84 protein-coding genes and 1 pseudogene are annotated in these 95,690 nt (G+C 43.8%); 8 read left to right on the forward strand and 77 right to left on the reverse strand.

Translation table 11 applies throughout. From position 1 onward, the window contains the following. Positions 1 to 191: hypothetical protein (locus tag G4407_RS16440; RefSeq protein ID WP_207718618.1), on the forward strand; the 191-nt coding region annotated here is incomplete at its 5' end. Between the two features lie 49 nt (positions 192 to 240). Here the strand turns inward: G4407_RS16440 and G4407_RS08875 are convergent. The 10 genes from G4407_RS08875 to G4407_RS08920 all read right to left on the reverse strand — a co-directional run bounded on the left by G4407_RS08875 (position 241) and on the right by G4407_RS08920 (position 11,141). Further along, the gene (locus tag G4407_RS08875) at positions 241 to 1,545 is read right to left on the reverse strand and encodes a PLP-dependent aminotransferase family protein (RefSeq protein ID WP_173688595.1); all 1,305 of its coding nucleotides are present in this window, start codon (positions 1,543 to 1,545) and stop codon (positions 241 to 243) included. A gap of 379 nt (positions 1,546 to 1,924) precedes the next feature. After that, entirely contained in the window at positions 1,925 to 3,463 is a 1,539-nt protein-coding gene (gpmI, locus tag G4407_RS08880; protein ID WP_173688596.1) for a 2,3-bisphosphoglycerate-independent phosphoglycerate mutase, read from the reverse strand. A gap of 149 nt (positions 3,464 to 3,612) precedes the next feature. Beyond that, on the reverse strand, positions 3,613 to 4,362 hold the full coding sequence (gene tpiA, locus G4407_RS08885) for a triose-phosphate isomerase (RefSeq protein ID WP_173688597.1): 750 nt from the start codon (positions 4,360 to 4,362) through the stop codon (positions 3,613 to 3,615). A 127-nt stretch (positions 4,363 to 4,489) separates the two neighbouring features. Next, positions 4,490 to 5,683 (reverse strand): phosphoglycerate kinase, encoded by a 1,194-nt coding sequence (locus tag G4407_RS08890; RefSeq protein WP_173688598.1) that lies wholly within the window; start codon positions 5,681 to 5,683, stop codon positions 4,490 to 4,492. Between the two features lie 193 nt (positions 5,684 to 5,876). Continuing rightward, positions 5,877 to 6,890, reverse strand: coding sequence for a type I glyceraldehyde-3-phosphate dehydrogenase (gene gap, locus G4407_RS08895; RefSeq protein WP_173688599.1), 1,014 nt, complete (start codon positions 6,888 to 6,890; stop codon positions 5,877 to 5,879). Between the two features lie 137 nt (positions 6,891 to 7,027). Continuing rightward, complete coding sequence (locus G4407_RS08900; protein ID WP_173688600.1) at positions 7,028 to 7,831, reverse strand: histidinol-phosphatase HisJ family protein; 804 nt, start codon at positions 7,829 to 7,831, stop codon at positions 7,028 to 7,030. 107 nt (positions 7,832 to 7,938) lie between these two features. Then, positions 7,939 to 9,018, reverse strand: coding sequence for a tRNA 2-thiouridine(34) synthase MnmA (gene mnmA / locus G4407_RS08905; protein WP_173688601.1), 1,080 nt, complete (start codon positions 9,016 to 9,018; stop codon positions 7,939 to 7,941). Between the two features lie 23 nt (positions 9,019 to 9,041). Then, a complete protein-coding gene (gene nifU / locus G4407_RS08910; RefSeq protein ID WP_008372281.1) occupies positions 9,042 to 9,485 on the reverse strand; it encodes a Fe-S cluster assembly scaffold protein NifU in 444 nt (147 codons plus the stop codon). A gap of 35 nt (positions 9,486 to 9,520) precedes the next feature. Beyond that, the gene (gene nifS / locus G4407_RS08915; protein WP_173688602.1) at positions 9,521 to 10,705 is read right to left on the reverse strand and encodes a cysteine desulfurase NifS; all 1,185 of its coding nucleotides are present in this window, start codon (positions 10,703 to 10,705) and stop codon (positions 9,521 to 9,523) included. Next, entirely contained in the window at positions 10,698 to 11,141 is a 444-nt protein-coding gene (locus G4407_RS08920; RefSeq protein ID WP_008372284.1) for an RrF2 family transcriptional regulator, read from the reverse strand. Before G4407_RS08920 ends, nifS begins: the two co-directional genes overlap by 8 nt. Positions 11,142 to 11,277: 136 nt before the next feature. On the opposite strand from G4407_RS08920, the gene G4407_RS08925 reads away from it, so the two are divergent. Further along, a complete protein-coding gene (locus tag G4407_RS08925) occupies positions 11,278 to 12,585 on the forward strand; it encodes an oligosaccharide flippase family protein (protein WP_173688603.1) in 1,308 nt (435 codons plus the stop codon). A gap of 97 nt (positions 12,586 to 12,682) precedes the next feature. On the opposite strand, the gene G4407_RS08930 is transcribed toward G4407_RS08925, so the two are convergent. The 12 genes from G4407_RS08930 to G4407_RS08985 form a co-directional block, all read right to left on the reverse strand. Further along, the gene (locus G4407_RS08930) at positions 12,683 to 13,225 is read right to left on the reverse strand and encodes a hypothetical protein (RefSeq protein ID WP_330586037.1); all 543 of its coding nucleotides are present in this window, start codon (positions 13,223 to 13,225) and stop codon (positions 12,683 to 12,685) included. A 65-nt stretch (positions 13,226 to 13,290) separates the two neighbouring features. Continuing rightward, positions 13,291 to 13,830: an NUDIX hydrolase gene (locus G4407_RS08935; protein WP_173688604.1), complete on the reverse strand. Its 540-nt coding sequence runs from the start codon at positions 13,828 to 13,830 to the stop codon at positions 13,291 to 13,293. A gap of 180 nt (positions 13,831 to 14,010) precedes the next feature. After that, complete coding sequence (gene rny, locus G4407_RS08940) at positions 14,011 to 15,561, reverse strand: ribonuclease Y (RefSeq protein WP_008372294.1); 1,551 nt, start codon at positions 15,559 to 15,561, stop codon at positions 14,011 to 14,013. A 72-nt stretch (positions 15,562 to 15,633) separates the two neighbouring features. Then, complete coding sequence (locus G4407_RS08945; protein ID WP_173688668.1) at positions 15,634 to 16,245, reverse strand: regulatory protein RecX; 612 nt, start codon at positions 16,243 to 16,245, stop codon at positions 15,634 to 15,636. Positions 16,246 to 16,253: 8 nt separating this feature from the next. Beyond that, positions 16,254 to 17,327 carry a recombinase RecA gene (gene recA, locus G4407_RS08950; protein WP_173688669.1) on the reverse strand — a complete coding sequence of 358 codons (1,074 nt, stop codon included), beginning with the start codon at positions 17,325 to 17,327 and terminating at the stop codon, positions 16,254 to 16,256. A 758-nt stretch (positions 17,328 to 18,085) separates the two neighbouring features. After that, the gene (locus tag G4407_RS08955) at positions 18,086 to 18,889 is read right to left on the reverse strand and encodes an MBL fold metallo-hydrolase (RefSeq protein ID WP_173688605.1); all 804 of its coding nucleotides are present in this window, start codon (positions 18,887 to 18,889) and stop codon (positions 18,086 to 18,088) included. 6 nt (positions 18,890 to 18,895) lie between these two features. After that, the gene (locus tag G4407_RS08960; RefSeq protein WP_173688606.1) at positions 18,896 to 19,567 is read right to left on the reverse strand and encodes an LbetaH domain-containing protein; all 672 of its coding nucleotides are present in this window, start codon (positions 19,565 to 19,567) and stop codon (positions 18,896 to 18,898) included. Continuing rightward, the gene (locus tag G4407_RS08965; protein ID WP_173688607.1) at positions 19,564 to 21,615 is read right to left on the reverse strand and encodes a DNA topoisomerase; all 2,052 of its coding nucleotides are present in this window, start codon (positions 21,613 to 21,615) and stop codon (positions 19,564 to 19,566) included. Before G4407_RS08965 ends, G4407_RS08960 begins: the two co-directional genes overlap by 4 nt. Before the next feature lie 115 nt (positions 21,616 to 21,730). Continuing rightward, positions 21,731 to 23,836: a polyphosphate kinase 1 gene (gene ppk1, locus G4407_RS08970; RefSeq protein WP_173688608.1), complete on the reverse strand. Its 2,106-nt coding sequence runs from the start codon at positions 23,834 to 23,836 to the stop codon at positions 21,731 to 21,733. Positions 23,837 to 23,936: 100 nt separating this feature from the next. Beyond that, a complete protein-coding gene (gene asd / locus G4407_RS08975) occupies positions 23,937 to 25,022 on the reverse strand; it encodes an aspartate-semialdehyde dehydrogenase (protein WP_173688609.1) in 1,086 nt (361 codons plus the stop codon). A gap of 182 nt (positions 25,023 to 25,204) precedes the next feature. Then, on the reverse strand, positions 25,205 to 26,584 hold the full coding sequence (gene argH / locus G4407_RS08980) for an argininosuccinate lyase (protein WP_173688610.1): 1,380 nt from the start codon (positions 26,582 to 26,584) through the stop codon (positions 25,205 to 25,207). 76 nt (positions 26,585 to 26,660) lie between these two features. After that, positions 26,661 to 27,323 carry an epoxyqueuosine reductase QueH gene (locus tag G4407_RS08985; RefSeq protein ID WP_243259100.1) on the reverse strand — a complete coding sequence of 221 codons (663 nt, stop codon included), beginning with the start codon at positions 27,321 to 27,323 and terminating at the stop codon, positions 26,661 to 26,663. A 187-nt stretch (positions 27,324 to 27,510) separates the two neighbouring features. On the opposite strand from G4407_RS08985, the gene G4407_RS08990 reads away from it, so the two are divergent. Both G4407_RS08990 and G4407_RS08995 read left to right on the forward strand, forming a co-directional pair. Then, positions 27,511 to 28,278, forward strand: a complete 768-nt coding sequence (locus tag G4407_RS08990) for an ABC transporter ATP-binding protein (RefSeq protein ID WP_173688612.1) — start codon at positions 27,511 to 27,513, stop codon at positions 28,276 to 28,278. Beyond that, the gene (locus G4407_RS08995) at positions 28,271 to 29,080 is read left to right on the forward strand and encodes an ABC transporter permease (protein WP_173688613.1); all 810 of its coding nucleotides are present in this window, start codon (positions 28,271 to 28,273) and stop codon (positions 29,078 to 29,080) included. The genes G4407_RS08990 and G4407_RS08995 overlap by 8 nt, the downstream gene beginning before the upstream one ends. 88 nt (positions 29,081 to 29,168) lie before the next feature. Here G4407_RS08995 and G4407_RS09000 read toward each other — a convergent pair whose 3' ends face one another. From G4407_RS09000 to G4407_RS09110, 23 genes are all read right to left on the reverse strand, one after another. Then, positions 29,169 to 30,239, reverse strand: coding sequence for a type IV pilus twitching motility protein PilT (locus tag G4407_RS09000; RefSeq protein WP_173688614.1), 1,071 nt, complete (start codon positions 30,237 to 30,239; stop codon positions 29,169 to 29,171). A 47-nt stretch (positions 30,240 to 30,286) separates the two neighbouring features. Next, positions 30,287 to 31,957, reverse strand: a complete 1,671-nt coding sequence (locus tag G4407_RS09005) for a GspE/PulE family protein (protein WP_330586042.1) — start codon at positions 31,955 to 31,957, stop codon at positions 30,287 to 30,289. A gap of 6 nt (positions 31,958 to 31,963) precedes the next feature. Then, on the reverse strand, positions 31,964 to 32,641 hold the full coding sequence (locus tag G4407_RS09010) for a hypothetical protein (RefSeq protein ID WP_173688615.1): 678 nt from the start codon (positions 32,639 to 32,641) through the stop codon (positions 31,964 to 31,966). After that, the gene (locus G4407_RS09015; RefSeq protein WP_173688616.1) at positions 32,638 to 34,065 is read right to left on the reverse strand and encodes a hypothetical protein; all 1,428 of its coding nucleotides are present in this window, start codon (positions 34,063 to 34,065) and stop codon (positions 32,638 to 32,640) included. Before G4407_RS09015 ends, G4407_RS09010 begins: the two co-directional genes overlap by 4 nt. A 45-nt stretch (positions 34,066 to 34,110) precedes the next feature. Further along, positions 34,111 to 35,304, reverse strand: a complete 1,194-nt coding sequence (locus G4407_RS09020; RefSeq protein ID WP_173688617.1) for a type II secretion system F family protein — start codon at positions 35,302 to 35,304, stop codon at positions 34,111 to 34,113. A gap of 85 nt (positions 35,305 to 35,389) precedes the next feature. Continuing rightward, entirely contained in the window at positions 35,390 to 36,172 is a 783-nt protein-coding gene (locus G4407_RS09025) for a prepilin peptidase (RefSeq protein ID WP_173688618.1), read from the reverse strand. 1 nt (position 36,173) lies between these two features. Further along, entirely contained in the window at positions 36,174 to 36,479 is a 306-nt protein-coding gene (locus G4407_RS09030; protein WP_173688619.1) for a hypothetical protein, read from the reverse strand. A 182-nt stretch (positions 36,480 to 36,661) separates the two neighbouring features. Beyond that, positions 36,662 to 37,108 carry a prepilin-type N-terminal cleavage/methylation domain-containing protein gene (locus G4407_RS09035; RefSeq protein WP_173688620.1) on the reverse strand — a complete coding sequence of 149 codons (447 nt, stop codon included), beginning with the start codon at positions 37,106 to 37,108 and terminating at the stop codon, positions 36,662 to 36,664. An 84-nt stretch (positions 37,109 to 37,192) separates the two neighbouring features. Continuing rightward, on the reverse strand, positions 37,193 to 37,948 hold the full coding sequence (locus tag G4407_RS09040; RefSeq protein ID WP_173688621.1) for a hypothetical protein: 756 nt from the start codon (positions 37,946 to 37,948) through the stop codon (positions 37,193 to 37,195). A 2-nt stretch (positions 37,949 to 37,950) separates the two neighbouring features. Beyond that, positions 37,951 to 38,364, reverse strand: a complete 414-nt coding sequence (locus tag G4407_RS09045; RefSeq protein ID WP_173688622.1) for a type IV pilus modification PilV family protein — start codon at positions 38,362 to 38,364, stop codon at positions 37,951 to 37,953. Further along, on the reverse strand, positions 38,351 to 39,190 hold the full coding sequence (locus tag G4407_RS09050) for a hypothetical protein (RefSeq protein ID WP_173688623.1): 840 nt from the start codon (positions 39,188 to 39,190) through the stop codon (positions 38,351 to 38,353). Before G4407_RS09050 ends, G4407_RS09045 begins: the two co-directional genes overlap by 14 nt. A gap of 14 nt (positions 39,191 to 39,204) precedes the next feature. Beyond that, positions 39,205 to 49,017 (reverse strand): type II secretion system protein, encoded by a 9,813-nt coding sequence (locus G4407_RS09055; RefSeq protein WP_173688624.1) that lies wholly within the window; start codon positions 49,015 to 49,017, stop codon positions 39,205 to 39,207. 280 nt (positions 49,018 to 49,297) lie between these two features. Beyond that, positions 49,298 to 50,413, reverse strand: a complete 1,116-nt coding sequence (locus G4407_RS09060) for a nitrogenase component 1 (protein ID WP_173688625.1) — start codon at positions 50,411 to 50,413, stop codon at positions 49,298 to 49,300. Next, positions 50,410 to 51,750, reverse strand: coding sequence for a nitrogenase component 1 (locus G4407_RS09065; RefSeq protein ID WP_173688626.1), 1,341 nt, complete (start codon positions 51,748 to 51,750; stop codon positions 50,410 to 50,412). The genes G4407_RS09060 and G4407_RS09065 overlap by 4 nt, the downstream gene beginning before the upstream one ends. Beyond that, a complete protein-coding gene (locus G4407_RS09070) occupies positions 51,744 to 52,511 on the reverse strand; it encodes a nucleotide-binding protein (protein ID WP_173688627.1) in 768 nt (255 codons plus the stop codon). The genes G4407_RS09065 and G4407_RS09070 overlap by 7 nt, the downstream gene beginning before the upstream one ends. Then, positions 52,508 to 52,780, reverse strand: coding sequence for a TM1266 family iron-only hydrogenase system putative regulator (locus G4407_RS09075; protein WP_173688628.1), 273 nt, complete (start codon positions 52,778 to 52,780; stop codon positions 52,508 to 52,510). The genes G4407_RS09070 and G4407_RS09075 overlap by 4 nt, the downstream gene beginning before the upstream one ends. Before the next feature lie 181 nt (positions 52,781 to 52,961). Beyond that, on the reverse strand, positions 52,962 to 53,981 hold the full coding sequence (hypE, locus tag G4407_RS09080) for a hydrogenase expression/formation protein HypE (protein ID WP_173688629.1): 1,020 nt from the start codon (positions 53,979 to 53,981) through the stop codon (positions 52,962 to 52,964). A gap of 99 nt (positions 53,982 to 54,080) precedes the next feature. After that, the gene (gene hypD, locus G4407_RS09085; protein WP_173688630.1) at positions 54,081 to 55,133 is read right to left on the reverse strand and encodes a hydrogenase formation protein HypD; all 1,053 of its coding nucleotides are present in this window, start codon (positions 55,131 to 55,133) and stop codon (positions 54,081 to 54,083) included. Beyond that, the gene (locus G4407_RS09090; RefSeq protein WP_173688631.1) at positions 55,133 to 55,342 is read right to left on the reverse strand and encodes a HypC/HybG/HupF family hydrogenase formation chaperone; all 210 of its coding nucleotides are present in this window, start codon (positions 55,340 to 55,342) and stop codon (positions 55,133 to 55,135) included. The genes hypD and G4407_RS09090 overlap by 1 nt, the downstream gene beginning before the upstream one ends. Before the next feature lie 319 nt (positions 55,343 to 55,661). Beyond that, the gene (gene hypF / locus G4407_RS09095) at positions 55,662 to 57,992 is read right to left on the reverse strand and encodes a carbamoyltransferase HypF (protein ID WP_173688632.1); all 2,331 of its coding nucleotides are present in this window, start codon (positions 57,990 to 57,992) and stop codon (positions 55,662 to 55,664) included. Next, positions 57,993 to 59,033 (reverse strand): nitrogenase component 1, encoded by a 1,041-nt coding sequence (locus G4407_RS09100; RefSeq protein WP_173688633.1) that lies wholly within the window; start codon positions 59,031 to 59,033, stop codon positions 57,993 to 57,995. Position 59,034: 1 nt separating this feature from the next. After that, positions 59,035 to 60,315, reverse strand: a complete 1,281-nt coding sequence (locus G4407_RS09105) for a nitrogenase component 1 (protein WP_173688634.1) — start codon at positions 60,313 to 60,315, stop codon at positions 59,035 to 59,037. Between the two features lie 5 nt (positions 60,316 to 60,320). Then, complete coding sequence (locus G4407_RS09110) at positions 60,321 to 61,076, reverse strand: nucleotide-binding protein (protein WP_173688635.1); 756 nt, start codon at positions 61,074 to 61,076, stop codon at positions 60,321 to 60,323. A 378-nt stretch (positions 61,077 to 61,454) separates the two neighbouring features. Here G4407_RS09110 and G4407_RS09115 point away from each other — a divergent pair, with 378 nt between their 5' ends. Next, the gene (locus tag G4407_RS09115; protein ID WP_173688636.1) at positions 61,455 to 62,177 is read left to right on the forward strand and encodes a hypothetical protein; all 723 of its coding nucleotides are present in this window, start codon (positions 61,455 to 61,457) and stop codon (positions 62,175 to 62,177) included. A 2-nt stretch (positions 62,178 to 62,179) separates the two neighbouring features. On the opposite strand, the gene G4407_RS09120 is transcribed toward G4407_RS09115, so the two are convergent. The 22 genes from G4407_RS09120 to G4407_RS09225 form a co-directional block, all read right to left on the reverse strand. Beyond that, positions 62,180 to 62,410: a hypothetical protein gene (locus G4407_RS09120; RefSeq protein ID WP_173688637.1), complete on the reverse strand. Its 231-nt coding sequence runs from the start codon at positions 62,408 to 62,410 to the stop codon at positions 62,180 to 62,182. Then, complete coding sequence (locus G4407_RS09125; RefSeq protein WP_173688638.1) at positions 62,395 to 62,964, reverse strand: DUF3990 domain-containing protein; 570 nt, start codon at positions 62,962 to 62,964, stop codon at positions 62,395 to 62,397. Before G4407_RS09125 ends, G4407_RS09120 begins: the two co-directional genes overlap by 16 nt. Further along, entirely contained in the window at positions 62,964 to 63,182 is a 219-nt protein-coding gene (locus G4407_RS09130) for a DUF3791 domain-containing protein (RefSeq protein WP_173688639.1), read from the reverse strand. Before G4407_RS09130 ends, G4407_RS09125 begins: the two co-directional genes overlap by 1 nt. 22 nt (positions 63,183 to 63,204) lie before the next feature. Next, positions 63,205 to 63,708 (reverse strand): transcription elongation factor GreA, encoded by a 504-nt coding sequence (gene greA / locus G4407_RS09135; RefSeq protein WP_008372359.1) that lies wholly within the window; start codon positions 63,706 to 63,708, stop codon positions 63,205 to 63,207. A gap of 212 nt (positions 63,709 to 63,920) precedes the next feature. Then, entirely contained in the window at positions 63,921 to 64,949 is a 1,029-nt protein-coding gene (gene rseP / locus G4407_RS09140) for an RIP metalloprotease RseP (protein ID WP_173688640.1), read from the reverse strand. A gap of 3 nt (positions 64,950 to 64,952) precedes the next feature. Next, positions 64,953 to 66,098, reverse strand: coding sequence for a 1-deoxy-D-xylulose-5-phosphate reductoisomerase (locus tag G4407_RS09145; protein ID WP_173688641.1), 1,146 nt, complete (start codon positions 66,096 to 66,098; stop codon positions 64,953 to 64,955). A 98-nt stretch (positions 66,099 to 66,196) separates the two neighbouring features. Continuing rightward, on the reverse strand, positions 66,197 to 66,994 hold the full coding sequence (locus tag G4407_RS09150; protein WP_173688642.1) for a phosphatidate cytidylyltransferase: 798 nt from the start codon (positions 66,992 to 66,994) through the stop codon (positions 66,197 to 66,199). After that, positions 66,987 to 67,706: an isoprenyl transferase gene (locus G4407_RS09155; protein WP_173688643.1), complete on the reverse strand. Its 720-nt coding sequence runs from the start codon at positions 67,704 to 67,706 to the stop codon at positions 66,987 to 66,989. The genes G4407_RS09150 and G4407_RS09155 overlap by 8 nt, the downstream gene beginning before the upstream one ends. Positions 67,707 to 67,797: 91 nt before the next feature. Beyond that, positions 67,798 to 68,349: a ribosome recycling factor gene (gene frr, locus G4407_RS09160; RefSeq protein WP_173688644.1), complete on the reverse strand. Its 552-nt coding sequence runs from the start codon at positions 68,347 to 68,349 to the stop codon at positions 67,798 to 67,800. Between the two features lie 27 nt (positions 68,350 to 68,376). Continuing rightward, complete coding sequence (pyrH, locus tag G4407_RS09165; protein ID WP_022220574.1) at positions 68,377 to 69,072, reverse strand: UMP kinase; 696 nt, start codon at positions 69,070 to 69,072, stop codon at positions 68,377 to 68,379. 419 nt (positions 69,073 to 69,491) lie between these two features. Beyond that, on the reverse strand, positions 69,492 to 70,412 hold the full coding sequence (locus G4407_RS09170; RefSeq protein WP_173688645.1) for a DMT family transporter: 921 nt from the start codon (positions 70,410 to 70,412) through the stop codon (positions 69,492 to 69,494). A 12-nt stretch (positions 70,413 to 70,424) separates the two neighbouring features. Further along, positions 70,425 to 71,153 carry an amino acid kinase family protein gene (locus G4407_RS09175; RefSeq protein WP_173688646.1) on the reverse strand — a complete coding sequence of 243 codons (729 nt, stop codon included), beginning with the start codon at positions 71,151 to 71,153 and terminating at the stop codon, positions 70,425 to 70,427. Between the two features lie 175 nt (positions 71,154 to 71,328). After that, positions 71,329 to 71,850 (reverse strand): CarD family transcriptional regulator, encoded by a 522-nt coding sequence (locus tag G4407_RS09180; RefSeq protein ID WP_173688647.1) that lies wholly within the window; start codon positions 71,848 to 71,850, stop codon positions 71,329 to 71,331. A gap of 344 nt (positions 71,851 to 72,194) precedes the next feature. Then, the gene (locus G4407_RS09185; RefSeq protein ID WP_173688648.1) at positions 72,195 to 73,133 is read right to left on the reverse strand and encodes a tRNA dihydrouridine synthase; all 939 of its coding nucleotides are present in this window, start codon (positions 73,131 to 73,133) and stop codon (positions 72,195 to 72,197) included. After that, positions 73,130 to 73,804, reverse strand: a complete 675-nt coding sequence (gene tsaA, locus G4407_RS09190) for a tRNA (N6-threonylcarbamoyladenosine(37)-N6)-methyltransferase TrmO (RefSeq protein ID WP_173688649.1) — start codon at positions 73,802 to 73,804, stop codon at positions 73,130 to 73,132. The genes G4407_RS09185 and tsaA overlap by 4 nt, the downstream gene beginning before the upstream one ends. Beyond that, positions 73,795 to 74,469: a YoaK family protein gene (locus G4407_RS09195; RefSeq protein WP_201856667.1), complete on the reverse strand. Its 675-nt coding sequence runs from the start codon at positions 74,467 to 74,469 to the stop codon at positions 73,795 to 73,797. The genes tsaA and G4407_RS09195 overlap by 10 nt, the downstream gene beginning before the upstream one ends. A 1-nt stretch (position 74,470) precedes the next feature. Continuing rightward, a complete protein-coding gene (locus G4407_RS09200) occupies positions 74,471 to 75,901 on the reverse strand; it encodes a DUF512 domain-containing protein (protein WP_173688651.1) in 1,431 nt (476 codons plus the stop codon). A 661-nt stretch (positions 75,902 to 76,562) separates the two neighbouring features. Further along, the gene (hydE, locus tag G4407_RS09205) at positions 76,563 to 77,609 is read right to left on the reverse strand and encodes a [FeFe] hydrogenase H-cluster radical SAM maturase HydE (RefSeq protein WP_173688652.1); all 1,047 of its coding nucleotides are present in this window, start codon (positions 77,607 to 77,609) and stop codon (positions 76,563 to 76,565) included. A 275-nt stretch (positions 77,610 to 77,884) separates the two neighbouring features. Next, on the reverse strand, positions 77,885 to 78,721 hold the full coding sequence (locus G4407_RS09210) for a glycoside hydrolase family 25 protein (protein ID WP_173688653.1): 837 nt from the start codon (positions 78,719 to 78,721) through the stop codon (positions 77,885 to 77,887). 96 nt (positions 78,722 to 78,817) lie between these two features. After that, the gene (locus tag G4407_RS09215) at positions 78,818 to 80,404 is read right to left on the reverse strand and encodes an AAA family ATPase (protein ID WP_173688671.1); all 1,587 of its coding nucleotides are present in this window, start codon (positions 80,402 to 80,404) and stop codon (positions 78,818 to 78,820) included. A 160-nt stretch (positions 80,405 to 80,564) separates the two neighbouring features. After that, entirely contained in the window at positions 80,565 to 81,227 is a 663-nt protein-coding gene (locus tag G4407_RS09220) for a hypothetical protein (RefSeq protein ID WP_173688654.1), read from the reverse strand. 43 nt (positions 81,228 to 81,270) lie between these two features. Continuing rightward, entirely contained in the window at positions 81,271 to 82,014 is a 744-nt protein-coding gene (locus G4407_RS09225; protein ID WP_173688655.1) for an IS1096 element passenger TnpR family protein, read from the reverse strand. Between the two features lie 375 nt (positions 82,015 to 82,389). Between G4407_RS09225 and G4407_RS09230 the strand changes: the two genes are divergently transcribed. From G4407_RS09230 to G4407_RS09240, 3 genes are all read left to right on the forward strand, one after another. After that, a complete protein-coding gene (locus tag G4407_RS09230) occupies positions 82,390 to 84,054 on the forward strand; it encodes a hypothetical protein (protein WP_173688656.1) in 1,665 nt (554 codons plus the stop codon). Next, positions 84,000 to 84,737, forward strand: a complete 738-nt coding sequence (locus G4407_RS09235; RefSeq protein ID WP_173688657.1) for an NUDIX hydrolase — start codon at positions 84,000 to 84,002, stop codon at positions 84,735 to 84,737. The genes G4407_RS09230 and G4407_RS09235 overlap by 55 nt, the downstream gene beginning before the upstream one ends. A gap of 377 nt (positions 84,738 to 85,114) precedes the next feature. Continuing rightward, positions 85,115 to 85,657: a Uma2 family endonuclease gene (locus G4407_RS09240; protein ID WP_173688658.1), complete on the forward strand. Its 543-nt coding sequence runs from the start codon at positions 85,115 to 85,117 to the stop codon at positions 85,655 to 85,657. A gap of 116 nt (positions 85,658 to 85,773) precedes the next feature. On the opposite strand, the gene G4407_RS16555 is transcribed toward G4407_RS09240, so the two are convergent. The 10 genes and pseudogenes from G4407_RS16555 to G4407_RS09290 form a co-directional block, all read right to left on the reverse strand. Further along, the gene (locus G4407_RS16555) at positions 85,774 to 86,583 is read right to left on the reverse strand and encodes a hypothetical protein (RefSeq protein ID WP_243868805.1); all 810 of its coding nucleotides are present in this window, start codon (positions 86,581 to 86,583) and stop codon (positions 85,774 to 85,776) included. A gap of 2 nt (positions 86,584 to 86,585) precedes the next feature. After that, positions 86,586 to 86,855, reverse strand: a pseudogene (locus G4407_RS17025) (VOC family protein); the annotation flags it as partial. Between the two features lie 162 nt (positions 86,856 to 87,017). Then, on the reverse strand, positions 87,018 to 88,091 hold the full coding sequence (locus G4407_RS09255) for an acyltransferase family protein (protein ID WP_173688659.1): 1,074 nt from the start codon (positions 88,089 to 88,091) through the stop codon (positions 87,018 to 87,020). Between the two features lie 92 nt (positions 88,092 to 88,183). After that, positions 88,184 to 89,068 (reverse strand): acyltransferase family protein, encoded by an 885-nt coding sequence (locus G4407_RS09260; protein WP_243868806.1) that lies wholly within the window; start codon positions 89,066 to 89,068, stop codon positions 88,184 to 88,186. Positions 89,069 to 89,264: 196 nt separating this feature from the next. Next, complete coding sequence (gene rfbB / locus G4407_RS09265; protein ID WP_173688661.1) at positions 89,265 to 90,284, reverse strand: dTDP-glucose 4,6-dehydratase; 1,020 nt, start codon at positions 90,282 to 90,284, stop codon at positions 89,265 to 89,267. 18 nt (positions 90,285 to 90,302) lie between these two features. After that, positions 90,303 to 91,187 (reverse strand): glucose-1-phosphate thymidylyltransferase RfbA, encoded by an 885-nt coding sequence (gene rfbA, locus G4407_RS09270; RefSeq protein ID WP_173688662.1) that lies wholly within the window; start codon positions 91,185 to 91,187, stop codon positions 90,303 to 90,305. A gap of 181 nt (positions 91,188 to 91,368) precedes the next feature. Further along, a complete protein-coding gene (locus tag G4407_RS09275; protein ID WP_420315000.1) occupies positions 91,369 to 92,487 on the reverse strand; it encodes a DegT/DnrJ/EryC1/StrS family aminotransferase in 1,119 nt (372 codons plus the stop codon). Positions 92,488 to 92,489: 2 nt separating this feature from the next. Further along, a complete protein-coding gene (locus G4407_RS09280) occupies positions 92,490 to 93,536 on the reverse strand; it encodes an ornithine cyclodeaminase family protein (RefSeq protein ID WP_201856669.1) in 1,047 nt (348 codons plus the stop codon). Between the two features lie 14 nt (positions 93,537 to 93,550). Further along, positions 93,551 to 94,798, reverse strand: coding sequence for an ATP-grasp domain-containing protein (locus G4407_RS09285; RefSeq protein WP_173688665.1), 1,248 nt, complete (start codon positions 94,796 to 94,798; stop codon positions 93,551 to 93,553). Between the two features lie 50 nt (positions 94,799 to 94,848). Then, the coding region (locus tag G4407_RS09290; protein ID WP_173688666.1) for a lipopolysaccharide biosynthesis protein at positions 94,849 to 95,690 on the reverse strand (842 nt) is incomplete at its 5' end.

The following is a 95,690-nucleotide window of genomic DNA, read 5'->3' on the forward strand; positions in this document are numbered from 1 at the left end:
GGTATTGTACCAAAGGGAATCGGGGAATAACAGATACGGATGATTACCTACTTACCAATGGAGATGAGACTCAGAAATCATGGAAGCCTTTGCTGAACATGATTTCCGCTCTAAGAGGCTCATCGGAATGGTTTGCACAATGGAATTGGAGGACTTTCTTTTGTAAAATCGACCACACAACCTTTATTTAAAAAAACAGTGAACTCTCCTTCCGGAAAATCCACTGTTTTCTCACATATATTAAGCTTCTTCAACTTCTACTTTTTCGCCAAGAATTTTATCAATACTTACCAGTTTTACGCTGAGCACGAATACCTGTGCTGCGACTTCCAGTTCTTCTGGTGTCGGGAAAGACGGTGCAATTCGGATATTGCTGTCTTTTGGATCCTTTCCGTATGGGAAAGTTGCTCCCGCTTTTGTCATGATCAGTCCGGCTTCTTTTGCTTTTGCTACGATTGCTTTGGCACATCCTTCCAACGCATCGAAGGAAATGAAGTATCCTCCACGCGGTGCCATCCAGGAACCAATCTCAAGTCCGCCAAGCTCACCTTCCAGTACACTTAATACGGTGTCAAATTTCGGTCTTAAGATATCTGCATGTTTCTTCATATGCTGAACCATTCCGTGAATATCACCGAAGAAACGCGCATGTCTGAGCTGGTTTAATTTATCATGTCCAATGGTCTGTACGGACATCATCTTGCGGATTTCCGCAAGGTTTTCATCCGATGCTGCAATCGCTGCAATACCAGAACCTGGGAAACTGATCTTGGAAGTAGAACCGAATTTGTAAACCATGTTCGGATGCCCCTCTTTTTTACATTCCATCAAGATCTCGATCAGATAATCCTGTTTATCCTCATACAAATGATGGATTCCATAAGCATTATCCCAGAAAATACGGAAATCTTCTGCCGCCGGATTTAATTTGGCGAAACGATGTACTGTCTCATCAGAATAGGTAACTCCCTGTGGATTTGAGTACTTCGGTACACACCAGATACCTTTTACAGCCGGATCATTCTCCACATACTGCTCTACCAGATCCATATCCGGTCCATCCGATGTCATCGGAATGTTGATCATCTCAATTCCAAAATGTTCGGTGATTGCAAAATGTCTGTCATATCCAGGTACCGGGCAGAGGAATTTTACCTTGTCAAGCTTTGCCCAAGGGGTGCTTCCCATGATACCATGTGTCATCGCTCTTGCAACAGTATCATACATTACGTTCAGGCTGGAGTTACCAAAGATGATAATATTGTCCTTCGGTACTTCCATCATATCAGAAAGAAGCTGTTTTGCTTCTTTGATTCCGTCGATCACTCCATAGTTACGGCAATCTACTCCTTCTTCGCAGACAAGATCCGATGTGCTCTTAAGTACATCCATCATCCCCATAGAAAGGTCAAGCTGTGCTTTGGACGGTTTACCTCTGGACATATCCAGTTTCAGACCTTTTCCTTTAACATCTTCAAATTCTTTTTCCAGTCTGCTCTTTAATTCAAGCAGTTCTTCTCTACTCATATCTTTATATGCAGTCATCTTGAAAACCTCCCATAATCATCACTAACCATTGTGTGTTTCCTGCCGTACTTTATACTTCCGAAATCTGCTATCTGCAGTTTCTTTCAGCTGTTTTGACAACATCAAAACTCACTACAAGTAGTAAGTATATAGGAAAAATGATTTTTCGTCAACCAATTCTTGCATATAAATATGACATATCGTGATTTTTGTTGATTTAAATGTGATTTTTTGAATTTTTGCTTTTCATTTCATGCATTTTTTCATTTTAACGCTTTTCAAAAAAACTGGAACAGATTTATATGCAGCATATTTTCCTTTTCTCCTGCGGTATGTTTTGCTCTTCTGACAACAAAACACCCGGAACCATTTCCATGATTCCGGGCAAATATATTTACTATTTTACTAATAATGATTTTCCAGTCATATCTGCCGGCTGCTGCATTCCCATCAGCTCGATCAGTGTCGGAGCGATATCTGCAAGGCATCCGCCTTCGCGAAGCTTGTACGCCGGATCCGCATTTACAAGGATAAACGGAACAGGATTGGTTGTATGAGCGGTAAATGGTTCTCCTGTCTCTTCATCGATCAGCTGTTCTGCATTTCCGTGGTCAGCACAGATAAACATCTGTCCGCCTACTTCCTTCACTGCATCAACTGCTTTTCCTACACATTCGTCAACTGCTTCGATTGCTTTGATCACAGCGGCTTCTACACCGGTATGACCAACCATATCCGGGTTAGCAAAGTTGATTACGATCACATCGTACTTATCAGCCTTGATTGCATCCACAAGCTTGTCACATACTTCATATGCGCTCATTTCCGGCTTCAAGTCGTAAGTTGCAACCTTTGGAGATTTGACAAGGATTCTGTCCTCGCCCTTGTTCGGTTCTTCTACTCCGCCGTTGAAGAAAAACGTAACATGTGCATATTTTTCTGTCTCAGCAATTCTTGCCTGTGTCATGTTGTTTGCTGCAAGGAATTCGCCAAAGGTATTGGTAATACCTTCTTTTACAAATGCAACGGTCTTGTTCGGGATTGTCTCATCATACTCTGTAAAGCATACATAAGTCGTCTTGATCCGTTCTCCTCTGTCAAATCCGTCAAAGTCATCTGCACAAAAGGTTCTGGTGATTTCTCTTGCACGGTCCGGGCGGAAATTGAAGAAGATCACAGAATCTCCGTCTTTTACAGTTGCTACCGGTGCACCGTCTTTTGTTACTACAAATGGTACTACGAATTCGTCAGTTACTTCTTTGTCGTAAGAAGCCTGGATTCCTTCTGTTGCTGATGCTGCTGTGTCACCTTCGCCGCGTGTAAGTGCTGCGTATGCCTTTTCTACACGGTCCCAGCGGTTGTCACGGTCCATTGCATAGTAACGTCCGGAAACACTTGCAACTTCACCTACACCGATTTCTTTCATCTTTGCTTCTAACTGTTCAACATATTCTTTTCCAGATGCCGGAGGTGTATCACGTCCGTCAAGAAAGCAATGAACATATACTTTGTCCAGCCCCTGTCTCTTTGCAAGTTCCAAAATTCCATAAATATGTGTAATGTGGCTGTGTACACCACCATCAGATACCAGTCCCATCAGATGAAGAGCTGTACCGTTCTTCTTCGCATTTTCACAGGCAGCAAGAAGTGCCTTATTTTCAAAGAAATCACCATCATCGATTGCTTTTGTGATCTTGGTGAGCTCCTGGTAAATGATACGTCCTGCGCCCATATTCATATGACCTACTTCTGAGTTACCCATCTGTCCGTCCGGAAGTCCTACAGCAAGTCCGCTTGCATTTCCTTTTACAAATGGATATTCAGCCATTAATTTATCCATAACCGGTGTGTTTGCCTCTGCAATACCGTTGCCTTTCTTTTCATCTCTCAGACCGTAACCGTCTAAGATCATCAAAACTGTTGGTTTTTTACTCATCGTCTTACACTCCTTCATTTTGTCTTAAAGCGTTTGATTTCTCTTTCAGTTAAATATTGTACATGATTTTATGTATGCTTGCAAGCACTTGTTAAAACTTTGACAGCTGAAAAACGCAGGCATTTCTGCCTGCGCCTTGGTATAATTAACTATTTCCAGTTTACGATCTTGCCAAAATCTGGTTTTAAAGAAGCACCACCTACAAGTCCGCCATCAATATCCGGCTGTGCGAATAATTCCGGTGCTGTAGCTGCATTTACAGATCCACCGTACTGAATACGGATTGCTTCTGCTGTAGCTTCATCATAAACTTCAGCGATGCATTCACGGATTGCTTTACAAACTTCCTGTGCCTGCTCTGTTGTAGCTGTCTTTCCAGTTCCGATTGCCCAGATTGGCTCATAAGCGATGACTGCTGTCTTAGCCTGATCTGCTGTTACGTTCTGGAATCCAACTTTAACCTGCTGACGGATGAAGTCCATTGTCACACCCTGTTCACGCTGTTCAAGAGTTTCTCCACAGCACATGATCGGTGTAAGTCCGTGTTCAAATGCTTTCAGCATCTTTTTGTTCACAGTCTCGTTTGTCTCTGCGAAGTATTCTCTTCTTTCAGAGTGTCCGAGAACAACATATTTAACACCGGCATCGGTAAGCATGTTCGGAGAGATTTCTCCTGTGTATGCACCTTTTTCTTCAAAGTACATATTCTCTGCTCCAACCTGGATGTTGCTTCCTTTTGCAGCTTCTACAACCGGAATGATATCGATTGCCGGTACGCAGAATACCACGTCAGCCTCTTCTGTCACAACCAGAGGTTTGAGTGTATTCACAAGCTCTACAGCCTCTGAAGGTGTCATATTCATTTTCCAGTTACCCGCAATAATTTTCTTTCTTGCCATTGCAATAATCTCCCTTATCTTGATAATGAATGTTCACCTTACTAGGCTCGAAAACACCTCGCCAAGTGCGGTGAACTAAGTAAACGCTAAGCTCAAGCCGCGCTTGCGCTTACTTTCACTAAGCTTTTTACTTATCGTTAGCAGCTGCTACACCTGGCAGTTCCTTACCTTCAAGGAATTCAAGAGAAGCTCCACCACCTGTAGAGATGTGAGTCATCTTGTCACCGTATCCGAGCTGGTTAACTGCTGCTGCCGAATCACCACCACCGATGATTGTTACCGCATCTGTCTCAGCAAGTGCTTTTGCGACTTCTTCTGTTCCTTTTGCAAAGTTCGGCATCTCGAATGCACCCATAGGTCCGTTCCATACTACTGTCTTTGCATCTTTTACAGCGTCAGTATAGATCTTGATCGTCTCTGGTCCGATGTCAAGTCCTTCCCATCCTTCCGGAATTTCACCAGTTTTAACAACTTTGATATTTGCATCATTTGAGAAATCATCTGCAATTACGTTGTCTACCGGAAGAAGAAGTTTTACGCCTTTGTCTTTAGCTTTCTGAATCATGTTCAGTGCATATTCACAGTAATCTTCTTCAAGAAGAGATTTTCCAACTGTTCCGCCCTGTGCTTTGCTGAATGTATAAGACATACCTCCACCAATGATCAGAGTGTCTACTTTATCGATCAGGTTTTCGATTACAGAAATCTTGCTTGAAACTTTAGCTCCACCAAGGATTGCCACAAACGGTCTTTTCGGATTGTTTACTGCATTTCCAAGGAAGTCGATTTCTTTCTGCATAAGATATCCTACAACTGCTGTGTCAACATATTTGGTAACACCAACGTTAGAGCAGTGTGCACGATGAGCTGTTCCGAATGCATCGTTTACGAATACATCGCAAAGAGAAGCGAGTTCTTTAGAGAATTCATCTCCGTTCTTTGTTTCTTCTGCTCTGTAACGTGTATTTTCAAGAAGGATTACCTCTCCGTCTTTCATAGCTTCAACTGCTGCTTTTGCATTTGGTCCTACTACTTCAGGATCTGCTGCGAATTTTACTTCCTGTCCGAGAAGTTCTGAAAGTCTTACTGCAACCGGTGCAAGAGAAAGTTCCGGTTTCGGTTCTCCCTTCGGTTTACCAAGATGTGAGCAGAGGATTACTTTTCCTCCGTCAGCGATCAGTTTCTTGATTGTAGGAAGTGCTGCAACAAGACGGTTCTCGTCTGTGATCTTTCCGTCGATCAGCGGTACGTTAAAATCGCATCTTACAAGGACTTTTTTCCCTTTTACATTGATATCATCTACAGATTTTTTGTTAAGCATAATCCTGCCTCCTGTTTACATTTCATTTAAAAGAATGTGTTCTGGCACATCGTGCCTTTTATATTGCCTAGAAAGCAAAATCTCCTGTGCAATATAAAAGGATCCGGTCCCTGAAGACCGGACCCTTGATTGAGCCTATCTCTGGAATACTCCAGTAAGAATCAATTCACTCTGTCCAAGCAAACGCTGCGGATTAAAGTAATGTTCCGAAGTGTTTGATTGTTCTTACCATCTGGCTTGTGTAAGAGTTTTCATTGTCATACCAAGAAACAACCTGTACTTCTGTTGTTCCGTTATCAAGCGGAAGTACCATTGTCTGAGTAGAATCGAAAAGAGAACCAAATCTCATTCCTACGATATCGCTAGAAACGATCTGATCTTCATTGTATCCGAATGATTCGTTAGAAGCTGCTTTCATAGCTGCGTTGATCTGTTCTACAGTAACTTCACCTTCAACTACTGCTGTAAGGATTGTTGTAGATCCTGTAGGGGTTGGAACACGCTGTGCAGATCCGATAAGTTTTCCGTTAAGCTCCGGAATAACAAGTCCAATTGCTTTTGCTGCTCCTGTGCTGTTAGGAACGATATTTACTGCTGCTGCACGAGATCTTCTAAGATCACCTTTTCTCTGTGGTCCGTCAAGAGTCATCTGATCACCTGTGTAAGCATGGATTGTACACATGATACCAGATTTGATCGGAGCAAGGTCGTTAAGAGCCTTAGCCATCGGTGCAAGACAGTTTGTTGTACAAGAAGCTGCAGAGATGATTGCATCATCTTTTGTAAGCTGTGTATGGTTTACATTGTAAACGATTGTAGGAAGGTCATTTCCTGCCGGTGCAGAAATGATAACGTGTTTAGCACCTGCATCGATATGTGCCTGAGCTTTTGCTTTAGATGTGTAGAATCCTGTACATTCAAGAACTACATCTACTCCGATTTCTCCCCATGGAAGTTCAGCTGCATTAGCTTTAGCGTAGATTTTGATTTCTTTTCCGTCTACTGTGATGGAGTCTTCTCCAGCAGATACTTTATCAGCTAATTCATATTTTCCCTGTGTTGAATCATATTTTAATAAGTGAGCCAGCATCTTAGGAGATGTAAGGTCGTTGATTGCTACGATCTCAAATCCCTCTGCTCCAAACATCTGTCTGAATGCAAGACGTCCAATACGTCCAAATCCATTGATTGCTACTTTTACTGCCATGATTTAGTCCTCCTAAAGATAAATTGTATTACTGTATATAACAGTTACATTTTTCTTGATAAATCTTATCATTGTTTAAGATTTATCAACTGTAATTTATTGTACTAAATTCAGAACAAAAATTCAATCCCCTTTTTTCACTTTATTTTCCTGAAAACCGGGGTCCTTTTTATGAATTCTGCATAATATTTAAAACCACATGCTTCGAGAATATTGTCAACTATGTTAAAATCATACCCTACATGCTCTGGTTTATGTGCATCTGCGCCGACGGTGACGATCTCTCCACCCAGCTCTTTGTATCTTTTTAACACATCCGGATGCGGATGTGCAAAAGGAAGGCCATACTTCAGTCCTGCCGTATTGACTTCCAGCCCTTTCCCGTGTTCAATAAGATACCGCAGGATTTCATCTATTTCATCCGCAAATCTGCTGTAAGAATATTCCCGTTCCCGGTGTTTTCCATAGCGTACCACATAATCCAGATGTCCGAGAACATCAAAATCCGCTACAGCCCTGATATCGGCTATTGTCTCCCGAAGTGCCATCCGGTAGGCCTCTTCATCCGAAATCCCCTCAAAGAACTCAGGATAATAAGGATCCTTCCCGCCAACCACATGCATGGATCCGATCACAAAGTCATACGGATTTGCCGTGGTAAATGCTTTTGCTTTCTTCGCAAGGTGCGGCTGAAGTCCAAACTCTACACCGATCCGAATATCCAGTTTCTCCTCATACTTTTCCTTCAGTGCTCCAAGCTCTTTAAAATAGGTTTCCGGATCAAACACAAATTCAATATCATCACAAAAATAATCAATGTCTTCATGATCCGTAAAACAGATTGCTTCCAGTCCTTTATCGATTGCTGCAAGAATCATATCTTCCGGTTTTGCCTCTGAATCTCCGGAAAAATAAGTATGCATATGGCAGTCCGCTCTCATATTTTCCCCTCCTTGCCATTCTTCATGTGTAAATCCCCGGCTTTCCTGCAAATCATTGGTTGGATCGCAGTCCGGTCCCAATATACAAAAAACAGAACAATTCTGAGCTATCCCAGAATTGTTCCGCCTCCAAGTACATAATCTCCATCATACAGTACCAGTGCCTGCCCCGGTGTAACCGCTCTCTGCGGTGTCTCAAAGATGCACTCTATCTCATCTTCTCCCGTTTTGCGGACTGTGCACCAGTCCCCTTTATGGTTATATCTGATTTTAGCAAATACGCGCATCTCGCCTTCCAGGTCCTCTACTGTCATAAAGTTCAGCTTATTTGCACGGACCCGCGTCGTCATCAGATCTTCATTTGTCCCAATCACAACTTCATTCGTATCCGGGCGGATCTCAAGCACGAATGCCTGATACCCGAGAGAAAGTCCAAGTCCTTTTCTCTGTCCGATTGTATAGTGGATGATTCCTTTATGTCGTCCCAGGATTTTTCCGTCCGGTGTTACAAAATTACCTTCCGGGATTTTCTGGTTACTTTCTTCTTTAATAAAAGATGCATAATCGTCATCGGATACAAAACAGATATCCTGACTGTCCGGTTTGTTCGCAATCTGCAATCCGATCTCTTTTGCGATCTCGCGAATCTGGTCTTTTTCGTATTCACCGACAGGCATCAGCGTTCTTCTCAGCTGATCCTGGGTAAGATTATAAAGCGCATAGGTCTGGTCTTTTGACCAGGTTGCCGAATGCCGGATCGCATAGCGTCCGTTCGGCAACTGTTCTACTCTCGCATAGTGACCTGTTGCAATATAGTCTGCTCCGATCTCCATACTCCGCGTAAGAAGGGATTCCCATTTTACATAACGGTTACACGCAATGCACGGATTCGGTGTCCGACCATGCAGATATTCATCCACAAAATAATCGATTACCTTCTCCTGAAAATCCTTCTTGAAATTCATCACATAATACGGAATGCCGATCTGTGCCGCAACTCTTCTGGCATCATCTACCGCACTGAGTCCACAGCATCCGCCGTTTTCTTCCTGTATTTTCGATTCTTCGTCCTGCCAGATCTGCATCGTAACACCAATCACATCATACCCCTGTTCTTTCAGAAGATATGCCGCTACCGATGAGTCGACACCACCCGACATCCCGACTACCACTTTCTTTTTTGCCATTCTCTTTTCTCCCGCAGAAAATTCTAATACTCTTCCTCTTCTGCTTCTTCACCTTCACTGATATCGTTCTTCGGCTTCTGGAGTCCTTCGATCTTGATCCCGTGCTTCTCTGCATAATCCCACAGCGCTGCATGGATTGCCTCCTCTGCCAGTAAAGAACAGTGTACCTTAACCGGCGGCAGTCCGTCAAGTGCTTCCATAACGGCTTTGTTTGTCACCTGCATTGCTTCTGAAATATGTTTTCCCTTTACAAGTTCTGTCGCCATACTGCTTGTTGCAACAGCCGCGCCACATCCGAATGTCTTAAATTTTACATCATTGATGATTCCGTTATCATCAATATCAAGGTAGATTCTCATGATATCACCACACTTGGCGTTACCAACAGTACCCACTCCACTTGCGTTCTCGATTTCTCCCATATTACGTGGATGCTGAAAATGATCCATTACTTTTTCTGTATACATTGTAAATTCCTCCTAAAGCTGTATTTTCTATCGTATTATTTATTCTGTTTTTTTACAAAATCTTCATAAAGTGGTGACATTCCTCGCAAATCGCTTACGATTGTCTTGAGCTGATCTACTACATAATCAATGTCTTCTTTTGTGATCTCTTCATTCAGAGTCAGGCGCAGAGATCCATGTGCAATCTCGTGTGGCAGTCCGATTGCAAGAAGTACATGGGATGGATCAAGAGATCCGGATGTACATGCAGATCCACTGGATCCACAAATTCCTGCCATGTCAAGACGGATCAGCATAGATTCACCCTCAATGAAACGGAAACAGAAGTTTGCATTATTTGGCAAACGGTCTGTCGGATGTCCGTTCAGCTTGGTGTACGGGATTTCTTCCATCACACGTTTGATCAGATAATCCCTCATCTCGCGCTCTTTTGCTGTACGTTCTTCCATCGTAGCAACCGCACGTTTTGTTGCTGTACCGATTCCAACAATACCCGGAACATTTTCTGTACCTGCACGACGTTTTCTTTCCTGCGCCCCACCATGAACGAAAGAACGGATCTTCACGCCTTTTCTGATATAGAGGAATCCGATTCCTTTTGGTCCGTTCAGCTTGTGTCCGCTGGCACTTAACATATCAATATGACATTCATCTACATTGATCGGAACCTGTCCGAAAGCCTGTACAGCGTCTGTGTGGAACAGAATACCATGTTTGTGGGCGATCTCACCGATCTCTTTGATCGGTTCAATCGTTCCGATCTCGTTGTTTGCATACATTACAGAGATCAGGATGGTATCCGGGCGGATTGCTGCTTCCACATCTGCCGGATTTACTTTTCCGTATTCATCCACATCAAGATAAGTCACTTCAAATCCGCGTTCTTCCAGATAAGCTGCTGTATGCAGGATCGCATGATGTTCGATCTTGGTTGTGATAATATGTTTTCCTTTATTCTGATAAGCCTCTGCTGTTGCTTTGAGTGCCCAGTTGTCAGACTCTGATCCGCCGGCCGTAAAATAAATCTCGTTGCTCTTTGCGCCAAGTGCGTTTGCGATTCTTTCTCTCTGTTCTGCCACAACATCTTTGTTATGGGATGCGAAGCTGTAGATCGCAGACGGATTGCCGTACTGCTCTGTAAAATATGGCAGCATTGCTTCCAGAACTTCCGGTGCAGTTTTTGTTGTTGCTGCGTTATCCAAATAAATTAACTTACTCATCTTTTTGTCCTTCTTTCTTTACTTCTTTATTCATTTCCACAAGGGTATTTATCATAATACTGTCTACCGTCTGTGCCATGCTTTCATTGACTTTCTTCCAGACATATTTCGTGATACAGCTGCCCTGGATCTCACAGCTGTCTTCCGAATGAAGTGCTGCACAAGTCGCAGGTTCCAAGTCTCCTTCAAGTGCTCTGAGTACATCGCCAACAGAAACTTCCGCCGCATCCTTTGCCAGCCGATATCCTCCTCCCGCTCCACGGATACTCTTGACAAGACCTGCCTTTTTCAGCTTCGCCATGAGCTGTTCCAGATATCGTTCCGAGATCTCCTGTCTGGCTGATATACTGCTGATGGAAACCGGTTCTTCTGCACCATAACACGCAAGATCGATAAAGGCGCGTAAACCATAACGTCCCTTCGTTGAGATCTTCAATCCATCACCTTCTCTTTATTTTTATATCCCACTGTTTTACTAGGATTTCTATCAAACTGAGGATATCACCTCTGCTATGTTCTGTCAAGGCTGTTTCTTGCATATATTTAAAAACAAAAATGCCTTCGGAGCTGCTATGTCACAAAAACATTTTCTCCTGAAAGGAACCTTTATCCTTACTGCAACCGGCATTCTCACCCGTGTAATGGGATTTTTTTACCGTATTTTTCTCAGCAGATCTTTCCCTGCCGAAGAAATCGGTCTGTATCAGCTGATTTTCCCTGTCTACACACTTGCTTATGCTGCAACTTCAGCAGGGATCGAGACGGCTCTGGCGCGCCTGGTTGCCGCCGCTTCTGCAAAAAAGCAGTCTGCAAAAGCTTATTCTTACCTGAAAGCAGCACTGCTTTCTTCTCTTTTCCTTTCCATCTGCTGTCTTTTTTTGTTGCAGAAAAATGCTGTTTTCCTCACCACAGCTATACTTGGCGATCCTCGCTGTGCCTCTCTCATCTCCCTGATAGCATATGCGCTTCCATTCGCAGCTCTGCACAGTTGCAGCTGTGGTTACTTTCTGGGGCTCAAGCAGATCCGGCTTCCTGCCCTCTCCCAATTATTTGAACAGCTGGTCCGGATTTTTTTTGTTATCCTCCTCTATATAGCCGGTGTTCATACCGCTTTTACACCATCTGTCGCAATTGCTGTCCTCGGAATTGTCGGTGGTGAAATTGCAGCCGCATTTCTTTGCATCCATACGTTCAGAACTGCCGGGCAGCCTTTCTCCTCGCTCCAGGAACCGGCTCTTTCTGCTGTTCCTGCCCTGCTTTTTTCTGCTCTTCCGCTGACCGCAAGCAGAGTTCTTCTGAATCTTTTTCAGAGTCTGGAAGCAATTTCCATTCCGCTTGCCCTGCAAAAGTATGGAATGAGTATTTCCGCTTCTCTTAGCACCTACGGAATTCTGACCGGAATTGCCCTTCCCTGCATTTTATTTCCATCAGCCCTCACCAATTCCATCTCCACAATGCTCCTCCCTGAAGTTGCCAGTATGCCGGATACTCAGAAAAAGCATGCTCTTCCGCAGCTTTTACGGAAAGTTATTTTTTTCTGCCTGTTTCTTGGTTTTGCCTTCCTGCTGTTTTTCTTTACCGCATCCGGCTTTATCAGCAGACGGATCTTTCATACACCAGAAGCCGGAAATTATATCTTAACACTGGCATTTATCTGTCCTTTTCTCTATAGTAATACCGCACTGATCAGTGTGTTAAACGGTCTGAATCTTGCCGGAAAAACTTTTCTGATCAATCTGTTCTCCCTAGCAGTACGAATCTGTGGTGTTCTGTTTCTGATTCCGCAGTTCGGGATTCTTGGCTATCTGTGGGCACTGCTTGCAAGCCAGCTTCTTACATTTGGCTGTTGCCTGTTTCTCCTGATAAAACAAGGGCGATAGAAAACGGTAGAAAGTCCTCTTTACCGAATTGTTCAGTAAGAGGGCTTTCTCTCATTTTCTATCGCCTGACGTTAAAATGTGGTCAAACACATTCTTGCTATGTAAGAACCTTCACAAACCAACGTACAATCCCGGGGTTTAAATATACCTCAGACAAAATTCCCGCCACGATCATCATAACAGTAAATCCTGTTTTTGTTCCATTCCATTCACTTTGCGGATAACGGTAATAATACCGGATCAATAGCAGATATACCGGTACATAAAAAATATATTGCGGGAAAATACCGGCAATACACAGCAGCATTCCGCGAAGTCCCATCCTTAAAACTGCCGCTACAGACAGTATCCCTGCCGCAAAGCCTGTCCAAAGGAGGATTCCGGCTGCTGTCAGTCTGCGAAACCCCAGATTTGCCACACAGACCGCTAACACCAGAGGCAACACTCTCCACCTGAGCAGGTACCACAGGTAATCTTCATTGATGATTTTCACCTGTGTATACTGATTTAGAAAATATTCATGGAAAATTCCAGTCATCGTTACATAATTTTTCGCAATAAAATTAGCATATAAGATACCCGTTCCAAAACCGATCAGATATAACATGGGCAGCTGATATTTCTTCCGATAAAATTCCACATTCCGGCCTCCAATAATTTCACATAGTTCATTATATGACCTGAGCTGTCAATTATGCATTCACTTTATCTGTTATACTTTGCATCATAGGCAAGGATAGCAGCTACAGTCTTGGAATCTTCAATCTTTCCTTCAAAGATCATCTGCTTCAATTCTTCAACCGTATGTGCCTCTATATTCACAAATTCATTCTCATCCAGATGCTGATGGGTACGGATCAGATTTCGTGCCACATAAACTTCGATTTTTTCGTTGCAAAGTGCCACGGTTGTCCGAAGAGTGATCAGCCATTCCAGATCATCACTGCGATAACCGGTCTCTTCTTCTAATTCTCTTGCCGAACAGTCTCGTCCCGGTTCATCCGCCTGGTCCAGCCCTCCTGCCGGAAGTTCCAGCGTAAAGCGGTCCAGTGCATTCCGGTACTGTCTTACCATCAGGAGTCTTCCGTCATCCATCACAGGGATCACAGCCGCAGCCCCTTTGTGATGGATATAATCCCACACCTCATGGTTTCCATTGGAAAATTCCATATAATCTTTATATACATCAACGATCGTTCCCTGATATACCCGCTCTCTTTTTACACGTTTGATCTCTTTTTCCATCCGTTTTACACTCCCTTTTCACATAATTATGAGAAACACGCTCCGCGAATTTCTCAAGTTATCGCGGCAGTCGCCAGAGCCTCGTGCAAGCACGGACTTTGGCTCGTTGCTCGCGCAAATTAAATACAGCCATCCAAAAGATCTAATCTTTTGAACGGCTGTCATTTTCTGATTATCGTGTTATTTAGCATAATCTGTAACACGGGATTCCCGGATTACATTTACTTTAATCTGACCTGGATATTCCAATTCATATTCAATCTGTTTTGAAATATCTCTTGCCAGCAATACCATATCATCATCAGATACTTGTTCTGGAACTACCATTACGCGAATCTCTCTACCCGCCTGAATAGCAAATGACTTTTCAACCCCTTTAAACTGGTTGGTAATATCTTCTAACTGTTTTAATCTGTTTGTGTATGTCTCCAAGGTTTCTCTTCTTGCACCTGGTCTTGCAGCTGAAATCGCATCTGCTGCCTGGACAACGCCTGCAATCAGAGACTGTGGTTCTACATCACCATGATGTGCTTCTACCGCGTTGATAATAAGCGGTGACTCTTTGTATTTTCTACAAAGGTCTACACCAATCTGAACATGTGAACCTTCTACATCGTGATCGATCGATTTACCGATGTCATGTAAAAGACCTGCACGCTTTGCGATACGGACATCCAGCCCGATCTCGCCCGCAAGCAATCCGGAAAGCTGAGCAACCTCGATCGAATGCTTCAGTGCATTCTGACCGTAGCTTGTTCTGAACTTCATACGTCCAAGAAGACGAATCAGTTCTGGATGGATACCGTGTACACCAACTTCAAGTGCTGCAGCCTCTCCTTCTTCGCGCATCATAGTCTCTACTTCTTTCTGCGCTTTCTCAACCATCTCTTCGATTCTTGCAGGATGGATTCGTCCATCTACGATCAAACGCTCCAGTGCAATTCTTGCCACTTCTCTTCGAATTGGATCAAATCCGGAAAGAACAACTGCCTCCGGAGTATCATCAATAATAAGTTCTACTCCTGTCAGTGTCTCAAGAGTACGGATATTCCGTCCCTCTCGTCCGATAATTCTACCCTTCATCTCGTCACTTGGAAGCTGAACTACCGAGATCGTAGTTTCAGCCACATGATCTGCCGCACATCTCTGGATTGCGGTGACAACATACTCTTTCGCCTTCTTGTCAGCCTCTTCCTTTGCACGTGTTTCAAGCTCTTTCACCATCTTGGCAGTGTCATGTTTCACATCTTCTTCAACAGTTTTTAATAGATAATCCTTTGCCTGTTCGGAGGTAAGTCCTGAGATTCTTTCTAGTTCCTGTACTCTTTTCTGGCTGAGTTCTTCAACTTCAGCCTCCCGCTGCTTCATCGCTGTCTCTTTTGCAGTAAATGCAGTCTCTCTCTGCTCAATTGCCGCAGATCTCTTATCCAGAGATTCTTCTTTTGAAAGTACACGCTTTTCATAACGCTGAAGTTCAGCTCTGCGTTCCTTAGTCTCTTTTTCAAGTTCATTCTTTGTCTTGATGGACTCTTCCTTTACTTCCAAAAGTGCTTCCTTCTTCTTTGTCTCTGCTGTCTTCAAAGCATCATCAATAATTTCTCTTGCTTTTACATCAGCGTTCCCAATCTTAGAATTCGCATCGTTCTTCAGCTTGGAAACAGTAACAAAATAAGTAACCGGCATTACTACTATAAGCGTAACAACTACAGCAATAATTATAGGTATCAGCACAGGAGCACCTCCTTATTTAGTTTTCATTGTACAAATACAACACTTAAATTCTATACTGTTTTCACAAATATGTCAAGCATTCCAATCGCAAACTTGTATTACTTGACGGATATCTTCGTAACGAAATCCTTTCCGCACCAAATATCCATATATTTTCTGCTTTTCTTTCGGATCTGTACAGGCAAAATCCCAGTGTTTTTTACGAAGGAGCTCCCGGATTGCTTCCTGATCGGAATGCACTTCATACATCTCTTCCATGATCTCTTCTGCCCGGTTCATATCCACGCCCTTCTGTCTCAGAAGCGCATAAATCTCCCGTCTGCTCTTTCTATCTTTCCTGCTGTCTATAAAGTTCCGGATATAGGCATCATCATTGATATATCCAAATGATTTCACATAGGCAACCGCCGCTTCTGTGATCTCCGATGGATAACCGCCCAGCTTTAGTTTATCCCTGAGCTGGGATTCAGTTCTTGCCATGTCATTGAGCAGGTGCATCGCACGAAGCTTTGCCCGCTTCAAAAGGACTTCTTTGATCTTTGCATAAGTATCCTCTGTCAGTTCACACTCTTCTTTCAGGTGAAAACGGGACAGTTCGCCTTTGTAAACCACAAAGGCGAACTGCTCATCAACAGATACCCGATACTTTGTCTTTGTAACTGGCTCGATTCGGGTAATTCTCATCATATGTTTTATTCTTCCTCATCCATCACTTCTTCAGCATCTGCCTGAGCAGCCTGTGCCGGTTCTTCTGCTGCTTCCTGCCCTTCTGCACCGATTCCGTAATGCGCACGGACTTTTTCTTCAATCTCTTCCATAATCTCCGGATGTGCAGTCAGATAAGACTTTGCATTCTCACGTCCCTGACCGATCTTTTCTCCGTTGTATGCATACCATGCACCACTCTTATTGACCAGATCAATCTTCGTCGCAAGATCCAGAATATCTCCTTCTCTGGAAATTCCTTTTCCGAACATGATATCAAATTCTGCTTCCTTGAACGGAGGTGCAATTTTATTCTTCACAATCTTCACACGGACATGGTTACCAACCATCTCTCCACCCTGCTTCAGAGTCTCAGTTCTGCGGACATCCATACGGACAGATGAATAGAACTTCAGTGCCCGTCCCCCCGTTGTTGTCTCCGGATTACCGAACATAACACCAACCTTCTCACGCAGCTGGTTGATAAAGATTACAACACAGTTTGATTTACTGATAACCGGTGTCAGCTTTCTGAGCGCCTGTGACATCAGTCTTGCCTGCAGACCTACATGTGTATCCCCCATATCACCCTCAATCTCCTGCTTCGGAACAAGTGCTGCAACAGAATCGACTACGATAATGTCAATCGCACCGGAACGTACCATTGTCTCAGTGATCTCCAGTGCCTGATCTCCGCTGTCTGGCTGTGAAATGTAAAGTTCATCAATATCTACACCGATATTTTTCGCATATACCGGATCCAGTGCATGCTCTGCATCGATAAATCCGGCAATGCCACCTCTCTTCTGTACTTCTGCGATCATATGTAACGCAACGGTCGTCTTACCACTTGATTCAGGTCCGTAAATTTCAATAATACGTCCTTTCGGAACACCACCAACACCAAGTGCCAGATCCAGACTCAGAGAACCGGTCGGAACCGTCTCAACATGCACCTGTGCCGCCGGATCACCCAGCTTCATAACTGCTCCCTTACCAAAATCTTTCTCAAGCTTTGCAATTGCTGCGTCTAATGCTTTCTTTTTATTCTCATCATTCATTGTGTTATTCGCCATCATTAATCTCCTTATCCCAGATTCTTCGCCCACGCTCACCATCGAACGAATGTTTGTTCTGGTTCTATATTAGTACATATGTTCTGGTTTGTCAACTACATTTTTAAATCTGATCCTGGCGCCCACGCTCTCCCGGAGAAGAAACCGAACCCCTCCCGAAAACCTTTCACGCCCAGATCCCCAAAGCTTCTGACTCCCCCATCATAACACATCTCCCCCTTCCCCCACAACCAGAACACTTCTTCTCTTTTCCCCCTCCCCTTCTGAACCGCTCATAATTTCTCCTCTTTGCGCAGGATATCTCCCCTTCTCTCGCATTACAGCTTAACTCTCCAGCACCCAAGGTCTGTCCCTCACAGCCAGCGCACAGTGCTTTTATTCAAGTCGAACATCCGTGAGACTTGGCGCGTGATTCTGGTCAGCGAAGCTGACATATTCCTATCAGAATCACTGCGCATCCTCGCGGAGCGTTTATCTCAGTCGGAGATTGGACTCCCACTGAGACAAATTTGCTATTACTCACCACCTGAAAAGGTGGGAGTCTTCTCGACTGAGATAAAATAAGCCGGACAGATTGTCTTTTGTGCAATGAAGATGAGACTTAAAAATTATGGAAGCCATTGCTGACATAATTTTCGCATTCGGAGGCTCATCGGAATGCCCTGCACAACTAAATCTGTCCGGTTTATTTTATTAAAAGCGCGTCCGTCTTCTATTTTCCCGCAGACCGCCCGTCCTGCAATCTAAAGCTCAAACACCTCAAGATCATCCGGCACAAACAACTTCCCGTGATAGTACTCCCGTCCTTCCCGCGTATAAAGCTCTTTCCTCTCCTTAAGATGCGTCTCTTCCGTATGATACAGGATCAGATGCGGAATCTGAAGCTCCTCGGCAAGCTGACATGCTTCTTTCACAGTACTGTGGTGCTTTTCATAAGGCTTGAACTTATCTGCTTCTCCATACAGGCAGAACGCCTCATGGGTCAGCCAGTCGCTGCCTTTCACAAATTCATAATCTTTCTCATTGTACGGTTCGTCACCGCAGCAGGTAAACTTCACTCCGTTCGGAAGCAGCATCGTAAACCCGAACTGCTTTGCCTTCGTGGAAAAAATATCGAAAAAGGTGACCGGACAGCCAAGGATTTCCTTTGTCTCTCCGTGATGCACCGGCACAAAAAGAATCCGGTCATCAAAATATTTCGTCACCTTTTTCTGGATCGTAAGTTCTGCGATCATGCGGATTGATCTTGCCAGCTCTTCATGGCAGTAGATCCGCAGATTCCCCTCATATTTTCCCTGGCCGATCTTCTTCTGCCCGATCATCCGTATCAGCCAGATCACACCCAGAAGATGATCGATATGTTCATGGGTAATAAAAATATCGTGAATGTCTTCCAGCTGGATCCCGGTGTCTTTTAACGTCTTTAAAATACGGTTTCCGCCGCCGGTATCCACCAGAAAATGCCTGTTTCCATCCGAGAGGGCAAAACAGGTATTATAGCATTCCGTTACTGTTGCATTTCCCGTTCCAAGTATTGTAAGCCTCATCCGTCATTACTCCTGTCTCATTTCAACCACTTCACCTGCACATTTGTAAATACTTCCTCCCGGCACAAATCCTCTCACCGAAGAAAGTGGATAAATATTGGTATGCGGTCCTACTACACTTCCCGGGTTCAGAATGGTTCCACATCCGACTTCTACATGGTCACCCAGCATCGCGCCAAACTTTTTCATACCGGTCTCGATATTTCCTTCCGGCGTCTTTACAACCACCAGTTTTTTATCGGATTTCACATTAGATGTGATAGAACCTGCTCCCATATGTGACTTGTACCCAAGGATTGAATCCCCCACATAATTATAATGTGGAACCTGTACTTTATTGAAGAGGACCACATTTTTCAGCTCGGTAGAATTTCCGACAACTGCGCCTTCTCCTACAATCGCATTTCCACGGATAAACGCACAGTGTCTTACCTCTGCGTCCTTTCCGATGATCGCCGGACCGCCGATAAATGCAGTCGGTGCAACCTTTGCGGATCTGGCAACCCACACATTTTCTCCACGTTTTTCATACTCTTCTTCCGGAAGAGACGCACCCAGTTCCAGGATAAAACTGCTGATTTTCGGAAGTACTTCCCACGGGTAGGTCACTCCTTCAAACAAATCCTTTGCGATCGTCTCTTCCAGTGTATACATTTCTTTAACCGTTATTTCTTTCATTCTTTCTTTCCTTTCGATGCTCTGCCTTTGGTTTCTTTTTTATAAAATGCTGCTGCCCTGTCATAGCAGCTTCTTAACTGATACTGGTTATTCAGTCCCAATACCCCATTGGTTCTGCTGACAATAAAATGATCCAGTTTTGTCATATATTCATCCGATGTAATTTCTCCCTCTGCCACATAGTTAAGCCCCTTTTCCCAGCTTGCCGTCAGCTCCGGATTCAGAAGTGAACGGATAGAATTCAACACCACATCATAGATCATTTCTCCAAGAAGCGTCGGTGTGATCACCTGCGTCTTTTTATTCAGTGCCAGATATTTGATATTGAAAAGCTTTTTCAGAATCTCCGCCCTGGTCGCACTGGTTCCGATCCCGCTTCCTTTGATCTGCGCACGAAGTTCCTCATCCTCGATCAGCTGACCTGCATTTTCCATCGCAAGGATCATGGAACCGGAATTGTATCTCTTCGGCGGTGAAGTTTCTCCCTCTTTGATATCCAATGATTTTACATCCAGGATATCACCTTTTTTTAACTTCTGGATGGATGCGAAAAATGCGGCATCCAGATCCACATTGTTATCACTTCCATCTCCTTCCGCGTCATTTCCATTTGCATTTTTCTTTGGTGCAGGGACCCCTGCCACCTTCAGATATCCTTCTTCCGCAAGCACACGGAAGCTGGAGAAAAACTGTTCTTTTCCGATCTGTGTTACCAGTGCCACTTTCTGATAAACTGCCGGAGGATAGAAGATACTCAGAAACCTCCGGACGATCACATCATATACATGATGAGCCGTTGCAGATACCGAATTCAGCGCTGAAAGCCCCTGTCCTGTCGGGATGATCGCATAATGGTCCGTAATCTGCTTGTCATTGACATAACGCGTCTTTGCCAGATTTTTATATGCTCCGTATTGCAGGATATCCTGCATATATGGTGCAGCCGTCTGGTATTTACTCAGCCCGTTCAGGTTCTTTGTGATCTCCTTTGATACTGCCGTCGAAAGCACTCTGGCGTCTGTTCTCGGATAGGTGACAAGCTTCTTCTCGTAAAGCTCCTGCACAATGCGGAGCGTTTCATCCGGACTGATCTTGAACCGTTTGGAGCATTCGTTCTGAAGTTCTGCAAGGTTAAACAAAAGTGGCGGATTCTTTTTCTCTTTTTTCTTTTCGATGGATACAATCCGGCAGGTAAGAGGGGATGTTCCCTCTTTCAAAGCAGCTATCAGCTTTTTGGCCTCCTCTTTCTCTTTAAACCCATTCTCTTTGTAGAGCTTTGGAGACTCAAAATAAGCCGAGCCTTTCACCGCACGCCACTCACCGGTAAAAGTATGTCCGTCTACATTTACCGATTCGATCACACGATAGAACGGCGTTTTTACAAATTCACGGATCTCCCGTTCCCGCCTTACGACCATTCCAAGGACACAGGTCATCACACGTCCGACAGATACAACCGTGTATTTATTCCCAAGATAATTGGAAATGCTGTTTCCATATTTGAGTGTCAGAAGTCTGGAAAAGTTGATTCCCATCAGATAATCTTCCTTCGCACGGAGATAGGCCGACGCTGACAGATTATCGTATTCTGACAGATCCTTCGCCTCACGGATTCCTCTGAGGATCTCTTCCTCCGTCTGGGAATCGATCCACACACGCCGGCGTTCTTTCCCTTTTACGCCTGCCATCTGTTCCACCAGACGGTAAATGTATTCTCCTTCTCTTCCCGAGTCGGTACAGACATAAATCCGGTCTACGTCCTTCCTGGTCAGGATTCCTTTTACGATCTCAAACTGCTTCTTTACTCCCGGTATCACCTCATAGAGAAATTCCTGCGGAATAAATGGCAGTGTCTGCAAAGACCATCTCTTATACTTTTCATCATATACTTCCGGATAGCTCATCGTGACAAGATGACCAACACACCAGGTTACGATCGCCTCATCTGATTCCAGATATCCGTCTTTTCTTTTCAAATTCAAATGCAGTGCCTTGGCAAATTCCTGTGCCACACTCGGCTTTTCTGCAATATATACCGATTTACCCATATAATAATTTTGTACTCCTGTATTTTCACGCCATAACCGCTCTCACAGCGTTTAAAAAGTGAAGCTGATACCAGCTCCACTTTTTTATCATATCATATTCAGAACATAAAACAAATTATTTTCTTCGAAAAATCTTCCGGATTTTATCAATGAAGCTTTCTCTTGTCCGTCCTTCCGGATGTCTGACGGTGATTGCTTCACGCATAAAATATTCCTGGGAATTGACTTTTGAAGTTCCTTTTTCTTTCTTGTAGTATTTGCCGTCACTCTTTAATTCACGCGCTTTTACATTGTCTGCCAGCATGATCTTCAGCATATGTGTCAGCTGTTTCCTGATAGTTTCATCGTAAACCGGACATGCCACTTCCACGCGTTTTTCCGTATTACGCGTCATCATATCTGCGGAACCGATATAGATCTTCTGATCCGCTCCGGTTCCAAAAAGGAAAATACGTGGATGCTCAAGATAACGTCCGACAATACTGGTCACACGGAGATTCTCTGTGTACCCTTTGACTCCCGGCAGGATACAGCATATCCCACGGACGATCAGATCCACCTTCACCCCTACATTTGATGCCTCGGAAACCTTCTGGATAAAATCTACATCCGTCACAGAGTTCATCTTCATGATGATCCGCCCGTTCGTTCCCTTTTTGATCTCCTCATCCATCAGCGAAAGCACCTTTGGTTTCAGACTGGTCGGTGAAACAATAATGTGCTGATAGCTTCCATTGAGATTGCCAATGGACATATTCTTGAAGAAGATGGCTGCATCCTCTCCGATTCCCTTATCCGCTGTGATCAGCGATACATCAGTGTACATGGTTGCCGTCTTTTCATTGTAGTTTCCGGTTCCCACCTGCGTAATGTATTCGATATTGTTGCGGTTCCGGTAAGTGATCAGGCAGATCTTGGAATGCACCTTATAACCTTCAAATCCGTAAATCACACGGCATCCTGCTTCTTCCAGACGTTCGGACCAGTCAATATTGTTCTGTTCATCGAATCTGGCTCTCAGCTCGATCAAAACCGTAACCTCTTTGCCGTTCTCGGCCGCTGCACATAAGTACTCTACCAGCCGTGCCTTCTTTGCCAGACGGTAGATTGTGATCCTGATCGTAAGAACGGTCGGATCATAAGCCGCTTCCTTGATCATACGCAGAAACGGATCCATACTCTCATACGGATAAGAAAGAAGTATATCTTTTTTCTTTACCTGCGGAATCACTTTTCCATCCGTCAGATAGCGGGACGGCTGCGGAGTAAACGGTTCGTCGATCAGAGAACGTTTCAGCGATGCCGGAACCTTATCCATGATCGAAAAAATATAATCCAGCTTCATCGGCATCTTGGTCCGGTAGATCTGTGCCGGTATGATCTTAAATTTGTCACAGAAATACTTTTCCAGTTCCTTATCCAGCGGCTCCGCTGTCTCCATGCGGACAACTGCCATTCTGCGGCGCTTGTGAAGGGTTTCCTGCATCAGCAGGCGGAAATCATCATTGATCTCCAGTGCCTCATCATCCGGCGACACATCTGCATTCCTTGTCACGCAGATATAATTCTTGTTCGATACCTCGTATTTGTCGAACACCACATCCAGATATTCCATGATCACCTTTTCCATACGGATATAACGGATATCATGTCCCGGAAGATATAAGATATCTGACACAAACTGTGGAACCGGTACGATTCCGATCATGGAAGTTCCATTCTGCTTCAGACTTGCGATCACATACAGTTCCTTATTGAGCAGATGCGGGAACGGATGATTGGCATCCACGATCTGCGGAGACAGGATCGGGAGGATCTGGTCTTTGAAATACTTTTTCACATACTTCTTTTCCTGCTGCTCCAGCTCTTTTATCGATAGTCCACAGACACCGTATGGATTCAGCAGCTTCTTGATCTCTGAGTAGGTCTTGTCCCTCTCTTTATACAATGGTGCCACAGCCGCAAAGATTGCATCCAGCTGCTCTTTCGGATTCATCCCCGAACGGCTGTCGATCGTGCTGTTATCCGTAAGCGACATATCATACAGGCTTCCTACGCGGATCATAAAAAATTCGTCCAGATTGCTTGTAAAAATGGATACAAACTTCATTCTTTCAAGAAGGGGTACTGAAGAATCCTTTGCTTCCTCCAGTACCCTCTGATTGAACTTCAGCCAGGACAGTTCTCTGTTCTGTGTATAGTTCTGCATTTCTTTTTTCATATTAGCCCACCTTCAATCTTCCTTTACACTGGTATGATTTCATTCTACCACTGAATCAGAAGAAAGAAAAGTTAACTTCTTTTAAACTTCCCCGCAAAAGCTATTTCTTTGTGATAAATCCTTTTGCAGTCAGAGTCTCTGCGCACAGAACTGCTCCGCCTGCCGCGCCACGGACTGTATTGTGGGAAAGTCCGATAAATTTGTAATCATAAATAGAATCTTCTCTGAGTCGTCCGATCGAGATTCCCATTCCGTTCTCATAATCTACATCCAGTTTTACCTGCGGGCGGTTATCTTCTGTCATATAACGGATGAACTGCTTCGGTGCACTTGGAAGCTCTGCCTCCTGCGGGAATCCTTTGAAGCCTTCCAGTTTTTCGATCAGCTGCTCTTTGGTTGGTTTCTTTTCAAAATTGATAAATACAGCAGCAGTATGTCCGTTAAGAACCGGTACACGTACACACTGGCATGTGATCTTCGGAGAATCTGCTTTTACAATCTGTCCATTTTCAACTCTGCCGAGAACACGAAGCGGTTCCTGCTCGCTCTTTTCTTCTTCTCCACCGATGAATGGGATGATATTTTCTACCATTTCCGGCCAGTCTTTAAAGGTCTTTCCTGCACCTGAAATTGCCTGGTAAGTTGTAACAACCAGTTCTTTCGGTCCGAATTCTTTCCATGCTGCAAGGCAAGGCGCATAGCTCTGGATCGAACAGTTTGGTTTTACTGCGATAAATCCTCTTGTAGTTCCAAGACGCTTTTTCTGGTCTTCGATGACTGCAAAATGCTCCGGGTTTACTTCCGGGATTACCATCGGTACATCCGGTGTCCATCTGTGGGCACTGTTATTAGATACAACCGGTGTCTCTGTCTTTGCGTATGCTTCCTCGATCGCACGGATCTCATCTTTTGACATATCAACTGCACTGAATACAAAGTCAACTGTCTTTGCAACTTCTTCTACTTCGTTGACATTATGTACAACGATCTTCTTGACTGCTTCCGGCATCGGAGTGTCCATTTTCCAACGGTCTCCGACTGCTTCTTCATATGTCTTTCCTGCGGAACGCGGGCTTGCAGCCAGTGTTACTACCTCAAACCACGGATGATTTTCCAGCAGAGAGATAAATCTCTGTCCTACCATTCCTGTTGCACCAAGAATACCTACTCTTAATTTCTGATCCATTTTTATGTCCTCATTTCCTTCTTGTCTTTTTGATGCGCACATTTGTACGCATGATTTGTATATCATAGCGCATTTACCGACATTTTTCAACCCTGATAATTGAAAAACTATGTCTACTTATTAACGCTCATGTTACTGTTCCCAGTACCTGTGACCGGCAATGCTCATTTTCCTTATAACGATTAGCACTCTTCCAGATACGCTTCGTGAAGCGCGATCACCTTTTTCATAGCTTCCGGTCCAGGTGCACCGATCGTATTTCTCTTATTGACACAGGTCTCCATGCTGATCGCATCATAAATATCTTCTTCAAATACCGGAGATATCTCCTTATATTCTTCCAGTGACATATCATCTAACGCAATCTTCTTATCGATGCAATAAAGTACCAGCTTTCCTACGATTCCATGTGCATCACGGAACGGTACCCCGTGATTTACCAGATAGTCAGCTGCATCTGTTGCATTGGTAAATCCATGTCTGCAGCTTTCCAGCATACGTTCTTTATTGAACTTCATGGTTGCGAGCATTCCGGTAAATAAAGCCAGACATCCTTTTACAGTATCGATGGCATCAAATACCAGTTCCTTGTCTTCCTGCATATCTTTATTGTAAGCAAGCGGAATTCCCTTCATCGTAGTCAGGATCGAAGTCAGCGCACCGTATACACGTCCTGTCTTTCCACGAACAAGTTCTGCAATATCCGGATTCTTTTTCTGCGGCATGATACTGCTTCCGGTGCTGTAGCTATCGTCGATATCGACAAACTGGTATTCATTGGAATTCCAGATGATCACCTCTTCCGAGAAACGGCTTAAGTGCATCATGATCGTTGCAAGTGCACTCATCAGCTCGATCAGATAATCACGATCCGATACCGAATCCATACTGTTCAGTGTTGGTCCGTCAAATCCGAGAAGCTCTGCGGTGTATGCTCTGTCCAGATCATAAGTGGTTCCTGCAAGTGCTCCGGATCCAAGCGGACAGGTATTCATTCTCTTGTAAATATCTTTCAGACGCATATGGTCTCTTTTAAACATCTCAAAATAAGCGCCCATATGATGTGCCAGTGTGATCGGCTGCGCTTTCTGCAGATGGGTAAATCCCGGCATGATTGTCTCGGTGTTGTCCTTCATGATCGCAAGAAGTTCGCGGAGCATATCTACAACCAGTCCCTGCAGTGCGGTGATCTCACTTCTTGTATAAAGCTTCATATCCAGTGCAACCTGGTCATTACGGCTTCTTCCGGTATGCAGCTTCTTCCCTGCATCCCCGATCCGGTCGATCAGATTAGCCTCCACAAAACTGTGGATATCTTCGTATTCCTCTGTGATCTCAAGCTTTCCGTTCTCTACATCCCTGCGGATACTCTCCAGTCCGTCCAGGATCTGCTGCTTCTCATCGTCTGTCAGGATCCCCTGCTTTGCCAGCATCATAACATGTGCCTTGCTTCCCTGGATATCCTGCTCATAAAATCGTTTATCAAATGAAATGGACGCATTGAAATTATAAACCAGTTTGTCGGTTTCTTTCGTAAAACGTCCTCCCCATAACTGTGCCATAGCTTTCCCTCTTTTCTTCAACGTAATTCTGTGCTTTAGTGTACCATAGAATGTCGGATTCTGTAAAGTTCCCCTCTTAACTTTTCACAGAACTTTCCGCTTCCTCCCGGAATTTCTTTTCCCGTTCTCTCTGATTTTTGGAATAAATACAGCCACAATAGTCCTGGCGGTAAAGTCCGTAGAGCTTTGACAGCTCGGTTGAACGCTTATATCCATTTCTCTTTTTAAAATCCGAAACCAGATAAGATACCCCGTATTCCCCGGCAAGTCTTTCCCCTATCTCATTCAGCTTCTGCGCATTTTTCAACGGACTGATGGAAAGTGTGGTGGTGAAATACTCATAGTCACCCTCTTTGGCAAGCTTTGCCGCCTCCCGTAGCCGAAGTTCATAGCACTTAAAGCACCGCTCACCGCCTTCCGGAATCATCTCCAGTCCCTTCGACATCTCGTAAAATTTTTCACTGTCATAATTTCCCGCCTGAAAATGGATCGTATGCTTCGCCGGAAGCTCACGGATCAGCTTCTCCTGTTCATGGATCCGCTTTTCAAATTCGGTCTCAGGAAAAATATTTGGATTGTAATAAAAAACCGTAATCTCAAAATATTCCGACAGATATTCCAGCACATAACTGCTGCATGGTGCACAACAGCTGTGAAGGAACAGGCGTGGAACCTTCTTTTCCGATACGATCTGTTCTATCTTTTTATCCAGTTCTTTCTGATAATTTTTTTTCTGCATCTGTTCATCTCTCCTCATATTGCAGATTTGTTTCTTATTATAGTGCAGCTATTCCCTTCGCACAATATCTTTTCTGCCCTGTTTTTCTTTTTCCGCTCCATTCCCGCCGGATTCACACACGCTTTTTTTTATTTCTCATAAACTGAAAGTAAAAGAAAGTGATCGTTTCTGTATCTGGAGGATTATCATGCAATATGCACTGGAACTGAAAAACGTTCATTATGCTTATCATACACTGGAAGGAGAAACCTACGCTCTGAAAGACATCACCTTTTCGGTCCGCGAAGGAGAATTTATTGCTCTGGTCGGTCCCTCCGGGTGCGGAAAATCCACGCTGCTCCACCTGATTGCGGGTCTTCTCACCCCGGAAAAAGGTCTCATCAAAATAAACGGCAGCTATCATCCGGACAATACTTCCTGCATCGGCTATATGCTGCAAAAGGATGAATTGCTCGAATGGCGTACCATCTATCAGAACGTTCTTCTCGGTCTCGAGATCCAACACGCACTGACCACCCGTTCCCGCGCACTGGCAAGAGCCCTTCTTACACAATACGGTCTGAATGCCTTTGCAAATGCAAGACCGTCCGAGCTTTCCGGTGGAATGCGCCAGAGAGCCGCACTGATCCGCACACTGGTCCTGAAGCCGGATATCATGCTTCTGGATGAACCGTTTTCTGCCCTGGATTATCAGACCCGGTTAAATGTAAGTGATGACATCGGGCAGATTATCAAAAAAGAGAAAAAAACAGCGATCCTTGTCACCCATGACCTTGCCGAAGCAGTCAGTCTCGCCGACCGGATCCTTGTTCTCACAAGCCGGCCGGCAACCATCGGGCAGACGGTCAATGTTTCCTTTTCTGATCCGGGACTTTCCCCGCTTGCCCGCCGCAATGCCCCGGAATTTAAGACTTATTTCAATCTGATCTGGAAGGAGCTGAACCCGGATGAATGAACTATCTAAAAACCAGCTGCATTACCTGAATATGCACCGCCGACATAAACGGATCGTTGCCGTTTCCAGAGTCTCCATCCTGCTTGCCTTTCTCTTCCTTTGGGAATTTGCAGCAAATACAGGGCTGGTCGACTCTTTCATTTTCAGCAGTCCTTCCCGGATTGCCCTGTGTTTTCTGGAAATGACCGGTGACGGCAGTATTTTCCGTCATATCGGAATAACCCTTTACGAAACCCTGGTCAGTTTTATCCTGGTGATCTTCTTCAGCCTTTTTGTCACCGTCCTTCTCTGGCTCTTCCGGAAGCTTTCGGAAATCCTGGAGCCTTATCTGGTGGTCCTGAACAGCCTGCCAAAATCTGCCCTCGCCCCGCTGCTCATCGTCTGGCTCGGCGCAAACCGCACAACGATCATTATAGCCGGAATGTCGGTTGCCATCTTCGGGAGCATCCTGAACCTCTATTCCGAATTTTCCGAAGTAGATCCCGATAAGATCATGCTCATCTATACACTTCACGGAAACCGGCTTCATGCGCTCACCAAAGTGGTCATTCCAAGCTGTATTCCGGCGATCATCAGCACCATGAAAGTCAATATCGGGCTCTGCCTGGTGGGTGTGATCATCGGAGAATTTATCGGCGGCAGGGAAGGGCTTGGCTATATGATCATTTATGGAAGCCAGGTCTTCAAGCTCGACTGGCTGCTGATGAGTATCTGTATCCTCTGCGTGATCGCCATGCTGCTGTACGCACTGATCGGACTGGTTGAAAAATGGTATCTGGGCCGGTGTAAAATTTCCGGATAATCTTGCCCGAATCATAATGGAGCAGTAACCACCGGATTTTCTCCGTGGTACTGCTCCACTTTTCTGTTATGATTTTCCGGCCCCGTCCTTACAGATACTGCTGGATCTCCGCCTTATTATTCGTATAGGCAAGCGCATTTTCTCTGGAAATATAGCCCTGCTTTACCAATCTTGACAGATCCATATTCAGGGTATGCATCGCTGCATTTCCGCTGACCTGCATGATACTTCCGATCTGATGTGTCTTTCCCTCTCTGACCAGATTCAGGATCGCATCCGTACCGGTCAGAAGCTCTGTCGCCGCCACACGCGCCATACCGCCCTCACACGGGATCAGGCACTGGCTGATGATCCCCTTTAAGGTCCCGGCAAGCTGGATGCGCACCTGATTCTGTCCACTGGTCGGGCAGGCATCAATGATACGTTCTACCGTCTGCGTCGCACCGGTCGTATGCAGTGTTGAAAGCACCAGATGTCCTGTCTCTGCTGCAAGAAGTGCTGCCTGGATCGTCTCATAATCACGCATCTCTCCCACCAGGATCACATCCGGATCTTCACGGAGTGCACTGCGAAGTGCCGCTGCAAAGCTTTCCACATCTTCTCCGACTTCCCTCTGATGGATCAGGGACTTTTTATTCTCATAGACATACTCAACCGGATCTTCAATTGTAATAATATGGCGGTCACTGACCTGGTTCATATGCTCGATCATTGCCGCAAGTGTGGTTGATTTTCCACTTCCGGTCGGTCCTGTCACCAGGATCAGACCGCGCGGCTCTTCTGCCAGCTGATAAAGAAGCGTTGGCATCTTCAGTTCTTCCAGCGACGGAATATGCGCGTTCAGAAGACGGATCGTTGCCGCCATCTTCTTCTGCTGACGAAACACATTGACTCTCTGGCGATGACCATCTGAAGTACGGATCGCAAAATCCGCATCCTTTCCCGTATCAAACAGTTTTCTCTGACGCTCACTTAAAATGTCCGTCAGCATCTCTGCCATTTCTTCTGACGGTATCTGTGTCTCTGCCTGGATCAGGCGTCCGTTGACACGGTACCAGATCGGCATTCCTTCCGAAAGATGGATGTCCGAAGCTTTTTTTTCTCTTGCCTCACGGATGATCGTATCTATTTTTTCCTGACTGCTTCCAAGCTGTGACATTTCTTCTTTCCTCCATCTTCTCCGTTCTGCTAAAAAGCAGAACCGCTTTATTCGTAACTGATCTTGAGCAGCTCTTCCGGCGTTGTCTTCCCTTCCTTCACAAGGATCAGTCCACTTTCCTTCAGCGTCCGCATATGCTGCACTTCTCTTGCATATCGTGTGATCTCTTCGATCGATGTATGATTGATGATCATCCGCCGGATATCATTGTTGATCGCAAGGATCTCATGAACTGCAACCCGACCTTTATATCCGGTGTTATTACACTTGGTACATCCGGTTCCCCTTGTGACCACACGCACATCCTCTCCAAGGAAAAGACGTTCCTGTTCGGTTGTCTCCATCTGTCTTGCACAGTGCGGGCACACTTTTCTAACCAGTCTCTGTGCCACAAGTCCGACAAGAGAATTGGCAACCAGATACGTCTCCACGCCCATGTCTTCCAGACGGACAATACTGGATACCGCATCATTGGTATGAAGGGTACTTAAAACCATATGTCCTGTGATCGCAGCCCGGACCGATGTTCCGGCAGTCTCACCGTCACGAGTCTCTCCGACCATGATGATATCCGGATCCTGACGCATCAGGGCACGTAGTCCTACATCAAAGGTCAGACCGGCTACCGGATTAACCTGTGTCTGGTTGATATCCGGCAGGTTCTTTTCCACCGGATCCTCAATCGTGGAAATATTAACATGTCTTCCGGACAGATACTCCAGAACCATATAAAGTGTCGTTGATTTTCCACTTCCGGTCGGTCCCGTAATATAAATAATTCCATTCGGATAATTCAGCATCGGCAAAAACTGATTATAACTGAAATCATCCATTCCAAAATGATCCGCATGCTCCATATGTCCGGTTGCTGCCATGATACGCAGAACCGCTTTTTCCCCAAACACTGTCGGCAAAACGGAAACACGGATATTGACAAAACTGTCATTGATCTTAACACGGAAATGTCCGTCCTGCGGGATTCTCTTCTCTGCGATATCCAAATTGGACAGGATTTTGATACGGGCGATCAATGGTGCATGAATATTTCTCTGGATCGTGACATATTCCATGATCACACCGTCGATACGCATACGGACTTTTGTCTCTTTTTCAAATGGTTCAATATGAATATCACTCGCCTCGGTTTTGATCGCACGCTCGATCAGTGAATTTAAAAGCCGGATGATCGGTGCCTCATCATTGGAATCATCCAGATCTTCGATCTCCAGTTCCTCCGTTGTCGCAAATCCCACATTCGCCTGCTCTGCCGCATTCCGCGCATTGACTTCCGCATAATAGTAGGAAATCGCCTTACGCAGCGGTACTTCCTCACTCAAATAAATCTCCAGCTGACACCCGGTCTGCTGCTTGACTTCTTCCAGTGCGAAATAATTTAGTGGATCATTCGTGACAAGTCCCAGTACTTTTCCTTTCAGACTGACCGGAAGGAAAAGATTTTTTTCCGCAAGCTCTCTCGAAATCATCCCTACTGCCTGCAGATTGACCTGGATCTGTGATACTTCTACAATTTCCAGGTTCAGTCTGTTCGCCAGTGCTTCAAGTACCTGATTTTCCGTGACAAATCCCAGTTCCATCAGAATCTGTCCAACTCGCATCTCTCTATGTTCTTTCTGATAGGCAAGTGCCTGTGACATCTGCTCTCCGGTCACATAACCCTTTTCTTCCAGGATCTCTCCGATTCTCAGATTCTTTTTCACGTTCGCTTACTCTCCTTTAGTATTACTAAGTTCTCCACAGGTGTATACAGCCAGTACACAATTACAGTTCATCTGCTCTGTCTTCTGCAGGCTGCTGTCCACATAAATGCCGGACTGCATATCAAAAGAACGCACCTGAATTCCCGGATAGTTCTTCGCAATATCATCCAGAAGTTCCCGGATCTGCGCTTCCTGTCCCTGCAGAGTGATCGTAACCGTTGTCGTATTCACATACTGAACATACGGAAGTGTACTCTGCGACTCTTCTGTCGAAGAATCTTCTGAAGAATCATCTGAAGCCTCAGAAAGCTGATATGCCGCCGGAACACCTGCCACCGGATCTTCAATATTCAAATACACCGGAAACAGATCGTGTTTCAGTGCAAGCCCCGTAATCAGGGAATCGACCTCCCGGTTTTCCATCAGGTCATAAAAACCTTCCTGTGCTTTTTCCAGATTTTCTTTCTGCGTCGCGATTTCCTTCTCCGTCGATGCCTTACTGCTGATCGTATACTGCATTTCCTGCTTCTCGATCGTCAGGTCGTCTTTTTTTGCCACCAGCTCCTGATGTTTTTCCATTCCCGGAAAGATCAGAAAACGCGCCATGAAAAAGAGGATCAATACACAGGCAAGCACCTTTAAAAGGACCACGTCACCTGGTTTTAATTCCATATCGATTTTCACTGATCCTCACCTCCTGTCTCTGCTCCCTTTAACACACAGGAAAGCATCAGCGAATATTCTCCGTCATCGTACGAATATCCACTGTAATTTACCGTTGAAAACAGCCCTGTCTCGGAAAGTTTTCTTACATATGCCGGAATATCAATAACCGCCGAGCTGACCGCATTAAATGTAAGCTCTCCCGTCTCGGAATCCATCGTCTTAATCTGGACTGTCATGGCGCTTCCGCCCACATCCACGATCTTCACGATCATCTCCGCATCCAGATCCGGATAGGTTGCCAGATTGGATTTCGTCTGTTCGACCTGATTCTGTATGGAATCCAGCCGGTCGCTCTCTTCCCGGACCGCATTTGCTTCCTGATATTCGCTCTGGATCTGTGGATCGTTGATCCAGTCTTCCATTTTCTCAATCTTGTGAGATTCTGCATAATTCCAGACCATCACTGCGATCAAGGCCACAAGGCATATACCAAACGTAATCGCCGGAAACATCAGATGCTTTGCAAGACTTTCTTTTTTCGTTACACCAGCCGTGCCCTCTCCTTTCCAGACCTTGTTTAAATTGATCTCTTTTTGCCTGGTACTGATCATGGCACCAATGCAGATCAGCCAGTCATCCACATTTTCTGGAGGGGCAAAATCAAATTCTGCATCCAACGGTTCTACTTCCAGATTCATCGCATGGATTCCGTCCTCACTGACTTCAAAATCATCCGTACTGCATCCGGCGTAAAATACTTTTGTGATCGGCACATCAGATTTTGTGGTGGAGTAGAACTGCAAAATACCGGAAATATTCCGCACGATCTCCGTACCAAAATCCAGAGTTCCTCTCTCACTGAAGATACGGCTTCTTGTAGAATACAGATACTGGCCTTCCCGGAACAGAATACTCGTCACACTTCCTTCTTCAAACAGGAGAACGATCTCAGTATCATTCTGGTAGGATTTCAACTGTCCCAGTGTATTCAGATAACACTCCATCGGGACAGAAATCCACTGAACCGAAATCCCGACCTCTTTTGTCAGCTCCCGGATCTTTTTCAGGACATCCTCTTCCGCGCCTCCGCAGCACAGACAGATTCCTTTCTTTCTGTCTGCTTTGATCACCGCATAATCCTGTACCCAGTCACTGCCATTTTCCGCCATGACATTCTCCGCAAGCCTGGTAAGCTGTCTTCCCCTGGCATAAGGAATCTGCGTTACTCTGGCAGATGAGTAGGATGTCGGAAGCACCAGTCTCACCTGGGATGGGTTGTGTTTCTTTTTATATTTATCCAATGCCTCTTTCCACTGTTCAAAAGGATCTCCAAATACATCGATCGGTATCCGTTCTACCTTCTGGATCTTTGGTGATTTGCCTGCCTTTCCTTCAGCAGCAAGAATACATTCATCCTGCAAAATGATGACGGTATCGCTCATCTTGTTCCTCCTTTGTATCTAAACTCAGCTTCCTGTAATCACCTGCTATGCATTTTCAATTGCTGCATAAGACTGATAGATTGGAAGCATGACTGCAATCATAATAAATCCGACGATCAGCGCCATGAAAATGATCAGGATCGGTTCCAGTAATGTAACCATCTGCTTTGTCGCCTGCTCTGCCTCTTCTTCCATGGACACGGCAATCGAATCCAGCATCACATCCAGCCGTCCACTTTCCTCACCGACCAGGATCGTACTGGCAAGTTTTTTCATCAGTCCATCCACCTGCCTGAGTGCCCGTGAAAGCGGCACACCACTCCGGACCTCGGTCACAACTTCTTCAAACTGTTTCTCGATATAGACATTGCCGATCGTTTTCCCGGCAACACTGATTGCAAGTGCAATCGGCATACCACTGGAATACAGACTGCTTAAAGTACGGGCAAAACGTGCCGTATAGATAACTTTGAAAAGTTTTCCAAATATCGGAAGATGAACCTTCCGGTAATCGATTTGATGTCGGACTGCCGGGATTCCCATAATAATCCGGACCAGTGCAAAAGCAATCACTACGATCAGGATCGCAAGATACCATTTCTTTGTCAGGAAATCAGAAGCTGCGATCAGAACGGTCGTCACCCACGGAAGGCTGTCCATCTGATCAAACAAAGACTGGAACTGTGGCAGAATAAAGGTAACGATCAAAATTGCGATCGCCACACACAGCACCAGAAGAATGCAAGGATAAGTCATTGTAGAGCGAACCTGCTGTGTCAGCTTATATTCTTTTTCATACTGCACGGCAAGACGGTCTGTCACCTGATCAAGATTTCCGCTTCCCTCCCCTGACCGGAGCATTCCGATCATCAGATCCGGGAAGCATTGTTTGGACTCCATCGCCTCAGAAAGAGGAACCCCTTTTCTCAGATCCTGAAGTACATCTTTATAGATCTCCTTTTCTTTTGGATCCAGTCCTTCCTGGTCCACCAGAATATCCATAGCACGCACAAGGCTGACACCAGATGCCAGAAGCGTAGAAAGCTCCCGGCAAAATGCTGCCAGCTGTTTTGCCTTTAATTTCTTATATCCTTTTACTTTTGTCAGGTTCTTCGATTCTACCAGAAACAGCTCCTGTTCCCGAAGCTGCTGGATCAGTGCCGCCTCTGAAGTCGCCTCTGTCGTTCCTCTGTAGGTTTTTCCGCCCATGTCTTTTGCGACATATCGAAATTTCGCCATCCTCCACAAATCCTCTCTTCTGTCTAACATCAAACCATGTCATTTTCACATGATGGATCTTCTATTTCACTTCTTTGCAGTTCCTCTACAGAAAATGCAGATACCACGCTGCAATCTGATCTCCCCAGAAAACGGCTGCTGCAAGTCCCAGTGCAAGAAATGGTCCAAATGCAAACTGGTCTTTCTTCTCAAGCTTCTTTCCGGCAAGCATCACCGCCGCATAACCGCCTCCGGTTACAATTCCGATAAACATCGCGCACACGGTAGATGCCGTGCCAAGAAGCAGTCCGCTTGCTGCCATCAGCTTGATATCTCCGCCCCCGAATGCTCCCGGGATCACCAGTGCCAGGATCAGCATCGGTACGGAAATGATCAGAGCACCGATCAATCTTGTCACAATTCCCCGCTCCGGATAAAGCAGGAAATCAAAAACTGCAAGTATCAAAATCATAATATGAAATCTATCATAAATCATCTGTGTATCCCAGTCAATCAGGGCTACCACAAGTAATATTCCTAAATATGCAAAAATCACTGCGCCTCTTGGCGATATTACGCCTGATCTGCCGCAGCCATATCTGGTCACGCAGCCGATAAAAGCTGCTCCACCTGTAAGTTCTGTCCAAAAACATCTTAAAGGGATCCGCTCCCCACATCCTCTGCACTTTCCGCCCAGACACAGAAAACTCACACACGGGATCAGTTCCCATGCAGTCAGTTCTCTGCCACAGCCTGTACAGTGGCTTCTCCCGCGTACTACATTTTCCCCACGGGGTAACCGATCGATCACGACCGTTAAAAAACTAAAGATACAGGCTCCGAAAAAGAACCGTATCATCCATAAAATTCCTTCTAAAACTACTAACATCTCAATCTCCGGTATCGATCATGGTCTCTTCATGATACACCTTATATGGTGAAGGATCGTCTGCCTGATAACAGACAGTATATTCCCCTTCTTGATAAAGAAACCGAAGGACCTGATAACCGGTCTCATCGGTCTGTAATACCCAGAAATCTCCGGGTGCTTTACTGAGTTTAATGATTTCATCATATAAACCGTCGGCGACACCTCCCTTATGGGAAGTGTCACCGAATGGTCCATTACTGCCATACGCCTCAGTCCCGATTACCTGGAATGCTACCCGCACCGATTTTGCATTTCCCAAAGCCACCTGGGAGTCTGCCCGATAAATCAACCGGAGCACCCCAGGTATAATGAGGACGATCGTAAGCAGAAGAATAAGTAAAACGTTAAGTGCCGACCTTATCCAACGGTATTTAGTTTTGGGTGGTTGGGTTGAGTTGGGGGTTGGCATGAAAATATACCTCTTTAAATTTTAATAAAATTTGTCAATTAATTTGTTTTTCCTGAAATTACACCAGATTTATCTACATAGTAATTTCCTTCCTGAACCGTATCATCACCTTTACCTGTCACATCACCTTTTGTAGAATATACACATGTTTTTCCGCCATTTGTATAAACTAATTCAACAACTTTTCCTTCATCAAGCTTAACACTCGTTGGTTCCTGTTTTGTTTCCGCTAAGTCCTGAATATCTTTCATATTAAGGGTAATAGTTGTAGCACGATCATTTGCATATTTTTCATCTGCCAAAGTCTGTGCAGCCATTACCGCCTGACGTGTTTCAGCAATAATAGATTTATTCTTCGCCTTATCAATATATCCAGTCAGTGCCGGGATCAGCAGAGCTGCCAGGATTGCAAGAATTACCAGTACAACAATAAGTTCTACCAGTGTGAAACCTTTTTTCTTGTTCTCTTTCATTTTCTTAAACATGTTTCTTCACTCCTCTTAAAGTATCTTTTGTTTCTATATAAACGCTTCGGTGCATGCGCTCATATCATATAAATATAAATTTTCTCAATCTGAACCTGTCTCCGCCTTTGCCGTAATCTTCTCGCAGCAAAGCACACTGTGCTTAAACTCCAGGATCTCCGAATCCGTAGCAACCAGATTCGTCAGTTCTTTGTCACTGTACAGATTCACGGTCGCGCTGATCCAGTCTACCTGATCGCCTTTCCCGGTTCCATCCGGAAAAGAATAAATCACTTCCAGATAATTATTCATATAAAATCCTTTTCCAAACACCGTGGCAACTGCGCGCGCCACCGGAACTCCATCCTTCAAATAGATATAACTGTTCTCTGAGCTATTGCGGAAATAATATCTGGTCAGTAACTGCCCACTGTCCACAGCCGACGCCTGACCGGTTCGATTGTTTTGAATATACAGGTCTGTATCCTCGCATCCGTTCGTAGAAACAAGGACGACATAACCCTCTTCATTTATAAATTCTACCGTATTTCCGCGCAATTTTCCAGTACTTTTTGTAATGTTTCCTGTAATGTTTTCACTTTTTTCTACTGAATCTGCCGGAATATCATAGATTTTCACATACCCACTCGCATTTTGGGTAATTGTTCTCAATTCCGTCATTGCGGTATCCAGTATAGACTGTGCATATTGCGTCCTCTGCACCCGGACAAAAATGCGGGATGCCGCACTTAAAGCGGATGCTGCCATCGCCAGCATAATACTGATCAGAAGCAGACATACCATAGTCTCGACCAGCGTCGTTCCTTCTTTTTTTTGAAGCAGGCTCCTCAGTCGTTTCATGATCAGTCTCCTCCTTCAGCATCTGTCTGTCCGGACTCTGATGAAGCTGCCACCGGTCCATAAAGATAAAAGGTTGTATTCTGCTGCCGCTTCTCGGCATCTGTATAAGTGACCTGTTTGCTATCCAGAGTTGCATCTACGGAAAATACTACATTTCCAATCTGTGTCAGACTGGAATCCGCCGCACGGAACCGGATCGTCTTCTGGCTTCCCGTTACCGTTTCTTCCGAAGACTGCAGTCCCTCAAGGACAGCCGCATTGTCTGCACGGATTTCTTTATTCTTTTTCAATGCCGAATTGCTGTAGGAAATGACTCCCTCCAGCACTCCGAACATGATCAGGAAAATGAACATACTCGCCATGACTTCTACCAGGGTTTCTCCGGCTTTCGCTTTTATTCTTTTAATTCTGTGCATCGCCATTGCCTCCTGTTATCGTGATTTTTCCCGTGTCTTCCACAAATTTCCGTGAAAGCGGTTCACTGGTCTGGTATGTATATTCGATTTTGCCACCATCTGCAAAAACGCACTCGTTTCCGGCCGTACTTCCGACCTTCCAGACGCCCCCTCCGGTATCATTTGCTACCCATATGATATTCTGTCCCTTATAGGTAAACTTCACATCATAAGTTTCTTCTCTTGTATATTCTGCGGTATAAGTATACGATGCATCCTCATAGTAAGCGGTCACTCCAACCATCAGCACATACTGCCTGACTACTGTATTCTGCAGTGCCTTGATCTGTGCCGTGTAATCGGTTGCCGTACTGACATCAAGTTCTCCGTTTTTCAAATCCCCTGCTGAACTTCCAACCTTCTCTTTTGCAAGAGAAATACATAGATTCCCATATCCGTCTTCAATCTGCCCTTTCGAAAGATCCTCTATATTCGTCCCATCTGCAACAAATTTGTATTTCGTTGCCTCTGCACTGGACGCTGTTTCATCGTTATAAACCGCATACTGGGAATTTTCCAGAAAGCTGTTCGCAAAAATATAGAAATTCGTACCCGAAGAAGTATTTCCGGCTTTCAATTCTCCATCCAATACCTTTGCATAGCTTTTTGCCAGCTGGTAACAACGCTCCTCCTTCAGGCGCAGATTCGACTGCGCCGTCATGAGTCCCGCCGTGTACAGGATGGCAGCCGCAAAGGCGATAAAGAACGCAGATACACAAAGCACCACTGCCATGGATACACCTTTTTTTTCATTTGCTTTCAGCTGCTGCCAGCCTGTATGTCTCATAGCTTCCTCCATATTTACCGACTCCATTTGATCTCAGTTTCCTTTGATGCCACATATGCATCACTTCCGTTGCCACTTCCCGCATCTTCTGCTTTTACATTTGCAAGTACATCTGCTTTAAACACTGCCGTTTCTGTCACGATAAAATTATCATGTTCCACAGAAACTTTATTCGTATCTTTCACAGATTCCAGATCCGGAAGTTTCAAAGTGTAACGGAATCCGCCTTTTCCGTCTGGCTCGGCGATAATCACCGGTTTCAGCGTAATTGTGTAATAATTATAAGCTCCACTGTCTGAAACATAATTTGACTCAATCGTCACATTGTATACTTCCGGTTCAAAAGTATGGATTTTTTCCTCATCCGGTACATCTTCCTGTGAATCATCTTCTTTTTCCTTCACATTCTCCCAGATCCATTTCCATTCTTCCTCAGAAGTCTCTGTCTTCTCTTTTACCTTGCGGTATACATACTGCTGAAGTTCTACTTTCTTCTGTTCTTCTCCATCCACCGTTTCTGTCGTTTCGATAACCCGGAGTTTTCCTTCCAGCTTATTATCCTGTCCGGCTTCTGTCTCTGTCAGTTTTCCTTTCAGATTGATCGAATAGACTTCTGCACAGTCGATACTGCTCCATTTCAGCACCGTACTCTCTGCATTCCAATCTTCTTCATGGGATGGCACTTCCGGCGTATCGGTTACTTTTACCGTCTCTTCTTCTTCCACGGTATCTGCTTCTACTTCCGGTGCTGTTAGCTTTACATACGGAAGCTGTACTGTTCCGACTTTCACCCACTGCGAGCTGACACTGCTGTTACCGGAAGAAATTCTGGTGTAATACGCGATCCATTTACCGGCATAGCGAATCGAGAAATTATTCATAAAGTGGTAATAATCCTGTGCGTTTTCCATGTTCATCTGAACCGGAACAAAATTATCCTCATAAGTCTGCGGATAAATCTTCACTACATTCTTACCTGGATTTTCTACCGTAGAAGCTTCTGCATCTGCCTGTGTATTATATACATACGCTTTCAGAAGGTATGCACTGCCTCCAGGTGGAATGCTTTCTTTTGATGCGGTAATGTCGATTCTCAGACCATCTGCTGTTCCATTTTTGAAATCTTCCGCATCTACCGGCTTCTCCTTATCATGTGTCCAGCTGACTTGCCATCTATTCAGTACCGGAGCTGCAAGTCTGCTCGGAATCTCCAGTTCATAGGTCACACCCGGAGCACTGTCTACATAGACATTCTTATTACTTGTTTTGGCTACCAGATAGACAACGATTCGTTTACCCGCATAAGCTTCCAGATCGATCGTCTTTGAATAGCTGCCATCTTTTGCTTCATGCTTCGAGACCACATCTCCCATGGCTGTTTCTTTTCCAGGCTCGCCAGAATTGCTGTACTCACGAACATAAATCTGATATCCCATACAATACGTCTCATCTGCGATTTTTTCCCAGCTGACACTGTAGTTCAGTTCATTTTCATCCACATTCACTACCGATGGCTGTCCCGGTTTTTCCAGACGCTGTGATACGTTGTAGGTCGCTGTGGTAGAAAGTCCGATCTGACCTTTTGATGCATCTCCGATACGGGTTACTTTCAGCCGGATCTGAGTGTAATTCCAGTCATCTCCGTCTGCGGTAAAGCTTCGCCCGCTCTCTTTATATGCGGTTGTATCAATCGTAACTTCCTTGCCGTCTGCATCAATACCGGTCATCTCGATCTTGTACTTCGGATCGGATGTCGCAGCTACATTCTTGTCCCATGAGAAGGTGTACTGCATCCGGTTCTCATCATCGTAGGTCGGTTCCAGGTTGGATCCGTCTTTCTGATCGAGTACCGGGGCTGCAAGCCAGGTGAACAGTCTGCCCGAAGTATAGTTATAATCATTAAAATATCCACTGTTATTCTTCAAAACCGTACTGAAACTATACTTCCATTCACATTTTTCTGTTCCGTCGGTCTGCTCTTCAACACCAGCCAGCTCAGTTATATTTGCAGCACTTTCTGTATCTACATCATAATAAGTGTAGACCGGTCCAAGACCAGACTGTGAATACCAGAGACGAATCTTCAGGTTCGATGCATCCCGCAGATAATCTGGAAGATTTGCAAATGTCGCTACTGCATTTCCTTTGGATACTGACATCATATCGGTTTTTGCAAACACAACATTCTGTTTTTCTGAAGTTCCGCTCTTCCATGTTCCAATCAGTTCTGCACGATAAATGGTAGGGGTTTCTACAATATTTGTATTTGCTCCCTCAAGCGTAACATTGATCTTCAGATCATCCAGACTGCTTCCACTGATCGATGTTGTTGCTTTTACTCTGTCATTGCCGTTATAAGTTCCCACCTTAATTTGCGGCTGATAATTCGGGAGATATACGGGTACAGAAGTAAGTGTTGATGACTGATAGTCTTCTCCTATCGCCTGCGCATTAATCTGATACCACTTTTCAGAATAATCAATGGAAAGCTTTCCTGTCGGATTTTTAGCATCTAGAATCAATGTTTCATACCGACCAAACAGGCTGATCTTTACCTGCCATCCTGAATACTTCTTGTTATAAACATCCAGATTATTTAAACTATAACGATAGGTATATTGTCCCGATCCTGTTCCGGTTTCAATCAGCTCTACTTTTACATCCGGAGTCGGCAGTATTCCTTCTCCCTGTCTCACCTCTGCTGTTATGGGATCTGACTCTTTTATATTATCGTACATGCTCTTTGATCTGACTGCAATCTTTAGCGTTCCTGACATTCCTGCCGGTATATCAAAGCTCGCTTCTTCTGTATACATCACATGTTCTTTTGTCATACCTTGTTCATCCGTGATTGATACAACATAAGCAAATGGATCGCATTTTTCCGGTGTTGCAGCCCCCACAAGATCATTTGGCGTAACCAGCATCAAAATCTTTCCATCAGCAACTGTGGCTTCTGCCGAAGCCGGAGCAAGGATCTTCTCAGTTCCGGAATCCGAAACAATTCCTTCCAAACGCCGATAACTGGTTCTGGTATCTTCTACAAGCACATTATCCGGAGTTGAAATATAAGTTCCATATAATTTATTCCATGTTGGCACTTCCCCTTTATCCAGATAAAATAAGACTTCGCCTATAACTTCATTATTATATTTTATGTAACGATCATCCAGCCGGCATGAAGATCCATTTACCGTCTTTTGCGGATAGATGTATGTAGCAAAATATTGTTCTCTATCCATATCATACATAAAGAAATAATCAAATGTATAGGTATTAAAATCTTTCCAGTCGCCTTTTCCGTATGACTGCAAGCCACCTTCCGTCAAACCATTTTGAGTGCTTCCACTCCCCGATTTACTTTTGGAAATTCTAATATTAGTAAATGCCCATGGATTCGTAGAATTTGATCCATCAAGATAATAATTGCCTTTCCGGTTTTCTTCAGGCATAGCCTTTGGTCTTCCTTTTTTTGTAAAATCACTTGCAGCTGAATAAATCGGATATTTTGTTTTGTTATAATTATTACTTCCCAGATTCAGCGAATAACAATCCTTTACAATCGTATTTTCCGACCATGATGCACCGGCCGCATTATTTTCACTATACCGGTCTCCAAAAATACCGGTAGCAAAATTATCGCCATTTAACTTATTACCAAAATTTCGGCATCTTTCTATTCGCATAACAACATTCTGCGTCGATGTTTGTATAGCTGTACCATTCGCATTATCACAGGACAAGAAGCCAAAAATCCCCGATGCCATAGATGCCGAATAAATCTGTACACCTGATTCATTTATGCAATCAAGAATCTGTACTATAAAACTTTGTCCCCGACTGACATTAGCTGTTCTGTAAGTTGTGATATTCCCTAGTATTCCCGCACTATCGTTTGCACCGCTTCCGCTTGATCCATTTTGTTTGTAAATACTTCCATAATTGTTACAACTTATAACATTATATGTATTTTGTTCATATGGATGATATAGCTGTGCTACAATTCCTCCGGATGCACCAATCCAGTCTGCACCAAAGGTTGTCTGCAAATTTCCGTAATTACGGCATTTTTCTATGGTTCCTCCGGTTCCTGTCCACTGTCCCATAATTCCACCAGAATAATGGGTATTATAACAATATATTGTTCCGTAATTAATACAGTTTTTAATATTCCAGTCACTGGATGTCGAATTGTTCTGATTTCCAATGATTCCACCCGCAAATCGGTTAGAAATTCCGTTCGACAGCTCACGTCCTACAAACGCACCATTAATCAAATATGTCGAATCATTTTCCGATTCATTCATTCCGATAATTCCACCGGTACCTACACTAAGCGCCTGTGACTTATTCAAGATGAACCAGTTTCCCGATACGCACTTATTAACAGATCCTGTAGTTCCATTAAATGCAGTAATTCCTCCCAAATTTCCATTTGCATTCATATACATCTGCAATTTTCCGGATGTAATACTTGTATTATCAGAATATATTTTTCGACTCAGCCAATTATTATAGTTGATGTACTTACTTCCATCTTCTTTCAATCCGGAATTTCTTGCTCTCAGATTCATCGCATCAAGCGTATCTTCTTGTTCATTATCATAGATTATTTCAGAAGTTTTTCCACTTCCTGACATCACGATCTCGCCCTTATTGAATCCGGTTACTCCACCGAGCATACCAGTCTCTGCAGTCAGACTGCTTGACTCATTATCTGCAAGCATACACCCCTCAATACAGCCATTTTCCTCATTTTTCCCAGTAATTCCACCGGCATGACTTGAAAGTGCTTCTTTTTGTTCTGCTGTATTTGAACTTGTGGCACTGTAAACTCCTTGAATATTCATTTTAATATAAGTAACTTCATTATCTCTCAGCAGTGCATAATTAATTCCGGAAATTCCGCCATAAGAGTTTCCCGCTTCACTACTTGCTTCTTTTATTTCTCCGGAATAAGTACAATTGATAACCGAAACATCATTTGCCCCATCCTGTAAAACAGTAGCATTTCCATTGCTCCCAACAACTCCGCCAAGATACTTATATCCACTGAAATTCTTAAAGTCCACACCTTTTACTGAAACTCTCGCCACAGTCCCCTGATTCATACCGGCTACACTACCTACAACAAGAGCAGTCTGCTGTACATTGATTTCCGGCATCGCTGTAATCTCTGTCAGATTTCCGGTTGCCCGTAAATCTCCGATGGTTCCGTTGTTGAGTCCGGTAATTCCTCCGATATTGACCGCACTTCCGCTGATCACTACGTTTTCTTCCGGTGCACTTCCAAGGATCGTCCCGTTATTCACCGCACAGATTGCTCCTGCGTCCATAACGCCCAGACTGTAAATCTCTGTCTTTTTCGTTTTTGTTCCCTGAACGTTGCAGTTCTCAATGATTCCATCTTCTTCATTTTGTGCAGCGATTCCTCCGGCATATCCGGAACTGCTGCTCACACTTCCGTAATCTTTACTGTTTGAAATCCTTGCCGCATTAACTGCTGTAATTCCTCCCGCATATCCGGAATCCGCAGTTACTTTTCCTGCCCGGTTGATTGTATTGGTCACATTTCCACCGGTTGTACCGACAATTCCTCCGACCATTCCACGGGTTGCGCGTACCTGACTCGCCTTGCATACCAGATACTGTGTTCCGGACTGGCCAAGAGAATCCTGACCCAGATAGTTTCCAACAATTCCACCGACATTTTCATAACCGGTGATCCGTGCTCCGCTTCCGACAGCTACAATTTCTCCGTTTGTTCCGCCATCTCCGGTAACACTCAGAGTTCCTGTTTTTTCATTAATACCAATAATACCGCCCACATTCGTTCCGTGACTGCTCCTGATGCTGCGGCTGATATTCTCGTCTTCAGCAACCTGGATCGTACCGCTGTTTCTGCCTGCGATTCCACCGACATTGTCACTGGTACCGGAAATATTCGCATAGCTGGTGTTCTTTCTTATCACACCTTTGGTCAGATTCCAGCCGACGATTCCACCCAGATTCTGATTACCGGAAATTGTCTTTCCCGACATGGTACTGCATTTTTCAATGGTTCCTGCTGTATAGCTTCTTGTTCCATCTTTAAATGTCGTGTCGCTTCCGATATTCAGTCCGGCAATTCCACCGACATAACTAAGCGCCGCATTTCCAAAATGCTCGCTGAGAGTACACTGGTAAATGAGCCCCGCATTCAGTCCGACCACTCCGCCGATTCCTGTGAAACCGGATAAACTTCCCTTGTTGGTACAGTTGTCGATGATCTGATTCTTCAGATTGACTCCGACAATTCCACCTGCCAGGTGCAGTTCCAGATTTTCCGCCTCATCTGGCAGATTGATGCCCGGGCTGATCTCATTTTTTGCAAATGTCCCCAATTTCACCGTTCCGATCGATTCACCAAACACAGCAGATGTCAGAGAAATATTTCCCGAATTGGTACAATTTTTCACTACAATCCTACTGTTCTTTTCGCTGTATCCAAGAATCCCTCCTGTATACAGACTGGCAGTGATCGGAAGATTATTCGTCGTTGTGACTGTGATCTTTGCCGTATTGGTATTGGTATATCCACTCGCATATACCGGGATATTGTCCGCACTCAGCTCCGGCAGCAGTTTATCTGCATTTTCCCGCAATTCTCCTTCTGTTGTAGAATAGGTGCTGATATATCCAACCACGCCACCACAGAATGCCTTTCCTTTGATCGTACCAAGGATGTTATCTGTATGGATTCCATCCATCACAAGATCGTTATTTGTATTTACCAGATTCGCTCCAATACATCCGCCGACAAAAAGCTGACCTTCCACACTTCGTGGACGGATCTTTAAGTCTGATTCCGTCACAGACGCAGATGCATTTAATCCAAAGGCACCACCTGCACATTTTCCAAATGCATAGATGCGTCCACCGATCAGGGTGTAGTTGACACTGATCCTGGCATTCACATCGTTGAATCCAACTACGCCCCCGACATAATCTTCTCCAACCACGATACTGGAAACAGATTTGACCGTAATATTCTGGCTTTCCTCGGAAAACAGAATATTACCATCATTATATCCTGCAATTCCACCTGCATAATCCGCTTTTGCTTCCCAGTTATTTACGATCGTATTGTAAATAGAATTATCATAATCGGATAAGTAGCTTGCGCAGTCTGAGATCGTAGCTCCGTTGGCATTATATCCGACAATTCCGCCAATATATTCCTCATACCCCGCTGCCACACCATTGTTGATACAGTCCGTAAGTACAACCGCATCTGCATTCTCACCAACGATTCCACCCACATAACTGTTCCCGATCACATAGTTTCCATTGGTTGTGACAGAGACTCCGCCGTGCGCCCGGATCGCCTGGTCAAGACCTCTAAGGCCACCGGCGATTCCGCCGACATACCTAGATCCCAGAACATATCCACCGCTCTTTGTAGAACAGTTGGCAAGCATGGAAATGTTTCCGTATCCAATGATTCCACCAACATATTCTCCGCGAAGTAATTCATCTTTCTGGGTTACATCATAAACATACCCCGTCTGTCCGGCTGCACTCGAAGCTCCATAAAGAAGCGTCTGTTTCCCGTACCCGACAACGCCGCCAAAATATTTTCCTTCTTCTGAGCCGTCTGTAGCGGAAGAAGCGGTGCAAAGTACAAGTCCGTCATTACTGCAGTCTGTCAGGTCCGACATTTCTCTTAACACACCATCCTGATAGGTCGCAGCCTCTAATGTACCGGTTACTTTTCCGGCAATTCCGCCTGTACAGTAATTACCGTTAATATTCGCATGGTTTTCACATTCCTCAATTTTGGCACCATTCTTTTTGGTTGGCAGACTCGCATATCCGACAATCCCGCCGATTCCTCTTGCCGCACTTTTGTCAGCAGTGTCCGGGAGCGTAACATTCATGTTCCCTGACATGGAAAGCTTTGTTGCCTGCCCTGCTGCTACCTTAGTGCCATCTGCATTTGCCATCGTTCCGATCACTCCGCCGACCGCTGCCATAGCAGATCTGTCGGATGCCCCTGCACCAGTCTGTTCAAGCGATACATTGACTGCCGTATCTTTTCCGGTCACTGCCGTATCTGATATATTTCCCTCGCTTCGCCCGGCAAGGATTCCGATTCCTTTCAGTGACGAATACTTCCTGGTATCTGCCTTTTCCGTTCCAAAGGTCAGTTTTGGATTCTGGAGCGTCACCTGTTCGATTGTTCCCTTTACTTCACAGAACAGTCCCAGATACTCTGGTCTGCTCACCTGACCTGCTGCCTTCGTTTCGGTTCTCCCGGTTTTCTGTACTGCTGCAGCAGTCTGAAGTTCGTCTGCTGTTGTATCATCAATAATCGAATCCTCACCCAGCTTCAGATTCGAGAGCAGCGTACTTCCTCCCTTTCCTTTTAACGTATAGCCTGCAGGAAGCTCTGCAATCACCGGAAAATCACTGGCCGAAGTTTTGCTGTTCTCTTTCCAGGCCAGCTTCAGGATATTCTTCTGTCCGGAAACATTGCCCGAAGTCTGCTGTGTCAGCTGATACACACCGGTACCGGCTGAAGTCCAGTCCATATTTTTATTGGTAAGTATGAAGGTCGGATTTCCTTTCTCGGCATAATACCGGATATTTGAAAGATGACGGTACGCAGCAATCTTTACATCATTTTGGGATGTGCTGTCCGCATACATGGTATTCGCTGTATTAGATGATACCGACTCACTGTCTTTATATTCCTTCTGGATCAGATTTGCCGAATCCTTTCCTGCGTAAGATGTCGCTTTTACCGTCGCATAAATATTCTGTGCCTTTGCAAGATCTTTTGCTAATGTCATCGACGCAAGACGGCAGATGCTTGTGCTCAACGTTTTCTCATAAGCAGACGGATCCGATGCCAGCGTTGCCTGTGTCTTCGCAGACATCATGGCATCAAGAACCAGAGAGTACTTATTATCGCTGTAGGTCAGTGGGAACTCCCATCCTTCACTTTCTTTATTGTTTTCATCCTTCAGAGTAACCGATGCCATCTGTCCACGGTCCGACTTATTCTGATCAATGGACCATCCGTTTTTCCGAAGATCATATGGCGATACAACCATGCTGAAAAGCTTTTTGTCACTTCCTTTTAAATAGAAAGTAATCTCATAGCTTACGTCCAGACTGTTGCCGACATTACTTGACCAGTTCAGCGACAACCGTTCACTGTTCTGAAGACTGATCGTTGCAATACGAAGCTTCGTTGTACCAAGATTGACTGCATTTACCGTATCATCTGCAGAATAATAACCAAGCAGTCGTTTGCTTCTGCTTTCATATTCCCTGTCAAGCATGGTAAGCGAATGGTTTTCATCTTTCTCGGCATAATTCAGACTGTCGCATTTTGTTGCATAAAATGCAGAATACACTTCACCGGATTCGATATCAATTTCAATTGCGATTGCACCTTTGTATATATCTTTATCATAAGTATAATCATCGATCAGCGTAAGCACCGGATTCTTCTTTGAATTCTTGCTGTCATAAGAATCTGCATCCAGCGTGATCGCATAAATTTTACCATTCAGCTTCAGATCCGAGCCGCTATACTTGATCCCTTTTTTCTCAACCTGCTTCTTAAAGCTGTCCCATTGACCGGATGACCGGTAATAGGTAAGCTTCGACTCTGCTGCCAGATAGACTGTCCTGGCATTCTCCTCATTCTTTCTGAATTCCGCTTTCCGCCAGTAATTAATAAAAAACGGAACTGCGATTGCTACAATGATCGAAAGGATGATGAGTACTACAACCAGTTCTACCATTGTAAAACCTTTTTTTCTGTTTTTTCTCATATTCGTACACCTGCTATATATTCATTCGTCAAATTCTAATTATACATAGTAGATTATAGCAGTTCTTTCGCAAAAAAACAGCATCATTTTTAATGTTATTTGTAATTTTTTCTCGCTTTTTTTCTCATGACTCTGCATTTCTCCGCCATTTGTCATGTTCTTCTGCTATTTTAACTTTCAAAAAAAGAAAATCCTTCTCAGATCTTTCTCCAAAAAGCATTTTCTCTTTTTACAGATATTCTTTTTTCATAACCGCTGCTTCGGCACGCATATCCGGTCCTTAAACCAGTTTTCCCAGCACCGGAAGCTTTTTCAGATAAATCCTTCCGGAAAATGCAATATGCGGCAGCTCATAAAATTCACAGTTCTTCGGACAGATCGGTTTATATAACGGATCTGCCACAATGATCTCAGCAGCTTTCAATGCCTCTTCCATCTCTTCTTCTCCATGAACCCATCTGTCCCCATCTGCCAGTAAGCCATCTGTTTCTTCCAGTGGACAAAGCACCTCCACACGGCAGTCATACTTTTCTTCGATTCCTGCCGCCAGGGATTCCATGATCACAGGCTCCCCGATCAACGTCACCTTCCGATCTTTTCTTCCCTGCATCCGGTCTTTTCGATATGATATCTGCTCTTTTTCTTCCAGTGCTTTCGCAATCCGCTCTGTATAAGAACCAATCGGCGTTCCAACCACATACGGGGTTCCGAACTTTTCTTCCAGCACCTTCGCTGCACGAAGTCCGACTGAAGATACCACCAGATTCACCTCTGCTTCTCCTGCCTGCAAAAATGCATCCGGTTCATCTCCCATTGCCCAGGTGGACAGCACCTTCCATCCACAGGCTTTCAGGTTCTCTTTCAGCACCTCTACATGAGATACCGGTCCAAAATCCAGCGGTGTCACACCAAGCAGATTGACGGTGCGCGCCTGAATCCGTCCTGTCTTTTCCCCGGTAAATCTCTTCGCGATCTCTTCTAATGCAATTCCTGCCCCATACACATAATCATGCATTCCGTTCGTCGGTACTGCAAATGCAGGAATTCCGGTTTCTTCCTCCAGTACCTGCGCCAGTGCCGGAAAATCGGTTCCATTCATATACGGAATCGGGGACCCTGCAAGGGCAATAAATTTTGGATGCAGCTCCCTTGCTGCCTCTTTGATATCATCCAGAAATTTTTGATCATTTCCCATGATCGCATCAATTTCTGTCAGACCGGAAATATAGATCAGACTGTCCTGATCGTACCAGCGGATCTCATCGTGAGTGTTGTAGGTCGAATTGCATCCGGACGGATCGTGCATGACCGTCATGCCACCCAGCTCATAAAGTGCCGAACACACGCCGGATACGTCCGCTGTATAAATTGGTATGATTCGATAAGATTGTCTCATATGCAGCTTTCGCACCCCCATCCTTTTCGCACAACCAGATCTTCCGTGTCTTTTTCTTCGGTAAATGCTTCGACCATAAGCTCTGCTGTCCTGCGGATCCCGTCAAATCCGTAAAGACCGCCGCCCTGTACCATATTGACAAAATACGGACTTCCGGTGAACCACGCCGCCTTCTGTCCGATCGCCAGTATTTTTTCATCCGATTTTCGTGGGAGTACACGCATTTTCACCTGGATCGTTGCAATCAGCTGAATCTCCGGTGCATGCTCCTTCAGCCACCCAAACTCCTCTTTTTCTTCCGGACTGATGGAGTCCAGATAAATCCGTGTCACCCGGAAACCATGAGTAAGCAGAAGCTTTGCAAGTCCCAGTGGACGCGGATGGTACAGATAATCAATGGCAACCGCAGTGTCTCCGATCACCTCATGCGCCTTTTCCAGTGCCCTTTCACAGGCAGCAATTTCCTCTTCTACTGAAATCGTTTCCTCCAGCTTTCCATAGCCCATTGCCTGGCAGAAATTTTCCAGCTGTGCTGTGATCTCTTCATAATCAAAACTGCCCGGCAGATACAGGTATGGCCGTTTCAGACGCTTTGAAAGCACTTCCGCACCATACTTAGATGGTGGATAAGAAGATACAAAAAGTTTTCCTTCGGAAAGTGCCAGATAGTCTTCCCAGTTTTTACATCCCGGCAGTTCCCGGAAGCTTCCCTGATGTGCCCGGACGATTCGTTTCAGATCTGCATTTTTTCCCAGTTCGAAATCACTGCCTAGAAAACTCACGGCTTTTTCATCTGCTTTTCGCTTTGGAAGTGGTTCATAAATCGCCTTTCTCAGCTTCTGATCCGGTGTAGGTCCATGTTTCTGCATGATCGGATCCATATAACAGCGGATAAACGTAATCTCCGGGAACCTCTCCTCCAGTTCCTGAAACACCCGTTCCAGGTCGCATCCCAGAAAATGATGCAGACAGACGGTAAATAAAAGAACTGCTTTCGGTTTTTCTTCCAGCTTATTCAGCACATCTGTCACGCCTTCGATGGTGATGTCCTCCAGATTTCCATTTAACAGATTCTCTTCTTTTACGATCACAAAGGAAAACCGGTCAGCCGCATTCATTTCCGCCGCTGTCAGCACCACACCCCGCATGCAGTTATCCGCACAGACATAGATCTGTCTTGCCTCCGGCATCAGCATTCCGGTATGCACGATGTTCCAGTTGCCGTGAACCGGCGAGTTAAATTCAAGCCCCGGTGCAAATGGAACCGGAAATGCGGCATCCTTGATGGCTACTGCCGCGCCTTTTTCATCCACCGGATGTCCTACCCGTTTTAACATGGCTTCTCCTCTCCGCACACTGCAAGGATCTGATCTGCCAGCTTCCGGTATTCCTCTGCCATCTGGGAATCCGGTGCGTATTCCAGCAGAACCTTGCCGGCTTCTTCTGCTTCCATCACAAGTTCGCTCCGGTCAAGCCGTCCAATGATCTGCGTGTGAAAATCCCCTGCAAGCTCCTGCACCTTTTCTTCCTCTCTCGGAACCTCTCTTTTATTTAAAATAATACCGCCAAGGGAGGCATATCCCCGGTTCTTGAAATTCTCTACTGCCATTGCAATATTGGCCCCGGCATGGATCGCCATATTTTCACCGGATGTGATGATGAATACCTGATCCGCATAGCCCTTTCGCATCGGCATGGAAAAGCCACCGCAGACTACATCACCAAGTACATCATATAACACGATATCCGGCTGGTAGGTCTCATAAGCACCGGTTTCTTCCAGCTTCTCAAGGGCGGTGATGATCCCGCGTCCTGCACATCCAAGTCCCGGTGTCGGTCCACCTGCTTCCACACAGACCACACCTGCATAGCCAACCGTAACCATATCTTCCAGTTTCAGATTCTGTTTCTTCTGTTGGAACATTTCCAGTACGGTCGGAATCTCCTTTCCGTGCCGGAGCTGGATGGTCGAATCCGCCTTCGGATCACAGCCGATCTGCATGACCTTGTATCCTTTTTCGGCAAGTGCCACCGCAAGATTGGATACGGTTGTGGATTTTCCGATCCCGCCTTTTCCGTACACTGCTATCTTTTTCATTCCGCTTTTTCCTCCGCTTTCGTAATGACGTTCGAGTACGCCGTTTTTGTGGATACCCCATTCAGACGCCCGATCTTACCAGACAGGGCACTGATCGTATCCTGCGGTGCATCAATGGCAATACTGATGATGTTGATTCCCCTCTGACGATATGGAATTCCCATTCTTCCAATGATATACTCTCCTGCTTCATGCAGGTAATGGTTCAGTTCCTCAATCGCGGCAGGATTCTCCACAATGATCGAAATGACTGCTACCCTGGTGTCCATGAAAATGTCTCCTTTCTTTTCTGAAATGTCAGGTCGATTCTTTTTTTGAAATGCCAGCTCGATTCCGCTTCGCTTCATCTCACTGTATGGCATCCGCCATATGGAGGGTAAAAAATGCAAGCGCTTATACAAGCGAGCTTGTAACACGCCTGCACTTTTTACCCTCCGCATTTCAGATTGTTTAGCATATCCGGGGAAGCAGCTCTCCGCCCGGCTGTGGCAGAAGTGCCTGCGTTCCGATTTCTGTAGTCATAACAACTTTGCCCGGCTGCTCTGCCGTCACTTCTCCGATGATCGCTGCATTCTGTGAGTACGGGCATTTGTGCAGGGCTTCTACGATTTTTTCTGCCTCTGCTTTCGGTGCCATGATAACCATTCTTCCCTCGCATGCAAGATAAAGTGGCTCCAGACCGAGCATTCCACAAACTCCCTTCACTTCCGGTGCAACCGGAACTTTTTCAGCATCCAGACGGATTCCAACATTACTCTGTCCTGCAATCTCATAGAGTACCGTTCCAACTCCGCCTCTTGTCGCATCGCGGATCACATGCAGGTCATGGGTTGCATGCATCACTTCTTCTACGGTATGCCACAGTGGTGCGCAGTCACTGGTCACATCAGCTTCGATTCCGAAGTCTTCTCTTGCAAGGAGGATCGTGCATCCGTGGCGTCCCACATCTCCGGTTACGATAATTGCATCTCCCGGCTGTGCCAGTTCTCCTCCGACTTTTACGCCGTCCTCGATCTGTCCCATTCCGGTTGTTGTGATAAATACACCGTCTACCTGTCCTTTTCCTGCTACCTTGGTATCTCCGGATACAATGCGGACACCGGCTTCTTTTGCTGTTTTCTCCATGGCTGCTGCAATTTCTTCCAGTTTTTCCATCGGGAATCCTTCTTCAATGACGAATGCGCAGGTCAGATAAAGCGGTTTTGCTCCCATGCATGCCAGATCGTTGACGGTACCACAGATGGAAAGCTTTCCGATATTTCCGCCCGGGAAAAATGCAGGCGATACGATAAATCCATCTGTGGATACTGCCATCTTTCCGACCGGAGGTACAAGAACTGCTGCATCATCTGCAGTCAGATCCGGATTGGCAAAATGTGCTGCAAATACTTTATCGATCAGCTCTGAAGTCTGCTTTCCGCCGGCTCCGTGTGCCATGGTTACTGTCTGGGTTTCTATTTTATTTTCCATTTTAAAATTCCTTCTCTCTTAGTTGTTTCCGCATATATGATACCGGATTGTTCCGGTGTTCCATTCCTTCTTTTCCCTGATACCGGATTGTTCTGACTTTTATCCCCTGGTATCATACATGAAATAAGCCGAACATGCGCCCTCGCCGGATACCATGCAGGCTCCTACCGGGTGCTGTGGTGTACATACCTTGCCAAATACCTTGCAGTCGGACGGTTTGCATTTTCCCTGCAGTACATCTCCGCAGCGGCATGCCGGATTTGCTTTTCCTTCGATCTTTGGCATATTGTATTTCTTTCTTGCATCAAAAGCTTCCCATTCTTCTCTCAGCTGCATGCCAGATCCCGGAATAATTCCAAGACCTCTCCACTCGCTGTCGCAGCCTTCCATCAGTTCATCTACCAGTCTCTGTGCCTCACGGCTTCCTTCTCTGGTGACAACTCTCGGATAGCAGTTTACGAAGAACGGCTTTCCTTCCTGAAAACGCACCAGAGCAACCGCAAGTGCGGTAAGCAGTTCTTTTGCGGTAAATCCGGCTACCACTCCGCTGACACCTTCTTCTGTCAGCTGTTCACAGAGTTCGGTCCCTGTGATTGCATTGACATGGCCCGGATATAAGAATACATCGGCACTTCCTTTGAGTGCCTCATAAGCTCCCGGCATAGTCTTATTGGCAACCAGAAGGGAATAATTGGAAATCCCATCTTCCTTTGCCTGTTTAACCGAAAGACATCCAGCCGGTGTGGTTGTCTCAAATCCAACTGACAGGAATGTCACCTGTTCTTCCGGATGCTCTTTGGCGTATTTTTCAGCATCTGCCGGGGAGTAGACGATATGGATCTTTGCACCTTTTTCTCTGGCTCCGGCAAGGCTCATCTGGCTTCCCGGTACGCGGACCAGATCGCCGAAGGTACAGATCGTCACATTTTTCTCTAATGCCAGATAAATTGCTTCATCGATAAAACTGACCGGTGTCACGCAGACCGGACATCCCGGTCCCGAGATCAGTTCTACCTGCTTTGGCAAAAGTTTCCTGATCCCCAGACGGAAAATCTCATGGGTATGGGTTCCACAAACTTCCATGATCCGCACTGATGGTCCGTCATAATTTTCTATGATCTCTCTGGCTGTTCGTTTCTTCTGTTCTTCCATTACAGCAGTTCCTCCATAAGCTGATCGGTCTCGCTTTCATCCTCATCGGTGATCTTTGCGATCGCAACTCCGGCGTGAACCATGACGTAATCGCCCGGTTCCAGATTTTCCAGGAGCTGGGATGAGACCTCTCTTTTTGCACCGCCTGCATCAACGACAGCGGTTCCGTTACTGATTTTTACAACTTTTGCTGATAATCCGACACACATGTGGGTAATTCCTCCTTTTTTTGGGGAAGGGACGCAGGGAGTGAAAACAATTGGGACCGGCTGCAGTTTCCAAGAGAACGCTCGGGCTCCTGCAAATGCAGCCGGTCCCAATTGTTTTCTCTCCCTGCTGGCGCTTCCTAAAATTTAACGTGTTGACAAAGGGGGAATTGACAAGGCAGTGCCTTGTTGTCAATTCCTGATTTGCTTGTCTCTGGTGGTCCTTTTCCTCTTTTATTTGTAAGTTCTAATAGCTTTAGATTAACTTTGTTTAAAATTTTTTATGTCTGATTTTAATTTTCTAAATCTATAAAGTCTGGTTTTACTTTATCTCATGCTTCTGTAAATATGCCATTGCGTAGGCTGCCTGACCGAGTGCCAGTCCTCCGTCGTTTGGTGGAATGAGGTGATGGTGCAGGGTGATGAGGCCTTGCTTAACCAGACCTTCTTCTACCAGACGTAGTAGTAAGCGGTTCTGGAAAACGCCGCCGCTTAGGGCAACTTTCCGGATTCCGGTCTGATGACTTGCTGTGAGGGCTGCGGATATGATCTGTCTTGCAAGTTCCTGATGGAACTGGTATGCCAGTTTTCCGGCGTCTTCTCCGGCAAGTCGTTTCTCGGCGAGGTTTTTGACTAATTCGCCGGTATTTAAAATCAGGCGGTCTTCCGCCGTTTCTGTAAATGACTTAAGCATGAGGGGGGTGTATGGCTGCTGCATTGTTTTCTCGTAAGCTTCTGCCGCGAACTCTAATGCCGTAGATGCTTCTCCCTCGAAAGTAGATTTTTTCCGGATTCCGAGGATCGCGCTGACTCCGTCGAAAAGGCGGCCGGCACTGGTAGAAAGAACAGCATTCAGATGCCGCCCGGTCATTGTCACCAGCACTTTTGCTTCCGCTTCGGTACAAAGCTCCAGCTTTTTCATCCATTCGATCGTTTTTTCTTTATCTTTCAGTTCTCCATAAAGAAGAGCTCCGGCAATTCGCCAGCCTTCCTTTGCGGATGCATCTCCTCCCACCTGCCAGAAGGGTTTGATGCTTCCGAGTCTTTCAAATCCATCGTAATCAGCACGGAGGATTTCTCCACCCCAGATGGTCCCATCCGTTCCATAGCCGGTTCCGTCAAAGGAAACGCCGATCACCGGATCTTCACAGTCATTTTCCGCCATGCAGGACAGGATATGTGCAAAATGATGCTGTACCTTCAGGACAGGAAGTCCAAGTTCTTCAGCAACGACTGTCGCATTGTATTTCGGATGCAGATCACACGCCACAACCTTTGGTTCTGCCTCCAGAAGCGTTTCCAGTCTGCCGATCGTTTCTGTCAAAGCCTGCACGGTACGCAGATCTTCCAGATCTCCAACGTAAGGGGACTGATAAAATCTGCTATCTACGCCAATACAGAACGTATTTTTCAGTTCTCCTCCAGTAGCAAGCACCTGGCCTTTCCACGGCATCTGAACCATGGTCGGAAGTGGTGCGTAACCCCTGGATCTGCGGATCATATATGGCTCATTTTTATAAAAATCCATCACCGAATCATCGGCACGGATCCGGATCTTCCGGTTATGGGAAAGCATACAGTCACACAGATGGGAAAGCTCCTGAATGGCTTCTTTATCCTCCCTGCAGATTGGTGCACCGGATGTGTTCCCACTGGTCATAACCAGAAGAGAAGGCATCTGGATTCCATCATCATAGGCGAAGATCAGAAGCTGCACCGGAGCATAAGGCAGCATCACACCAACCTTTGGATTGCCCGGTGCAATACTTTCGCAAAGCGTTTCTTTTCCGTCTTCTTTTTTGTCCAGAAGCAGGATCGGCTTTTGATGTCCGGTCAGGATCTTTTCCTGTTCTTCACTGACCAGGCATTCTCTTTTCACCGACTCCAGATCTTTCGCCATGACTGCAAATGGCTTCGCCGGACGCTTTTTGAGTTCCCGAAGCCGTCTCACCGTTTTTTCATTTGTTGCATCACAACACAGATGGAAGCCTCCGATTCCCTTGATCGCTACAATGCCTCCTTCTGCGATGATCCGTCTGGTATAAATGATCGCATCCCGCCCGCGTTCTTCTCTTCCGATCAGATAGACCTCCGGTCCGCACTCATTACAGCAGACCGGCTGTGCATCGTATCTCCGGGTCGCCGGATCATAATATTCTTTTGCGCAATCCGGACACATCGGAAATTCTTTCATGCTGGTGCGCTCCCGGTCATACGGAAGGGCATCCAGGATCGTAAGTCTGGGACCACAGCAGGTACAGTTGATAAATGGATGCAGATACCTGCGGTTCTTTGGATCAAACATTTCTTCTTTGCACTCATCACAAATTGCAATGTCCGGTGAGACAAAAATCTCTCCTTTCGTCTTTTCACTTTCAATGATCGCAAACTCCGGAAAGTCTTCTGCTTCTTCTACCGGCTCAATATTCATTTTCAAAATTGCTGCCCGCTTCGGCGGCTTATTCTCAATATCCGAGATAAATCCATCCACTGCCTCTTCCGGTCCCTGCGCAAAGATTTCCACATACGGACCTTTATTGGACACGCTGCCCCGGATCTGATACGTAGCCGCATGCCTGCTCACAGTCGGACGAAATCCTACACCCTGTACGATTCCATAGACGCGGATCTGTTTTGTCACTTCATTTTTCATCTATTCACACAGTCTCCCTGACACTGCAAAATGTCTTGTATTTACGAAGGTTCCCTGAAAATCCGGAACCATTTTTTCCATACATGCATCTGCGAAAATGATATCAAATCCACCATTTTTTACAAGATCAATGTAATCATCTTCCTCGCGGAAAGACACGTCCTGCGGACAGGCAAGCTCTTTCTTCATCATAAACCAGGTTGCTGTCTGCACTTTTGCAGAAGCATCTCTGCGCAGGATTTCCTGCCGGATTGCTTCCGCCATCACCTGCTGGTGTACCACAAGGATCTTCTTCCCCTCATAGTCCAGATCCGGAACCAGTTCTTTTACTGCGGGATAATCCGTCTCATATGGCGTCCCGAAAGTCTTTTCCAGATATTTTGCAGCTTCCAGTGCAGCTGCAGATACGACAATATTTTTACTTACCTGCGCTGCCTTTTCTACCGCCTCAAGTCCGTCGCCCATTCCATAACAGATGGCTTCTTTTCCCTCTTTTTTCAGTTCCTCTCTTACTTTATCTGCTGCTTTCAGATCGCTTACATCCTGTGGCGTCATTCCAAGGATGCCGACTTTTTCTTCACATACCTCGTATTTTTCCTTTGCAAATACGGTAAATAATTCAAGATATGCTTTTTCTTCACCTTTATCATAAAGCTCCATTCCATCCGTATCGATAGCAAGGATCGGAAGGTCTGTCTTCTTCTCACACATACGTCTGAGTGCCCGGTAATCCGTTCCGATTACTGCAGGAACCGGAGTCCCGACAATCGCCGCAAAACCGGCGTCGATCTTCTCTGCAGCATCCGTCAGCTTCGCGACCAGACGATCATCTCTTCCAAGGATTGCATCCATATCACGAAGTCCTGCGCTGAATACTGCACTTTTCCGTTCAAACCATCTCGGCTCATCAAATCCACAGACATTTCCCGTACATCCTCCCGCATCGCAGATGACGATGATTCCGCCAAGTTCATATAACACAGACACCGCTCCCGACTGATCCGGTGCGAATGGTGTCAGATATTTTCTAAGTCCTCTCATGTTACACCTCCAAAAGGTTTTCAAACAGCCGTGTCACGCCTGCATAACCATAAGGCTGTCTGTCCTGATTCCAGACCACGTTCGGCTGTTCCGGATGATAGTATCCTGCATCCTTTCCAATGGTCATATTCACGCCGCTCTTTTCCGGATCGTAGTACAGCATGGTCGGTTCCATGTTTGAAAAAACTTTTGTCTCCGGACTGAGCTTGGACAACTGGTTCAGGTAAATGAAGTTCTCCGCTGTCAGTGTTCCATAGATCTCCGGCACCCGGAATCCATATTTGATCATTGCAAGTGCCATTTCAAATGGATCCCCGTTCATGCATTCGCCAATCGCAAAGCTTGCATCCGGCCGTTTTTCTTTGAATTTTGCCACGGCATCTTCTGCTTTTTTGCGGTAAGCCCCATCGGAAAATTCCACCCCAAGCACTCTCCCAAATGCCTGATACTGGCTGGCAATCTTGTCCGTCTGATAGAGCCTTCTCAGTTCAATAAATGGAATCTGCAGACGGTTGTGGAAATCCTCTGCCGCAAATCTGGCTTCCGGATGAAGTACCAGATTAAAATTTGCCTCAGACATAGTCTGATACTCTTCATAATCCTTACATCTGGAAATCTCATGAACCGTCCTGACTCCTGCGCTGCCAAGCAGATCATACAGCTCACACTCATCGACCAGCGGTGAGAAAAATCCAAGAAGATTAACCACATTTCCTTTTTTCTTCTTTGGCTCCAGAAGGGAGTATAAGGACTGACGTACATGCACCATCGGCGGCTTTCTTCCTTCTCTTGTAAGTGCGTACATGTAGCACGGACGAACCGGAAGTCCCGCTCTTTCTTCTGCCTTTCTGCACACACGCTCCATATCCGTTCCCAGAAGGGCATCTACACAGGTGATACAGATCATCACAACGGATGGTCTTTTTTCACAGCATTTACAGATCTCTTCTACTGCCTTCGGGATTTTTTTCAAATGACGCCCCGTTACGATATCGGTCTCGTCCATCATCAGATAAAAAAAGCGGTTGTCATATTCCCGCATGGAGCTGATCAGGGACGTATTTCTTCCGCAGCAGCCCGGTGCCACGATCAGCATGATCGAATCCGGTACGGCAAGTCCGGCTCTTTTTACTCCAAAGCCCTCGGCTCCCGGTGAGTTAAATGCAAGCGTTGCCGGTGAGCTGTAGATCAGATGTGTATTCGACCGAAGCTGTGCCGGGATTGCATCTCTTCCCAGTTCATTTAGTTCTTTTACGGTACAATAATATGCTTCCTTTGCCATACCTTCTATTCCTCACTCTTTAGTAATAATTCTGCCAGATCAAAGAATCTTCTGCTGATCGCCGAAGCCTTGTCTCCTTCGATCACCGTCATTCCCTGATCCTCATAGCGGATGATCTCATCGCTTCTCGGGATTTCCCCAACGATCGGAATCCCGCTTTTTTCCGAAAATGCCTGTACCTTCTCTGTTTCATTTTCCACGTTTCTGTGATTAAGCACGATTCCGAATACTCTGGCATAACTTCTGTCCTCAAAATTTCTTACCGCACTGGAAATGTTGTTCGCCGCATAAAGCGCCATCTTTTCTCCGGAAGTTACGATCAGAACCTTCTCTGCATACCCTTCCCGGATCGGCGCTGCAAATCCGCCACAAACTACATCTCCAAGGACATCATAAAGTACCACATCCGGTTTGTATGTTTCAAATAACCGCAGATCTTCTAAAAGCTGGAATGTGGCAATAATCCCACGTCCCGCGCATCCGAGCCCCGGTGTCGGTCCGCCTGTCTCAATACAGAGCACGCCGCCATAACCTTCTTTTGCAATATCTGAAAGCTTCTCTGGTTCCTCATCTTCTTCTCTCATATAATTCATCACCGGCCTCAGTGGCTCACCGCCAAGCAGATTGATCGTAGAATCTGCCTTCGGATCGCAACCGATCTGAATTACCTTTTTCCCCATCGCCGCAAATGCAGCCGCCAGATTGGACGTGATCGTCGACTTTCCGATACCGCCCTTTCCATAAATCGCTACCTTTAACATAACCTTTATTCCTTTCTACACAAAAGACCCGTCTGCCAAAACGGTAGACGAGTCCCACTATACACCTTCGTATATCACCAACTGTTTCCCGCTCGGATCCACCTTGCCGTCAAAGTCTATTGTATAAAATTATTCTCCATTCAGCATTCAGATAGGAATCTTCCACTCCGTCTGCATCATTATATTTAATTATATCTCCATGCACATAGGTCAGTCAATTCTAACTATATATTATCATGGTATTTTTCTATAATTTTTCAGGCTATTTCTATAAATAACTGTTTAAATTCTCTATAAATCTTGTAATACACTTGATTCCAGCGTATACTACACCTATAAAATGATGTGAGAGTCAAAAGTAAATTTTGAGGAGTCCATATGATAAGAAAACTTTCACCACACTGCATAGAAAAAATTTTATTCTTTATCGGCAGTTTTCTGTTCGCCGGCGAAATCCTGAAACAATTACTTCTGACTTTCGTCGTGGATGACGGGCACTACAACCTGTGGTATTTCCCATTCCAGCTTTGCAGTCTTCCGATGTATCTTCTTGTCCTCTATCCATTTTTCCACACCGAGTCTGCCCGAAATACCATTCTCGGTTTTCTCGCAACCTATAATCTCCTTGGTGGAATTGCTGTATTCTTCGACACAAGCGGTATGCACTATCCACTTCTGATTCTGACAGTCCACTCCTATCTCTGGCATATTTTACTAATTATCACAGGAATCCTGTCCGGTATACTTCTGGTGCAGAAATCTGTACCAATGACTCCTCTTTCTTGTGCAAAAAATATTAAAAGACAGCCGACTGACGCTTCTTCACATCATCTGCTGCCTTCTTTCTCGCGTATTACCTTGCTCTATATTTTGTTTGCCCTCATCGCCGAATATCTGAATCATATTCTGGATTCCTTTGGAGAGATCAATCTTTTCTACATCAATCCAGACTACCAGATGACACAGATTTTCTTCGTAAAAATTGGTGAACTCTGCGGAAATAATCTTGCAATTCTGGTATACATTCTCGCAACGATCTTCGGGGCTGGTATTTTATATGGGTTCTGGAATATCCTGATCCATATTTGTTCTTCACACTGAAATTACTTTTTAGAAATCTCTTCTTTATACATATCCGCTATATAGGAAGGGCCATTCCACCAAAGCTTTGTAGATTCATCGTAAAGTGCTTTTCCAATTTTTGACTGAAGGAAATCATATAATACCTTGTTCGGCTCCTCATGCAAATCTTCCGCAAGTTCTTCCACAACCATTGCAATCAATACATCAATTGTATAATCCATCTGCTCCTTTGAAATCATTTCTTCAGCCATATTTTCTCAGCCTCCATAAATTTCAGACACTCAAGTGCTTCTACCGTTTTAAAACAATACTGGTTTTGCAATTTTTCAGGCAGTAAACGTCCAATACAAAATTCATCTGCCTCTCTGTCTCCTATTTTACCAAATGCACCTGCAATATAAGCCGTCAGCGTTGCATTTGTCGCATCATCTGCTATTTTTCCTATAATCACATCGTATTGCGACATTTCTTTTTCAATCGCATTAAATGAGTTTCTCTTTCTATGTGCCGTAATACAATGTAACCAATCCACATCTGCGTTTTGAAAAATATAACTGTTAAGTTCTTTTTTTAAGTCAACTCTAAATTTTGACACATATCCCCATGTCTGATCTGTTCCTATTTTTCCACTCGCAGCTGCTTTTAAAATAGAAGTCTTCAGAAAACTAACCGCCTGTTCCTTTGAAGAAGTCAGATAAAATCCCCTGCCAAAGTCTTTTCTCTTTGCACACTTTTCAAGCTCTGGTTTTGCAACTTTACAATAGCTCCCATGATATAATATCATTCCATCAGCTAATTCCAGCATCAGACCTTCCCCCCTTTACTTTCAAGAAATTCCTCAATATCTTCCAGCACTGCTTCATCACCCTCGCAATGAAAAATCCCATAACCTTTTTCGATGTAACCAAATACATCTGTTTCCTTAAATATTTCAAGAACTCTTTCTAATGGCATCTTCCATTCTTCTGACGCAAGCCTTATCAGCCTTGTCTGCATGAATGTAATTTCTGCTTTTTCACTCACATCCACAGCCCCCTTCTTCAAACTAAAACGCCCGGATCTTATCCTCCTCATCATCCGTCGTATCTTCAATCTTCCGGATCACAAGCTCATACGAATAATCATCGCTGACCTTCACCTTCACAGTCTCCCCTGCCTTATGTCCAAAGATTGCCTTCCCGATCGGAGATTCGGTACTGATATAATTGTGAATTGAATTTCCGCGGATAGAAGTCACCAGTTTATAAGTCTCTTCTTCATCATCCTCCGGGAAATATACGGTTACACGGTTATTGATCCCGGCAACACCTTCTTCAGAAGTATCGGATACGATCTCCGCATTTTTCAGCATTCTTTCCAGATACCGGATCCGGCTTTCATTCTGATTTTTATATTTTTTTGCTGCGTGATATTCAAAGTTCTCACTTAAGTCTCCCTGTGCACGCGCTTCCTTGACCGCTTCAATCGCTTCCTTACGGATGACATGCTTGCGGTGCTGGATCTCCTCTTCGATCTTCTTTACATCACTTTCTGTAAGCTGCTCTCGCATCTTTCCATCCTTCTTTCTGTAAACTTATTTTCATATCCATAACATGGTTAAATGCCTGTCCCTGCGGCTTTTTCCCTGTATGAAATAATGTCACTCTTGCCAGACATTTTCTATAGACTGTTTCTTTGCACTTAACACAAAGCACCTCAATTGAACCCAACCGAGATGCTTTTCATCTTTTATTTACTCTAATCTGCTGTACCAACCTGAAGCTAAAAGAAAATCCTCCGGATATCATTATACATCACAAATACCATCAGACAAAGCAGAAGTGCCATTCCTGCCAGATGCACATACCCTTCTTTTTCCGGCGGCACCCGCTTTCCACGGATCACTTCCACGATCAGAAATACCAGCCGGCCTCCATCCAGTGCGGGAAGCGGAAGTAAATTCATCACTCCAAGGTTGGCTGAAAGCAGGATCGTCATCTGCAACAAGTTCAGGAATATCAGAAGCGCTCCTCCCGACTTGCTTTCTTTATAGGTTGTATCAACTGCACTCACAACGCCCACCGGTCCGGATAACTGATCCACTCCGATCCGTCCTGTCACAAGCTGTTTCAGGCTGTCAACCGTCAGATCGATCCAGTATTTCACATTATACGCACTGTACGCAGCAGTTTCAAACACATTGGTCTTCACATAATTACTGCTTGTAATTCCAATCAGATAGTATCCATTTTCATTCTTCTCCGGAATTACGGAAACCGTATTCTTTTCTCCATCCCTTTTGTACACGATCTCCATCGTCTCTCCCTGATGGAACTGGTTGTACGTGGAAATATCCTTGAAAATGTGAATGCTTTTGTCATTGATCTTCACAATCTCATCGCCTGCCTGAAGTCCTGCTTCTGCTGCCGGTGTTCCTGCATTCACGGCTCCAATAACCGGCTTATCCACACCCACAAAACAGATGATGATAAATGCTCCGATAAAGGCAAGAATAAAGTTAAATACCGGACCTGCGGCAATGACCGAGATCCTGCGCCACGGCGATTTGCTGTTGAAGCTTCCCTCTGACAGATCGTCTTTTTCATCTTCCCCCATCACACACGCACCGCCGATCGGCAGTATTTTCAGACAGTAGTCTGTCTCTCCGATCTTTTTATGTGCCAGTGTCGGTCCCATTCCGATCCAGAATTCATACACATTGATTCCATTAATCCGCGCCAGAAGAAAATGTCCCAGTTCATGGAAAAACACGATGAATCCAAAAAGTAAAATCGCCAGTACGATTCCCATTTGCTACCTCCTGCTTCTGATTCTGTCATACGTTTCCTGCTCTGTGTCCAGAATCTGTTCCACAGTCGGATTCGCGATTGTCTTATGTGCTTTCATGCAGTCTTCGATAATCTCTGTAATTTCCAGATATTTGATCTCCCGGTTCAGGAACTGGCTGACTGCAAGTTCATTTGCTGCGTTAAATACCGTCGGAAGTGTTCCACCGCACCGCCCTGCCTCGTAAGCAAGTGCAAGTCCGTAGAAGGTATCCATATCCGGCTTTTCAAAATCAAGATGTCCAATACTCCAGAAATCCACACGTTCTCCCGGAAGAAATCTTCTTTCCGGATAATAGAGTGCATACTGGATTGGCAGCTTCATATCCGGAGTACCAAGCTGTGCGATCACGGCTCCATCCACATACTCTACCATAGAATGGATCACACTCTGTGGCTGCACAACCACCTGCACATCATCAATATCCACATCAAAAAGCCATCTGGCTTCCATAACTTCCAGACCTTTATTGACCATGGTCGAAGAATCAATGGTAATCTTACGTCCCATCGCCCAGTTCGGATGCTTTAAAGCATCTTCCACACGGATGTTCAGAAGATCCTCCTGCTTCTTTCCACGGAACGGACCACCGGATGCCGTAAGCAGGATCTTCTTCAGTTCTTTCTTTCCATGGCTTCCCTGCAGAGACTGGAAAATGGCACTGTGCTCACTGTCCACCGGAAGGATCTTCACACCACATTCTTTTGCAAGTGGCATAATGATATGTCCTGCTGTTACCAGTGTCTCTTTATTTGCAAGGGCAATGTCCTTCCCTGCTTTGATCGCAGCGATCGTCGGACGGATCCCGATCATTCCGACAATTGCAGTAACAAGGATTTCGCTTTCTTCCATCGTTGCGATCTCCAGAAGTCCATCCATCCCTGCAACTACTTTTACATCCAGATCCCGGATCCGGTCTCTCAGTTCTTTCGCCTTTTCCTCTGTCCACATTGCAACCAGCTTCGGCTGAAATTCACGGATCTGCTTTTCTAAAAGCTCCACATTTGTTCCTGCCGCAAGCCCTGTCACTTCGATATCTTTGTTCTCACGGACAACCTCCAGAGTCTGGGTTCCGATCGAACCTGTTGAACCTAATATTGCTATTTTTTTCATTTGAAACCTCCTGTCAGCAAAATTTTCACTGACGCATTTTCAATCTGTCTTACAACCAAAGTGCATCCCTGTAAAACACACTCCTGCTGGTTTGTAAATTAAATCAGTGCAACTGCCAGATAATAGATCACCGGTGCGGTAAAGATCACACTGTCAAAACGGTCCAGGATCCCACCGTGTCCCGGAATCAGTTTTCCGTAATCCTTGATCTCATGATTTCTCTTGATCGCAGATGCCGCAAGATCCCCGATCATGGAAATGATACCACCGACAAAGCAGATCAGCGCATATTCGCCGACTCCTGCCGAAGCACCGCCCCATTTGTTGATCGCAAGGGCATAAAGTGCGCCAAGAAGTGCTGCTCCAGCCAGTCCGCCAACTCCGCCTTCCACGGATTTCTTCGGGCTGAGCTTCGGTGCCATCTTGTGCTTTCCGATCAGCACACCCACACAGTACGCACAGGTATCACATCCCCAGGAACATAAAAATACCAGTCCCACAAGGAAAAGTCCATCTTTTAGCAGACGTGTCTGATAAATATAGGATAACATAATTGCCACATAAAATACGCCAAAATATGCGGTCATGACCTGTTCGGACACATATTTCGGGAAGGCAAATACATAAACTGCCATCATAAGAACCAGTAAAATGATCGCAAACATCATCAAATCTTCTTTTTTCTGTGCACGTATCAGAAAATAATACGCGATCACGCCTGCATACCCTACGATTCCAAGTGGTGCTTTCTCAATCTTTACAACCTTGTAAAGCTCGGAAACTCCGATCAGGCTGATGATCAGAAGTGTTGCAAACAGGACATCCCCGCCAAGGAAGATCGTTGCAAATGCAATGATAACCAGTACAATTCCGCTGAGTAATCTCGTCTTAAACATTTTCTTCGTCCTCCTTGATTCCGCCATATCTTCTGTCTCTGCTATTATATTGCCCAATTGCCTTTTCTAATTCTTCTTTTGAAAAATCCGGCCACGGAACATCTGTAAAATAAAATTCTGTATAAGCAAGCTGCCATAACAAATAATTGGAAAGCCTGAGTTCCCCGCTGGTACGGATCAGAAGATCCGGATCCGGAATCCCATGTGTATCCAGATATCCTTCAAACAGTTCTTCTGTAATCTCTTCCGGTGCAAATTTACCATCTGCACAGTCTTTTGTCATCTTGCGCATGGCACGGACCATCTCATCTCTGCTTCCATAATTGATCGCAATCTGGAAATTCAGTCCGTCATTATTTTTTGATGCCTCTTCCAGTTCCTTAATTCTGGTACGGATATCTTCATCCAGACCTGTCTTGTCTCCGATCACGCGGACACGCATCCGGTTCTTTTCCGCCGTCTTCAGACAGGTTTTCATATAGTTACGAAGAAGCTTCATCAGTGCATCCACTTCACTCTGCGGACGGCTCCAGTTCTCTGTGGAAAACGCATAGACCGTCAGATATTTGACACCCATCTTATAAGCAGCCTCACAGATCTTTTCCACATTCTTGCTGCCCTGCGCATGCCCGTAGTTTCTCGGCATCCCCTTTGCTTTCGCCCATCGTCCGTTACCGTCAAGGATGATGGCTATATGCTGCGGTACATTCATCTTTTAACCCTCTCTTGCATTGATACTAAATTTGCTGATATAAAAAAGGAAAAGAGGCGCCAAACATCTCGCCGCCCCTTATCTTTCCTTCTTATACTGTCATAACTTCTTTTGACTTTGCATCGACTGCTGCATCAACTTCTTTGATGTATTTGTCAGTCATCTTCTGGATCTGATCTTCAAGATCCTGAATTTCATCCTCCGAAACGTCTGTTCCTTTCAGCTTCTTGAATGCATCATTTCCATCACGGCGGATGTTACGGATTGCAACCTTGGATGCTTCTCCTTTTTTCTTAACATCTTTCACCAGTTCTTTTCTTCGTTCCTCAGTCAGTTCCGGGAATACCAGACGGATTACTGTACCATCGTTGGTTGGATTGATTCCGATATCAGACATCAGGATTGCTTTCTCAATATCTTTGATGATCTTCTTTTCCCATGGCTGGATCTGGATCATACGTGCTTCCGGAACAGAAATGTTTGCCACCTGCTGGATCGGTGTCGGTGTTCCATAATATTCTACAGTTAATTTGTTCAGAATATTCGGGTTTGCACGTCCTGCACGGATAGAAGCAAGCTCTGTATCCAGTGCATGGATGGTTTTCTGCATCTTTTCATCGTATATTTTTAATTTTTCGTTCATATGTTATCCTCCCTTAATGGGTGCTGCTTATACAGTCACCTTTGTTCCGTTGAAATTACCGCTCATTGTCTCTACGATACTGTTCTCTTCGTTCAGTCCGAATACCAGCATCGGCATCTTATTCTCAAGGCACATGATCGATGCGGTCAGATCTACTGCCATAAGCTTCTTATCGATGATTTCCTGAATAGAAATCTCATCATACTTCTTCGCTTCCGGATTCACCTTCGGATCGCTGTCATAGATTCCGTCAATCGCTTTTGCAAGAAGCATTGCATCTGCTTCAATCTCAATTGCACGGAGAACAGCTCCTGTATCCGTTGAGAAATACGGGTGTCCTGTGCCACCTGCGAAAAAGATTACTTTTCCTTCGTTCAGTGCTTCCACTGCTGCATCTTTTGAAAACAGGGAAGTGAATGCTCCGCAGACAAATGGAGTGAAAACCTCTGTCTTCATACCTACATGTCTGAAAATATCGGATACATAGATGCAGTTCATCACTGTTGCAAGCATTCCGATCTGGTCCGCTTTGGTACGGTCGATCGTCTCGCTGGTTCTTCCTCTCCAGAAATTACCGCCTCCGGTTACGATTGCAACCTGGATTCCCTGATCTACGATCTGCTTTACCTGCTTTGCAACGCCAATACATGTTGCCTCATCAAAACCTGTCTTTTTGTCTCCTGCAAGTGCTTCTCCGCTTAATTTTAAAAGAACTCTTTTCATCTGTCTTTGCTCCTGTCTCTTGGTTTTTAAGATACTTTCGCATACCTGGGTTTAGTATAGCATACCTGGGTTTAAAATGGAAGTTCTAAGTTTGTTACATTGAGGGTGGGTAGCGCAAAATTTTGTAGAATTGGAGGAATTGACGCAGAATGTACAAATGATTTTGTTTCACTTCCGTTGTGCAAACCATTCCGAGAAGCCGCTGAATGCGGGGATTGTGTCAGCAATGGCTTCCACAATTCCCTGCGTCTTCTCTCCATTGCACAACAATTGGAATTGAAACAAAATCATTTGTACATTCTGCTGGTTTTCCCTGATTTATATGTTTTGGTGTGTGTTCAATGTAATGAACGGAAAGCGGTAGCTTTGGCTCACTGAGTGGTTTGGTTTTGACACCACAATTTCAACCAATTGAGGAGCTATGCTTCTTTATTTTCCGGCTTTCCGGGCAGTTGGGCGAGGATGATGGCGCTGAACATCAGAATGCATCCTGCTATTTCTCGGATACTTAGTTTCTGACCGAGAATCATCCAGCCTCCGAGGACGGAGAAGACGGATTCCAGGCTGAGGATGAGAGATGCCACGGTTGGGTCGGCATCTTTCTGGGCTACGATCTGGAGGGTGTAGGCTACACCGCTTGAGAGGACTCCGGCATAAAGTACCGGTACTGCTGCTGCGAAAATATCTGACAGACGTGGTGTTTCAAATAAAAACATTGGGATTGCCGACAGAATTCCGGTTATGAAGAACTGGATGCAGGCGATCCGCACACCGTCTGCTTTTGGTGAAAAATAATCGATCACCAGAATGTGGATCGTAAATACGACCGCACACAGAAGAACCAGTGTGTCCCCTTTTCCAAGCACCAGCTTGTCGGTGATACAGAGCAGATATAAGCCCACAACAGAAATCATGACACTTACCCAGATTCTTGCTTCTACTTTCTTTTTCAGAAAAATTCCAAAGATCGGCACAAGCACAATGTAAAGAGCTGTGATGAATCCGGCTTTTCCTACCGTTGTGTACTGCATTCCGATCTGCTGCAGATTGGTTGCCACGCATAGTGCAAGACCACAACAGATTCCACCGAGCAGTTCCATCTTTTTTTCTTCTTTGGAAACTGCCTTTTTTCCTCCCTCTGTCCCGTCATTTTTGGCGCGCCATTGATCCAGGAACCAGATACACGGGATCAGAAAGATTCCTCCGATAAAGGAACGCACACAACTGAATGTAAATGGTCCTACATAGTCCATCCCTACGCTCTGTGCTACAAATGCAGATCCCCAGATGAATGCCGTCAAAAAGAGCATCAGTGTATTTTTTCCTGTCATTTTCTTCATCGAGCCGGTCTCCTATTTGCCAAGCTCATGAAGATATAATTTTGCTTCTGTTTCAATGAAGATCGTTCCTGCTCCGTTTACACTGAAGAATTCGATCAGAAGAACGTGACGGATTCTTCCGTCCAAAATATGCACACGGTTGACACCATTTTTCGATGCCTGAAGGCCATAACCGATGATCTCGTCAAATTCTTTCGGGAAATTACGTTCTTTGCGCAGTTTTTCTACTTCCGGGACGGTAATCTTATAATAAATATCTTTTCTCTCTTCATCTTTGTAGATTCCAGGATATTTTGACAGATAAACCAGCTTGTCCGCCTGCATTTTCTCTGCAATCTCAAGTGCAGTCTCTTTCGGATCGATATATTCGCTTTCGTTGTCGATATCATTTGGCACGATGACCGGAATATAATCATTATCCAGCATCAGACCAATAGTCTCTGTATCTACACCACAGATACCGATCGCCTTAACTCCACAGAGTTCAAGGAGCTTGGCGATCCGCTTATTCTCACGGAATTTGTCCAGTCCCATACGGGTATCATGTACTACGATCGGGCGCATACCAACACTCTTTAAGAGGACGATATCCTGCATCAGTCTCTGCTCTTCCACTCCGCTGAGCCACTCGGCACATCCGTACTCAATGACCACCGTTTTCTGGTTAAAGTCTCTGATATATGGTAACGCATCTATCAGGATCGAAGCTTTATGCTCCACAAGTTCTAATTCTTTATCCATGATTTCACCTCATTTTCAATCTTATCCAAAACAGTATAGCATAGAATGGCTTCTATTTGAAGAACCCATTTTTCAGAAAACAGCCGGAAATGCCAAATATTCTGCAAAATCATCCCTCTGTGCTGTCGTTACCATTTTTCGCTCCCGTTATACCCGGAAGAACCGGTCCTCTGCATTAGCAAAGTACCGGTTCTTCTGTCTCATTTATTTTATTCGATATATATGCTTCCATTCCGCTTTCCGGAATTCCAAGTGCTATGGAAAGCTCCGAATACAGGTTGCCTTCTGCCATCCGGAGATAACGTTCATCGGTCGCCGTGATCTTCTTTCCCTGCTTCAGGCGGGATACTTTCCGTTCATACAGTGTCTTGATGATCCGCACCCACTCTGCGCATTTACAGCTTTTCATGCATTCTCTGTACTTTTCTTCCCTTTGCTTCTCGTTTCCGATCCAGAGTCCCTCGATCTGCGGGATCTCACGGATCAGTTTTTCTGCTTCTTCTTTTGAAATGACTCTTCGCATGACAATTTTTTCATTGTCTACCGGTGTAAATACTTTTCCGTGTTTCTCATGTACCGGTCTCAAAATGTAATACAGTTTGTCCTTCGGTACTCCATCCATTTTCAGCGTCGTAATTTCGGTCACTTCACAAATCCCTGTCCGGCCATAAACAATTAAATCTCCTACTTCGTACATTTTCTTCCTTCTTTCTTAGACTTGCCGAATCCCTACCTCTTTATTTTATCAGATAATTGTAGAAGTTTCTAATGTTTTTCAGATTTTTGTGAATCTTAGTCAAAGCTAACGCCTGGATTTTTATGCAATTTTACTAGAAAATAGGGGATTTTGTCGCAAGATGCGTCCCAAAAAGAATCCTGTCCCATTCCATTGTGCAAACCATTCCGAGAAGCCTCTGAAAGCGAAAATCATTTTCAGCAGAGGCTTCAATGATTTTTGAGTCTTCTCTCCATTGCACAATCATCGGAATGGGACAGGTTTCTTCTTTAGTATTTTGGCTGTTTCATCAAACTGCATTTTTATTATTGTAAATACGTACAGTTTCTGTATAAACCTTCTACCGCCATCCGGTATTCCCGGATGGTCTGGCTTTTGCGGATTTGTGTCAGATATTCTTCGCTGTTTTGAAAATTTTTGCCGAGATACCACCAGAGTTCTTTCATTTTGACTACTGCATTTTTTTCTTCTGGAGATTTTTCGATATAGGCATCAAGAAGATGATCGCAGAATGTAGCAATCTTCTTGGTGTCAAATGTAGATTCCCCTTTTATAACTGCCGGAAGAAATGGGTTCATCAGAATTCCTCTTCCGAGCATGATGCATTCTGTTTCGGGGAATTTCTGGTGGAAGGTTTGGTAATCTTCCACACAAAAAATGTCTCCATTATAGACCAGAGGATTTTTGCTGTTCCGGAAGGCGTAGGCGAAGGTCGTCCAGTCGGGTCTGTTTTTGTAATAATCCTGTTGGACTCTTGAGTGAAGGATCAGTTCTTCCAGGGGATAATGATTGTAAATATCCAGAAGTTCTTCGAACTCATCCTGTTCATATTTGCCACTTCTTGTTTTGATAGAAATCTTCATATCGAGTTTATCAAAGATTTCATCAAGGAAGTGGTTCAGTTCATCAGGATAAAACAAAAAGCCGGATCCCCTTTTCCGGTTTACAACTGTTTTAGAAGGGCAGCCGAGATTCAGATTGACTTCTTCATAGCCGAATCCTTTCAGCTGCCGGGCCAGGCGGATGAAATCTTCGGCGCGGTTGGTCAGGATCTGCGGTACGGTATACATGCCCTCATTATTTTCCGGAAGGATCTCATTCCATTCCTGTCTGCTGAATTTTCCTTTAGGATTCGGGTTCAGGAAAGGGGTGAAATATTTATCCATGGGTTCAAAAAAGGTGTGGTACGCCCTGCGGTATACCTCACCTGTAATGCCTTCCATCGGTGCAAGATAGATTTTCATAATCTTTCTACCTCCGTCACAATAAGTGTTCCTTCTTCTACCCGGAAATGGATTCCCATCCCTGCATAGTCCATACCGTAAATCCGGGATGGATCCTTCTGGTAAGAAGGTCTTGGATCCTGTTCCAGGATCTGGATCAGCGCCGTCCTTTTTTCTGCCGGGATCAGTTCCAGACACTGCTCCGGGAAACTCACTTCCAGTCTGTAATCCTTTTTTTCTTCTGCAAAACCGCCCCTTGCCTCCGGATGACTGTCCACATACGGAAGGTAAGGCTTGATATCGTAAATCGGGGTTCCGTCCAGAAGGTCCGCTCCCTCTACGATCAGCACCGGTCCTTCTTTTTCCCGAAATTCCACACCCGTAAGTTTAACCGATGAAAGTCCGATCGGATTCGGACGAAATGGAGAACGGGTGGCAAAGACTCCCACCCGTCTGTTACCACCAAGCCGCGGTGGACGTACCGTCGGGCTCCAGGTATCCCGGATCGACTCCGAAAATTCCCAGATCAGCCACAGATAATCATACGTCTCTATTTCCCGCAGCGCATCCGCATTCTGATATTCCGGCAGAAAATGGATTTCTGCCCGGGTATCCACAAGATTACTCTGTCGCGGAATCCCGAATTTTTCCACAAAATCGGATCTTATATACGCGATCTGCTTTATTTGCATTGTTCTTTTTCTCCATCAACAAACATCATCACAAAAGCAATTGCCAGAATTGCAGAAGCAATCAGAAGTGCCTTTTCAGCAAACATTTCCACACAGGCATTTCCGATAACTGCACCGATCACAAAGAAGAAGATGATTCCATAGTACAAAAGTCCTTTCTTGATATACTCTTTATCCTTCGTGTTCGCATAACTGCACATATGCTGGGTCGCACTTCGTAAGTTTCCGATACACATGGTGGTTGCAATTCCGTTTCCATGGATTTTGCGGAAGCTTTCCACCTGAATCCCACACGCAAGGGATGTGAGTGCATTCGCCGCCAGATTAAAATTCTGTGGGATAAAGCTGACACTCAGTAAGATCACTGCCTCACAGAATACCGAAATCTGTCTCCAGTGCAGAAGTGTCAGATTTTTCGTCCGTATTTTCACCAGATCTGCAAGGGCGATTCCAATGGCAAATGCCAGCACCGGTACCAGATAATGAAGTGCCATCTGCCAGTTTCTCTCTGAAATATTGATTCCAAGAAGCAGAATATTTCCAGTCTGCGCATTGGCAAATACTTTTCCTCTGCACATATAAGAATAGGCGTCCATAAATCCGCCTGCGATTGCAAGGATCACACCGAGTTTGATCGATTCAGACATCTGTTTTGAAAATTTCAAGTTACTCATCCTCTCTGTCGTATGCTTTGATGTATACAAAGTTCTCATTGTTCCGTTCTGTATGATAATCCAAATTCAGTGCCGCGTCAAGGAAATCCTTTCCACCGGACTCCACGGCTTTTAACTTCATGCCAAGTGCCGCTTCCACATCCTGTACGGTCATATCATCCAGAAAGACCTCTTCTCCGCTTCGCAGCATATTGATCGGGATCTGAAGCGTGTCTCCCAGATCCTCTCCTGCTTCCTGCCGCTCTTTGATCTGCGCCACCAGATCCTGTCCTGTGATCAGCCCGGATACGGTGATCGTCTCGCCGAAGAAATCATTGCGGATACAGACAACGGTGATCTTTACCTTCGGAAATGCTTCCATGATCCGGTCTGCGAATTCCTGAATGGTCGGATAAGCAAGCTTTGCGGTCGCAATGGTAAATGTCCGTGCGGTCTCTTCTTTTAACTTTGGATACTCTTCACTTGCCAGAAACTCCTCCAATGCATGATAAAATTCATCCCGCAGAAGCCGCATCATGCCAACACCATTTTCCAGCTGGATATACCCGTCATAGCGTCCTTCCTCCGGGAAATCCCTCTCTGCAAGGATATACCACTCATCACTTGCATGGATAAAATGAAGCCCGTATTCATCATATGCTTTCTTCTGATAACTCTCGATCAGGTCAATAGTCTCTTCTGCTTCTTCTTTCGTGAAAAGTTCCAACGGATAAAGTCCCTCTCTGTATTTGGAAAGTCCTGCCGGAACCACCGACACACTCCGCATAAATGGCAGATATTTCATCAGGTCTTCGATAGACCTGCGCAGCTCGTCCTTGTCATTGACTCCTTTACAGAGTACGATCTGCCCGTTCATCTCCACATGTCCGGCGTACAGATCATCCACAAATTTCAGCTTTTCCCCGGCGAAACGGTTGTGCAGCATCTTGCAGCGAAGCTCCGGATTAGTGGTCTGAATGGAAATATTGATCGGTGCAAGCTGCATCTCAATGATACGGTCCACGTCCTTCTGTTTCATATTCGTCAAGGTAATATAATTGCCCTGCAGGAAAGACAGACGTGAATCATCATCTTTAAAATACAAGGTCTCACGCATTCCCGGCGGCATCTGATCGATAAAACAGAAAATGCACTTGTTACTGCAGGAACGGTAATCACTCATCAGACCATTTTCAAATTCAACCCCCAGATCATCGTCATATTCTTTCTCGATCTCCAGAAGCCATTCTTCCCCATCCGGCTTGCGGATCAGTACTTCTACATACTCATCCTTGATCATATAACGATAATCAAAAACGTCCTCTATTTTCTGGTTATTTATTCGCAGAAGGACATCTCCCGGCTCGATCTCCATCGCCTCGGCAATGGAATCCGGGTAAACCTCACGGATCAGATGTCCCTGATACTCATTTTTCTTACTCAAATTATATTCCTCCCAAAATTCGGAATCGGAAACAAGACCTTTTCCAGGCTGGCTTCCTCTTTCGTGTAATCCTCATATTTTTATCATAAACGACTTTTTCTGCGATGATTACATACTTTTTCATCATACCATAAAACTGTAAGTTTCGGTAGGGATAAAATGCAGAAGCCTGAAACATAAATTCAAACGATACCTTTCATTCTCCAACCAAACACAGGGGAACGAAACTTTTTACGGTCCCATTCCCCTGTGTCCGGCTTGTATATATGGTTCTCTATATACAATTTCAATTTGCTTTAAAATAAAATATTTTATTTATGATACCGCATTGTACAAGAAAGGTCTGCGGGTTCTCATTAGAAAACAGCTAAATCAAGTTCCTCCTGTTCTTACGCGTATAAGTATTGTCGACTTCTATATAGTAGCATATCCTGCGTATATTTTCCTAGTGGTAAAAAGGGAGATTCTTTTACCGCTGAAAATGCCGGTTCGATAGCTTGTGAAATCCATCGAAATGTATCGAAAAGTGTTTTCTTTCTACAGATTCTTTTGATTCTTGCAAAAATAATTTTTCTTCTTTGTGATATCTGTTTAAAATCAAAAGCATAATTTTAGCAAGTTTTTACAGAAAATCTGTTCGATTCCATCCATCATACTTTTTTTACACTGCATCTCCACGCTCTGTCACCAGTTCGTATCCGACACTTGCCACTCGTCTTCCCATGCATCCACGGCATTCTGCCGCTTCTTCTCCGGTACAGATCTTGTTATCATACAGCTCATACTGCTTCCGGTTCTTTATCGGTGAAAGATTCGGCATCACAACATTGGCTCCTGCCTGCAGCCCTTTCTCTCTGCCAAGCGGATCCATCGTCCCAAGTGCTGTCGTTGCCGGAAGAAGTACCTTCGGCAGCAGGATCCGGATCACAGCGAGCAGAAACAGTGTCATCTCCACACTTCCTGCCGGTTCTTTTGCAAACTGCGTGTCGTGGTGTGGGATGAACGGTCCAATCCCCACCATCTCCGGCTGCAATTTTTTCAGAAATACCAGATCCTCTGCAAGATCCTCTGTCGTCTGATAAGGTGAACCAACCATCATGCCAGCCCCCACCTGATAACCAAGCTTCTTCAGATCATACAGACAGTTTTTCCGGACTTCGAGACTCATTTTCTCCGGATGCAGCTTCCGGTAATGCTCTTCATTCGCCGTCTCATGACGAAGCAGGTAACGATCCGCTCCGGCTTCCCGGAACCTTTTATAACTTTCATAAGACTTCTCACCAATCGACAGCGTCAGCGCACATTCCGGATATGCTTCCTTGATTTTTTTAATAATCTCTACCATCCGGTCATCTGTATAATAAGCATCTTCCCCGCCCTGAAGGACAAACGTCCGGAATCCAAGCTCATAGCCATTCTCACAACATGCCATGATCTCTTCTTCTGTCAGACGGTAGCGCTTTGCATTCGCATTACTTTTGCGGATTCCACAGTAATAACAGTCATTCTTACAATAGTTGGTATATTCGATCAGTCCTCTGGTAAATACCTTTTTCCCGTAATAAATCTCCCGAATACGGACTGCTTCTTCTTTCAGTCTCCGGACTGCCTCCGGATCTTCTGCACATTTTATCAATTCGACAAATTCCGGTTTCGTAAAATCCGGATTCTCGATAAATCTTTCGTAAACTGGTTTCATTCTTTCCATTCTCCCTGCCTGGTTTTCTGTGCCTTTTCTGAATTTTTCTAACTTTATGCAATCTGTTTATCTCTGTGCTCAATTATCCATACACAACTTGCATAAAGTTAAAATCAGACATTTCGTCATACAAGTATCAGCGATACTATGCTCAGTCTATAACATCATAAAATTTATTCTATCACACTTCATCAGCCGCGGCAATCACTCCATCAATGTCTACGATTTGGTACTACATTTTCCTGCAAATCGCAACAAATACTTTTTCAGAAATCAGTAAATTTTTATCTTTTTACAAACTGGATATCCAAATCCACATTTCCGTCAATCCCAGGCACGCTTCCTGTACTGGAATACTGCCACATACTGAACCTATACGGCGTCTGCGGAAGTTCTTCGTAATCTGCATACCAGACCGGATAATCTGACAGCTTCTCCAGATCCAGTTCATACGCTTCCCACAGCATATTGCTGTAAATCATGGCATCATATCCTGCTTCTTCTATTGCTTTACAAAATACCTTCGCATTTTGGGTAAATTGTTCTCCCGTTACACCATCCGTCCGTGCTTCGTCCTCCAGAATATGCTCCGGATCATACACAACCGGCATCTGAAGCTCCTGCCCTTTCAAATGTTCCAGAACAAAATCAGCCTCTTCTTCATTTACCGCCTGCGAGAAAAAATAAACACCAACATCCATTCCAGCTTTTCGGGCATTTTTCAGATTCTGTTCAAACTTCTCGTCTGCATTTAACGTACCTTCTTCGCCATAGCCACGATATCCGATTCGTAGAATTGCAAATTCATAGCCTGCTGCTTTCACCTGCTCCCAGTCAATATCTCCCTGAAAAACAGATACATCCACACCCAGCCTCGAAGTGTATTTGTCATCTTCATAGCTAATTTTATTTTCAGTTTTTGCAAAAAGTGCATTATCATACGGATTTTTGGCAACTGCTTCATTGATTTCCACCGTATAACACTCGCCGTGTGCATCTACAAAATCAAGCGTATTTTTCACATTTTTTGCATCCGCAGAAGTTTCTGCAGCTTTTTTTCCAGAACATCCTGTAAGCAAAGCTACTAACATTCCGAAAATAATCCATCTTACTTTTTTCATCTATTTTCCATTTTTCTTCGTTATATTTTCCACAGATTCTAAAATGTAAACTGTGTATTGCTCCACAAAAATATCGCCTGGTAAAACTACATCCTTTTATTTCACATACTGTTCAATCAAGCATTGATGTTCCTTACTTTCCTTATCGTAATTAATTCCCACCAGCAAAATATTCCCCGTATAATTCAATACAGATTCCGGATACTTTTTATCTTTAATTTGTCCTAACGCAGTTTGCGCATTCTTATTCCACTTCAATTCAACCACAAGTGCCGGGTAATCATCCCTGTATTCTGGTTTAGAAATATAAATGAAATCAGCAAATCCCCGTCCCGTTGGCAATTCCCGAATCGGTTTAAAATAATACTGCATCGAATTCAAATATGCAATTGCCAGAACACTGCTCAGAGAATTTTCGTCGTTATACTGTAGCATAGAACAATAATCACTGTGGATTTTTTCAATCTGCGCTGCTACCGCATCCCCATCCATATCTAATGTAGCATCTAATAATGTTTCGGATGTCTGTTGAAAATCAAGGAATTCATTCCACTTTTTCCTACGTGTGGCGCGAATCAGCTCTTGTCTTATCTCTTCATTCGGCACAAATGCCGCTTCCGTTTTACTAAGATATGCCAGATACCCTAAATGGATCAAATAAGTCAGAACATCATCTTTGTTCACAATACTGACAATATCATTTTGAAAAGATCCAACATCCACTTTTACAGCTGCTCCTGACACCATTTCAATAATCGCAGTCTTTAAACCGTCAAAATTCATATTGATCAACGGAACGATTCCATCATATGAAGCTGTTCCAGACCAGTAACTCTGAAATTCCCCTTCCATCATCAGATTTACAACCGCATTCGGATTATAGACATGATATTGACCAAGCTGATATCCATCATACCATCTTTTTACTTCTTCAAAATCTCGATCATAATTCTCGCACAAAGCTTTCACTTCATCTTCAGTAAATCCAATATAAGAAGAAAGTGGTCCTGCACTAAGCATAGAATATAATTTAAAATTATTTAATGCAGATTGTGATATCTCTTTTTTAACAGGCAAAATACCCGTCAGGAATGCAAGTTGAATGTACTTTGTTGGTTCCGTTCCTTTAAATAACCCTCTTAAAAAGTTAATATACTCTTCCTGAACCTTTTTATCCGCAGCCGCATCGCGGATCAGTACATCCCATTCGTCTATAATAATAATGAATTTATTTCCCGTTTTATTGTTAATTACAGCCAGCGCTTCTGACAAAGAATTTATCTTTTCCGGCAATTCATTTGAATAATATGTCCGTAATTCCGCAAGCGTTTTTCCCGTAATATACGAAACAATTTTTTCCGCGCCGCCTGCCGGCTCCATACACCATTGAATGTCCAAATGAATTACATCGTATTGATTCAAATGTGTTCTAAAATCCAAGTACTTACTAATTTCAAATCCGGAAAACATTTTTTCCGAATCACATCCCCTGCTGTAATAGGCTGTAAGCATATTTGCCGTGACAGATTTTCCAAATCGGCGTGGACGGCTATTGCAAATATATCCCTGCAATGTATTCATTACTTTGTTGGTATATTCCAACAAACCTGTTTTATCAACATATATTTCTGAATTCAACGCAACCTGAAACGCCGAATTATCTGGATTTACGAAAATCCCCATCTGTATCCACTTCCTTTCTGCCTCTATACAGATTATATTATCATCTGCCATCTAAAATGGCAAACCTCCATCATTGCCCGTATCCTGTCATATTCTAATTACAATATATGATACTTCTGCTTTCACTTGCAGATTTTACAAAACTTTTTCCTTATAATCCCTATAGTTGTTCTTCAAACTCTTCACAGCGCATAATCTCCTTCACCGCATCCGTCAATGCATAAAACAAATACGCATCTTTCACTCTTGCTTCCGGATGCGAAAATGAGATGACAACAGATTTGCCATCTCTGAAATACCAGATTCCCCTTGAAGTCATTTTCCATTCAACCTCTCTGTCCTTATAACATGCATCCATAAAAACATACTCCGTGCCACAGCAAATAATAAAGTCTGCTTTATACAAATCAATCTGCTTCTTGATAATGTCATGATGATCAACTGCTGCCCTGTAAATTTCACCATTATTTGAAGTACGTCCACCAGAAGTTTTCTTCAAATTGACCGCTGCTATTTTCTTCAACTCCCGCAAGCGTCTTTGTTCATTGTCTGTCTCCATCTCAGACCACAAAAATTCTTTTTCCCAGGACAGAATTCCTTCCGTCCAGCGTGCAATATTATCCCAAGTCTGTGATCTTCCACCCTCATAAACAAAATCTCGCAGATCCCAGCTTTTTCCACCATTTACTTCTTTCAGGATATATACGATCTTATATCTGGCATTTAAAAATTCCTGCTCGCAAATCACTCCATCGGCTACAATACTGGTATCTTTTTCTCTTAATTTTTGAAATAAAAGCTCCTCTCGTTCTTTAATCGACATAGCTTTTTCCTTCTCTTTGTGAACTAATTATATCTGTATTTATCTAACAAATTTCATCCGGTTCAAACTGCTCCGGATACACACTGCTTCCTTCATATCCGCAGACTCCCATCCTTGGAGAATTCGTAACCGGAAGTAGCCACACCTCTTCACTGTCAATTTCTTCATCAAATTCGCCCTCTTCAAGCTTGTCTGCGCACTCGTCACACCAAAATGGTTCTTCACCATAAATATCCACGGCATTTATCCAGGATGCTCTGTGTTCCCCGCAAATCGAACACTGAAATTCCGGTGGATTGTTTCTGGATAATATCACCACTTTTTTACTCTGCTTTGGTGCATTATAATAATTCAATACTTTGATCGCAAGTTCCGTAGTAGATCCAAAATCATACTCATATCCAAACAACATATCCGATTCAAGTATTTCTTTTAATTTGTGTTCCGTGCTTTCTGCCGGCTCATCCCAGCAAAAATCATCATCTGGTTCCTTTTCATAGCTTACGCCATTAATCTCAAACGCGCTTAAATGTCCACAGCATTCTACCCAGATATCACGGATAAACTGATCCAGATCATCCAATGTTGCATTCTCTTTGATCTGTATAATAAGCCAGTAATCTTTATTGTACGCTCCATATAACAGCAGTTCAAAATATTTTTCGGTTTCTGTTGTCTTTTCATATAAATCAATTCTTCTCTTACACGTTTGCAAATGTTTTACCATGCCTGTTCTGGTGTATTCTTTACTGCAATATTTACAATAGCCTCTCGTACTTTTTCTCATTTGACGTTCTCCTTCACAACTTTATAATCTGATCCATCCAATCTTCCTTCTTGGTCGGCATCTACGGCGTTTTATACGGTAGAAAAGCAAGTATCATCGCCGTCCGGCAGGCATACTTTTTCATTTAGTGCCTCCAAGCCTTCCACCATAGTTATACTTAGATTGTACCAAGACGCTAGCGCGTCGGCTAGCCCTAAATACGTAAAACCACTACTTTTTTCTTAAAATTTTCTTTTTTACTAATCCCATTTTCTCATTTTCCAAGCAGAATATCCATCCCAACAATATTTAAGTAGTTGACACACCGAAGATTATAGCCGAAAATTATGTATATCAGATACTTAAAAATAACTGATAAGCAGAAAGGACTACTCTATGAGGGAATACGTATATTTATTTGAACTCGATTCAGTAAGAAAAACAGATGAAGAAATAATAGCCGGACAAAAAGCTTTATATAATGAAATTGTCAACAACGGAAATATTGTCGTGCTAACCTATAATCAATTAGTGGATTCCAGAGGATTTTTTAGTTTATTAAAAGATTCCGAATACCAGAAATATTTTATCAGACTTTTTGAAAATGGCGCAATCCGCATATCCCAGTATGGTGATATACGAAGTTTATCCCAGTATTTAATCAACTCTGTTGAATCAGAAAAACAATTTATCTATTCTGCACTGCCTGTAAAATCTTCTCAAAGAAGACTTTTGTCCTTAATCAAACGAAGTTTATTATATTCAGATCTTTCTGAAATATTTGAGTATTCTACAGGTACAAATCGCTCCGAACATGAGCTGATCAAACTATTTGAAGAGCTTGTATACGATGAAACCATAAGCCCGGAAAACTCAGAAGAAACTCAGAAAAAAAAGAAAATTTTAAAACAAAGTTCTTTATTCGATGAAAAAACTGTCAACCATTCAAAAGAGTCTGTCGTACAGGAAATGCGTAATATATTGCAAAAATTATATTGGCTGCTCTCAACCGTACTACGTTTGAGCGCATTACACGATATTTATATTCCTCCGAAAGCTCCCGAAGAATATAAAAAACTAAAAATGCAAAATATTATTACATTTGTAACTGAATTTGAAAATCCGCAAGATCCATTATGGGATAAAGCAATCCATATTATAAAGAATCTCTCATGTTATCAAAATGGTAATAATGACCGATCTGTTTATTTACATAAAATAAAGCAAAAATTCAAAGAAGATGCATCCAAATGCAAAACTCCATATCAATATGCAGAGGCAATTATCAATATCTGCTATAATTACGCCTGCGAGCTAAGTATATGTAATGTTACAAAGCATTATGATGTAAATGAATTGTCCGAGAATTTCAGCGGTGAAAAAATAACTTTTCGTTCTGACTTTTTTAATCGTTTAAACCAGGACTGGCATGATGGAAATCTTGCTGATGAAAAATATTTATTAGATGAAACAATGTATTTTAAAGAATTTGAACAGCTGAAAGCTTTACCCAGGTTCAAAATAGCGGCTCGCTACACAGGATACGTGTCATATAAAACAACAGCGGAAAATGAAAGCATTATTTATCGATATGAATACAATTTCAACAAGAAAGTTCAACACCATAAAAAAGAAATTCATGCCTCAATAAGAAAACACCTGTTACTTGCAATCATATGTCTGTTTCTGGCTTTTGCCATTGATCGTTGCTTAGATCTGTTTCAGGATCAGCTTCAGATATATATGACAGCATTTTCTACCACAAAGAAACTGGCTCTACTGCCATGCATAAAATGGATCCATATTCCTGCCGGTCTAAAATCAGTCGCCGGTCAGGCACTGGAATGGTTGTTTCTTTTGATCGTCAGTGAAGCGGTCACCTCTGGGCTTGCCCATGTGTTTCCAGTACTATCTTCTCTGTCAGATGCACTTGGAGATATAGGCAAACTAATCAAAGATGCTATCGATATTTCTTTTGCAAACCAGCTATTTACAACAATAACTGCATGGCAGACATTGCGGCCGGTGAAAAAAGAAATAAATCGGTTCCTATTTCATTAGTCCTTTCACCTGAACTAAAAAAATACATCAAATACCAAAAGAATGGGGCTCATGAAGATTTATTTAAAAATTCTTCGATATATCCGATTGCAGATGTGAATGATGAATCAATAACAAAATATCTGATGCAGTTAGAAGAATTATATGGCTATAAATTCGGAGTCGTATATCAGAGTAATTTCAATACACTGATTGTAGATCCTATAAAAAACAGTAATTCTGAGACTCCGAAAAAGTTCTTCCCTTACGAACGAATTGTTTCACCAAACGGAAAAAACGGGGTTGTTATGATACCGAAATACAAAAATAACTTCTTATTGCTAAATCAGTATCGACACGCACCAAGAAAAATGCAGTATAGTTTTCCAAGAGGATTTTCAGAAGATAATTTAACTTCATCTGAAAATGCGGCAAGAGAGCTAAAAGAAGAAATAGGCGCAACCATCGTCAATGAGCCAATTCTGCTCGGAAACGTAATTTCTGACAGCGGACTTACAGGCAACAGGGTTGATGTATATTTGGTAGAAATCGAATCTTTTCAACAGAACCAGCAAATTCACGAAGGAATTAAACAGATTATAGAAATTCCTGTCAATAAAATGGATGATTGGATTCGTCAGGGGAAAATTGATGATGGATTTTCTTTGAGCGCATATGCATTATATCAATCACATATAAACTAAAGTATTTAACTCTAAATATCATCTATAAAAAATTGCCTCAATTCATGTTGGGTACATTGTAGCAGACGAACTGCTATTTTGCACTCTGCCATGTTTTGAGGCACTTACATACTATCTTCCATATCAGCCATCCAACAAACATTCCAACTGTATTTGTTACCACATTTTCAATACGTAGTTTTTGTCGCTTTTGACTATGTACACAGCATTGATTAAATGTTATACTTATATTATATAACAAAATCAAAACGGTTGCAGCAATAGCCGGCGAATCAGCTAACGGCTATATTAAAGAAGCTATTAAGCAAAGAATTCTTCGCGAATCTGAGTAGCCATATTCTTTACATTTTATACGTTCAAGAAAGGAGTATTCTTCTATGCCATTACCAAAAGAGCAGATTTATACAACCGACGATATTTACAAGCTTCCAGAAGGAACCAGAGCCGAACTGATTGACGGTCATATTTATTACATGGCACCGCCGAGCAGACTACATCAGGAAATTACCGGAACGTTATACCGTAAGATTGCAGACTATATTGATTCAAAGAAGGGATCCTGTAAAATTTATATTGCTCCATTTGCTGTTTTTCTAAATGAGAATGATAAAAACTATGTTGAGCCGGATATCAGCATAATTTGTGATAAAAACAAACTTACAGATAATGGGTGCACAGGTGCACCGGATTGGATTATGGAGATTGTATCCCCTGGCAGCAGACGCATGGACTATTCTATAAAACTATTCAAATATCGATCTGCTGGTGTCCGAGAATACTGGATTGTGGATCCAATAAAGAACCGGATCACTGTCTGGAACTTTGAAACAGATGATAACAACGAATTTACTTTTTCCGATCAGGTAAAAGCTGGTCTTTATTCTGATTTAGTTATTGACTTCTCTCAAATTCAACTTTAATCCTTAAATAGCACCTGGAAATCAACAATACTTTGTGACTGATTTCCGAGTGCTATTTTTTTCTTTGTGGTTCAATGATAATATCCGTGAATCCCTCGCTGGCTTCCATGTTTGACTTAACCACCCAATCTGTATTTCCCGTCAACAGTCCTGCAAGAAAATCTTCTCTTCACTTCATCCGGTACATCAATCAGACCAAACCGGTAGAACATTCCGTATATGTAAGTCACGCCTCGGATATCGCCCAGAGCTTTAGGACGATCAACCACTTTCCCCACCTTTTTAATATTCCGTAGTGCCAATAACACCGAACTCCATGCCAGACTTTTACTCTTCTCCCGCCTGTCAATCCACAGTTCTTTCGTGTATTGTCCATTTCTGCCTTTTCTAATTTCATAAGAAAATGGCAATCCTGAGTAGGTTTTAAATTTTACCCCGGCATAAGCCAGAACCACTCCCCAGAAGTTTTCTTCTGTCGGATCAGCCCTCCACCGCTTCATTGCTCTGTATCTCCGCTGCCGCTCAGCTCCAACACTGATCTGCTCTTTGGCTGCTGTACTTGAGAAGTACACACCTTTCTGATATGGTAAGTACGAGGTAACGGAGGCTTTGGAAAGCTGAAGAGTATTTGCGGTTGAGAGGATTGCTTCTTTATAGCACTCTGTTTCTCGGTACTCCTCAAAGGTATCCCGTACCTTCTCCGCCATTTCTGATTCATACACACCAGCCGTGATGAGGAGCTTCCTCACCTTGATAGGATTCAAGTTCAAAGCGTCGGCGATGACCTGCAGGGAGTCATTTGAATTATAGAGAACCATAGCAGCATCCATCTGCTCTTTCAAATTCTTTCCTGCATCGTATTCTGGCTTCAGCTTCTTCCGGCCTCCACCGGGCTTCCGAGATTTATGTGTTCTTTTCTCTCCCATGATTATTCGTGCAGTTCCAGCGGCAATCCGTCTGGGTCATAAAAAAAAGTCATCTTCTTGCCGGTAAAATCGTCAACTCGGATCGGCTCACATTCAATGCCTATCTCCGCCAGCTCATTCACTATCTGCTTCACGCTGTCTACGCAAAATGCAAGATGACGCAGTCCACAGGCCTCTGGACAGTTCACACGCTTCGGAGAATTTTTCTCAGCGAAAATCTCCAGCTCTGTATATTCATTAACACGAAGATCCAGCTTCCAGTCCTTTCGTTCTGAGCATGGTGATAATATTTTTCCTTTTATAGTTGTTTAAGTATATCACAAGTCTGCAAATAAATCAGTCTTGTACACACCATTCTCCAGCATCTTCTTGAAGCTATCCTTTACTGCTGCGACATCCTCGTGGTAGCTCATGCCGTACCAGGTGTCTTCCGATTATTTCAATTTTTTCATGAGTGGTGCTTCAAGCAGTTTGATTCTGCATATATCAATTACTGTACATACCACATAAATCAGTATCACACTCACAACAGCGTGAATCACCGCATTTCCAGCCTCATAAGCACCAACATTGTTAAACGTATCTTGCCACAACCATCGCCGCATGGTATTACTATTAGCGTGAATCAATAATACTCCAAATGTAGAGGCAGCAATTGTATTGATAATCTTGTCATATCCAATTTTTATATTTTTGAAAAATAGGAAGGCACTAACACCTGTCGCTAAAGCTAAGACCTTATTAGAGTCAGATACAAAGAAATAGCTGAACCCGATGTTTTTCCCTACCATGCGACTAAGCGTAGCTAACACCGCAACACTTCCCCATGATATAATCAACGACGCAATCATCAGCGTTCCCGTAATCTTCGTATTACTAAACCAGTCTTTCGGATAAAGACGAATATACGATGCAATTATGAAGAGGATACTAAACCATGTTACATAGTTGAATACAACATTTGCTTTTGCAAAAGACGGCAGAACCACATAAACTCCCAGACACCACACCATTAACCAGAAATGTTCTTTTTCTGTTAGAGCATGAATCAACTTATTCAAGAACGGAATCAATAAGTAAAACAGTAAAAAGCAACTGGTAAAGTTATCTGCCACCGTGAAAAATGGAAATATCATCTTCAAGAAACCTTTGGCTGAAAATGCTTCATATCCAGTAAAGAAGAATATACACCACAATGCAATGGCATAAAAATATCTTTCGGCCAATAATTTACCAAACTTCTTTTTGGTAATATGCGATGTACACATAAAGTATCCAGTAATCAAAACAAAGCAATTAATACCTGTTTTTCCTGCCCATCCGAATAGCAAAAGAAAATAATCCTGAAAATGCAAACTTGCCTGTGCATCAATGCAATCAAGTAACCCTGAATTCACAAGATAATGGTGGGCTACGATCATCAGCATTGAAAGGATTCTGAAAAGTTCAATATTAGAACTCCGTACTCCCCCCCTCAAATTTTTGTCTTTAATCAATTTTGTTTCCATTTAATCTTCCTCACATTGTAGTTGACACCGTATATTGCTCGAATAATTTTATTCTATCAAAATGTCACTTTTCGTTTTATTTGCGCAATCTATTATTTTGATGCCATTTTTCTTTCTAAGGCTTTGCCATATCTTAATATAGGCTTTTCAACCCATTTTGTCACGATCACAGCAAAGGCAAGAGACAAAACAAAATGTATTATGCATGCACTAACCGACATATATTGATTTTCTTCACATACTCCAAACCGAACCATAATTGAAAATATAATGTCAAAGCAAAGAAAAAAAGGAAATCCTATTTCTCCAAGCATGATTAAAAGCTTGCTCTTCCATTCTCGTTTCCTCATAAATACAAAAAGTACAATTCCTATATTATATGCAACCACATAATATAACCAATTGTCATAAGATAGCTTTGTTGACATAATTAAAACAGCTTCAAATATCACCAGACAACACATACTATCCGCTTTCTGCTTCTTACCATTCTCTTGAATGAAGAATTCAATTCCCAATAAAGCAACTAAGAATAGCAATGGAAACGCTGTTGGTATAGGTTTTCCCGTAGCATACCTTAAATAGCCTGCTCCCAACGATACCATCCCCCAAAAAAGAATCCAATATTTTGGAGCATTGCTTTTCACCACATATTTTTTAAAGAAAAAAATAAAAACAAAAAAGCAAATTTGTATCGGCATCATCCAGCTTGCTCCAAGAATGTTTCCGTATCCCATAAACTCATTAAATAATGTTATGTTTGCCATCCAACACGGTGCAGAAACATTCTTTATCTGAAATATAAATGCAGCCATTAAAAGCACCCAATACTCCGGATACATGCGAAATAGCCTATTTACCAAATATTGCATTCCAGTTCTTTTTTTATAGGATGTATAGGTTAAATATCCCGTTATCAAGAAGAAAATCGTTACACCAACTCTACCAATTGTAAACAACAAGTTCTGCGTAACCATCAGTTTAAGATGTGATATGTAAACAAGCAATGCAGCAATCCCTCTAAGCGTTGCTAACCACTCTGCTCTGCTCTGCTCTGCTCTGCTCTGCTCTGCTCTGCTCTGCTCTGCTCTGCTCTGCTCTGCTCTGCTCTGCTCTCAAGATTATATCTCTCCTGTTTCTTTCGTCAATATATTATTATTTTCATTTCCTCAATTAGCGGTTGCTGTACATTTTCTCATAGTAATTCTGGTACTCACCGCTGATGATGGTCTCCCACCACTCACGGTTATCGAGATACCACTGAATGGTCTTCTTGATTCCATCTTCAAACTTAGTCTCCGGCAGCCAGCCCAGCTCATTGTGGATCTTAGTCGGGTCAATGGCATACCGCATATCGTGACCCTTACGATCACCTACATGGGTAATCAGGCTTTCCGGCTTGCCCAGTTCCTTGCAGATGATCTTTACAATCTCGATGTTCTGCTTCTCATTGTGACCACCGACGTTGTAGACTTCACCAACACGACCCTTGTGAATAATCAGATCAATGGCCTTGCAGTGATCTTCCACATACAGCCAGTCACGGACGTTCAGGCCCTCGCCATAAACAGGCAGCGGCTTGTCAGCCAGAGCATTAGCAATCATCAGCGGAATCAGCTTCTCCGGGAAGTGATACAGTCCATAGTTGTTAGAGCAACGAGAAATGGTCACCGGTAGGCCGTATGTACGGTGGTAAGCCAGAACCAGCAGGTCAGCGGCAGCCTTGGAACTGCTGTACGGAGAACTGGTGTGAATAGGAGTCTCCTCAGTAAAGAACAGGTCAGGACGATCCAGCGGCAGGTCGCCATAAACCTCATCGGTAGAAACCTGATGATAACGCTGGATACCATACTTGCAGCAAATGTCCATCAGCACACTGGTACCAATGATATTGGTCTGGAGGAAGATGCCCGGATCCTCGATGGAACGGTCAACATGGGACTCCGCCGCGAAGTTTACCACAATGTCCGGATGCTCTTCTTCAAACAGTTTATCCACAGCCTCACGGTCGCAGATGTCTGCCTTCACGAAGCGGAAATTCGGGTTATCCATAACAGGTGCCAGTGTGGACAGATTGCCTGCATAGGTCAGCTTATCCAAACAGATGATCCGGTAATCCGGGTATTTTTTCAGCATATGGAACACAAAGTTACTACCAATAAAACCAGCGCCGCCGGTAACAATAATATTCATTCTCTTTTTCCTCGTCTTTCAAAAAATAATTCTATCTTCTGCCACTCTTCTCAGATGTTCGCCATAAGGAGACTTTCCATAAGCATTCGCAGATTCGAGCAATTTTTCTTTATCAATCCATTTCTCATGGTAAGCAATTTCTTCTGGTGCAGAAATTACCATATCCTGTCGATTCTGAACCGTCTGAACAAAGGTGGACGCTTCCATCAAGCTGTCCATCGTACCAGTATCCAGCCAAGCAAACCCACGACCCAAAATCTGTGCTTTCAGCTTTTCCTGCTTAAGATACATGTCATTCAATGTGGTTATTTCAAGCTCTCCACGTGCTGAAGGAACAACCTGCTCTGCCATTTCAGACACACCAGCAGGATAGAAATATAAGCCTGTAATGCAATAGTTTGATTTCGGATTCTTCGGCTTTTCTTCAACAGAAATCACATTTTTATTCTTATCAAATTCCATGATGCCAAACCGCTCAGGGTCTTTGACATAGTAGCCAAAAATAGTTGCATATCCATTTTCTGCATTATGTACTGCATCAGACAAGTTTTTTCTAAACCATCCACCATAGAAAATATTATCTCCAAGTACCATTGCGCAAGCATCATTTTCAATAAACTCTTTTCCAATGATGAACGCCTGCGCTAAACCATCAGGGCTTGGTTGTACAGCATATGATAAATTAGTTCCGAAATGTTTTCCATCTCCCAGCAACTCCTGAAATCTCGGTGTATCTTGCGGTGAAGAAATAATCAAGATATCTCGAATTCCGGCAAGCATCAATGTTGACAACGGGTAGTAAATCATCGGTTTATCATACACAGGTAACAACTGTTTGCTTGTCACCCTAGTTAATGGATAAAGACGTGTACCTGAACCCCCCGCTAAAATAATTCCCTTCATTAGTTTTCCCACTTTCTATATTAATCACAAATTGTTATTAAGCTTTAATACATTTCTGCCGTAATAGACATTACGTTGCCTACTGCTCACAACGAAGAGGTATGTAATTCGAGCAGCATCGCCTGTATCTAAAAGCGTACAGGCGTTCTCATCTATTTTTGTTTGTGTTTTATGGTTTCTCTTAACCGAGAATGATATCGCAGATACGATCAACATCTTCCAGTGCAAGATCTGCATACAACGGCAAGGTCAGCACACGCAGTGCCAAATGCTGTGCCACAGGAGTTTTCTCCGTTCCAGCAGTCGGATAATTACGATAGCACTCAAAACTATTGGTTAGCGGATAGAAATACTTTCTCGCCGTGATGCCCTGCTCTTCCAACATCGCAAAGACTTCATTACGAGTATACTTATAGCCGTCGAAAACAACTGGGAAGTACGCATAGTTACTTTCCACATTTTCCTGAATAACACTAAGCTGAATGCCTTCTACACAAGACAGACGCTCGCGATAACGCTCTACTACTTTCCTTCTCTTTACAATTTCATCGCTCAGATGGCGCAGATTGCAAATCCCCATTGCTGCCTGAAACTCATTCATCTTGGCATTACCACCAACAAAGCACACTGATTCAGGTCCATGAATACCAAAGTTCTTCTGATCATTCAGCAATTGAACCCAGCTATCATTTTTGAAGCAGACTGCACCGCCTTCAATGGTATTGAATACTTTTGTAGCATGGAAGCTGAACATTGATGCATCACCAAAGCATGCAGAAGATACACCTTTGAATTTTACAGCGAAAGCATGAGCAGCATCATAGATGACTTTCAGGCCATACTTCTTTGCAATTCTATCAATTTCCTCTACATCACAAAGATTTCCGTAAACATGTACAGGCACAATAGCAACCGTACGATCCGTAATAAGGCTCTCAATCTTTGTGACATCAATAGTATAATCTTTCTCATTAACGTCACAGAAAACTGGAACCAAGCCATTTCGAACAATTGCGTGTGTAGTAGATGCAAAAGTAAACGGTGTAGTAATCACTTCACCGCCTTCTGGCAGGTTCAGCGCTGCGATAACATTCTCCAATGCCAAATGGCCATTTGTATAAAGAGCCACATGCGGTATTCCTAAGTATTCCTCTAATTCGGACTGCAACTGTCTGTGTTTTACCCCCATGTTGGTTAGCCAATGGCTGTCCCAAATAGAACGAATCTCTTCAACATATTCGTCAAGAGTCGGCATAGATGAACGAGTAACTAAAATTTTATTATCCATATTTCCCTCCACAATCAGATACTCTTTAACAATGCATCTGTAACATCTGTTTCCTGAATCTTCCAGTCTTTTCCTAGATTACTATTCAGCACTTTCTTATAGAAACTGTATGCAACGCTAACATCAACAAAAGAAAGACCGATGGAATTGAAATAGCAAATTTCATCATCATTTTCCCGACCAGGCTTTGTTCCGTCTATAATGTCGGCTATATTAGCATATATATCGCTATCTTTTAGCAATCCGTCTTTATACATCCGGGCAATGGTTGGTGAACCCCTATGCTTTAAAGAATGCCAATCATCACATACAATTTTTGTTGCTTTTTGCGGTACAGCGTATTCATCTTCCCATCCACCTACATGGCAGTAATAGGTTCCATTTTTTACAGCATCTGCTTTTAGAAGAGGTTCTTGGCAACTAACCGCTGTAACAATTATATCGGCGTTTTGGGCGGTCTTGTCATAATCAGAATTACACGGTATAAAATCGACATCAGGATACTTTTTTTTCATTATATCAATAAATTGATTTTCCCCTTTTCCACTTCTGGATGCCACATAACAAGTATCTATTTGCGGGAACATCTGTTTAATCGCAACAAAGTGAGCCTTTGCTTGTTCTCCAGAGCCAATCGTTCCATATATATGGCTATCTTTACGAGCTAAATATTTTGCCCCAATTGCCCCCATACAAGCCGTGCGTAATGCAGTAATCAGCGTGCCATCCATTACCGCAATCGGAAATCCCTGCTCCAATTCTGATAAAATAATTACGCCGGAAACATTCTGAGATGAAAACTTATGTGGGTTTTCTGGAAAAACGGATACCCATTTAATTCCACAAACACCGTCCTTCATCAATGTTGATGGCATGCAGTTAATTCTATCCTGCGTTTCCAGATTAAAGATTTGCGAAATTTTATCTGGAAGCATAACTCCACCATTTTTATAATCAACAAGAACTTCTTCAATTACCCTAATAACTTCCTGAATATCACAGCATTTTGCTTCCATAATATCTTCCATGGATATCAGCTTGACATTTAAATCGTTTTTCAAGAAAACCCCTCCCCTCATAAAATCCTATCTACTGAAAACTTTTCGTATTGCATATTATTACCAAGCTCATCAAATACCAGCATACTATCCTGCAACTTTGAAATCTCACTTTTAAGATCTTCCGTATCAGCGCACAAAATATCCACTTCGGCCATTCTTTGATTTACGTCGTAACTCCAAGAAATTTCACTTCCAATCTCACATCTTGGAATCAGCGAAACCACTTTACAATTATCAGTCCGGTCGAAGCCCTGCATTTTTGCAACTTTACCTGCTTTTAACGTAGGGAACAAAACCGCTGCACGCTTACCATTCAGATTAACACCGTCATCCAACGGCTTTACATAACCGCAATTACCTTCTAATGCGTAATGAACCATTGCTTCCATCAAATCAATGCCAAATTCTTTGGTATACACTCTTTCGTAATCAACACCCGGAAATCTCAGGCCTGGATCAAAAAACCTAAATTTACCATTGTCTTCAAACCCTTGCATAAAAATCGGACCGTTCTTGTATCCCATTGTTTTAAACATTTTCACGACATTTTGATGTGCCGTTTTCAAATATTCATCTGTAAATCTTGATGGAGAAACAGCGCATGCCACAACTTTTTCAAGGTGATTTTCCTCAGAACCACAGTAACTGTCTACCGTTCTGATCAAATAAGCTTCACCATCCACAAAGAAATATGTAACCTGAAACTCATGAGCAGCCTTCATATATTTTTCGATAAGGATATCCCCATTTGAAGATTCGCTTTTTGCAAAGCTAATTGCATTTTTGAGTTGTTCTACCGTGTAGCACACGGACTGTCCACGCGATCCTCTACTATCAACCGGCTTAACAAACAATGGAAAGATTGCTCGTCCAGATAAGGCTTCTTCTTCCGTGTACTCAGGAATAACATCAACGCCGTTCTCCACACACATTTTTTTGAATGCGTGCTTATCAGTCATATAGAAAAACTGATCTTTTGTTCCATAACACGGCAAATTAAGTGCCTCACAGATTTGTTGATAAGGTCTTTGACACGGGTCAATGTATCCGCAAATGACACCATTCATTTGCTCTTTTTTACATCGTTCAACAATCTGATCTACATCTTTAATATTAAGCATCCATGCTTCATCTGCGACTTTCTTTGCAGGAGAATCTACAAGATAATCTGTAACAATTGTGTATACACCCATCTTTTTAGCTGCCTCAACCAACTTTATCTGTTGGTCGGTTCCACCAAGAATTAAAAGCTTTTGCTTCATAAATTTCCTCTCTTTCCATTAGTACTTAATCAGTTATGCTCTTATTTCATCTAGCGTATCCATTTTAACTTCTGTAAAACAGCTTTGAAAACTTTTGTGGCTACTGTTCTGTTTAGTAATACCATAAATACAATAATTAAAATTTGCCCCATATAAAAATGATTTTCCTGATAACCAAATATAATCTGTACTACTATTAGCGAATACATTAAATGATGTTTTAAAATATTGTTATGGCAACTAATGTATTTTTTAGATGCAAGATATCGCAACCCCCACATCGAATAGAATGATAGCAACGTTGCAATAGCAGCCCCCATTGCTCCAAAGGTTGGTATTAAGACCGCATTAAAAATCGCATTAATAACACCTGCTGGTACCGTTGTCCATGCAATAACTTCGTTTTTCTTAACTGCATTAAAAATACCACCCCAAAAACTACTCAATCCACTAAACAACATTGCCAAAATTAAAACTGGTGCATACTTCCATGCGATAAAAAACTCTTTTGCAAACAAAATCTTAGAAATAAGTATATTACTCAGTATCAATCCTGAACAACAAAGCACCAACACAAAATTAAATAATTCATAGGTATTGCTAAAGAAACCATCCTTATCTTCTTTATCAAAATCTCTTATGGCTGATATTCCCCACGCTTGACCAAAAATGTTGCATACCATGGACATAATACTTGGCAATTTATAAGAAATAGAGTACAGTCCATTTATTGCCGCACCCTTTAACCATATAACAAAATACTTGTCTAAACTATTATTAATCCACCATCCTAGTTGTCCAAACATTGTTGGTATTGCATACTTTCGCATTTCAGAAGTAAGTAGGTAATCATCCGTATCTGTTATTCCCCGATTCCCTTTGGTACAATACC

Source organism: Allocoprococcus comes (assembly GCF_013300725.1).
Classification (GTDB): domain Bacteria; phylum Bacillota; class Clostridia; order Lachnospirales; family Lachnospiraceae; genus Allocoprococcus; species Allocoprococcus comes_A.

What these genes read in the sequence shown, in the direction of transcription:
- G4407_RS08875 (WP_173688595.1), bottom strand. Translation starts at nt 1,545, where the DNA reads ATGACTGCATATAAAGATATGAGTAGAGAAGAACTGCTTGAATTAAAG.
- gpmI (WP_173688596.1), bottom strand. Translation starts at nt 3,463, where the DNA reads ATGAGTAAAAAACCAACAGTTTTGATGATCTTAGACGGTTACGGTCTG.
- tpiA (WP_173688597.1), bottom strand. Translation starts at nt 4,362, where the DNA reads ATGGCAAGAAAGAAAATTATTGCGGGTAACTGGAAAATGAATATGACA.
- G4407_RS08890 (WP_173688598.1), bottom strand. Translation starts at nt 5,683, where the DNA reads ATGCTTAACAAAAAATCTGTAGATGATATCAATGTAAAAGGGAAAAAA.
- gap (WP_173688599.1), bottom strand. Translation starts at nt 6,890, where the DNA reads ATGGCAGTAAAAGTAGCAATCAATGGATTTGGACGTATTGGACGTCTT.
- G4407_RS08900 (WP_173688600.1), bottom strand. Translation starts at nt 7,831, where the DNA reads ATGAGAGCGGACTGCCATATGCATACTTATTTTTCCGGAGATTCAGAG.
- mnmA (WP_173688601.1), bottom strand. Translation starts at nt 9,018, where the DNA reads ATGGCAAAAAAGAAAGTGGTAGTCGGGATGTCGGGTGGTGTCGACTCA.
- nifU (WP_008372281.1), bottom strand. Translation starts at nt 9,485, where the DNA reads ATGTATACAGAAAAAGTAATGGATCATTTTCAGCATCCACGTAATATG.
- nifS (WP_173688602.1), bottom strand. Translation starts at nt 10,705, where the DNA reads ATGAGTAAGTTAATTTATTTGGATAACGCAGCAACAACAAAAACTGCA.
- G4407_RS08925 (WP_173688603.1), top strand. Translation starts at nt 11,278, where the DNA reads ATGTCACAAAAACATTTTCTCCTGAAAGGAACCTTTATCCTTACTGCA.
- G4407_RS08935 (WP_173688604.1), bottom strand. Translation starts at nt 13,830, where the DNA reads ATGGAAAAAGAGATCAAACGTGTAAAAAGAGAGCGGGTATATCAGGGA.
- G4407_RS08945 (WP_173688668.1), bottom strand. Translation starts at nt 16,245, where the DNA reads ATGAGAATTACCCGAATCGAGCCAGTTACAAAGACAAAGTATCGGGTA.
- recA (WP_173688669.1), bottom strand. Translation starts at nt 17,327, where the DNA reads ATGAATGATGAGAATAAAAAGAAAGCATTAGACGCAGCAATTGCAAAG.
- G4407_RS08955 (WP_173688605.1), bottom strand. Translation starts at nt 18,889, where the DNA reads ATGAGGCTTACAATACTTGGAACGGGAAATGCAACAGTAACGGAATGC.
- G4407_RS08960 (WP_173688606.1), bottom strand. Translation starts at nt 19,567, where the DNA reads ATGAAAGAAATAACGGTTAAAGAAATGTATACACTGGAAGAGACGATC.
- G4407_RS08965 (WP_173688607.1), bottom strand. Translation starts at nt 21,615, where the DNA reads ATGGGTAAATCGGTATATATTGCAGAAAAGCCGAGTGTGGCACAGGAA.
- ppk1 (WP_173688608.1), bottom strand. Translation starts at nt 23,836, where the DNA reads ATGAAAAAAGAAATGCAGAACTATACACAGAACAGAGAACTGTCCTGG.
- asd (WP_173688609.1), bottom strand. Translation starts at nt 25,022, where the DNA reads ATGGATCAGAAATTAAGAGTAGGTATTCTTGGTGCAACAGGAATGGTA.
- argH (WP_173688610.1), bottom strand. Translation starts at nt 26,584, where the DNA reads ATGGCACAGTTATGGGGAGGACGTTTTACGAAAGAAACCGACAAACTG.
- G4407_RS08985 (WP_243259100.1), bottom strand. Translation starts at nt 27,323, where the DNA reads ATGCAGAAAAAAAATTATCAGAAAGAACTGGATAAAAAGATAGAACAG.
- G4407_RS08990 (WP_173688612.1), top strand. Translation starts at nt 27,511, where the DNA reads ATGCAATATGCACTGGAACTGAAAAACGTTCATTATGCTTATCATACA.
- G4407_RS08995 (WP_173688613.1), top strand. Translation starts at nt 28,271, where the DNA reads ATGAATGAACTATCTAAAAACCAGCTGCATTACCTGAATATGCACCGC.
- G4407_RS09000 (WP_173688614.1), bottom strand. Translation starts at nt 30,239, where the DNA reads ATGTCACAGCTTGGAAGCAGTCAGGAAAAAATAGATACGATCATCCGT.
- G4407_RS09015 (WP_173688616.1), bottom strand. Translation starts at nt 34,065, where the DNA reads ATGAGCGATACCGTCATCATTTTGCAGGATGAATGTATTCTTGCTGCT.
- G4407_RS09020 (WP_173688617.1), bottom strand. Translation starts at nt 35,304, where the DNA reads ATGGCGAAATTTCGATATGTCGCAAAAGACATGGGCGGAAAAACCTAC.
- G4407_RS09025 (WP_173688618.1), bottom strand. Translation starts at nt 36,172, where the DNA reads ATGTTAGTAGTTTTAGAAGGAATTTTATGGATGATACGGTTCTTTTTC.
- G4407_RS09035 (WP_173688620.1), bottom strand. Translation starts at nt 37,108, where the DNA reads ATGTTTAAGAAAATGAAAGAGAACAAGAAAAAAGGTTTCACACTGGTA.
- G4407_RS09040 (WP_173688621.1), bottom strand. Translation starts at nt 37,948, where the DNA reads ATGAAACGACTGAGGAGCCTGCTTCAAAAAAAAGAAGGAACGACGCTG.
- G4407_RS09045 (WP_173688622.1), bottom strand. Translation starts at nt 38,364, where the DNA reads ATGCACAGAATTAAAAGAATAAAAGCGAAAGCCGGAGAAACCCTGGTA.
- G4407_RS09050 (WP_173688623.1), bottom strand. Translation starts at nt 39,190, where the DNA reads ATGAGACATACAGGCTGGCAGCAGCTGAAAGCAAATGAAAAAAAAGGT.
- G4407_RS09055 (WP_173688624.1), bottom strand. Translation starts at nt 49,017, where the DNA reads ATGAGAAAAAACAGAAAAAAAGGTTTTACAATGGTAGAACTGGTTGTA.
- G4407_RS09060 (WP_173688625.1), bottom strand. Translation starts at nt 50,413, where the DNA reads ATGAGACAATCTTATCGAATCATACCAATTTATACAGCGGACGTATCC.
- G4407_RS09065 (WP_173688626.1), bottom strand. Translation starts at nt 51,750, where the DNA reads ATGTTAAAACGGGTAGGACATCCGGTGGATGAAAAAGGCGCGGCAGTA.
- G4407_RS09070 (WP_173688627.1), bottom strand. Translation starts at nt 52,511, where the DNA reads ATGAAAAAGATAGCAGTGTACGGAAAAGGCGGGATCGGAAAATCCACA.
- G4407_RS09075 (WP_173688628.1), bottom strand. Translation starts at nt 52,780, where the DNA reads ATGGACACCAGGGTAGCAGTCATTTCGATCATTGTGGAGAATCCTGCC.
- hypE (WP_173688629.1), bottom strand. Translation starts at nt 53,981, where the DNA reads ATGGAAAATAAAATAGAAACCCAGACAGTAACCATGGCACACGGAGCC.
- hypD (WP_173688630.1), bottom strand. Translation starts at nt 55,133, where the DNA reads ATGGAAGAACAGAAGAAACGAACAGCCAGAGAGATCATAGAAAATTAT.
- G4407_RS09090 (WP_173688631.1), bottom strand. Translation starts at nt 55,342, where the DNA reads ATGTGTGTCGGATTATCAGCAAAAGTTGTAAAAATCAGTAACGGAACC.
- hypF (WP_173688632.1), bottom strand. Translation starts at nt 57,992, where the DNA reads ATGAAAAATGAAGTGACAAAACAGATCCGCGTCTATGGAATCGTACAG.
- G4407_RS09100 (WP_173688633.1), bottom strand. Translation starts at nt 59,033, where the DNA reads ATGAGAGGACTTAGAAAATATCTGACACCATTCGCACCGGATCAGTCG.
- G4407_RS09105 (WP_173688634.1), bottom strand. Translation starts at nt 60,315, where the DNA reads ATGGCAAAGGAAGCATATTATTGTACCGTAAAAGAACTAAATGAACTG.
- G4407_RS09110 (WP_173688635.1), bottom strand. Translation starts at nt 61,076, where the DNA reads ATGTTAAAGGTAGCGATTTATGGAAAGGGCGGTATCGGAAAGTCGACG.
- G4407_RS09115 (WP_173688636.1), top strand. Translation starts at nt 61,455, where the DNA reads ATGATAAGAAAACTTTCACCACACTGCATAGAAAAAATTTTATTCTTT.
- G4407_RS09120 (WP_173688637.1), bottom strand. Translation starts at nt 62,410, where the DNA reads ATGGCTGAAGAAATGATTTCAAAGGAGCAGATGGATTATACAATTGAT.
- G4407_RS09125 (WP_173688638.1), bottom strand. Translation starts at nt 62,964, where the DNA reads ATGCTGGAATTAGCTGATGGAATGATATTATATCATGGGAGCTATTGT.
- greA (WP_008372359.1), bottom strand. Translation starts at nt 63,708, where the DNA reads ATGCGAGAGCAGCTTACAGAAAGTGATGTAAAGAAGATCGAAGAGGAG.
- rseP (WP_173688640.1), bottom strand. Translation starts at nt 64,949, where the DNA reads ATGGGAATCGTACTGGCGATTTTACTTTTTGGATTCATCGTGTTTTTC.
- G4407_RS09145 (WP_173688641.1), bottom strand. Translation starts at nt 66,098, where the DNA reads ATGAAAAAAATAGCAATATTAGGTTCAACAGGTTCGATCGGAACCCAG.
- G4407_RS09150 (WP_173688642.1), bottom strand. Translation starts at nt 66,994, where the DNA reads ATGTTTAAGACGAGATTACTCAGCGGAATTGTACTGGTTATCATTGCA.
- G4407_RS09155 (WP_173688643.1), bottom strand. Translation starts at nt 67,706, where the DNA reads ATGAATGTACCGCAGCATATAGCCATCATCCTTGACGGTAACGGACGA.
- frr (WP_173688644.1), bottom strand. Translation starts at nt 68,349, where the DNA reads ATGAACGAAAAATTAAAAATATACGATGAAAAGATGCAGAAAACCATC.
- pyrH (WP_022220574.1), bottom strand. Translation starts at nt 69,072, where the DNA reads ATGAAAAGAGTTCTTTTAAAATTAAGCGGAGAAGCACTTGCAGGAGAC.
- G4407_RS09170 (WP_173688645.1), bottom strand. Translation starts at nt 70,412, where the DNA reads ATGAAGAAAATGACAGGAAAAAATACACTGATGCTCTTTTTGACGGCA.
- G4407_RS09175 (WP_173688646.1), bottom strand. Translation starts at nt 71,153, where the DNA reads ATGGATAAAGAATTAGAACTTGTGGAGCATAAAGCTTCGATCCTGATA.
- G4407_RS09180 (WP_173688647.1), bottom strand. Translation starts at nt 71,850, where the DNA reads ATGTACGAAGTAGGAGATTTAATTGTTTATGGCCGGACAGGGATTTGT.
- G4407_RS09185 (WP_173688648.1), bottom strand. Translation starts at nt 73,133, where the DNA reads ATGAAAATCTATCTTGCACCGATGGAAGGCATTACAGGTGAGGTATAC.
- tsaA (WP_173688649.1), bottom strand. Translation starts at nt 73,804, where the DNA reads ATGCAAATAAAGCAGATCGCGTATATAAGATCCGATTTTGTGGAAAAA.
- hydE (WP_173688652.1), bottom strand. Translation starts at nt 77,609, where the DNA reads ATGGAAAGAATGAAACCAGTTTACGAAAGATTTATCGAGAATCCGGAT.
- G4407_RS09210 (WP_173688653.1), bottom strand. Translation starts at nt 78,721, where the DNA reads ATGAAAAAAGTAAGATGGATTATTTTCGGAATGTTAGTAGCTTTGCTT.
- G4407_RS09215 (WP_173688671.1), bottom strand. Translation starts at nt 80,404, where the DNA reads ATGGGGATTTTCGTAAATCCAGATAATTCGGCGTTTCAGGTTGCGTTG.
- G4407_RS09220 (WP_173688654.1), bottom strand. Translation starts at nt 81,227, where the DNA reads ATGTCGATTAAAGAACGAGAGGAGCTTTTATTTCAAAAATTAAGAGAA.
- G4407_RS09225 (WP_173688655.1), bottom strand. Translation starts at nt 82,014, where the DNA reads ATGAGAAAAAGTACGAGAGGCTATTGTAAATATTGCAGTAAAGAATAC.
- G4407_RS09230 (WP_173688656.1), top strand. Translation starts at nt 82,390, where the DNA reads ATGAGGGAATACGTATATTTATTTGAACTCGATTCAGTAAGAAAAACA.
- G4407_RS09235 (WP_173688657.1), top strand. Translation starts at nt 84,000, where the DNA reads ATGGCAGACATTGCGGCCGGTGAAAAAAGAAATAAATCGGTTCCTATT.
- G4407_RS09240 (WP_173688658.1), top strand. Translation starts at nt 85,115, where the DNA reads ATGCCATTACCAAAAGAGCAGATTTATACAACCGACGATATTTACAAG.
- G4407_RS16555 (WP_243868805.1), bottom strand. Translation starts at nt 86,583, where the DNA reads ATGGGAGAGAAAAGAACACATAAATCTCGGAAGCCCGGTGGAGGCCGG.
- G4407_RS09255 (WP_173688659.1), bottom strand. Translation starts at nt 88,091, where the DNA reads ATGGAAACAAAATTGATTAAAGACAAAAATTTGAGGGGGGGAGTACGG.
- G4407_RS09260 (WP_243868806.1), bottom strand. Translation starts at nt 89,068, where the DNA reads ATGGTTACGCAGAACTTGTTGTTTACAATTGGTAGAGTTGGTGTAACG.
- rfbB (WP_173688661.1), bottom strand. Translation starts at nt 90,284, where the DNA reads ATGAATATTATTGTTACCGGCGGCGCTGGTTTTATTGGTAGTAACTTT.
- rfbA (WP_173688662.1), bottom strand. Translation starts at nt 91,187, where the DNA reads ATGAAGGGAATTATTTTAGCGGGGGGTTCAGGTACACGTCTTTATCCA.
- G4407_RS09285 (WP_173688665.1), bottom strand. Translation starts at nt 94,798, where the DNA reads ATGAAGCAAAAGCTTTTAATTCTTGGTGGAACCGACCAACAGATAAAG.